Genomic DNA, 115,343 nt, shown 5'->3' on the forward strand with positions numbered 1-115,343 from the left:
TATTGCTCCCCTTATGGGATTAATAGTGCAGCCGGTTATTGGTCATTACAGTGATAGAACATGGGGAAAATTCGGCAGACGAAAACCTTTCTTTTTAGTTGGGGCAATTTTAGCATCGGTTGGGTTAATTTTGATGCCACAGGCTAATATTTTCATTTCAGTATTGCCTGCTCTGTGGGTTGGAGCCGGAATGTTAATGATTATGGATGCTTCTTTCAACATTGCCATGGAGCCGTTTCGTGCCCTTGTTGGAGATAATTTAAGAACAGATCAGCGTACAGCAGGATTTAGTATTCAGACTTCATTAATTGGTTTTGGAGCCGTAATTGGTTCAGCACTTCCTTACGTTTTAACAAAATGGTTTGATGTACCTAACAACACCGTTACAGGAAGTGTACCATTAAACCTGACGCTCTCTTTTATCATTGGGGCAGCAGTTTTAGTTGGGTCTATTTTGGTGACCCTCTTCACAACTAAAGAATACTCCCCTGAAGAACTGGCAAAATTTGAAGATCCGCAAAATGAGGTGGTTTCTGATTCTAAGGAAAAATCAAAAATCACAGACATTTTCACCGATTTTGCAAAAATGCCAGCCACCATGCGTCAGCTTAGCTGGGTGCAATTTTTCTCCTGGTTTGGATTATTCGGGATGTGGGTTTTTACCACTCCGGCAATTGCACACCATATTTACAAATTACCGCTTAGCGATACATCAAGCCAGCAATATCAAAATGCAGGTGACTGGGTCGGAATTTTGTTTGGTGTCTACAACTTTGTTTCTGCTATTGTAGCTTTATTTTTCTTACCGTATATCGCCAAGAAAATAGGACGTAAAGCCACGCATTCCTTATCATTGGTTGTAGGAGGAATAGGTTTAATATCCATTTATTTCATGCCAAATGAAGACTGGGTTGTTTTGCCAATGATTTTAATTGGAATTGCGTGGGCTAGCATTCTGGCGATGCCTTATGCGATTCTTGCCGGCTCGATTACGCCTAAAAAAATGGGAGTTTATATGGGAATATTCAACTTCTTTGTTGTAATTCCACAAATTGTAAATGCCTTAATTGGAGGTCCTATCGTAAAATATCTTTACAATGGTGAAGCAATTTATGCTTTAATCACAAGTGGTGTAAGTTTCTTAATTGCCGCACTTTTAGTCTACAAAGTAAAAGATGTAGACGACGCTATTCTAAAATCATAAATTAAGTTTTCTCCTTTTTAAATGAAAAAAGCATTCATCTTCGACCTTGATGGAGTCATTGTCGATACCGCCAAATATCACTTTTTGGCCTGGCAAAAAATCGCAGAAGCGTTAAATATAAATTTTACACACGAACATAACGAATTACTTAAAGGAGTAAGCCGCGTGCGCTCATTAGATATCATTTTAGAATTAGGAAACGTCCAGGTTTCGCGGGCTGATAAAGACAAAATGTTAATTCAGAAAAATGAGGATTATTTATCTTATCTAATTGACATGGACGAAAGTGAGATTCTTCCGGGGGTTTCTAAAATCCTAAAACTTTTAAAAGACAAAAATCAGGGAATTGCATTGGGCTCTGCCAGTAAAAATGCAAGACCAATTTTAGAGAAAACAGGGATTCTGTCTTACTTCGATGCTATTGTTGACGGAAATGATGTCACCAATGCAAAACCAGATCCGGAAGTTTTCCTAAAAGCGGCTCAATTACTAAATATTGAACCAAAAAATGCAATCGTTTTTGAAGATTCTGTTGCCGGAATCCAGGCAGCCAATATTGCAGAAATGGTAAGTGTAGGAATTGGTGAGGAAACCATTTTACAGGAAGCCGACTATGTTTTTAAAGATTTCACTTTCGTGGATGAAAACTTCATTAACCGACTAATTAGTCAATGAGAAAATTTGAAAATTAGTCAATGTGCCAATTAGATATGCTTGAAAAAATTATCTGATTATGTAATTGACCAATTACCACATTAAAAACCATCAATCATTCAATCAATCAACAAAAAACTCTTAAAAAAATGAATCAGGATTATATAAAACCAGACAACTGGTCCATCATAGAAGAAGGATTTGATACCGAAAGTGTCAAATCTTCTGAAAGTCTTTTCAGCCTGGGTAACGGGGCTATGGGACAGCGGGCCAATTTTGAAGAAACGTACTCCGGCGAGACTTTTCAGGGAAGTTACATTGCCGGAATTTATTACCCCGATAAAACCAAAGTAGGCTGGTGGAAAAACGGCTACCCAAAGTATTTTGCCAAAGTATTGAACGCTCCCAACTGGATCGGAATTAATATCGAAATCAATGAAGAAAACCTTGATTTAAACAATTGCGATGAGGTTCGCAACTTTCGCAGGGAACTGAATATGAAAGAAGGATGGTACAATCGTTCTTTTGAGGCTGTGCTGAAAAACGGAACTGAAATCGCAGTGAATGTCCGTCGTTTTCTTTCTTTGGATTTAGATGAAGCAGGAATCATTAAATACGATATTACGCCTTTAAACAAAGATGCCAAAATTGTATATAAACCCTATATTGACGCTGGTGTAACCAATGAAGACGCCAATTGGGATGAAAAATTCTGGAAACCATTAGAGGTGAAAAAATCAAACAGTGAAGCTTTTGTAACAGCAAAAACGTTTAAAACGCATTTTAAAGTCACTACTTTTATGCACAATACGATTTTGGCCAATGGTGAAAATGTGAATATTTCTCCTTCTGCAATTGATTCTACCATTGATAAGGTACAATTTACTTATGGAACGATTATCGCAAAAGGGCAAACCTCATCTATTCAGAAAATTGGAGGTTATACCGTTTCTCTAAATCACGAAAACACTTTGGCTGCAGCCGAAAAAGTAATTAAAACGGCAGTTGGTTTAGGCTATGAAACTTTACTTCAAAATCAAATTGAAGCCTGGGCAAAAATCTGGGAAATGTCAGATATTACGATTGAAGGCGATGTTAAGGCACAGCAGGGAATCCGTTTCAATATTTTTCAATTGAACCAAACCTATTCCGGAAAAGACAGTCGATTAAACATTGGCCCAAAAGGATTTACCGGAGAAAAATACGGAGGATCAACATATTGGGACACAGAGGCATATTGTATTCCGTTTTACATGGCTACAAAAGATCAGGAAGTTGCCCGAAATTTATTGACGTATCGTTACAATCAATTAGATAAAGCGATTGAAAACGCGAAAGACAATTTAGGTTTCAAAAACGGTGCAGCTTTGTATCCAATGGTGACCATGAATGGTGAGGAATGCCATAACGAATGGGAAATCACACACGAAGAAATCCACAGAAACGGAGCGATTGCTTTTGCAATTTACAACTATTACCGCTACACCGGAGATTACTCTTATATCCCTGAAAAAGGACTGGAAGTTTTAATCGGAATTGCACGTTTCTGGCATCAGAGAGCTTCTTTTTCTAATGATAAAAATCAGTACGTTATTCTGGGTGTTACTGGACCAAACGAATACGAAAACAACATCAATAATAATTTTTACACCAATTATATCGCAAAATGGTGTATTGATTTTGCTGCCGAACAAATTGAAAAAGTGGCAAAAGAATATCCGGCAGATCACAAACGAGTTTTAGAAAAAGTAACGCTTTCATCTGAAGAAATTAAAGAATGGAAAAAAGTTTCAGGCAACATTTATTTCCCAAAATCGGAGGAATTAGGGATTTATTTGCAGCAGGACGGTTTCCTGGACAAAGAATTAGTTCGCGTAAAAGATTTAGATAAATCACAGCGTCCAATTAACCAAAAATGGTCGTGGGATCGTGTTTTACGTTCACCGTACATTAAACAAGCCGATGTTTTACAAGGTTTCTATTTCTTCGAAGATCATTTTTCTAAAGAAGAATTGAAACGAAATTTTGAATTTTATGAGTCGTTTACCGTTCACGAAAGTTCGCTTTCGCCTTGCGTACATTCGATTCAGGCCTCAGCTTTAGATAAAATGGATATGGCGTATACTTTTTATCTGAGAACTTCCCGTCTGGATTTGGATGACTATAACAAAGAAGTTGAAGAAGGCTGTCACATTACATCAATGGCCGGAACCTGGATGAGTATTGTAGAAGGTTTTGGCGGAATGCGTGTGAAAAATGACCAGCTTCATTTTTCTCCAAAAATTCCAAAAGAATGGAAAGGATATTCGTTTAAAATCAATTTCAGGCATCAGATTTTAAAAGTTACAGTAAGTCATACCGAAACAACTTTTACTGTTGACGGCGACCATGATTTAACGATTATAGTAAATGGAAAACCTTTAATTGCAAGCAGGCAACTCGCTAAAATTCATTAAATTACAATACTTTAAAAACTAAAAAAACAAATTACAGATTTGACAATTTTGTCATTTTGACGAAGGAGACCCGAGCGACAGCGAAAAGACAAAGCAAATCCTATGAGGAACTCCATTGAGACTATCACCAATCTTTGTTGAGTTTCTAGTGTGATTTCTCCCTCTGGTCGAAATGACAAAAAGAGAAAATTTATTTCTAAAACCTGCATATAACATTAAAAAAATAAAATATGAAAAAAATATTTTTCGCAAGTTTAGTTTTGTTTGCCGTTAGCACGATTGCTAAAGCGCAACAATTAAAATCTCCCGAAGGAAAGTTCGTAATGGAATTTTCGCTTCAAAGCGACGGAACTCCCACTTACAATTTAAAATACAAAAACAAAGAAGTTGTAAAAACCAGTAAATTAGGTTTGGAACTTAAAGATGACAAAAAATCTTTACTGAACGATTTTACAATTGCTGACACCAAAACGTCCACTTTTGACGAAACATGGAAACCGGTTTGGGGAGAAGTTGACAACATCAGAAATCATTATAACGAACTGGCAGTTACTCTAAACCAAAAAAGTACAGATAGGCAAATCATAATCCGTTTCCGTTTGTTCAATGATGGTTTAGGATTTAGATATGAATTTCCTGCACAAAAGAACCTTACTTATTTTGTTATTAAAGAGGAGAGAACTCAATTTGCAATGGCGGGCGACCACACTGCTTTCTGGATTCCGGGAGATTACGATACTCAGGAATATGATTATACCAAATCGAAATTGTCAGAAATAAGAGGTTTGTCTGAAAAAGCATATACGGCTAATGTTTCTCAAAAATCTTTTTCTCCGACTGGAGTTCAGACTTCTTTGATGTTAAAAACAAATGAAGGAATCTACATCAACCTGCACGAAGCGGCTTTGATCAACTACTCTTGCATGCATTTGAATCTGGATGATAAAAACATGATTTTCGAATCCTGGTTAACGCCGGATGCAAAAGGTGATAAAGGATATATGCAGGCACCAAGTCACTCGCCTTGGAGAACGATTATGGTAAGCGATGATGCGAGAGAAATCCTTTCATCAAAAATGACTTTAAACTTAAACGATCCTTCAAAAATTGAGGATACTTCGTGGATTAAACCCGTAAAATACATCGGAGTTTGGTGGGAAATGATTACAGGAAAAAGTTCCTGGTCTTATACAAATGATTTTCCAACCGTTCAATTGGGTGTTACGGATTTTTCCAAAGCTAAACCAAACGGAACACACGGGGCAACTAATGCTAACGTAAAAAAATACATTGACTTTGCGGCGCAGCATGGTTTTGATGCTGTTTTAGTTGAAGGGTGGAACGAAGGCTGGGAAGACTGGTTCGGACATTCTAAAGATTATGTTTTTGATTTCGTAACACCTTATCCGGATTTTGATGTGAAAGGTTTACACGCTTACGCGAAAGCTAAAGGCGTAAAAATCATCATGCACCATGAAACTTCCGGATCTGTTCGCAACTACGAACGCCACATGGATGCAGCATATAAATTCATGAACGATAACGGATACAATGCTGTAAAAAGTGGTTATGTAGGGGATATTTTGCCTCGCGGCGAAAACCATTATAGCCAGTGGATTGTAAACCACTACCAATATGCAGTCGAAAAAGCAGCTGATTATAAAATTATGGTCAATGCGCACGAAGCGATCCGTCCAACAGGAATAGCCAGAACATATCCAAACTTAATCGGAAACGAAGCCGCGAGAGGAACCGAATATCAGGCTTTTGGAGGTTCTAAACCTAACCACGTTACGGTATTGCCTTTTACAAGATTAATAGGTGGTCCAATGGATTATACACCCGGAATCTTCGAAATGGATATCAGCAAAATGAATCCCGGAAACACATCGCATGTAAACAGTACTTTGGCTAATCAATTGGCATTATACGTTACGATGTACAGCCCGTTGCAAATGGCGGCTGATACCCCGGAGAACTACAATCGTTTTCCGGATGCTTTCCAATTCATTAAAGATGTTGCTGTAGACTGGTCTGAAAGTAAATATATCGAGGCTGAACCTGGAGATTTTGTTACAGTTGCGCGTAAAGCAAAAGGAACAAACAACTGGTTCGTAGGTAACGTAAACGGAGAAACTTCCCGTATCTCAAACATCGATTTCAGTTTCCTTGAAAAAGGGAAAAAATATACCGCAACAATTTACGCTGATGCAAAAGATGCGCATTACAAAACAAATCCGCAGGCTTACACTATCAAAAAAATTGCTGTTACAAGCAAATCAAAATTATCGCAGCTTTCTGCTCCAGGCGGAGGTTACGCAATTAGCATAATTGAAACGAAGTAATTTTTCTAAAGACAAGTAATTCCCCCTTGATTACTTGTCTTTTTTCTAATGTTTAGATCCTGCAAGGTTTTCAAAACCTTGTAGGTTTTTCTAAATCTTTACTCAATTCCATACCTACAAGGTTTTGAAAACCTTGCAGGAAATCGAAATAAAAGAAAAACTATGAAAAACCAAAAAATAGCACTCATCTCTAAATTAGCCTTTTTGGTTTTGTTATTTTCCGCTTCCGCGAAAGCGCAAATCCAAAAAACAGAACCTCCTTTCTGGTACGCCGGAATGAAAAATCCGGAATTACAAATTATGTTCTACGGGAAAAATATTTCACAATACGAAGCTTCGGTTTCCAACAATGTTGTCATTAAAAATGTCGAGAAAACAGAAAATCCAAATTATCTGTTTGTAACCATTGATACAAGAGATGTAAAAGCTTCTGAACTTACTTTTTCGTTTAAACTGAAAAACAAAGTTGCTTTCAAACAAAAATATACGCTTAAAGAAAGAAGAGCCAATTCTGCGGATAGAAAAAGCTATGACTCATCAGATTTGATTTACCTGATTATGCCGGATCGTTTTGCAAACGGAAATCCGAAAAACGATAGTAATGCTGCTTTGGCTGAAAAAGGCAATCGTGCTTTGCCGGGCGGACGTCACGGGGGAGATATCGAAGGAATCATCAAAAACTTAGACTATATTTCGTCTCTTGGCGCAACAACAATTTGGAGCACACCATTATGCGAAGACAACGACAAGGAGTATTCCTATCATACATACGCACAATCGGACGTGTACAAAATAGATCCGCGTTACGGAACCAATGATGATTATGCCCGTCTTGCTGCCGAAATGCACAAAAGAAACATGAAACTCGTAATGGATTATGTAACGAATCACTGGGGAATTACACATTGGATGATCAAAGATTTACCAACTAAATCATGGATCAATCAGTTTGAAAATTATACACAAACACATCACAGACGTGAGGTAATTCCGGATACGCATGCTTCAAAAATTGACCAGGAAGTTTGCGTTGACGGCTGGTTCGTGCCTTCAATGCCGGATTTAAATTTAAGAAATCCGCTTGTGGCAAAATATTTAACGCAAAACGCTATTTGGTGGATAGAATTTGCCAATTTGGATGGGTTTAGAGTAGACACTTACAATTATTCAGACAAAACTGCAATGGCCAATTGGGCAAAAGCAATTACAACTGAATACCCTAATTTCAATATTGTAGGTGAAATCTGGATGCACAATCAAGCGAATTTAGCTTTTTGGCAAAAAGACAGTAAAATTGGAGCTATTAAGGATTATAATTCGAATTTACCAAGTGTAATGGACTTTACACTTCAAAGCCAGATTGGTTCTGTATTCAACGACGATACACCTAACTGGGATGGTGGTCTGATTAAATTTTACAACAATTTTGCGATGGATTATTTATATCCAAATACAAATAATCTTTTGGTTTTTTCCGAAAATCATGACACAGATCGCATGAATCATATTTTTAAATATGATCTGGCGAAATACAAACTGGCTATGACCTTACTTGCTACAGTTCGCGGAATCCCACAGATTTATTATGGTTCAGAAATTGGAATGGGCGGAGACAAAAGCAAAGGAGGCGACGCCGATATTCGTCAGGATTTCCCAGGCGGATGGGCTGGCGATAAAAACAATGCTTTTACAAAGGAAGGAAGAACTTCGCAACAAGCCTCTTACTTTGATTTCACTTCAAAATTATTCAATTGGAGAAAAACAAATGAAGCCGTTCATTTCGGAAAAATGACCCATTATATTCCTGAAAACAATACATATGTATATTTCAGATATACTGATTCTAAAACAGTAATGGTGGTTTTTAATAACAATGCAAAAGAACAAGTTGTAAAAACCAATCGTTTCAAAGAAAGCATGAAAAGCTTTAAATCAGGAAAAGATGTTATCACAGGAAAAACATTCGATTTAGATTCTGAAATTACTTTGGAATCCAAATCAGCCTTGATTTTAGAATTGCAGTAAAAAATATTTAAACACATAGAAGTATAGTTTTCTAAAGGTTCGAAGCTACACGTCAGTTGCGGTGTTTGGAGCGGAGTATTTTCTGCTGCCCTGAACGAAGTTATGAAAATAAACCGTTAAATTCACCTAAAACGAGCAATGGCGTGTAGCTGCTGTTACCTGCTGTTCATTTTACAGATATCTTTCTGACTCATTTATTTCAATGTCATTTATACTTGCGTATCTCTTTTCCATTAATCCATTTTCGTCAAATTGCCAGTTTTCATTTCCGTAAGCTCTAAACCATTTTCCGTCTTTGTTTTGATATTCATACTCAAATCTGACAGCTATTCTATTTTCCGAATGCGACCAATACTCTTTTTTCAGCTTATAATTCAATTCCCTATTCCATTTATCAGTTAAGAATTTTACAATTTCTTCTCTTCCGTTAACAAATGTACTTCGGTTTCTCCATTCACTGTCAATAGTATAAGCTAACGAAACCCTTTCTGGATTTTGTGAGTTCCAGGCATCTTCGGCCATCTGAATTTTCTGTTTTGCGGTTTCCAGCGTAAAAGGTGGAAGCGGATGTTTTTGTTCCATTTTGTAATTCTTTAAATTAGACTGTTTATTATTGATTTGGATTTGTTTACGATTTCATTTGATTTGAATAATTGGCTTTCTATGATAGCGCTTTCAAATAGAAGATAAATATGTGTTGCCAATAATTCATCTTCGAGCACTTGTTTAAAGAAAATTCTCAAATCATTTTTGTGAGCTTGAATAACCGTAAGAATATTTTCTTGATCTTTTGATATTTCGGATAAGATATTCAAGAAACAACATCCTCTGAAATTTTCTTTTTCATTCATATGAATAATGAAATCAAAAGCAGAAATAACTTTTGCCTTCAGTTTTTTTGAATTTGAAGTATAATTTGAAAGTTCTTCAAACCAATATTGATGTCTCCTGTTCAGAAACTCGATACATAAGTCATCTTTAGATTTAAAGTGTTGGTAAAAGCTTGCTTTTGCAACATTTGCTTCACTTATAATTTGATTAATTCCTGTACTATTATAACCCTGCTGATGAAATAAAACAGAGGCTTTTTCTAATATTCTTTCTTTTGGTAAACTCATAATTTCTTAATTGCTCAACAAAGGTATGAAAAAAAACAGACCAGTCTGTCTGTTTTTTTTAAAAAAAATAACTTTTTTATTATAGAGTTAAAATCGGCTTGCTGGCAACTTAAACAGGAGGCGTTTCAATTTGCTATTTATTTTTTGATAAATTCCTTGTGCCCTTTGCGTAAAACTTTGCGACCTTTGTGGTTAATTTTTTTAGCTATGTTAAAAATTGCACACAGGGGAGCCAAAGCATACGAACCCGAAAACACGCTTCAGGCTTTTCAAAAAGCTTTAGAATTAAATTCAGACGGAATCGAACTGGACGTTCACCTCAGCGCTGACGGACACATCATCGTAATGCATGACGATACAATCGATAAAATGACCAACGCAAAAGGTGCAGTAAACACATTCACACTATCCGAATTAAAATCATTTTTAATCGCAGATAAACATCAAATCCCGACATTAAATGAAGTTTTTGATTTAGTAGATAAAAAATGCTTCATCAACGTCGAATTAAAAAACGCCGACACTTCAAAGCAGGTTGTCTCTTTAATTGAAGAATACATCAATAAAAAAGGCTGGAACTACGAACATTTTATCATTTCAAGTTTTGACTGGAATGCTTTAAAAGAAGTGCAAGACCTAAATCCAAATATCCCGATTGGTGTTTTAACCGAAGAAAATATAGATGATGCTTTGGCTTTCGCCGAATCGATAAAAGCAAAAGCAATTCATCCCGATTTTCAATTATTGAATGCTGAAAATGTTTGCAAAATGCAGGAAAAAGGTTTTTGGGTTTTACCATGGACTGTTAACACTGAAGAAGATATACAAAAAGTAAAAAGTTATAAAGTAAACGGAATTATCTCTGATAATCCAGATAAAATATGATTAAAAATTTCGACATCATCATCGTTGGCGGAGGCGCAGCTGGTTTTTTTACCGCAATCAATATTGCTGAGAAAAATCCGAAGCTGAAAATTGCCATTTTAGAAAGAGGAAAAGAAGTGCTTTCTAAAGTCCGTGTTTCCGGAGGAGGACGATGTAACGTAACACACGCTTGTTTTGAACCGAATGAATTGGTTAAATTTTATCCACGTGGCGAAAAAGAACTTCGCGGACCGTTTCACCAATTTTGTTCAGGAGATACTATTGAATGGTTTGAAAAACATGGTGTCGAACTTAAAATTGAAGAAGACGGACGACTATTTCCGGTTTCAAATTCGTCACAAACGATAATTGACTGCTTCTTAAAAGCAACAGAAAAATTAGGTATCAAAATATTGACAGGACAAAGCGTACAATCAATTTTCAAAAAAGAAAATCACTGGAAAATTGACACACAAACAGATAATTACGCAGCTGAAAAACTAATAATGGCAACTGGGAGCAACCCGAAAATCTGGGAAATGCTTCAGGAACAAGGTCATGCTATTGTGAGTCCGGTTCCTTCCTTGTTTACTTTCAATATAAAAGATCCGAGAATTAAAGAATTACCCGGAGTTGCGGCACAAGTTACGGTTAATGTAAAAGACACTAAACTTGAATCAACCGGACCTTTATTGATTACCCATTGGGGAATGAGCGGTCCTGCGATTCTGAAACTTTCAGCCTGGGGAGCAAGAATCCTTCACGATAAAAATTATCAGTTTACGATTTTCGTCAATTGGCTAAATGATGTTGATACCGAAGATACTGAAAAAATCCTGAAAGAATTAAAACAGGAACATGCCAAAAAAGCCGTTTCAAAAAAATCTCCTTTTGAGTTTCCAAATCGTTTGTGGGAAAGTCTGGTTTTGGCTTCGGGAATTGATTCAGAAACGAAATGGGCAGATTTATCTAAGAATCAATTACAGAACTTAACGTCACAATTAACCAAAGCTGAATTTAAAGTCAACGGAAAAAGCACTTTTAAAGAAGAATTTGTAACCGCAGGCGGAATCGATTTAAAAGAAATCAATTTTAAAACCATGGAAAGCAAATTACACCAAAATCTGTATTTTGCGGGTGAAATTGTAAACATTGACGCCATTACCGGAGGTTTTAATTTTCAGAATGCCTGGACAAGCGGATTTATTTTAGCCAATAATATTTAATATAAAAATGAAATTTAAAGGAATTATTTTTGATTTAGACGGAACATTAGTTAATTCATTAGAAGACATTTCAGATGCGATGAATACCGTTCTTACCGATCTAAATTACCCAACCCACAATTACGATACGTATCAATATTTTATTGGCAATGGCCTAAGAAAATTAGTTGCCAGAGCTTTGCCTTCATCCAACAATACTGAGGATGAGGTAGAAGTTTGTTTTGAAAATATGCTAAAAACATACGATACCAATTGTGTTCAGAAAACCAAACCTTACAAAGAAATAGCCGAATTGATACATGATTTAGATTCAAAAGGAATCAAACTGGCTGTTTTTTCTAACAAAGCTGATGAACTGACTAAAAAAGTAACGGAGGCATTATTCCCTAATTTGTTTGATGCAATTGCAGGTTTAACCACAGAAGAGCTCAAAAAACCAAATCCCTTTAAGGCCATTGAAATCAGTAAAAACTGGAATTTAAAACCTGAAGAAATTCTTTTCATAGGCGATTCGGATGTTGATATTGAAACCGCTTTGAATGCCGAAATGTTTCCGGTTGGTGTTACCTGGGGCTACAGAACTGAAGAAGAACTGAAAGCAAGCGGAGCAAAAGTGGTTATCAATACTCCTTTGGAATTGTTGGAGATTTTGTAAACACTTTTTATTAAACCTAAAAAAACGCTACATCCTGATTTTTTTTGAGAAAAACTTAAAACTAAAACCCGAAGAAAAAGAGCTGTTTCTTGAATTTTGCGATGTTGATCCTAAATCTAAAACACTTCTGAACAATCCAAATATTTTGGCTCTGATGGATTTTTTGTATGCTAAAAATGATGAGTTTACGAAGGCTAAAATAATAGCAAGAATTAAAACAGATAATTTAGTATAAGTTTTAAAATCCTAGGACTATGTATTCTTTAAATTTTTCGATTTAGCATAAAAAAGTATTAAGCCAATGAATACTACTCCGCCAATTATGGATATAATAAATCCAAATATCAATTTTTTGTTATTATTTATAGATTCAGATTTTTTTTGATTTTCTATTTTGCCATAACCCGCTCTGATTTCATTGTGCGAGTTTAGCCTTTTGTCAATTATTTTATCTTTAAAACCATACTCTTTGGCTTTTTTGTAAATTTGTATAGCGTTTTGGTTTTCACCTATAATTTTAACTGCGTTCCCAAGTTCAAAAAGTAAAACCGAAATAATATGATCTTCAGGTTTAATAAAGCTCATTCTTTCATTCACTTGAAAGTATAGAGACTGAGCAAATTGCTTTAATTGTTTGTTAGACAAATTTGTTTTCGGAATAGCTTCTTTCCCAAAACTATTATTTGTTAAAAAATCACCGGAAACATTTTTAATGTCTTTTATTTTAGCCTCCAGTATTTTCAAGTGCAGCCATTCAGAACCATGGTGAGATTCAGGATTAATTTCAATAGATTTTTTAATCCAATTGTATGCTTTTTGATTTTCTCCAGTCAACTCATATAAAGTTCCAATGTTTGAAGCTGTAGAATATCGATTAGGTTCAATTTTTTCAATATAAAGATATAGTTTTAAAGCTTCTTCATATTTCTTTTGTACAATTAATACATATCCTTTATCAGACAAATAATCGATATCTTTCGTCTTTTTATATAGTCTGTCGAGTTCAGTTATAAGTTTTGGAAAATCAGAAATAGTAAAATTATGTCCATGAGGAACAAGACCCCGAAAGTCAATATAAACTCTTTCACCATTCTTTAAATATTTAGTTTCGCCATTCAAACAAGCAAAACTCTTAAACGAAATCAAAACTAAAACAATTAGAAAAACCTTAAATTTATTCATAAAGTAAACGCATTGATTAAACTTGAAACAAAAACAAACTTGAAACAAAAGTTACTTATTCAGCCACCAGATACTCGCATTCAAAATCGTTGCAAAACCTACCCATGCCAAATACGGAATCAATAAATAACCTGCCGTTTTATTGATTTTGATGAATTTTAAGTACGTTTCATAAATCATCAGCCATAAAAGTGCAATTTCGATTAAGGCCAGCATCGGATTTTTCAGTCCGAAGAATAAATACGACCAGACAGCATTCAGTGTTAACTGAATTATGAAGAATCCTAAAGCTTTTTTAACCTCCTCATTTTGCTCTTTTATTTTATCCCATACTAAACCGGCAGCAATACCCATAAAAATATAAAGCAATGTCCAGACCGGCATGAAAATCCAGTTGGGCGGATTAAAAAATGGTTTTTCAATTGTTGGATACCATTCTGCTACACTTGGTCTTGTTACCATACTTGCAGAATATCCTACTGCCAGACAAACTATTATTGCTATTGCTATTTTGACGATTTTATTCATTGTATCAAATTTTGTATCCAAAAATAGGCAAAAGAAATTTTAAACCATATAAGTGATGTAAGTTCATTTAACTTTTACTTTGATATAATTCTTTGTAAGTTTCCAGCTTACATTTTCTTATATTACTTACATGGTGAAAAAATTTAAAAACTATCTTTGCCAAAATTTTATAATTCATGTTTACAGCAGCTGATTTTATTCCTAAGACATATTCTTCAACAGTCGAAAACGGAAATTTCGAATGGAGCGCTCCCAGCAATATTGCTTTGGTAAAATACTGGGGGAAAAAAGACAACCAGATTCCGGCGAATCCATCAGTAAGTTTTACGCTGAATAATTGCAAAACGGTCACAAAACTGGCTTTTGAGAAACGAGACACTTCAACTCCGCTCAGTGTGACAAATGGTTTTTCTTTCGATTTGCTTTTTGAAGGAAAACCAAAAGAGGATTTCAAGCCAAAAATCAGAAAGTTTTTAGAACGAATCGAAGTGTATCTGCCTTTTTTGAAAGACTATCATTTTACGATTGATACACATAATACGTTTCCGCACAGTTCCGGAATTGCTTCTTCGGCTTCGGGGATGGCAGCTTTGGCAATGAATTTTATGAGTCTGGAAAAACTGCTGAATCCTGAAATAACAGACGAATATTTTTACCAGAAAGCATCCTTTTTAGCCCGTTTAGGTTCCGGAAGTGCCTGTAGAAGCGTAAAAGGAAATGTTGTAGTTTGGGGTGAACAAAAGAATCTAAAAGGAAGTACAGACTTGTTTGGAGTTGAATTTCCATACACAATTCATGAAAATTTCGAGAATTATCAGGATACCATTTTATTGGTTGACAAAGGTGAAAAACAAGTTTCGAGTACGGTTGGACACGATCTGATGCACAATCATCCGTATGCCGAAAGACGTTTTGCACAGGCACATGAAAATCTGGATCAATTAATTGCCATTTTTGAAAACGGGAATGTAACCGAATTTATTAAGGTTGTAGAAAGTGAAGCTCTGACATTACATGCTATGATGATGACTTCCATGCCATATTATATCTTAATGAAACCAAATACGTTACAGATTATCAATGCTATTTGGAAATTCAGAAACGAAACCCATGTTCCGGTTTGTTTTACATTGGATGCCGGAGCCAATGTACATGTTTTGTATCCTGAAAATGTTAAAGAAAAAGTATTACAATTTATTAAGAACGAATTAGTTGGCTTTTGTCAAAATGGTCAGTACATTTGCGACGAAATTGGAACAGGTGCAGTTGCATTATAATTTTGCGTATCTTTATTTAAAATTTTGATTATGGACATTCAGTTAGAAAAATTAGAATTGATAAAAATGTTAGCTGATACTGAAGATCCTGCTATCATTAAATCGATCAGGAAAATTTTAAAAAAAGAAAAGAAAGACTGGTGGGATGATTTGACTGATGCACAAAAAGAAGATCTTGAACTAAGTATGCAAGAATTTGAAAGAGGAGAAGTTGTGAGTTACGAATCAATTTTAAAAAGACACGGTTTACGTTGAGAAATGTCAAATTTACTTTAAGAGCCGAAAGATCTTTTGAAAACATTCTGAACTACATTGAGCAAAAATGGTCAACAAAAAGGAAAGTTGATTTTCTGAAAAAATTTGATAAATCAATTTTAACAATTGTCTTACATCCGGAAAGTTTTCCATGCAGCGAGAATAACAAGATGATTAGAAAATGTGTTTTAACAAGCCAGACTACTTTTTATTATGTTTTTAGTACAAAAGAAATAACGATTATCAACTTTTTCGACACAAGACAAGACCCAAATCAAATAAAGAAAGACATAAAATAAACATATGAAAGGACCTTTATTTTACTCAAAAATATTACTCTTTGGAGAATACGGAATCATTCGCGACTCTAAAGGACTTTCTATTCCTTATAATTTTTACAATGGCGCATTGAAGAGAGATGAAAATCCTTCTGCGGAAGCCATTGCCTCTAATGCTAGTTTAAAACGATATAGCGTTTATCTGGAAAACTTACAAACAGAACAGCCTGATCTGGTTGCTTTTGATTTGGCATCCTTGAAAAGCGATGTTGAAACCGGAATGTATTTTGATTCCAGTATTCCACAAGGATATGGAGTAGGCAGCAGTGGAGCGTTAGTTGCGGCTATTTATGATAAATATGCGACTCATAAAATTACGGTTCTTGAGAATCTGACCCGTGAAAAATTATTGCAGCTAAAAAACATATTTGCGAATATGGAGAGTTTTTTCCACGGAAAAAGTTCCGGTCTTGACCCATTAAACAGCTATTTGAGTATTCCCATTTTAATTAATTCTAAAGATAATATTGAAGCAACCGGTATTCCAACCCAGAGTTTTGATGGTAAAGGTGCTGTGTTTTTGTTAGATTCAGGAATTGTGGGTGAAACAGCTCCTATGGTCAATATTTTTATGGAAAACCTAAAAGACAAAGGTTTCCGCACTATGCTTAAAAACCAGTTTGTAAAATATACAGATGCCTGCGTAGATAACTTTTTGCATGGCGACATGAAATCGTTGTTCACCAATACTAAAAAGCTTTCTAAAGTCGTTTTAAATAATTTCAAACCAATGATTCCGGAGCAGTTTCACGGAATCTGGCAGCACGGAATTGACACAAACGATTATTATTTAAAACTTTGCGGATCAGGTGGCGGTGGTTACATTCTTGGTTTTACTCAAGATTTGGAGCGCGCTAAAGTTTCTTTAAAAGACTATAAATTAGAAGTTGTTTATCAATTCTAATTTTAACCTTTTTTCAACTTTAAACCCGTATGATGTTAAGCAGGCAGCACAAACTTTTAGTAATGAAAATTGTCAGTCTGTTCTCTGTGGTAAGAGGCTACAACATTCCGATTATTGTTCTGGCACAATATTTATCAGCTATTTTTATACTGGCTCCTGAAAAAAGAGCCCTTGATATTTTACTGGATTCGTATTTGTTCATGATTGTATTTGCTTCGGCCATTACAATTGCTTCGGGTTATATCATCAATAATTTTTACGACAGCCAGAAAGACCTGATCAACAGGCCCAACAAATCGATGCTGGATCGTCTTGTAAGTCAGAAAACAAAACTTTCGGTTTATTTTTCTTTGAATTTTATGGCTGTTCTAATTGCTCTGATTGTTTCCTGGCGTGCTGCCTTATTTTTTTCAGCTTATATTTTCCTGATTTGGTTTTATTCTCATAAGATAAAAAAATATGCTATTATTGGAAATCTGACAGCGGCTTTTATGGCTGTACTGCCTTTTTTTGCCATTTTACTTTATTTTTTTTACCACCACATTTCATTTGATGAAATTGAAAATCACAGAAGTCATTTTGCCGTAATTTCGGCACATGCCATGTTTCTTTTTTTATTGTTACTGATCCGTGAAATGATAAAAGACCTGGAGAATCTAAAAGGGGATTTAGCTAATAATTACCAGACTATTCCAATTCTTTATAATGAAACCATTTCTAAACAAATCATTACAGTTTTGACCTTTTTGACTGTACTTCCGGTTTATGTACTGATTAATATTTATGATGTGGGTTACATGGATATTTACTTTTATGTGTGTTTTGGAGCGATGCTTTTTTTTCTGCTTTATTTATGGAAATCAAATTCTAAGGAACAATATCTACTGCTTCATAATGTCCTAAAATTTTTGATTGTTTCGGGTGTCTTTTGTATTGTTTTGATTAACCCGAGTGTTTTGTGGCACGGGAAACAATTGATATCGAATTTTTAGTTTTTTGTTCCGCAGAGATGCACAGAGAATTTTCGCAAAGATTCGCAAAGAACTTTTAAAAAACTTTGTGTAGCTCTGTTCTAACTTTGAGCAGCTTTGTGGAATAACTAAATCTTTAAAAGAAGCCAATTGTTTGAAACTAGCCCCGGTTGAAGTGGAAATCCTTTTATTTTGTTCTTTAAAAAATAAAAGATTGGGAACGGAAAACGGGAAACCATCTTTAAAAAAAGCCTCATGTGATGCTTCAAATCAATCTAAGCATAGAGCTATCAATCTAACAACATTGAACTTAAGATTATTAGCAGGAAAAACCTATCTTTGCACAAATTACAGAATTTATGAACAATAAGGAAGGCAACAATAAAAGAGGCGGATCGCGACCAAACAGTTCAAGATCAAACTCCGGCAAGCCAAAACCTCCTATGGCAAAGCGTGCGCAAGGGCCGAAGAAAGTGAATCCGGCTGTTAAGGCAGCGGAAGAAGAAAAAGCTGCAAAATTCAAAAAACAGAATCAGGCTCCAAAAAGACAAAAAGCATCTGACGAAATTCGTCTGAACAAATATATTTCGAATTCAGGTGTTTGTTCGCGTCGTGATGCCGATATATATATTCAGTCTGGAAATGTTAAGGTAAATGGGGTTCCGGTTACTGAAATGGGCTATTTAGTAAAATTGAACGATGTTGTAAACTTTGACGGCGTTACACTGACTCCGGAAAAGAAGGAATATATTTTACTGAACAAACCTAAAAACTTTACAACTGCATTAGACGAAGGTCAGGAATATCGTAATGTTCTGGAATTGGTACGTGGTGCTACAAATGCTAAGATAGCGCCGGTAGGGAGAATGGATAAAAATACAACTGGTTTGTTACTGTTTACGAATGACAATGATATGATTCGAAAGTTTACTTTACCGAATCAGAAATCATCTAAAATTTACCAGATTTCATTGGATAAAAACCTGAAATTTGAGGATCTGGAAAAAATCAGCAAAGGACTTGTTCTTGAAGGACACCGTGTTTTTGTGGAGGAAGTAAGTTATATTGACAACGAGCCAAAAAGTGAAGTAGGACTTAAATTACGTACTGCAAATGTAAAAGTGGTTCGTGCGATTTTTGAGAGTTTTGAATACAATGTTTTACGTATTGACCGTGTTTCTTTTGCCGGTCTGACCAAAAAGAACCTGCCAAGAGGCAACTGGCGCTTTTTGACAGATCAGGAAATCATCAATTTGAAGAACGTTTAAAAGAACGATTTATTAAATTATCAAAACCTATTTCGCTATTACGAGATAGGTTTTTTTATGTCTTGAAAATTCTTTAAAATAGAAAAACAGATGCTGATAAATCAACACCTGTTTTTAAACTAAATTATAATTGTTTTTTTAGGGCAACATTAGTAAGCACCTAGATAGAAACTTCCTGAAGCAGCTTTCAACTTAGCTCCTTTTTTGATTGTTTTGGTTTTGTAATTTACAATGTAAATATTACCATCTTTTCCTGCCGGAGTTAACGGAAGATATACATTATCACCAACAAGACCAATATTTTGGAACTGACCTAAAGTAGTAGACAGTGCAGCATCTGTTTCAACTTCTGTGGCTAATTTAACAGAGTTTGCAGGAGTATTTAAATCTAATAAAGCAACATATCCTCCAGGAGTACCTGTTATGGTATAAAGAGCAACAGCAATACCGTCTTTAACGTATCTCAATGCTTTTATATTAGCTCCAGTGATTCCTAAAGCAGTATTCAAATTAAAATGATAAGATGGATCATAATCATTAGTTGTTTTGCTAATACGTAATATTTCATATCCACCTGAGTTACTAAATACACCTTGATAAAGATGACCATCAGTACCCACATATTGAGTCATTGTACGGTATCCGTGATTGTTAACTTTTGTTAAAGTAGAAGTGATAACTTTAGGGTTTCTTAAAGAAGGGTAATCTACTACCAAAGTTTTTGTACCATTAATATTAGCAGCATCAGATGGCCATACAGGTACACCACTAGCATTTGGAGTTGGTGTTTTTGTAGGGTCTACTTTTGCTACATTACAACCAATATACAGTTTGTTTTTAGCCTGATTTAATACTGGTACATCTATACGACCTACACTATAACCAGCAGCTCTTTCTGCATCTGACCATGGAAAATTAAATATAGCAGTATTCGTAATTGATGTATTATTTAAATCTATCACTGCAATTTTTACTTCACAGTCTCTGTTGCCATAAACAAAGTTTGGAACAGTTCCTGTATAAGTTGTTGTTACAGTACTTGAAAAAACACCTACACCAATACCTTCTGCAGCTTTAACCCAACGAGGTGCTGTTCCTAAAATACTCGCAGTATTTAATTCAGAACCAACTTCTGTGTATTTTTCTGCTCCACCAACACTGTATTTATTAAAAACACCGCCGTCTGTTCCTGTATATTGTATATTGTAAAGAAATTTACCATCTTCAGAAGCCTGAACACGTGCAGTACGATCTGATTTTAATGCAAATCCTACAACGTATTTCTCTCCACTCATTTTAAAAAGATCTACTTCATAGTCTGGATTTGCAGCATTCTCAGTGGTAATGGCAAAGGCACGGGTACCTCCATCTCCGGCAGATCCTGACTCATCAGGAAAAGATCCGGTGATAGAAATCCAACGTGTATCATCTGCAGGTGGATTGGGATCCGTTCCTGAATTGTTGTCGTCACTACTACAGCTCCCTAACGTTAAGGCTGTAATAACAGTACTCAATAATGCTATTCTAAATAGATTTTTTTTCATGATATTAATGTAATTTGATTATAAAAATTTACTAAATGTATAATTCAATTTAAAGTAGATTCCTCTACCGGGTTTTTGTATTTGAAAGTTGTCATAGAGTTCAGCGTTTAACAGGTTTTTCACATCCAGACTGGCTACTAATTTTCCGGACGGAAAACGATAACTGGCACCTAAATCATGAGAAATCTGAGTTGGAGTCAAAGACCAGTCCGGCTGACCCCAAACGATATAGTATTCTCCTATATATCCTAAAGTATAGTAAGCGTTAAGTACAGATTTCTTCTGAAAAACATCATTAAATCGATATTGACAATTGGCATTTACTGTAAAATAAGGTTCATTAGGTACTTGTTGTCCAAAAAAGGTATGAGGTTTGCCCGTACTGTCGAATTCTTGTTTAAATACGTTGTTGAATTTGGAAAAATTTAAAGAAGTATTCAATCTATTGTTATAGACATAGATAATTTCTGCTTCAAAACCTCGTGCCTGTGTTCTTCCAAGATTTATATAACGAGTGGTTTGTATATCGGCATTCTCTTCTTTAAAATTAGGATCTGTCGCATCTACAGTTTGTTGCGTAATTTTATTGTAACCATTGCGCCAGAAAGCATTCGCATACAACGATATTCTGTGCTTACCTAAATCGGATGGTCCCCATCGAAAACCTAAATTGTAGTTGATGAATTTTTCGGGCTGTAGTTGAAGATTCTCCAGAATATTATTTTCAGGAGTTCCATACAACTGGTTTTCAGTAGGCATTATAAAAGAGTTTTCGGTAGAAGCAATTATAAATAGCTTAGTAATTACATTGTAGGATACAGTAGCACCATAACCAAAATTATAGTCTGTTGTGGTCGTATCTTTTTTTACAAGCGAGTTTACACCACCAACAGTAACAATTTCTGATTTTGATTGTTTGGTTTTATTTGTAGTGTATTTCCCTAGAATATTTGTTCTTAACTTTCTATTAAAAGTTTCGGCTTCATAATTCATTGAGATTATATTCTTTATGACTGTACTGTTTGTGGCCAAATCATTATAAGCCGGATTTAATAAATCTTCATCTTTTCTTTCAGTTGCTTCATATTTATGATTTAATGACAATCTATGTCCATTAGTAATCATATAACCCAAATTAGAGCGTGCATTTGTAATTTTTCTATCGGTGTTTGTAATGGTTTTTTTACCTTGTTGACCACCTTGAAGAGTTGCTAAGGGCACATGCACTAATTTGTCCTCGTATTCAGGTGTAGTATTAGTATTATCAGTATAAATTATATTACCATTAGCATCTCTTTTGATTATTGGCTGCCCATTTTCATCATAAATAAGAACATAGGTTGGTCTGGTTCTTACCGTTCCGTCCCAGTTGTAGGCAAGCCCAACCGTATCCTGAACATAAGTGGTTCTATGACTTCTAACTGCATTAACATTTAGTGCTAAATCTTTTATGAGGAAATTTTTCTTGTTATAGTTTAATAGGAATGCCTGTGCTTTAGTCTCATTAAAACGACCGACATAAGGTACTGCCATAGTGGTTCCGTGTGGGATTTCGGTGTAGCTGCTCGATCCATTGTAGCCAATGAAAAACTGATCTGCCCATTTAGTATCTGTAAAACCTGCTTCGAAGCGTCCGCCAATTGATCTGTAATCATTATTAAATCTTTTTGCCCGGTAATACCTGATTATTTCTCCTCCCTGACCAACATAGGTAGATGATCTTCCCCAGGTTTCATAACTATTATCGGTGTAAGTGTAAAATCCGGAACCTCTGAATGATAATCCTGTTTTTTTGTCACGATAAGTCCCACTTAAATCAGATTGAAAAGTATTGAATGAACCATAAGAAACAGCAGCAGTTGCATTATTTTGAGACACATCTTTTTTCAACACTACATTAATAGCACCACCCACATAATCTCCCGTTAAATGAGAAGGCAAAATCCCTTTGTAAACCTCAATACGCTCAATCATAGAAGGAGGAATGTTATTCAGGTTGAAAGACTGACCAAAAGTTGAAGCTTCTATTCCATCAATAAATATTCCTATAGTACTTCCTGACATGCCGTTCAGATTGTATTCTACATTTGCACCTAATCCTCCATTTTGTCTAACACGTACTCCAACTGATCTGTCCAGTAATTCATTTGTTGTCAGGTTTCTTAAAGATGCTTCTTTAGTGCTTATAATTGAAACAGCAAAACCCGAAGTTTCTATTTTCTTTGCTTTTGATGTGCCCTGAACACTTACATTACTTAATTCTTCTGCTTTTTCGGATTCTTTCTTTTTTACTTTTTCAGTTTTGGACTCCTTCTCCTTAGTTTCCTTTTGTTTAGTATCATCTTGTTGTGAAAATGCAGGAAGAATCATTAAAAAAAATAGAATCGAAAAAGTAAATTTGTTACACATGGTATTTAGTTAATTTTTTTAACAGAAATTTATCCTTAATTAGACTTATTATAAATAAATTTGCTGCAAAAATACTGTTGCAACGCTTAAAACAAATAGGGAAAAACGGATTATTATTTTGTAAAAACGGATTATTATTGAGATTTAAATCAATCATTCTGGTGGAAGAAAAGCCAATTATAGATATTTGAGACTAGTTCTTAACCATCAAAAGACCCTTGTCTTTGTCTGTACGGAAAAGCACAGCGATTGCAATATTCTATACATCAATTCTGGTTGAAACCATTTTTTTCAGCTTCAAGGCATTATAAAATAAAAAAACAGCCCGAGGCTGTTTTTTTATTTTATGCTATATTAACATCAATCATTGATAATCTGAAAATGTTAGATGGAATGATTAACCAACAACACATCTTAATACATTACCAATCTACTGCGGGTTTTACTTTTTCAGGTTCAACTCTTTACAAAATAAATTTTTCGCATTCTTTTGAGTAAAAAAAGTTGTAAATAGTATGTTTTCCTCTAACATTAAAATCACACTCTAATCCTTTTTCTGCTACTTTTAAGTTATCAAAATTCCAAATAGAAATTTCACTTTTCTCAGGATTTATAATCACATAAAATTTTGATTGCATATAGCCTAATCCATCATTGAAGTAATATTCTGCGATGTAACATTTACCATAATCTTTAATCTCTTTATTTATGAGTGAAAAAGTATGATATTCTTTTTTAAAAAAATACTCAGGAACCTCAGAAACATTCGATTTCTGTAAAATAATTTGGTAATATTTTTTATTGTTAAGCTCATTTTGATTTATATTATCTGTTTTAAAATAAAATATAAATTCGCTTAAAAAGAAATTATCCTCTTCCTTTTGTTTATTCACAATTGAGCAAGATTTATCTTCTTTGATAAGTGTAAAAGAATTATTAATATTTCTGCTTTTACTTATTGTATCAGCATGATTTATAAATTCTTTTTCTTTATTGCCATCAATTTTATCCTTTCTTATTTTATTACAACTCGGCATAATGGATAGTAATAAAAAGTATATAATTATCTTGTTTGTCATAGTTTAGTAGTTTATCCTTGTTGGTTTGATTGCATTATCTATCATTTCAAAAACATTTTTGGAATAATTTTCAAATTTACTATTATATCTTTGAGTTGCATTTTCCCAATTTCCACCTCCTGTCCAAGTAGTTTTCCCTCCTTTTGTAGTAATTCCTTTTTGATATAAAATTCCAATACCTGCCTTTATACTAAGACTTGGAGAAGGTGTTGTGTTTTTTGATAATCCAAATTGTTTTTTAGAGTCTGCCCAGTCATTTGAAGTTACACTATAATAAACATTTGATTGCATAATATCCGAAAAGGAACTGTTTTGACTAAGTTTTACATTTGAGGTTCCCATATTGGTTTCTCTCATTATAATTGCCTTAACAAGTGTTGGGTCTAAATCAGGCACTGAACTTGGGTCATTAATTAAATTTCCATTAGTATGTTTTGGTGTTGTACCATTATTTTTATTCTCATTAAAAATATAGGTATGTGCAGCTATCTCATAATCATATTGCTGATATTTTGGAGCTGTTGTAACAGATTCTCCTTTCTTAGTGATAACATCAGGCATAGGTGCTTCTTCTTTTGTTCCATCATCTTTTTGAACATATGTTTTGAATTCTGTATCTGATTTAATACGTGATATTTCTTGCCCATTCATGTTAAAAGTAACAATATCATCAGGAGCCATTCCATCAGGGTCTATAAACCTCATTGGATTATTAAATGCATAATTATACGAACTGTGTCTTCTCATTTTTTCCGCCAATGGGTCAATATTCATCCATCGACCAAGTGCAGGATCATAATTACGTGCTCCATAGTCATACCAATTCAATTGAGAGCCACCAATATTATCATCTTGCAGCTCCTTGCCATTGTACTTATACTTTAAAGCATCATTTGAAGAAGGAGTAACCCCATTATATCCGACCTGTTTTAATCCAAAAGGATAGTAGTTGTTTTCTTCCTGAATGATAAGGTTTTTATCATAACTCAAACGAACATTCCCAAGATGGTCTTTATATTGATATACATATTTATAAGAACTTCCATTAGGTTCCACATATCCTTCAGCTGTTGGGAAGAACTTAAATTCGACAGGATTTTGATCTGTTTTTTTGTACTGATAACCTCCTAAATAATCCGTTGTGGTGGTTGATGTACCTTTTGCAGCTATTTTCTGTACTTTTTGCCCAACAGCATTGTAAATATAAACAATGTTTCCTGCCGACCCAAATGTGATTTTTGTTGGCAAATCTAAATAGTTGTAGGTTATGCCATCCGAAGCAGCTGTACCTATGCCTTTGTTTAAATCCCTTAGAATATTCCCATTGGCATCATAGGCATAATCATTGCCAGGCGTATTCTTAAATTCGTACAAAAAATTTGAGTTATTGCCAACCGTATCGTCCACTTTTGCCAGCTGATTACTTAAGTTGTTATTGAAGTAATTATAAGTCAAATCATCTATTAAGGTTTGGGTGTTATCATTCAAACTCCCGTAACGTTTCAAATGCATGATATTTCCGTTTTTGTCATAATCTACACTCTCATCATATACATTGGTAACGGTTGTCTGCTTTTTGTAGAGACCAGCTCTAAGTCGGTTTAAGTTATCATACTTATACCCGTAGGTTCTTATTATTCCATTATCAGAATTGGTTGCCCATTGGGTTTCTGCAATATTTCCATTATACAATGGATCAACTCCGGTAATCCCAGAAGTTGTTGTATTGTAATTGATCTTAAACGCAAACAGATCCTTGGGATCCCCGTCTTTGGAAAGTGCATTAATATCATTAATTGAAGTTAGCCATCCACGGATATTATAATTATAATGAATTTTTTGGGCAGGATCTACAGTCGGAGCATTTCCCGTTTTTTTAGAGATTAATTGCCCCAATTCATCATAACTGTTACTGGCAATTAGTTCAACTGCCCCATCATTTATTTGATGAGTTTGAGTAAGCAGTCTTCCCTGGGGTGAATACGTAAAGTCTTCCCTTGTTTTTAATTCTGTACTGCCCGAATTCCTTTTGTGACGGGTAATGGTGTACTGTGGCTTTCCTATAAAATCCAGTTTGCTATCCGTATAGGTATATCCCCCCAGGAAATTTGTTGAATAAGTCCTTATTGACCTAGCTTTTTTATCATAAAATGAATAACTAAATTCATTAGCATATGTTGTACTGGTTTGCAACACACGTATCCAGGTGCCTGTTAGTAAGCCTTTTGGTTTTACTGTTGCATTATAATATACTGGTTCACCTTCTACATTCGGTACAAAAGTAGGTACATTAGGATAGTTGTAATCATCATAATAATTTACTGTCAAAACATGATAACCTGAAGTAGGCCAAGCCAAATTAGTATATCGAAAAACAACACCGTTTATGGTAGTATTAGTAAGATTAGCTATTTTAGTCTCACTAAAATTAACTGTATAACCATTTTGAGTATTTTGTAACGTAGTGCGCGTTGTATTAGTAACAGTTGCCGGGTACCAGGCTGTAAGTACGGCACGGTTAAGTGCATCATATTTTGTAATTAGCCATCCTTGTGATGTTAAATCACTGAAAGGGGACGCGGCCGGACCAGTTGCGACTATCCTGTCCAGTCTATCATACACCATAAACTCCCATTGTTTTCCCGGTAATTTCTTTTCTACCAGACGCTTTTTTGAATCATATTTATATTGATAGGCCAAATCGTTTAATTGACTGTTTATTGTTGTCATTGATGCGGTAGTTGCCTCCATTTTGGGCGGTAGAACAAAACTTAGATTACCATAATGATCGTAAATATAATAAGTATCGTATTTTTCATTGACAGTTAGTTCTCCCACTGTTCCATAAGTTCTTTTTAAGACAACCTGCCCTAACTTGTTCTTAAATTCTATTGTTGAACCAGTGGATTCATTTGCAGGAGTCGGATTGCTTATTGAATTCTCATCGTAGGTTACTGTTTTGTAAAGTTCATTGGCACTGTAATAACCACTGTTTGCTGTACTTTGTGTGAGTGTTGGGGTGTAGGTATTATTCGCAAAAGACAAACTCACTCCAAAATTCTTTACTTCACTGGTTGTGTTGGTTTGATAATCCAGCTTTATTTCGTGACCACTGTTTAGTCTCCAATCATATCCGGGAGCTGCTTGTTTTAAAACACGATTCAAGGGTGATGCTTCGAGCTGTTTCTCTGAATAGGGATTGATATCAACAGTAGTCATTCCAGGGAAATCAGCTTCAAATTTGTTGTCGTCATAAAATGATCTGACACCATCTAAAGCATCTGTTCTATAAATCCCACCATTAGTTGCAACAGCATAGGGCAGATACTCCTTAGGCTGACGGCCAAATGAATCGTATTCTATAGGTGTTATAACATCTTTAAATTCCAGATTATTAGTAATCGGGTTATGAATTTCACCCGCTCTAATACCTACACTCTGCATAGGCCGTCCCAGGCCATCAAAATAAGTTATGGATTCTTGTTTTTGATTGTTGTTTAATGTGGCACTACTGGTTGCGGCAATAGTCGGGGTTATGGTATGGATATAGTTTTTATTTGTCAAGACTCCAGGATCCACAAGTATTGATAGTTCAGCATATTCATATAAAGTTCCCCAGCCATCATCTATCATATAATCAATTAAGATGTGATGAGGGGCGGATCCATTCCACAATATTGAAACTGAAGCTAAATCACCGCTTATATTTTCGCTAAGTATTTGACCACCCTGGACATGCCAACTAGCATCAATAATATCATTACCAACTTGAACTAAATTATAATTGGTAATTTCCCCAAATATTACTCTGTCTGGCCCATTAATATATTGAGCATTCACTGTAAAAGAGAATAAATTAATGATTAAAATTGTTAAAATAAAAGTAATTTTATTCATATAATGTTTATACATGACTTTGTTATTAATTTTTACTATAATCTCATTCAGGTAACATCATTTATCATCCATTCCCTTTATTCTGAGGTTTTATTACTAAGGTAGTATTTTGAAAGTTTTCTATTTTAATGTAATAGGCTATCTCCTTGTGAATTTTTGTTAAGACAATATTTTGATCATTATTCACGGTATTCAATAGGTTTATTTTCTATATACTAAAAAAGGAGAACACCAATAAATTAGATATTAATACTATATTCGGATTATTTTTTATAATTATATATGGTTTTCGATAGAATTTTACCGTCGTGATCTTTTGTAACTTGTAATCTGTTAAAAGAATCGTACTCGTAATATGTTGTCATGCCTTTAGGATCAGTAGTACTTGTCATACCAACCAGAGGTTTATATGTGAACGTAGTTACCTGCGCATTAGGTAAGCTTGTTCGCAAAACATTTAATATAGTGCGAATTTCAATATCTGTCAATGCAACATTCTGAAACACTCCGCTATTTAGTTTGGTTAATGTGGCAGTGCCTAAAACATTAATAATGTCCTGGTGAGTGGCATTTACCACTTTAGCTATTGGGTATTGATTGTTGTACCCCCATATAATTGTATTGGGCTGACCAACTCCTAATTTATACTGTAGTATATTTCCATTAGCATCATAAATATCATAACTGACTTTTTGATCCATATTGCTGTTGGGGTTAATATTTATATTATCCTGCTTTTCATATATTGAGCCCAAACGATAGGTATCATGTCCTGCCCATGTTTCTTTTTTATAGCGATTATAAACCTCGCCAATATATTGAGAATCGATCTTTTTTCTGCTTAAGATCTGCTTGTCTATAAGATTAGCACTAATCATCTGGTTCAATACTCCATTTGTGTCATATTGGAGACTATTTACCAAATCAGTAGGATAGAAATTTTCTGTAGAGGTAACCTTGCCATCACTATTAGTCGCTTTTATTTTTGTCGGCATGGTATTGTATTTGTTTTCATACTCATAGTCTACAGTGGATGTCAGATGTTCACCTTGCCCCAAATAATCAGTCGTAGATGTAGAAGATAGCACTTTAGCTATATCTGTATAAATTTGATATTTAACAGCCCGTAGCGCTTGTCCATAAACACTCCTTACATTTGGATCGCTCGAATAATACTCCGATCTTCCGAAATGCATGCGGCCTATTTTGAGTCCATATACATAATGAGGCAACTGTACCATTGATCTTTCATATGGTGAAATAGCTTTGTATATATTGGTAGTGGACTGTACGAGATTTCCATTTTCATTAAAAATCTCTTTTTTTACAAGATGTCCCCTGTTCCAATCGTAATTTGGGGCAGGAGCGAATGGATAGGTATCATAATCAGGGGGATTTAGATTAAAAATATTATCATAAATAGCATCTTTGAGTATACCAAATCGAATGTTAAATACTTTTGGTCTCCAAAAGAGCATATCACAGTTACTTTCACAATCCCCACCATTAGGCCAGCTGTAACCGTCTTCTTCTACTTCATATTGAAATTTAAAATCATTGTTTTGTCCCAATATTCCATTATTTGCAAAATCATAAACAGATTTTCCATTACCGGATCTGTACTCTGTTACCCTGTCATAACCAATAACCCTGTTATCGATGCTTTTCAATTCAGCTTGAGAGTCACCGAATCGGCTTAAATTTTGTTCATAATAAGCTAAATTATTTTGGGGATTAAGAGATCTATGCGACAATATCCTTGCCATAACTGGCTTTGCCACTATTTTGCCCGAAGTCACTCCTGAAATAGCGTTGTAGTCATAGTGAATATTATCGGTTTTTACACCATCGCGGGTGATAATTTTTTTAATCCTTAGTCCAGGACCAATAAATGTTTCACCTTCATCCAGATGTTTATTTGGTTCAAATTCATATTCAACGCTTCCTCCCGTTGGATATTCGATTTTGTTTAGCATTCCTATACCCATATACTGTGCATTTGAACGCCTGTCTGCTCCGTCCATCATAAACATGCGACCACTATAATTCTGAAGCGGTTCTACCCGAAACCGTCTATTATTTAAGCTGAGGTCAGGATAAATATAGAGCTTTGGAATCAGCATTTGATTCGTTGCCCCATTGTAATATCCCCACTGGTCAATAGAAAAGGAGTTATTATTTGGTAAATTTTGACCTATACTCCCCCCAAAAGATTCTAAATTGTAATAAAATTTATGGGACTGATAATCTGTACTACCAGTACCATACTCTTGCATCTCAGTTAAAATCTCACGATGGTAATTCATTATTTTTACATCACTGACATTAGAAGGATTAGGAGAATAATTTGTACGATATCCCAATTTATTCCTTTTAATTAGTATTCCTTTATCATAAACTTTCAATTCCATTAAATTAGAACCTTTATTCCCTTGTTTATAGTTATTATAAACATACTCTAGTTTCATGTTGTCATACTCAATTCCTGATAATCTTTTAGTTATTGTTTGAGAATATATATTGTCTACTACATTTACTAAAGTATCATAGACTGGAACCAATGAGTTATTAGTTTGAAATCCCAAATATTTATTTTTAACCTGCATGGGATTAGGTGATACAAAAACTGTTTCATTCTCGTATTTATAAGTTATGATCTTATTATTTGGTGTTATTACTTTAGTTAAACACCAGGAACTTACATAGTTTAAAGCATCTAATGTTGCAGACACAGATTTTCCAGGTTCGAAGGCTTCAGTCCTCAGTTCTTTTCTAGTTACCCATCCAATATAGTCATCAATGACTCCTAGATCTTCAAATTCATGATAATATTGGCCTGGAGTCCTAAATGAGACAGAATTTACTCTTGAATTCTCATGGGTTTTCTCGAATGCCTCAAAATAATATCGTGTATTATCGGTATCTGTAATAATAAATTTACCTATGTAATAATCCTGATCACGGTTTGATACATTTTCTCTGTCAAGAGAATAACTAATTTTTAATCCCTGCCATGGAATCTGATGCACAGTAACATTCCCGTTATCAATATCAAATACAAATTTACCGGACTTTCCATTAAAGTTGAATTCAAATATGTCCGGTTCATAATCTACAATTTGGGTTGCAGGTCTAAAATCAGCATGCGTAGGTTCTAAATAAAAAGGTTTAAAAATTGAATTATGGAGTTGATAAACATCATTTGTTTGATTAGATTGACTAATCCAATAATTAAAATTCACGTCCTTTGGATATTGTGAATTAGGGAAGTTAGCATTTTGTAGCAATCTGCCATACTCAAAAACTGGCCAACCAGTAGCAAGTATTAAATCTTTACGCTCTTCGTCATGGATTCCTTTTTTATGCCTGATAATACTGCCTCCTCCTGATAGATGCCAGCCCAGACCTACGTTTCCAGATTGTTCTGCTACCTTAACGCCGGAGGTAGCACTATAATTTAATCCTACATTGACATTATAACCGTCTACAGTATGGTTAAATATTGGAATTGTTATGTTAGGAGTTCCGGTAAAAAGGTTAACGTTTGCTGCATTTATCCTTGTTAAGTTAGAAGCAGCAGGTGTGTATATTTGTTTAAAGGGGTCTTGTGCATAAATACTAAAAGAGGTGGTAATAATGCATAGCCATATCAAACGGCATTTTAAAATTTTCATATTATTCATTATTTAGGGGCACATAAAATCGCATTATTTGGAATTTTAACCCAATTTATAATACGAAACATAATATTTTATTTTATTTTAAAGAAATTAATAATAATTAGACTAATTATAAATAAATTTGGCACAAAAGTACCGGAAAGGGAATAAGAAAAATAGGAAAAAACGGATTATTATTTTGCAAAAACGGATTATATTTTGAACTTTAAATCAACTATTTTAGGACACGAAGAGCCATTTATAAACATAAAAAACGGCTCTTATAATCAAAAAAATCATTTTGCTGAAGAAAAAGTCAGTATTAAAAAAGAAGATCTGGGGGAAATCACAAGCAATAATCTTATTACCGAAGATATTTTGATTATTGATATTCAAATGCATTTTTCAACTCCTCAAACGATCCGGACTGAAATGGTTGGTGAATCTGTAGTATTAAATTTTATTTGCTGCAATAATGTAGAAGCAGATATTGATGAAGTTGAAAGTGAAAAATACACCACAGAAAACACTCATAACATTCTTTATACATCAAAACTCAACGCTAGTTTTAAAATACCTGAATTAGAAGAAATTAATTATCTGTCCATTATACTTTCTCCTGATTTTTATTCCAAATTAATTAATGAAAATTGGGACCTGCACCAGAAATTCTCCAAAAATATTTTACAGAAAAAATCCGGTTATCTGACGCCAAAATATGTTCCTTTCAATTCAGAAATTCAATGGGCTATCCACGAGATCAAAAATTGTAAATATTCAGGCTCCATGAAAAAAATGTATCTGGAAGCTAAGATCAAAGAACTATTGATTTTTCAGCTTGAATCTTTAAAAGAAACTCAAAATAAAGCTTTAATTGATGAAAAGGATTTTAAAAAATTGCTTGAAGCCAAAAAAATCCTCGAAAAAAATTTTACGAATGCACCAACTTTAGTTGAGCTTTCAAGATTGATTTCGCTGAATGAATTTAAACTTAAAAAAGGCTTTAAGGCATGTTTTGCTACAACTATAAAAAGCTACGTTGTCAAACTCAGAATGGAACATGCCAAAAAATTATTTAAGGACAAAGCTTCCAATGTGGGTGAAGTTGCTTATAAATGCGGATATAAGGATGTATCCCATTTCTCAGCTGCTTTCAAATTATTTTATGGTTTTACCCCTATAAGTTTTCGTAAAAATTACTTTAATATTAAAATTTCATTATTGTGCTGGGAATTTTTTGATATTATATCATTAGAATTTTTTATAATTTAATTCATCACAAAAAGCCTATAAATCAAATTTTTAATAGTAATATAGCGTTGAATTTTATCAATTAAATTAAGAAATGAAAACCTACGTTATAATATTGCCTGTTCTGATTTTATTCATATTAGGTTGTGAAAAGAAAATAACCAAATTTGAACAGCCAAAAATATTAAAAGCCAAATGTAAATTTGATTTAGCAATAATGGATTTTAATGAAGATGCAAAACAACTCACATCTGAAACGCTGGATACAACGGCAAACGAATCTTATTCTGATACTGAAGAAAAAATGTTTGCTCAAAAAACTCCGGATGTTTTGCCTACAGGAGCAAAAAGAATCGGTTATATAACTTTAGAAAAGCAAGATAGTATTGCGCATTTTGATCAATTATACTTTGATAAGATCTATATTGAAAAAGACGATAAAAACAAAATCAAAGCTGTTGTCGGTTATGCAAAATTCAGAGAAGAGAAAGAGCTCCTAAGGATTATGAAATCTTTCTATGACAAATACAAAACGACAGTTGATGGTGTAGAAGAGTTGGGTTCTGATTATTACACGGGTCAGGATGTAAATTATGAATGGGCATTACATGATAGATTCATTCAGGTTCATATTAAAAATGGAAGAGAAATTAGTGTCAGTACAAGTGCGGAGGATAATTATAATATAGAGTACTTCTATGCCGAATTTTTAATGGTTCCAAGAGAAGAATATCAACGTATGAAGCATTTAATTTTCAATGAAATCGTTAAAAATAAAAGAATAATGACAATCTCAAAACCCTATTTTAACTTTGAATCTATTGATCCACTGAGTGGAAGAAATGCCTCCCAGACTTTGGAGATCCTGCAAAGTAAAAACTAAAAAACATTTCTAAAAAAAAGATCTAAATTCAAATCATTAGAATTTAGATCTTTCTTATTTAAAGTGTTTGCTTCTGTTTTTCTAAAAATCCATTAGATTGCAGTTCCAGTAATTCTTCAGCATTTTTACGCTGCAAATCGTACATCCGTTTATCCTGGGCAATATCTCCATAAACTTTATCATGCATGGAAGCACTGGTTTTAATCAGCAGTTCGCGCTGGTATTTATTTTGTTCCAAAGTGGCTTTTAGTGCAGTTTCGGCTTCTTCCTGTTTAATATCGAATTCCCCTTTTGGTGCCAGTAATTTGGCAATTATCGGAGAGGTTTCAATTGCTAAAAATAATAACATGATGAAAAATGATGGAAGCCATGGTAACTTGTTCAATGCATTAATTCTCGCCATTAAGCCATCAAAGCCCTCTATAATTGGCTGTGTCTGTGAAACCTTTTTGTCCAGATCAGCCTGGAGTTGCGTACCTGCTTTTTCTTTTTCGGCAATTTTCGCTTCGTTGGTCATTTTTAAAGTTTCGTATTCTTTTAAGGCAGCATCGTGTTTTTCTCTCTTTTCTTTATAAACCGGGCCTTTTCCGAGCTTTTTTGTGCCGGCTGTTCCCTCGGCTTCTGTAATATAAGTTGAGTATAAAGTATTAACTTCTTTTTCCTTTTTCAGAATATCAGCTTGTAAAGCAGCAATTTCAGCCTTATTTTTATCTAAATCCGATTTGAAATAATTGCCGACCTGTTTTTTATTGGCCAGTTCCATTTCGTTTTTTTCCTTCAGCAAAACGGTATTGATTTCTTTTTCGAAAATTTTGATTTCCAAAGGTTTTGAAATTACGATAGCAATAATAATTGCCAGCATAATTCGGGGAGTCGCCTGAAGGAATTCATCCATAAAGCGATCTCTTTTTTTAATTGTAGATACAATAAAACGATCCAGATTAAAAATGAGTAAACTCCATACCAATCCAAAAATCAGGGCAGGATAAATTGAGTCAAAAACAGTAAAAAGTGCATAAGCACTGGCAAGAAAAGCCATAACTGCAGTAAAAAAAACGGTGGCGCCAATACCAACATATTTGGTTTGCTCGCCTTCTGAACAGCCTTCGAGAAGATTTCTGTCGGCTCCTGAACACAGGATAAAAAATTGTTTTAACATGATTGATGATTTTTGATTGTGATTGATAAGGCAAATTTAACGCCAAAAATTCAATTGCAGTACAAATAGTCAATTTGTTTTTTACTGTGAATCAATTATTTGATCTTTTAGTGTTACTTAAACATTACTATTTTCTGTTTTGTAACCCTCAATCATAACAGTATGTTAATTTTTTTTAATGACTTTAATAACATTCAGGTTTTAGTTTCGCAACCGAAAATTAAACCAAACACACAATGAAAAATTTTTATGTGGCAGCAATGCTATTTTTATTAACGTTGACGGGCTATGCTCAAAAAGCAATAATATCAGGAAAGGTATTAGATGCTGATGACAAACTTCCTTTACCGGGAGCCATGATTCAGATTGTTGGAGAAAACAAATACACGATCTCAGACTATAATGGCCGTTTCGAATTGCTTAATATTAATGTTGGAACATATCAGGTAACTGTAAAATATATTGGATATACCTCTGCCACTCAGGAAATCACAGTAGAGCAGGGAAAAAACAACGTAATCGACTTTGCTCTTAAAACGACAGGAACAGAATTAGATGAGGTTGTAGTGGGAGATATCTTAAAAGGTCAGGCAAAAGCCCTGAACCAGCAAAAAAACAACAAAAATATCGGAAATGTAATTTCATCAGATCAGGTAGGTCGTTTTCCGGATGCCAACGTGGGAGACGCTTTAAAACGTGTTCCGGGTATTACGATGCAAAACGATCAGGGTGAAGCGCGTAACATTATTATTAGAGGTTTAGCTCCGTCTCTGAACTCTGTAACTTTAAATGGTGATCGAATTCCGTCTGCAGAAGGAGATAACAGAAATGTTCAGATGGACCTGATTCCGTCTGATATGATTTCGACTATCGAAGTAAATAAAACACTAACATCAGACATGGATGCTGATGCAATTGGAGGTTCTGTTAACTTAGTTACGAGAGCTACTCCAAACGGGGAAAGAATCTCTGCAACATTAGCAGGAGGTTATTTGCCAATTCGTGAAAAAGCTTCTTATACAGCAGGATTGGTTTACGGAAATCGCTTTTTAAATAATAAGCTTGGAGCTGTTTTCAGTGGATCATATAATAATGTAGATTATGGATCGGACAACGTAGAAAACGAATGGGTAAAAGATGATTTCGGAAATGAATTTCTTCAGGCATCAGAAATCAGAAAATACGATGTACAGCGTATTCGCCGCAGCGGATCTATTGCTTTGGATTATAAATTTGATGAAAATAACAGCATTTTCGCTAATGCGATCTACAATTGGAGAGATGACAGGGAAAACCGCTTCAGAACAACTTATGATGATATTGAAGCCATCTACAATGGTGAAGAAATTACTGGTTTTCAAGGTCGTGTAAAACGTGAAACAAAAGGTGGTGTAAATAGTAACCGAAATAAAAACAGAAGGTTAGAAGATCAAAGAGTTCAAAATTATTCATTGCGTGGAGAACACTTAATCAATTCAAAATTAGATTTAGACTGGTCTGCCAATTATGCCAAGGCAAGAGAATACCGTCCTGGAGAGCGTTATATTGAATATCGTCAGGAAGGGTTAGGTATCAATCAGGATTTTTCTGAAAACAGATTCCCATTGGTTACTAGCACTGGAGAATCATTAGATCAGTTAGAATTTGATTCGGCTTCTGAAAATACGGATGAAACAAGTGAAAGTGAATTTGGTGCAAAAGTAAATATCCGTTTTCCATTTTCGGTTATTGCAGCAGAAAAGGGGAGAATCAGAACGGGACTTCGTTTAAGAATGAAAGAGAAAGAAAGAAACAATACGTTCTTTTCTTATGAGCCAATAAATGACGGAATGGATTTGTTATCAGAAGTTCCTACGAGTTATTTTGATGGTAAAAACTTCAATCCGGGAAGTAAGTATGTGCCGGGTACTTTTGCTTCTGCCAGCTTTTTGGGTAATCTGGATCTGAATAATGCTTCTTTATTTGAAAAGGAATCAGATCCGTCAGAATATTTAGCGGTAAATTATAATGCTAAGGAAAGAATTACTGCAGCGTATGTAAGATGGGATCAGGATTTTAATGATAAACTTTCCATGGTTTTGGGTTTCCGTATTGAAAATACCCATATTGATTATACAGGAAATCGTGTTTTGGATGAGGAAGAATTGGAGAGTGAAATTAACACCACAAATTCATACACCAATTTGTTGCCAAGCATTTCCTTTCAGTACAATGCGACAAAAAATTTAGTATTAAGAATGGCTGCAACAACAGCTTTGGCAAGACCAGATTATTATGCGCTGGCACCTTATGTAAACAATATCGCTTCAGATATGGCTATTACGGCAGGAAATCCAAATCTGGATGCAACTTATTCCTATAATTATGATTTCATGGCGGAGAATTATTTCAAATCGGTTGGATTAATCTCAGGAGGTGTTTTCTATAAAAAACTAAATGATTTTATTTACAACTACAGTGATAATCAGTATACTACTGAAAAATTCGCTGCTGATTTTCCAAATCAAATTAACCCGATTCCAGCAGGTGAAAACTGGGAATTTATACAATCCAGAAATGGAGATAATGTTGATGTTTACGGTTTTGAAGTAGCTTTCCAGCGTCAGTTAGATTTCCTGCCGGGGAAATTTTTGAAAGGTTTTGGTATTTATCTGAATTATACGTACACAAAATCTAAAGCAAAAGGAATTGCAGATGAGGACGGAAATGAAAGAAATGACATTAGTCTTCCGGGAACAACGCCACACATGTTTAACGGATCTTTATCCTGGGAAAACAAACGTTTCTCTGCAAGAATCTCCACTAATTTTGCATCTGATTATTTAGATGAGTTAGGTTCTGAATCTTATAACGACAGCTATTATGACAAACAGTTTTTCTTAGACGCGAATGCTTCTTATAAAATTACGCCTAAACTTCGCCTTTTTGCAGAAGCAAACAACTTGACAAATCAGCCGCTCCGTTATTATCAGGGTACCGAAAATCATACTAAACAAGTTGAATACTATCAGGCCCGTTATAATTTCGGATTGAAATTAGACTTGTAAAAAACCTTTTAAAATTGATAAATTAGACAGGGTTTAACGACTCTGTCTAATTGTATACAAATACATTATAAAATGAAGAATAAATCTATCATTGCTTTTTTACTTTTAGCTCTTTCATTCACAGCCTGTAAAGGCGATAAATTAGCTCCGGTATCTCCAAATGCCGTAAAACCAACAGCTGTTACCGAAGCATTACCACACGATACTGATGATCCTTCTATCTGGATTCACCCAACAGATGCTTCAAAAAGTATCATTGTGGGTACTGATAAAGATACGGACGGTGGTTTGTATGCTTTTGATCTGAAAGGAAAAATCCTTAAAAAGTCAATTCCTTTAAAACGCCCAAATAATGTTGATATCGCTTACGGATTGGTGATTGACGGAAAAAAAATTGATATTGCTGTTACTACAGAACGCGAAAGCAATAAAATCAGAGTTTTCACTCTGCCTGATTTAGAGCCAATCGACAATGGGGGAATTTCAGTTTTTGAAGGGGAAGATTTGCGTGACCCAATGGGGATAGCTTTATACACACGTCCGACAGATGGGAAAATATTTGCCATTGTGGGTAGAAAATCCGGTCCTTCCGGGAATTATTTATGGCAGTACGAACTTTTTGGAAACGGAAAATTTGCTGATGCAAAAGTGGTTCGAAAATTTGGGACGTACAGTGGAAAAAAAGAAATCGAAGCAATTGCAGTTGATAATGAATTAGGAGCTGTTTATTATTGTGACGAACAGGTTGGAATCAGAAAATACAAGGCAGATCCGGCTTTAAACGATAATAAAGAACTGGCTTTCTTTGGACAGAAAGATTTCAAAGCTGATCATGAAGGAATTGCTATTTACAAACAAACAGATTCTACAGGATATATTTTAGTATCCAACCAACAGGCAAACTCTTTTATGGTGTATCCTAGAGAAGGTTTTAACGGAAATCCAAATAGCTATAAATTGCTTGCAGAAGTTCCTACGTCAACAATCGAATGCGATGGTGCTGATGTAACCAGTGTTAATTTAGGAGGAGCTTATAATAACGGTCTTTTTGTAGCCATGAGCAACGGAATGACTTTTCATTACTACGCCTGGGATTTGATTCAGAAGCGCATTGACGAAGCAAAAAAATAAACTTTTCAGTGTTGTTTTCAGTCGCAGTTTTTCAGTGTTCAGTGTTTATTTTTTTTAACTGCGATTGGAGACTAAACAAAAAAGCTGTTCAGAAATGAACAGCTTTTTTAATTTGAATCAATAATTCCTTTTATTCTGTAATCGGTGCGCCGGCTAAAATTTCGGCATTGGCAAACTCTTCAAATTTGGCAAAATTAGCTTTGAACTTCTGAGCTAATTCTAACGCCTTTTTATCATATAACGCAGGATCTTCCCACGTATTTCTCGGATTTAAAATTTCGCTGGGAACATTAGGGCAGGATTGCGGTTTTGCAATTCCAAATACTGCGTGGTCTTTGTATTCTACATTGTCCAATTCTCCATTTAATGCTGCGGTAATCATGGCACGGGTGTACTTTAATTTCATACGGCTTCCGGTTCCGTAGGCTCCTCCCGTCCAACCGGTATTGATTAACCAAACTTTTACATCGGCATCTTTCATTTTCTTGCTTAACATTTCAGCATACTTTGTTGGATGCAAAGGCATGAATGGTGCTCCAAAACAAGCTGAGAAATTTGGCTGAGGTTCTGTTACTCCCGCTTCGGTTCCGGCAACTTTTGCAGTATAGCCCGAAATAAAATGATAAGCTGCCTGACCCGGAGTCAGTTTCGAGATTGGAGGCAGGATTCCGAAAGAATCTGCTGTTAAGAAAAATATATTTTTTGGGTTGTGTCCAATAGACCCCGGCTGAATATTATCAATGTGTGTTATAGGGTAACTTACACGTGTGTTTTGAGTAATCGAAACATCTTCGTAATCTACTTCGTTTGTTCCGGCTTTGAAAACCACGTTTTCTAAAAGCGCTCCTTTTTTGATGGCTCTGAAAATATCCGGTTCATTTTCTTCAGATAAGTTGATTACTTTAGCATAACAGCCGCCTTCAAAGTTAAAAACGGTGTTTTCGCTTGTCCATCCGTGTTCATCGTCTCCGATTAATTTACGTTCAGGATCTGCTGATAAAGTCGTTTTCCCTGTTCCGGATAATCCGAAGAAAATAGCAGTATCGCCAGCTTCACCCACATTGGCGCTGCAGTGCATTGGCAATGTATTTTCAAAAACCGGTAAAATGAAATTTAAAGCAGAGAAAATTCCTTTTTTCATTTCTCCTGTATAACCTGTTCCTCCAATTAAGGCTACTTTTTTAGTAAAATCCAGAATAGCAAAATTAGACTGTCGTGTGCCATCTACTGCAGGATCTGCCATAAAACCTGGTACACAGATTACTGTCCAGTCCGGAGTAAAGTTGGGCAGTTCAGATTCTTCAGGACGAAGAAACATATTGTAGCAAAACAAATTTGACCAGGCAGTTTCAGTAACAACACGAACATTTAATCTGTAATTAGCATCAGAACAAACGTATGAATCCCGAACAAAAACTTCTTCTTTGTCAGATAAAAACTGTGTTACCTTATTATATAGTTTTTCGAAAGCATCTGATGAAAACGGAATGTTTATATTTCCCCACCATACTTTATCTTCCGTAATTGCATCCTTTACAATATAACGATCCTGTGGAGAGCGCCCTGTAAATTCACCTGTATTAATTGCCAAAGCACCAGTACAAGCCTCAACACCCTGACCTGACTGCACAGTAATTGCATGCAGTTCATCTGCTGATAATTGATACTGTACGTTGGTATTTGTTATTCCTAAATCCATAAGCGAAATCGATTTCGTCGAAAGTGTATTCGTCTCCATAAATTTTTGTTGTGTTATATTATTTACCTTAAAATATCAATTTTAATATAAATACAACCTCATTCTTTTGTGTTATATTATTTATTCAAATGCATAAATAATATAAAAAATTCACATCAATAAAGTCATGTGTTATATATACAACAAAATTAGGTATTAAATTTTAGATAGAATTTTTTTAAATCAATTTTATGATTTTTTCCTAAAAAAAGTAGCTAAAAGTACAAACCAGGCGAAGATTAATAAGAATCCGCCAATTGGTGTTACGAATCCTATAATTTTAAAGTCAATTGTAGTTAAATTTTTTGTTGTCAGTAAAAAGATAGATCCTGAGAATAGCAGCACACCTCCTAATACTAAATTATAAATTACTTTTAACGTTTTTAATGACAGCTCTTTTCGGGAAGCTACAAAAAACAAAAAGAAAGCGTGATACATTTGGTAACGTACGCCGGTTTCAAAACTGATCAATTGTTCGGGAGTCAGTATTGCTTTTAAGGCATGGGCACCAAAAGCTCCTAAAATAATGGCTAACATTCCAAAAACAGCAGCTGTAATAATTATTTTTCTTTCCATTTTTTCTCGTGTTTAATATCACAAAAATAGGCTTAATTGAGACAAACAAAAAACATTTCAAATACACTTTTCAAAAAAATCTGATTTACTTTGTTTCATTTATTTTAAAAACTTTATTATGTACTAATTGTTATTTTTGTAACAATTTGCTATGTTTGTGTTATATATGTAAATCATGAGGCACGTTTTAATCATTGGAGCCGGAAGATCCGCATCATCCCTGATACGGTATTTGCTTTCAAAATCTGAAAGTGAAAGGCTGCATATTGTTGTGGCCGATTTATCTTTGGCTTTGGCCGAAAAAAAAATCAACAATCACCCGAATGCCACTCCAATTGCCCTGAATATTTTTGATACTGAAGAAAGGAAAGCTGCCATAGAAAAAACTTCAATCGTCATTTCGATGCTGCCTGCGCATTTACATATTGAAATAGCAAAAGACTGTTTACAATTCAAAAAACATCTTGTTACGGCTTCTTATGTAAGCGATGCCATGCTGCAACTTGATGAAGAAGCCAGAAAAAGCAATTTGATTTTTATGAATGAAATCGGTCTTGATCCGGGGATAGATCATATGAGTGCCATGAAAGTTATCGATGAAATCAGAGCAAAAGGAGGCAAAATGCTGCTTTTTGAATCTTTTTGTGGCGGTCTGGTAGCTCCGGAATCAGATAATAATTTGTGGAATTACAAATTTACCTGGGCACCGCGAAATGTAGTATTGGCGGGTCAGGGTGGTGCAGCAAAGTTTATCCAGGAAGGTACTTATAAATATATTCCATACGGAACTTTATTTCGCAGAACGGAGTTTCTTGAAGTAGAGGGCTACGGTAAATTTGAAGCCTATTCCAACCGTGATTCGCTTAAATACCGATCTATATATGGTTTAGATGATATTCTGACTTTATACAGAGGAACAATTAGGAGGGTAGGTTTTTCGAAAGCGTGGAATATGTTTGTACAATTAGGCATGACAGACGACAGTTACATCATGGAGGATTCTGAAAACATGAGTTACCGCCAGTTTACCAATTCCTTTTTGCCTTATCACCCAACAGATTCGGTTGAAATAAAAATGCGACTGATTTTAAAAATCGATCAGGACGATATAATGTGGGACAAACTTTTGGAACTGGATTTATTTAACCCCAATAAAAAAGTGAACCTGCCTAATGCAACTCCGGCACAGATTTTAGAAAAAATACTTACTGACAGCTGGACTCTAGAGCCGGATGATAAAGATATGATTGTGATGTACCATAAATTTGGTTACGAACTGAACGGCGAAAAAAGACAAATCGACTCAAAAATGGTCTGCATTGGCGACGATCAGACGTATACTGCAATGGCAAAAACGGTTGGATTACCGGTTGCCATAGCAACGTTATTGATTTTGAACGGAAAAATTACAACTCCCGGTGTACAGCTTCCAATTAATAGAGAAGTGTATTTGCCTATTTTGGAAGAATTAGAAAGTTATGGTGTTGTTTTTTACGAACAAAACATGCCCTATTTTGGATATAATCCGGACTTATTTTAGATGGATTTATTTTTAGTTTTTTGAATTTTTTAGTATCCGTTTCCTGTAAAAGAAACGGATATTTTTTTCAATAATTAATTAGCTGATTGAATTGTAATAGGCAAACTGTAGGCTGTCTTTACAGCTGTTCCGTCTTTAAGTTTGCCCGGAATCCACTTCTGCGAAAGGCGTAGCATTCTCAAAGCTTCCTCTCCTGTTCCATAACCAAGATCTCTCAAAACTTTGGCATGAGTCAGAGAACCGTCTTTCTCAACTACAAAAGTGACATAAATTTGTCCTTTCAATAAAACGTCAGGTGGTGTCTGGGGCAATTTAAAAAACTTGTTTACAAAACGATAAAACAACTGCATACCGCCTGGGTAAGTTGGTTTTTCAAATACTTCTGCTGCTGGATATGTTTTTTCTTCAAACTTTTGAGTAGCCTGAATATTAATAGGTAAAGAGTATAAAACCCGAACAGTTTCTCCTTTGTATTTTCCCGGAGTCCATTTTGGACAATTTTGAAGCACCCGGATTGCTTCTCTTCCGGTACCGTAACCAATATCCCTTAAAACTCTTATATCTACTACCGATCCGTCTTTTTCAATGATGAATGTAACATAGACTTTACCTGCTAATCCCTGAACTTTTGGTGTTTGATAATTAGCTCCTATAAAGTTATAAAATTCCTGAATACCACCCGGAAAAGCTGGTGCTTCATCCAATTCAGACATATGATGATAATCCTTATTTGTATTTGAAACTTGTGTTTGTGCTTTAACTCCTGCAGAAATAAAGATAATGAGCAAAAAAAGTATTGATGAAAGTTTTTGTTGTGATGCCACGCCGATCGGTATTAATTTAAGATGAATAATATTTTGCAATTTTAATCAATAAAATAATACAGCTAATTTTTATTTTAATAACTGACTTTCTAATTTTAGAAATTCAAAAAAACGATTCTTTTCTTCTGTCTATATCAAAAAAAATCCGCTCATTGCTGAACGGATTTCTATTTAATAAGACTTTTGAAAATCTAAATCTAAAATCTGTATCCAAATTCTAAAGTTACTTCGAAAGCTCTACAAAATATTTATAAAATAACGGAATAGTTTCGATTCCTTTTAAGTAATTCAAGATTCCGAAGTGTTCATTTGGAGAGTGAATAGCATCGCTGTCTAATCCGAAGCCCATCAGAATGGTTTTGCTTTTCAGTTCTTTTTCGAACAAAGATACAATTGGGATACTTCCTCCTGAACGAACCGGAATGGCAGGAACGCCAAAAGTTTCTGTGTACGCCATGTTTGCCGCTTTGTATCCAATACTGTCAATTGGCGTTACATAACCCTGTCCTCCGTGATGAGGTGTTACTTTTACTGTAACTCCTGCCGGAGCAATGTTTGTGAAATGTTTGGTGAACAGTTCTGTAATTTCATGCCAGTCCTGGTTGGGAACTAAACGCATTGAGATTTTCGCATAAGCCTTGCTCGCAATAACGGTTTTGGCACCTTCTCCGGTGTAACCGCCCCAGATTCCGTTTACGTCTAATGTTGGACGGATCGAGTTGCGTTCGTTGGTTACATAGCCTTTTTCGCCGTAAACATCAGCGATGTTCAAAGCGTTTTTATATTTTTCTAAGCTGAAAGGTGCTTTTGCCATTTCGGCTCTTTCCTCTGCAGATAATTCCTGTACTTTGTCGTAGAATCCCGGAATCGTAATATGATTGTCTTCGTCGTGAAGTGAAGCAATCATTTTTGCCAGAATATTAATTGGGTTCGCTACTGCTCCTCCATAAAGACCTGAATGCAAATCACGATTTGGACCTGTAACTTCAACTTCAACATAACTTAAACCTCTTAAACCTGTTGTAATCGAAGGCTGTTGGTTGGAAATCATTCCAGTGTCTGAAATCAGGATGACATCGTTTTTCAGTTTTTCCTGATTGCGTTCTACGAACCAGGCCAAACTTGCAGAGCCTACTTCTTCCTCGCCTTCGATCATGAATTTTACGTTACAAGGCAAAGTGTTGCTTTGTATCATATATTCCAGCGCTTTTACATGCATGTACATCTGACCTTTGTCATCGCAGGCACCACGGGCGAAAATAGCGCCATCAGGATGAATATCGGTTGTTTTGATAACGGGTTCGAACGGGGGAGACGTCCACAATTCCATTGGGTCCGGTGGCTGAACATCATAATGTCCGTACACTAAAACGGTAGGAAGATTGGGGTCGATTATTTTCTCTCCGTAGATAATTGGGTAACCCGGAGTGTCGCAGGTTTCGACTAAATCGCAGCCTGCTTGTGATAAACTTGCTTTTACAGCCTCGGCTGTGTCAATAACATCTTGAGAGTATGCGGTGTCGGCACTTACCGACGGAATTTTTAATAATTCGATCAACTCATTGATAAAGCGATCTTTATGTTGTTGAACGTACGACTTAATGTTTTCCATTTAAATTATTTTTATAGAAAACCAAATATACAAAAAAGAGAATTAATAATTTTTTTGAAAAAATCCTTTGATTATTGGAAAGTATGCTTATCTTTGCACCCACAAACACCAGTTCAATGAACTCCTCTAAAAATAAGAGTTTAGTGAATTAATTGAGCGGATATGGTGAAATTGGTAGACATGCCAGACTTAGGATCTGGTGCCGCAAGGCGTGTAGGTTCGAGTCCTATTATCCGCACTGAAAAAGCTTCTGAGATAACTCAGGAGCTTTTTTGTTTTATGTGCATTTGCATTATTATAACTGAAAATGAAAATTGAAGACTTAAATTTAGATTATTATTCAGATTTTTTAGGTGAAGGAGAAATCAGATTTTATGCTAATTCTAAAAATATTTTTTTCAAAAGAAATATTCAAGAAAATCCGAATGGATCTACTACTTATATACAATCAACGCAAGGACAAAATGATATTTATTATTTTAGTATGTGGGAAGGTTATTTTTATTTTTTAATATTTGAATTGTCAACACACTTAGGTATTCTGGACTTACCAACATATATTAAAAATTATAACAGTTGTCTCGGTTGGAAATGGGATGATGTAGCTGATATAATTACTAATGAAGAAATAGATTGGTCAATTGATATTTTTTCTATGACTCTTGCTAAAATGAATGGAGGATTAAAAAAAGATTGGAATTTTGAATGTGTTTTAGACTTAATTATTTTTCTAAAGTTTGTCAGAGAAAATAATATGGAATTAAGAATTGCTCTTGAGTAATTTATTATCTTGGCAAATATTACCAACTATCTTGTCATTTCGACGAAGGAGAAATCCCCGCAAGAAACTCCGCAAAGCTGGGGATTATTTTGCTAATAGAGTTACTCTTGGAGATTTACTTTGTCTGTTAAAATGAACAAACTTTGTGATTGCTATATATTCTTTATTTAACTTCCAAATAAGGATCCAAAACCTCCCCCAATCTATTGAGCCAATAAAAATTATCATCAATATTAGGCAGTTCAGATTCTAATGTTTCACATTCCCGCATAGAGCATAACGAGAGAGCGTAATTTACCTGTCTGATTATTTTTGCCATTTCTTTTGGGTCGATATCATTAAAAAAATTCTTCAGTCTGGTTTCAATTTCTTCACTTGAACGCTTTCCTGTAGTCATCGTCTTATTTTTTATTTCTATCAAATATAATAATTTGTAGGCATATATGCGTACATGAAGAAAATAAATCTTGTCACTTTTGAAATATGAATATTTCAGAAGAAAATTTTATTATAAATCTTGGAATTCACATTAGACAATTACGTGAAAAGAAAGGCTTGTCTCAACAAGGTTTAGCAGACGATTGTGGTATAACTAAATCTCAAATATCCCGAATTGAAGTAGCTACAATTAATACTACTATAAAAACCCTTGTGAAAATTGCTAATGCTTTAGAAGTTGAACCTAAAGAATTACTTGATTTTCCTTTAAAATAAGAATTGTTATTATCTCAATATTTAACATTGAACAAATACAAATCACTTCATCAAACTCAAAAATTTGCAATTGCAATTCCTGCTTTGTTTATTTTAAGCTGCCTGGCAAAACGTTATATTGAAAGATTTAGATTTTCTTCAGAATTTCGATGGATATATGAATATGGAAGTATTATTTGTTTAACAGTTTGCTTTCTAATGTTCTTTTTCTCTTTAGCCAATTCGATTTCAATTGTTAGGGATTTAAGAATAATGTTCTTTCCAAAAATCCGATGGCTACTATTAAGTTCATTTGTCTTTCTTTTAATTTCAGGATTACTAATTGCAATTGCATTAGACTTTGCGTAGTTTTTTTTTTTTTTTTTTGGAACATACATTAGAATACATTCTTTTCTTTAAACAAAAAAAAACTTCAGTTAAACTGAAGGCAATTCAAAATCATGTCTCATTTTTAAATGAACTTATGCTACTTATTTAGTTCAATTTACAGCTTACATTTTACTTTTCACAAAAAAATTAAGCATTCAACAACTCCAAAATCTTACCCACATTAACTTCACTATAATCATTAATATAAAAGTCACACGGAGGCAATTGTTCTTTAGTATGTGTACTCAAAACACCAACGACTTTCATCCCGGCATTAATTGCCGCTGACGCTCCTGAAAAAGAATCTTCAAAAACCACACAATCAGTCGGTGAAACACCCACGCGCTCTGCCGATTTTAGATACACTTCGGGATCTGGTTTATGGTGTTTTACGTCTTCGCTGGACATCATCGAATCCATTTTGTCTTTTATCTTTAAAGCGGTTATGATTAAATCAAGGTTCGCACGTGGGGCGGAGGTTGCAACGGCTGTTTTGAATCCACGAGATTTTAGTTCTTCTAAAAACTTCAGATAATGCGGAATTGTTTCTACTTTGTCTTTGTAGATCTCGCGAAACATAGCTTCTTTTTCGAATTCAAGTTTGGCTAATTCTTCTCCGGCAACAGGACGCTTAAAGAAATGCGTCATAATGTAACCGTTATGTTTTCCGTACATATGTTCTTCGAATTCTTCCTGCGTATACGGAATTTGATATTTATTGAAAAAGGCTTCGAAAGCTACTACATGATGCGGATTGGTGTGGCAGATTACACCGTCCATATCAAAGATTACGCATTTTTGGCTCATAGTGTTTTGTTTTTTTTTTTTTTAAAGGCTGCAAGATAGGTTTTTCCACAGAGATGCACGGAGGTTTTCACAGAGATACGCAAAGTTTTTTTCTCGCAGATTTGAAAAATTAAAGCAGATGCAGGCAGATTATTTATTTTCTAAGACCTTAAAATTAAATCTGTTGAATCTGCGTGAAAAAATTTAAGATCATTTTGCGTCTTTATTTCTGATGAGCTAAAAATAAAAAAGAAGCCTTTCCGTTAAGAAAGGCTTTTCCAATATTGCGGTCTGGACGGGACTCGAACCCGCGACCCCATGCGTGACAGGCATGTATTCTAACCAACTGAACTACCAAACCTACTGCGTTATTGTGCTGCAAAAATACAATAGAACTTTGATTCTACAAGGTTTTTTGTGTTTTTTAAACAAATAAAAAGCGTTAAAATTTTAACCGGTTGATTTCTATTGAAATAGAAAGAGGAGAAGGTAGAATTTAACAGGAATAAACAAAGCGAACTTAATATGGAAGCTGCTTTTAGCTGTTTTACTAATGAATTTACATCTTCTGTAGAAAGTTTTCTGCGGAAGCTGAAACGAAAATTATTAAAAATAAAAAACCCGAATATTGCTATTCGGGTTTTGTGGTACCTCCAGGGATCGAACCAGGGACACATGGATTTTCAGTCCATTGCTCTACCATCTGAGCTAAGGTACCTTGTTTATTGATTCACTTTTGTTTCTGTTTGTGTTTGTTTCTGTGAACGTGTTTGCGGGTGCAAATATAGAATCATTTTTCGTTTATCCAAAACATTTTTTTAAAAAAAATCAATTCGTACCTTCGCAATGGTAAATAAACAAATATGGTTTTAACAATTGATGTTGGCAATACCCGAATTAAAGCTGCTGTCTTTGAGGGAAGTACTATTCTTGAAAATTTTGTTTTTGAGAAAGAAGAGCTTGAAAAAGAAATTAAAAAAATTTTAAAAAAATTTCAAAATTGCTCTGATTTGGTCGTTGCATCAGTAGGGAATATCGAAAAACAGTCTTTTCTGGCTTTCGAAAAACAGCTTGCTATTCATTTTTTGACCCACGAAGATGCTTTTCCTTTCATAAATAAATATGCTACTCCAAAAACTTTAGGGATAGACAGAATGGTTTTGGCTGCCGGAGCAACTTTGCAGTTCCCCAAACAAAACAGATTAGTGATTGATGCCGGAACTTGTATTACCTATGATTTTATCGACGAATCTGATCAGTATTTAGGAGGAGCGATCTCACCGGGCTTACGACTGCGTTACGAAGCATTACATAATTATACGGCCAGGCTGCCTTTGTTGTCTTTGGAAGCTCCTGAATCCTATATAGGCAATGCTACAGCACAGTCGATACACTCTGGCGTTGTGAATGGTTTCGTCTATGAGATTGACGGTTTTATCGATGAATATCGTGCAAATTTTCCAAATTTTATAATAATTTTAACGGGAGGTGATGCAGATTTTTTGGCTAAACGATTAAAAAATACCATATTTGCCAATTCAAATTTCTTGCTTGAGAGTTTGAACCAAACATTTCAATATAAAATCAACAATGATTAAAAAAATTATACTAAGCGCTTGTTTGCTTATTTCGTTCGTTTCATTAGCTCAGCAAGGTACTGCCTCTCCCTATTCTTTTTATGGAATTGGTGACGTAAGGTTTAAAGGAACCTTAGAAAACAGGTCAATGGCAGGTGTTTCGGTAGAGCAGGACAGTATACATTTGAATGTTGATAATCCGGCAAGTTATGCCAGTCTGATGCAGACTACTTTTACTGTAGGAGGTACTTACGGAACTTCAAAAATAAAATCAGATACTGAAAAAGCAAGTACCACCAGATCAACTTTCGATTATTTGCTTTTAGGGATACCAATGGGGAAATTTGGAGCAGGATTTGGATTAATTCCGGTTTCATCGGTTGGATATAAAATCAGGAATGATAATTCCGATGTTATGGGTGAGACAAGCACTCAATATGAAGGAGAAGGAGGTTTGAATAAGGTTTTTTTAGCATTAGCATATAAAATAAAGCCAAACTGGAGTGTAGGAGCTGATATGCAATATAATTTCGGAAAAATTGAAACTACCAGCATAGAAGCTATTACCGGTGTTGCCAGTGCTACAAGAGAAATTAATACTTCAACTTTATCCGGGGCTAATTTTAATATTGGTACGATGTACCAGACTAAAATCTATAAAAAAATACAATTGTTTACCAGTTTGGCCTATACATTTGGGAGTAATCTAAATTCAGACAGTGAAAGAACCATTCAGGTAGATGGTGAAGCAAGTACAATAAATGAATCGGGTACATCTACTTTAAATTTACCAAATAGATTTACAATTGGAGCCGGAGTTGGTGAAGCAAGAAAATGGCTGGTAGGTACTACAGTTGCTTTTCAGGGTAATGGTAAGTTTGAAAATTATTATAACACAAGCGAAAATGTGCGTTATGAAAATTATGCAAAATATGCAATTGGGGGATATTACCTTCCAAATTACACATCTTTCACAAATTATTTCAGCAGGATTACCTATAGAGCAGGTTTAAAATATGAAAAAATTGGTCTTGTTGTTAATAATGAATCCATAAAAGATATTGGGTTCTCATTAGGAGCAGGTTTTCCTATTACAGGAACTTTATCTAATGTCAATTTTGGCATTGAATACGGTAAAAAAGGAACAGTATCTGCAAATTTAGTTCAGGAGAATTATATAAATTTTAGTCTTAGTTTCTCTTTCAATGACAAATGGTTTGTTAAGAGTAAATTCAACTAATGTGTAAACATATGTTTTTATAAGCTCAATACAATTTACTACATTTGGCGAATGAATTTACCAAAAAAATATAATATCCTAACCTTTGTCACAGTTCTTGCTGTGACACTGTTTTTTGGATGCGAAAGTAATTTTAAAGAAGTTCAGAAAATTAATTATTCAGAGTTTTTTCCAGCTACGGATGCGGATACAATTAATATAAAATATACTGATTCAGGACGAATTACAGGTGTTTTGAAGAGCCGTAAAATGCTGGATTATGCAAGTGTTGAGTTTCCTTTTACTGAATTTCCTAAAGGAATCGATGTTACATTGTATGATAAAAAGCAAAAACGCACTTTTATAGTAGCAAATTATGCAGTTTCTTATAAACAAACCGGTATAATTGATTTGCTTGGAAAAGTAAAAATCACTTCTGAAGCGGGACAGGTACTTGAAACAGAGCAATTGTACTTTGATCAGAAAAATGAATGGTTTTACACTGAAAGAAAATTTAAGCTTACAGATGCAAAAGGAGTTTCGTATGGTCAGGGAATAGATTTTAGTAAGGATTTCAAAGTGATAAATTCACAAAGAGTAAGCGGCCAAATAGAAGCCGACGAAGATTAAAATATAAATTATGGGTTACTTAAAATATACACAATACGCTTATCTTGTAATTGCAGTCTTATTTATATATGATGCAATAACAAAAATAAATGCCGGTAATGATACTCCGTGGCTGAGTTTCCTGATTGCAGGAATGGGGATTTTTATGTTTTTTTTCAGGAGAAGATTTGCTAAAAAATTTGAAGACCGCAACAGACAAAAGTAAAAAATGGAAATTGGTATTATAATACTATGTTTAATACTGTCAGCCTTTTTTTCAGGAATGGAAATAGCATTTGTTTCCTCTAATAAAATTTATCTTGAAATAGAAAAAAAACAGGATAATTTTATCTCCCGAATATTAACAAAACTTACCGAAAAACCATCAAAATTTATTGCAGCAATGCTTATTGGTAACAATGTAGCAGTTGTTGTTTATGGTTTCTTTACGGCAGATTTGATTTTGAAATGCATTGCAAATTTTGGTTATCAGTTTTCTGATTATACCAATTTGTTTTTACTCACTTTAATCGCCACTTTTATTATTTTGATAACTGCGGAGTTTTTTCCAAAAGTTTTTTTTCAGATTTATGCCAATTCTTTAATTCGGGTTTTTGCTGTTCCGGCTTATATTTTTTACCGGTTTTTCTATTACATTTCTACTTTTTTTATCTGGATTTCAGATTTTATCTTAAGAAAATTTTTTAAGACAGAAGGCGATCAGGTACAATTATATTTTAGCAAGATTGAACTGGGAAATTATATAACGGAACAGATGAATGCTGTTGAAGATAATGAAGAACTAGATTCTGAGATTCAGATTTTTCAGAATGCATTAGAATTCTCGGGTTTAAAAGCACGGGATATTATGACTCCCCGCACAGAAATTGTAGATATAGATTTATTCGATAGTGTTTCAGATCTTAAAGCGTTGTTTATAGAAACAGGTTATTCGAAAATTATCGTGAGCCAGAATTCTCTTGATGATATTGTAGGTTATGTACATTCTTTTGATTTGTTTAAAAAACCAAAAACAATAAAGTCAGTTTTAATAGCGGTTGAGTTTGTTCCTGAAACAATTTTGATAAAAGATGCTTTAAGCCTTCTTATCAAAAAAAGAAAAAATGTCGCCGTTGTTTTGGATGAATATGGAGGCACTTCAGGCATAATTACAATTGAAGATATTGTGGAAGAGCTTTTTGGCGAAATTGAAGATGAACACGATCTGGATGAAGAATTAATCGAAGAGGAGTTAGGGCAGGGAATGTATCTTTTTTCAGCAAGATTAGAGGTCGAGTACTTAAATGAAACCTACAAATTAGAAATACCTGAAAGTGATTCCTATGGAACTTTGGGAGGATTTATAGTTGATTATACTAAAGATATTCCACAAAAAAACGAAAAAATAAGCATTGGGAATTATCGGTTTGTGATAGAAGAATGTTCAAACAAGAAAATCGAAATAGTAAAATTGACTGTAAAAGAATAATTTTTTAAATAATTTTAAAAAAAAGTCGAAAATAAAACACTAGTTGTATTGTTATTAACCAGATAATTGTATTTTCGCAAACTGAATATAAAATTAACGATAATAAAAATGGCAGTTTTAGCAAAAATTAGACAGCGTTCCGCATTATTGATAGGAGTTATTGCACTTGCATTATTTGCATTTATAATACAGGATCTTTTTAATAGCGGTACTTTTAGTCAAAGTTCAAAAGATGTAGGAAGCATCGATGGGAAGGATATTTCATTTGAAGACTTTAGGGTTAAAGTTAGTAATGTTGAAAAAAGTGGACAAGGGATTACTTCTACTGAAGCTGCAAACAGAGTATGGGATCAGGAGGTTTCAATTGCGTTATTGTCAGCTCAATTTGACAAATTAGGATTGAGAGTTGGAGAAAAACACCTTTTGGAAGTCTTAAAAGCAGATCCTAATATTGGTAAAAATCCAATGTTTTTAAATGCTGCGGGTATGTTTGATATTACTAAATTTAAAGACTACTTTAAAGCTAATCCTGAAGCTGCTCAGTTCATTACTGAAAAAGAAAAAGATGCTACTTTAAATGCGAAATTCCAAATCTACAACACACTTGTAAAAGCAGGTCTTTACACAACTGCAAGTGAAGGAAAACTGAAATATGAAATGGAAGCTAACAAAGTGGATTTTGCCTATGCTGCCGCATTATATTCTTCTATTAAAGACAGTGAAGTGAAAATTTCTGACTCAGAGATTGTTGATTACATGAAGAAAAACGAGAAAAAATTTAAAGCAGATGCAACTCGTGAAATTCAGTATGTATTAGTAGAAGACAAACCTTCAAAAGAAGATGAAGCTGAAATTAAAGCTAAAATCACTGCTTTATTAAACGGAAGAGTGGAGTACAATGCTAAAACTGGTAAAAATGATACATTACCTGGGTTCAGAAACGCAACAAATATTGCTGAATTTGTAAACGCAAACTCAGATGTGCCTTACGATTCAACTTATATCGCTAAAAATTCGTTACCTGCAGTTGATGCAGATAAATTATTCAGTTTAGCTCCGGGACAAATTTATGGCCCATATGTTTTTGGAAAATACTATGCTATTTCTAAATCTTTAGGATTTAAACCGGGTGTTAATGCAAAAGCAAGTCACATTTTAATTGGTTACGAAGGATCTCAGACTCCAAACCAAAAAGAAAAAAGAACAAAAGAAGAAGCTAAAGCTAAAGCTGAAGATATTTTAAAACAAGTTCAGGCTAATCCTGATAGTTTCATGATGCTGGCTTTTACAAGTTCTGATGATTCATCTGCACAGCAAGGTGGTGATTTAGGATATTTTGGTCCAAACCAAATGGTGAAGCCATTCAATGATTTTGTATTCAGTAACGGAATTGGGAAAGTTGGTTTAGTTGAAACACCTTTTGGATTTCACGTTATCAAAATTACAGATAAACAAGACGGAATTCGTTTAGCTACGATTGCTCAAAAAATTCAGCCTTCTGAAGCTACTTCTGATAAAGTATTTACATTAGCAACTAAATTTGAAATGGATGCTGCTGATAAAGATTTTAATGCTACTGCTAAACAGCTAGGATTAAAAGTTGAAGCTCCGGTAACGGCTAAAGCCATGGACGAATCATTTGGTTCATTAGGAAACCAGCGTGCTATTGTAAGATGGGCATTTGATAAAGAAACCAAAGAAGGAGATGTAAAACGTTTTGAAATCGCAAATATTGGTCACGTTATTGCGCAATACAAAAGCGAAAACAAATCTGGTTTAGTATCAGTTACATTGGCAAGACCTTATGTAGAGCCAATCCTGAAAAACAAGAAAAAAGCAGAGATATTAAAAGCTAAAATGACAGGTTCAAATATTGAAGCTATTGCTAAGAGTGCAGGAGTAAAAGTACAACAAGCAACAAATATTACCTTAGATAATCCTGTATTACCAGGAGGTGTTGGACAAGAACCTAAAGTTGTAGGTAATGCATTCGCATTAGCTGCTAATAAAGTGTCTGCTCCAATTGAAGGAAATACTGGTGTATATGTAGTGAAAAATATTAAAACAACTAAAGCACCGGCATTACAAAATCATGCTGAGTATGTGTCAAAAGTAAAAGCTCAAAGTGCATCTGATGCAAGCAGAATTTTACCTGCTTTGAAAAACAATGCTAAAATTGAAGATAACAGATTGCAGTTTAATTACTAATTAGTAGTAATAAATAAAAATACAAAACCCGAAACGTTTTAAAATGTTTCGGGTTTTTCTTTGTTTAAAATAAGTTTGTAAGATTTATTGTAACAGTTAATAGCTGTTTTTTTATATGTCATATAGGGGTAATAGAAATATGATTTAAAAAATTTGTGATATTCAAATTATTGCATTTAATTTGTCAGAATTTTTGTTTTAACAAAGTAAATTTGATTAGTAAGTGTCAAATAAAATTGTGAGAGGATGATATGTAATTGCTTTAATAATCAGGTATTTAATTTATTTTATGTTTAAGTTTTTTAGAAAAAAACCTAAAGTATATTCCAAAATTGAAAATCATATTTTTGGAATCATAACTGAACTTTTAAAAGTTAGCAGCACTGACATAAATGTTGATGAATTAGGAGGTAAATACTATTTAAGTAATGAGGAGCAACATTTTAAAGTTACGATATTGAGTAACGATTATGTTATCAGACTAACGAATACCCGTGATTCTGTTGCTGAAAAATATGACAAGGTTTTTGTTGAAGATGTTTTGAAAGCTGTAAAAGAAGAAAAGCACCGAAGAATGGAACTCGTATATGATTCTATTACGAACAGTATAGAAAAAATGGCAGAACGCTTACATAATACCCTTATCGAATCAAATGAACTGGAAAATCAAAAGGTTCGTCAGCTTGAAACAAAAATTACAAAAGAAAAAGGTAAAAAAGTAAATTATTAATGCGGTTTATTTTTGTAAAATCATTTCATCGTAAGGAACAATAGTTTCATATCCTCTGGAGTTAAAATAAGTTTCAGGATTTTCTTTAGTAATAACCATAACAAAGTCGCCGCCCCAGGCGCCAAGGCTTTTAATCACTCCATTAAAATCAGGAAAAACTTTTTCTTTAATAGTCTGCAATTCTAATATATCGCTTAAATGTATTTCGTGATTTTCTAATGCATGAGCAAATTCTTTTAATGTTTTTGCCTTGATAACTGAATCGGTAATTTTGTTATTGTCAATTATGTTTTGGGCTAAATGATTGTTTTTATTATTGTAATACGCGTTTATGGCTCTTTTACTGCTTTGTTTTTTATTTAGATAAACAAAATAGATGTTTTGAGTAAAATCAGGATGAAAGCTTATGGGTTCTGTAATTGGTAAATTATTTTCTAAGTGATAAATAATAGGAGTGTCATTTTGTGCACACGCAATATCGTAACCGCTGCCGCCAAAACTATTTTTAAGCAAGGTAAAAGCATCAATTTGTGCCCACTGAGCAATATTGTTTAATAATGTTGAAGATGTGCCAAGACCCCAGTTTTTAGGAAATGTAAGTTGTGTAGTCACTTTATATCCGTCAGCATTATCAATGAAAGCGGAATTCAAAAGATAAGCTTCGTGTAAAATATTAACCAGTGTTGTTTTTACAGTTTCAATTTCTGTCTTTACATTATTAATTATTTCAACGAACGAAATAACATCTTCAAACCAGATCTTTTCATCAACATTATAACTTTTCCATTGAATTTCGCGGTTTGAATGATTTTCTACAATTAGGTTTTGACCAAATTTTGTTGGTAATGCAAATGCTTTTGCTCCGTCAAGAACTAAATATTCTCCTGTAATCAAAAGTTTTCCGTTACTGTAAAAGATTTTTTTCATTCGATATTTTTTAGCCCCGATGGTAACGATATCCTTTTATGGCGGGGTTCGCCATAAAAGATTTAGTGGACAGCGGGAATAGCTTCATACACTTATTCAGCTATGGATGACAATATTATTTTCGTAAGTTTTCAATAAATTCCACTACAGCACTGTGGGACACTGCGGTTTTTTTAAAATGCACTTTTATTAAACGACGCTCCTCATCGTTGGCTTCAAATTGATTGATGATGTTGTTTAAGTGCATTTTCATGTGGCCTTCCTGAATTCCGGTTGTTGTTAAAGAACGTAACGCAGCAAAATTTTGAGCCAAACCTGCTACGGCAACAATTTCCATTAATTCCTTAGCAGAAGGCTTTTGAAGGATTTCTAAACATAATTTCACTAACGGATGTAATGATGTTAATCCGCCTACGGTTCCTAAAGCAAGTGGAATTTCGAGCCAGAAAGTAAAAATGCCGTTTTCTATTTTCGCATGTGACAAACTAGAGTATTGACCATTTCGCGAAGCATAAGCGTGAACACCTGCCTCAACTGCCCGGAAGTCATTTCCTGTTGCGAGTACTACGGCATCTACACCATTCATAATACCTTTATTGTGAGTCACGGCTCTGAAAGGTTCGGCTTCGGCAATTTGGACTGCCTGTACAAAACGCTGGGCAAAATCATGAGGATTGGTAATATGTTTTTCTGTTAAATCTTCGATTGGACAGGAAACTTCAGCCCTTACAATGCAATTTGGAACGTAATTGGACAAAATGCTCATGACAACCTCAATTTCTATGTCTGCATTTTGAGCCTCTTCTTTTAAAGTTGCAGCAAATTGTTCCAAACAGGAGTTGATAAAATTGGCTCCCATGCTGTCTTTGGTTTCAAAAGTGGCATGCAGCTGAAAATAATTTTCAAGTAAATTTCTTTTGTCTTTTAATTGTATGTCCAAAATTCCCCCGCCCCGCTGCTGCATATTTTTAGTAATGCTTTGGGTGTCAGAAAAGAATTTTGGTTTTATTTGATTAAATAGATCTCCTAGTTTTTGGGCATCTCCGTTGAAAGTAAAATGAACCTGACCTATTTTTTCGGTATCAATAACAGTTGCTTTAAAACCACCTCGTGTTGCCCAATATTTTGCCGATTTTGAAGCTGCAGCTACTACAGAACTTTCTTCAATTGCCATTGGGATGGTTTTGTAATTTCCGTTAATTAAAAAATTAGGAGCAACACCAAGTGGAATATATAAATTGGTAATGGTGTTTTCTATAAATTCATCGTGCAGCTGCTGAAGCTTTTCGTCTGAATTCCAGTAATTTCTTATAATGTTTAAAGCTTCATCGGGAGTTGAAAAATATTCGTTTGCAATCCAGTCAATTTTTTCTTTTTTGGATAATTTAGAAAATCCGGCAACAGCGTTGTTCATTCTCAGTCTATTAAGTAGTATTGTTGCGGCAAAGATACCATTTTAAGCTTTTTATTTGAAATCTTTTTTTTAGTATAGAGTGCTTCAGGTTTTATTTTTTTAACATTTAACAGTTAAAATGTGTATTATGTTCGTTTTTTTTACTAAAATTGGGCTCTTTTTTATATTAAAATAATACTGATGAATACAGGTAAAATTACTGTAATGCTTTTTTTGCTGGTCACAACGGCTTTTGCACAACAAAAAATTACTGTCGAAAATATTTATAGTGGTGCTTTTCGTACTAAAGGAATGGACGAGTTGCAATCTCTAAAAAACACAAATCAATATACTGTTCTAAATGTTGATCAGGCCAGCAGGAGTATGCAGATTGACTTATATGATTTTGCAACTCTCAAAAAAGTATCAAATTTAATTGATACAAAAAATCATGCTCAGCTTGCAGACGGAATTGACAGCTACACTTTTGATGCTGCAGAAAAAAAGATTTTAATTGCCTGTAATACCAACCAGATTTTTCGACACTCTTTTACAGCGGATTATTTTTTATATGATATTGCCTCTAAATCTTTAACGAAGCTTTTCGGTTTTCAGGTGCAGGAACCAACATTTTCGCCAGATGGGACTAAAATTGCTTATGCCAGAGAAAATAACTTATATGTCTATGATGTTGCTTCTAAAAAATCTACAGCTATAACAACAGACGGAAAGAAGAATGCAATTATCAATGGTATTACAGACTGGGTTTATGAAGAAGAGTTTGCTTTTGTCCGGGCGTTTGACTGGAGTAAAGACAGTAAAAAAATAGCCTATATTCGTTTTGATGAAAGTCAGGTTCCGGAATTTTCGATGTCGATGTTTCATAAAAATTTGTATCCAACAATTGAAACGTTTAAATATCCTAAGGCTGGAGAGAAAAATTCAGAAGTCTCCCTGCATATTTTTGATGTAGCCGGAAATGCTACTAAAAGAGTTGATTTGGTAAATTATAATGACTTTTATATTGCAAGATTACAATGGACAAATGATAGCAATACTTTATCAGCTCAGGTTTTAAACCGGCACCAGGACAATCTCGATTTACTTTTTGTTGATGGAAGTACAGCTGCCGCAAAGGTGGTTTTGAATGAAAAAGACAAGGCCTATGTTGATGTTACAGATAATTTGACATTCTTGAAAGATAATAGCTTTATCTGGACCAGCGAAAAAGATGGATTTAATCATATTTATGTTTATGATAAAACAGGAAAACTTAAAAATCAGGTTACAAAAGGAAACTGGGAAGTAACTTCATACTACGGTTTCGACGAAAAAACAAAAACTATTTTCTACCAGTCTACAGAAAATGGTTCAATAAACAGAGATCTTTACCGAATAGGTTTAGACGGAAAAAACAAAGCCCGATTATCTTCAAAAATCGGAACGAATGCTGCGACTTTCAGTCCAAATTTTCAATTCTTCATCAATACTTTCTCAAGTAATTTACAGCCGACTACTTATACTTTAAACGAAGCGAAAAGTGGGAAAGAAGTTCAGGTTATCGAAGACAATAAAGCGCTCGCAGCTAAATTAGAAGCTTACAGTTTGCCTAAAAAAGAATTCTTTGTTTTAAAAACAGCTAAAGGGAATGAATTAAATGCCTGGATTTTAAAACCTAAAGATTTTGATCCTTCTAAAAAATATCCTGTTTTTATGTACCAATATTCTGGTCCGGGCTCTCAACAGGTAAATAATGACTGGAACAATACGGACGATTACTGGTTTTTATCCCTTACACAGCAAGGTTACATCGTGGCTTGCGTTGACGGAAGAGGAACAGGTTTTAAAGGAGCACATTTTAAAAAAGTAACACAAAAAGAATTAGGAAAATTCGAAGTAGAAGATCAAATAGATGCTGCGAAAATAATTGGAGCTTATCAATATGTAGATGCTTCAAGAATTGGAATTTTCGGATGGAGTTATGGAGGTTTTATGGCTTCAAACTGTATTTTTCAGGGTAACGATGTTTTCAAAATGGCAATTGCAGTTGCTCCGGTAACCAACTGGCGTTTTTATGACAGCGTTTATACCGAAAGATACATGCAGACACCACAGGAAAATGCAAGCGGATATGATAATAATTCGCCAATTAACCACGTAAATAAATTAAAAGGCAAATTTTTATTGATTCACGGTTCAGGCGATGACAACGTTCATGTGCAAAATTCGATGCAGATGATGGAAGCTTTAATTCAGGCTAACAAGCAATTTGACTCTCAGATATATCCGGATAAAAATCATGGAATTTATGGTGGAAAAACCAGAATTCAGCTGTATAATAAAATGACTAACTTTATTAAAGAAAACTTATAAATAATCAGCGCTTTATGACAAATGACTCAGTAAATAAGGAAGAATTTTTTGGACATCCAAAAGCACTTTTTATATTGTTTTTTACAGAAATGTGGGAACGCTTTTCCTTCTATGGGATGAAAGCGCTATTGATTTTCTATTTAACACGTTATCATCTTTTTACAGATGTAAGCGGAAACTTATTGATTGGTAGCTACGCCGCTTTAGTATATGCAGTTCCGGTAATTGGAGGTTTTATAGCCGACAGATATCTGGGTTTCCGGAAAGCAATTGTTTTTGGAGGAATAATGCTGGTATTGGGACATCTGGGAATGGCTTATGAAGGAAATGCGGCTACACAATCGGTTACTGGTGAAATTACGCGGGATGATGTGGCATTGCAGGTATTTTATTTTTCACTTTCTTTAATTATTGTAGGTGTTGGTTTCCTTAAAGCTAATATTTCATCTTTGGTCGGTGAGCTATATCAGGTTGGAGACAAAAGAAGGGATTCGGGGTTTACCTTATTTTACATGGGGATAAATTTAGGTTCTTTCCTGGCTACTTTAATTTGTGTATGGCTTGGAGAAAAGTATGGATGGAGTTATGGATTTGGTGCAGCTGGTGTAGGGATGTTTTTTGGCTTGCTGACATTTATTTCAGGAAGGAAATTATTAAAAGGTAAGGGGGAATCAAAAGTACCGGAATTATTAGAAAAAAAATCTTTTGGTATCAAAAACGAATGGTTGATTTATGCTTTAAGTGTTTTGTCGGCATTGGTTTTTTGGCAAATGGTGCAACGACATGAAGTAGTTTCTTACTCATTAATGATTGCCGGCGCGGCTTCATTTATATATATTGTTTATTACAGTATTACCCAACTAGATAAAAAAGCAAGAGAACAACTAATGGCTCTGACCATCTTAATTATTTTTACAGTTATTTTCTGGGCATTGTTTGAGCAGGCTTATACATCATTAAATTTATTTGCTGACAGGATTCTAGACAGGACAATATTTGATCATACAGTTTCTGCGGGTCAATTTCTAAGTTTTAATGCTTTATTCATTATATTATTAGCTCCCGTTTTTGCCTGGTTATGGGTAAAACTTGGGAAATATAATCCAAATACAGCAGTGAAATTTTCTATGGCATTACTGCTGGTGGGATTAGGTTTTGGTTCTTTGGTATTAGGTATTAGTTTGTCCGGTCTCGGAAAAGTAGCTATGATTTGGTTAATTCTTACTTACTTTTTGCATACGTGTGGCGAATTATGCCTTTCTCCTGTTGGACTTTCTGCTGTTACAAAATTATCTCCGGCCAAAATTGTAGGCTTCATGATGGGTGTTTGGTTTTTAGCTACTGCCAGTTCAGAATTCATTGCTTCTATCTTGGCGAATATTGCTTCAGTTGATACCTCTAATGGTACAGCTCCGGATTTAAATCTTGCAAAACAGTCCTATTTAGTGCTTTTTGAATATCTTTTTTATACAGGAATTGGCTTTGGAATTGTATTATTTGCTCTTTCACCGATAATCAAAAAATTAATGCACGGAGTTGATAAAGAATTAAATAATTAATAGATGAGTCAGAACAATACAGATCAATTTTTTAAGAGTACCGTTTTAGGACATCCTGCCGGTTTATTCGTTTTATTTTTTACAGAGATGTGGGAACGTTTTTCGTTTTACGGAATGCGTTCATTGCTAATATTGTTTTTAACCACTTCATTTACCGATGGAGGCTGGGGATGGACCCGTGAAAATGCTTCTGCTCTTTTTGGTTCATATGTAGGATTGGTTTATCTGTCTACCATGCTTGGAGGTTATTTTGCAGATAAAGTAATTGGTTTTAGATGGGCCGTTGTAGTAGGAGCGGTGTTAATGACCTTAGGACATGCTTCGATGGCCGTAGAAACTGAATTTTCAATTTATCTGGGATTAGTGTTGCTGGTTTTTGGAAATGGTTTTTTTAAGCCAAATATGACTTCTATAGTTTCAGAAATGTACAAAGATCGTCCTGAAAAGAAAGACGGAGCTTATACTTTATTTTATATGGGGGTAAATGCAGGAGCATTCTTTGGAATTTTGCTTTGTGGATATCTGGGAGAAAAAGTGGGATGGAGCTATGGTTTTGGATTGGCAGGGATTTTTATGTTCTTCGGAATGCTGCAGTTTTGGCTTTCTCAAAATATTTTTGGAGATATAGGTTTAAAACCAAATAAAGAAAGCAAGGCAAGAGCTGAAGCTTTGGATACAGATAAAAGAAATCCTTTCTCGCCATTACAGCTGGCAGCGATAGCCTTTTCCTCAATTGTGGCTTTATTATGGCTTGTAAATGATCCTGCAGCAAAAATATCAGGAGGCAAAGTAAATATTTTTTCTTTTCTGGGTGATAACGGAAATTCAATTGCAATACTTTCTGCCTTAATTGTTTTTATTGTCCTGTTGGTTTACAGATTTACCCAATATTCTAAAATTACTAAAGAAAAATTGATAGCAGTAACTTTCTTTGCTTTTCTGACTATTTTCTTTTGGGCAATTTTTGAGCAGTCTCCAAACAGTTTAACCATTTTTGCCAGTGATTACACTGACCGCGTTTTGGTTGGAAACTGGAGTGTTATCTTTTTAGTTGTAAATTCATTAATTACTGTTTTGCCTTTGGTAATTATAACCTGGGTTCTAATATTATTGTTTAAACAGACTTTCAAATTATATGCTATCGCTAATATTATTTTGAGTATTAGTTTTGTCATCATTTGGGCAATAGCAATCTGGATGCTGGTTAAAGATTATTACACTGCCGGATTACTGGCATTATCTGATGAGACATTACAGACATTAAAAATTGATAAGGTAACAGTTCCGTTAACAGAAGTTCCTGCGACTTGGTTTTCTACTTTAAATTCATTATTTATCATTTCTTTAGCTCCATTGTTTTCTAAATGGTGGGAAAGCAAATACAACCCTTCTGCAAATTTAAAATACGGAATCGGAATGGGATTGCTGGCATTAGGAATGGCTTGTGTTGCTTTTGGTGCCAATGGTATAGAGCCCGGAGCAAAAACAGCTTCGGTAAGTATGATCTGGCTGATTCTGGTTTATCTTTTCCACACTATGGGAGAGCTTTGTATTTCTCCGGTAGGACTATCATATGTTAGTAAATTGGTTCCTGCACGTATGATTGCCTTTATGTTTGGTGTTTGGTATTTAGCAGTAGCCATCGGTATGAAAGGTGCTGGTATGTTTGGAGAGAATATTGATAAAATTGCCAATGAACACGGATTAAGTTATTTCTTTTGGATGCTGACTATTATATCAATTCTGGTTGCTTTATTTTCAATTTTGATGACTCCTGTCATTAAGAAATTAATGCATGGCGTGAGATAACCAACTTTATTATTTTTGTTTAAATTTGAAGAAAATTAAAACCAAATGAAAAAAATATTTATACTAACATTTTTTATAATAGGTTCTTTTGCCTTACAGGCTCAGGAGTTAAACTGGCATACTGATGTAAAAGAAGCAATAGCAATCAGTAATAAGGAAAAAAAGCCTTTGATGATGTTTTTTACCGGGAGTGACTGGTGTGGCTGGTGTATTCGTTTGCAGAATGAAGTACTCAAAACGCCTGAATTTCAAAAGTGGGCAAAGGACAATGTAATTTTAGTTGAGTTAGATTATCCCCGAAGAACTGCTCAGACTCCGGAGATTAAAAATCAAAACGCCGAATTGCAGCAGGCTTTCGGGATACAAGGTTTTCCGACGGTTTATTTTACAAGTGCAGAAAGTAAGGATGGAAAAGTAAATTTTAAAGGTCTTGGCAACACTGGTTATGTTGCGGGAGGCCCAACGGCATGGCTGGCTGTTGCTGACGGAATAATTAAATCTCAAAAAATGTAAAATAACATTTTTAGTAATATTGAATCCTCTCACAATAAAAAGTGAGGGGATTTTTTTTTTGTTTAGTAGGAAAATTTATTGCTTTTGAGTAATTGTATTAAATTTAAATCTTATTTTGATAAAATTTTTGGCTCAAAAAAACATATAATATAATTTTAATGATAAAAAACCTTGTAGAATTAAAATATAATGTTAATTTCGTTTTGCTAACAAACCAAATCTTTTATACTATGATAAAAAAATTACTCCTACTAATTTTCTTTTTAGGGTCAGTTACTTTCCAAGCCCAAAATTTAGTTTGGAAGACAAGTATGGACGCTGCAATAGCTGCAAGCAACGAAGAAAATAAACCAATGTTGATCTTTTTCACTTCTTCAAGTGCTCCAAATAATCTTCAGAATGAAGTTTTTAAAACTCCTGATTTTGCAGTATGGTCAAGGGATAATGTGATTTTAGTTAGATTAGATTTATCTGACATGAATGCATCAGACCTGGATAAGGAACAAAATGTCAAACTTAAAAATGCATTTGGTGTTGAAAATTTACCCGAAGTTTGTTTTGCCAATGCTTCTGTAAGAAAAAGCAAAACAACATTTCAGGCACTAGGTAAGATAGGATACAAACCAGGCGGTGCTAAAGTCTGGATTTCTGAATCAGAAGCTATTTTACATCCTGCAGAATAATTTAGTTGAACAATTTATAGAATCCCTTTTCATTAGTAGCATGAAAAGGGATTTTTTGTTTTAAACAAGTGGCTTTCCAGTATTTTTGAATGCTATATGAATTAGAAGCATCGGCAATAATTATCTTAGGGTGTAAACTTTTTAAAATACGATCCAGATTGATTTTTGGAGACTGAATTAAAAGTAAGATGTCAGGCTGGAACTTTTTTTGATAAATGCCGGTACTATCAATAATGAAAATCTTTTTGTTGTTAAAATATAAAGTGTTTTTAATTTTTTCCTGTTTTTTTAAGGTGCTAAAATTGCCAACCAGATAAGAATTTAAAATGTTGTTTTCTGATGTTTTCTTTAAAAAGTCATTGCTGCAATAAAAAGTTACATTTTCTCCATTTCTTCTAGAAATAATTGTTTTTTTCTTCATGTTGTAAACAACGATTTCCTGTTGGCTCTGTATACTCTTTTTAGTAAATAGAAAGGAAAGTTGTAAAATAATTATTGATACCAGTAATCCGGTTAATTTTAAATAGGTTGGTTTTTTTATCCAGATGATGGTAAATGTTATAAATAAGTAAAATCCAAATAAATAATAATTATTAAAACTAATGTCCCTTATTACAAATGAATCAAATGAAGCTACAAAATGGATAATTTTATTTAAGAGATAAATGCTTTTTTCTAGGATTTGAATTAGAAAGAGTGGTGCAATATTAAAAACAGCCAGGATCATTACAACTATTCCGACAATCATAATCAGGGATAGAATTGGAATAATAACAATATTGGTGACAAAAAATAGTCCTGGGAATTGATGAAAATAATATAAGCAAAGTGGTAATGTTCCTATTTGTGCGGCAAATGAAACAGTTAAGACATTCCAGATATTTATAAGAATTATGTTTTTGGGATTCCATACACTTTTTAATATTGGCTGTAGCCAAAGAATAAAAAATAATGCCAGATAACTAAGCTGGAAACCTATATCAAATAAGAAATAAGGTTCAAAAAGTAATATTAAAAGTATTGAAACTAATAAGGTATGATAGGTGTTGCCATTTCGGCGTAAATGATTGCCAATAGCCAAAAATGAAAACATGACCACAGAACGTAAAACACAAGGGGATAAGCCTGAAATTACAGCGAATATAATTAGTGAAATTACAATGGCAATTAATTTTATAAAGGATCCTTTTCGTGTATTTCCAATAGGCTTTAATATAAAAGTAATAAAAAGCATTATAAAACCAACATGCAGTCCTGATACAGAAAGAATGTGTGTAGCACCAGAGTATTGATAATCCTGAATAATATCAGGTGATATCTCCTGCCTTTGTCCTAATATAAGAGCCAAAGCAACATTCATTTCACTGGTATTAAAATGATTTTCCGTAAGATTCCGTACAATCCTTGAATGCAATTTTGCAGTATAATACCAAATGTCTTTTTTTATGACGTTGTGTAAGTTTATTTCTGATTTTGTGGAGTAAACCTGTGCATAAATTTGCTTATCTTTTAAGTATTTACTGTAATCAAACTGATTCGGATTTTTGGGCGAAGGATTATTTTGGAAGGTAGTTTTTAAGCGAATTATATTTCCAATTATTAGCGGATTGGGCAAACTGTCTTTTTGAATGTTGATAATAATCCTTCCTGAATAATTGTGATTTTCAATTTTACGAACTAAAGCAATATACCTGTCGTGGTAATCATTGCCTTTTAATTTCTCTCTTAGGCAGAGTGTTATTGATTGCGGTTTTTCAAAGACCTCTTTGCAATTGGCGTAATTTGTTTTCTGTAAGGATTCTGTATGATATAATAGAGTTAAGCATCCAATCAAAAATGATAGGAGGTATGTATTTACAGTAAAGACTACGATATATTTATTCCGTTTTCCCGAAAAAAAGTAAGAAGCTGTAAACGAAAACAATGCTGTAAGTATTGTACAGTTTACAAGGAATAAATCTGGTTGCCAATAATAAGCTGTTAAAATGCCTATAGTAAAACAAATAGTAATTTTAATCAAAGGGAAATCTAATACTTTCATTTTATAAAAGTATTAAAAAATGTAAGAAAATACCTTTTTATTTAAAATTTATTCAACTATTCTATTAATTTGAGTAAATGAATTTTTATAGTATGGTTCTTTTGTTGAAGAAATAATGACTCCTTTAGACGTAGAAGAATGTACAAATTTTATCTCTTCGTGATTGATTTCTGTTATAAGGCCTACATGATTGATCTGTTTGCTTTTGTTGGTTTTAAAGAAAATCAAATCACCTTTTTTCGCATCATCAAATTTAATTATTTTTCCAATTTTCGATTGTTCGTAGGAACTTCTTGGTAATTTTATGTTTTCTTTCTCAAAAGTAGAGAATACTAGCCCTGAACAATCAAAGCCTGCATTAGTGGTGCCGGCTGCTTTATAACGAATGCCAATATTATCGGTTGCAGTTTCAATCAAATTGTTTACAATGTGTTTTGTTTCGCGTTTGGATTCTTTATTTACAGAAGTTGGTCCTGTTTTACAGGACAAAAGCAAAATAGAAAACAATATTAGTAAGATTGCTTTTTTCAAAACTAAAATTTTATTGTTTTTTTAAGTCTGATACAATAAGTTTGGCTGTTTTTTTACTGGCACCAATTCCTCCAAGCTTTTGTTCTAAAAGATCATATTTTTTTAATAATTCATGACGATAATCCGGATCTAATATTTTTTGCAATTCGGCTTTAATTCTCTTGGTATTACAATCGTTTTGAATCAATTCAGTTACGACTTCTTCATCCATGATTAAATTAACCAGTGAAATGTATTTTAAAGTAATAATTCGTTTTGCAATTTGATAAGATGCCCAGCTTCCCTTATAGCAAACTACTTCCGGAACTTTAAAAAGCGCTGTTTCTAAGGTTGCAGTGCCTGAAGTAACTAATGCTGCTGTTGAAGATCTAAGGAGGTCATATGTTTTATTCGAAATGAATTTGATGTTTTTATTTGAAATAAATTGTTTGTAGAATTCAAAATCCTGACTAGGCGCACCGGCAATAACAAATTGATAATCTTTAAAATCGTCAACAACACTTAACATTACGCTCAGCATTTTGGTGATTTCCTGTTTGCGGCTGCCTGGTAAAACGGCAATAATCGGCTTTTCACTTAATTGATTATCTTTTCTAAAAACAGCTTCATCAAAAGCGGGCTGATTATGAATAGCATCAATTAAGGGATGCCCAACAAATTCTACTGGAAAATGATGTTTGTCTTCGTAAAAGCTTTTTTCGAAAGGTAAGATTACGAACATTTTGTCTACATCATTTTTTATTGCTGCAATTCGGCTTTCTTTCCAGGCCCAAATTTGAGGTGAAATATAGTAATGTGTTTTATAGTTATGTGTTTTTGCCCATTTTGCGATTCGCATATTAAATCCCGGATAATCAATGAAAATGATCACGTCAGGCTGAAATTCTGAAATATCTTTTTTGCAGAATTTAATATTATTTAATATCGTTTTTAAATTAAAAACCACTTCAACAAACCCCATGAAGGCTAATTCGCGATAGTGTTTTACTAAAGCCCCGTCTGCATTTTGCATTAAATCGCCTCCCCAAAATCTAATTTCAGCTTCAGGATCTTCTTGGTATAAAGCTTTCATTAAGTTAGAACCGTGCAAATCGCCAGAAGCTTCTCCTGCAATAATGTAGTATTTCATATGTAGATACTTATTGTTTTTTATTGGCATATTTAATTTGCAGATTTTTCCTGGTATTCTTGACCAGATTACAGCCTAGCTCATATAATATGTCAATAATATTTTTAAAGGAATTGATACAAAGATAGTAACTTAAATCAGCAAAGTTGAAATTGCCAAAACAATCACTGCTAAAATGACTCCGCCGGCCATAAATTCTTTGTCTTTTTTTAATAAGAATGCAAAAACCGCGAGATCTAAAGTTGTGCCTAGTGTGATGACTTTACCTAAATATCCATTTTCTTTAATAGTTTGAATTCCTGATGAGATGTCGAACTGTGTAAAAAAGGTGATAAACAGATAACTCCCAAATAAGGAGGTGAAAATTCCGATAATAAAACCTATGAGTATGTCTTTTTTATTCATTTAAATCCCATGTATTTAGTTGTTGAATTGCATGATGCGCAGTTAAGTCAAACTGAACCGGTACTACAGAAATATATCCATTTTCTAATGCCCATTCATCTGTGTCATCTCCTTTATCCTGATTGACAAACTCGCCCGATAGCCAGTAATAGTCTTTTCCAAAAGGCGTTTGGCGTTTGTCAAATTTTTCTACCCACAGAGCTTTTGCCTGTCTGCAGATTTTAATTCCTTTGATTTCTTTTTCTTTAAGGTTCGGAATATTAACATTTAGAATAACACCCGGAGGTAATTTTTTTTCAAGAGTTTCCAAAACTATTTTTTTTATAAATGTTTTGGCGGGCTCAAAATCAGCGTTCCAGTTATAATCCAATAAAGAAAAACCTATAGCCGGGATACCTTCAATTCCTGCTTCAACAGCGGCACTCATTGTTCCTGAATAAATTACATTTATAGAAGAATTTGAACCATGATTGATGCCGGATACACATAAATCAGGTTTCATTTTCAAAATTTCATTTACAGCTAATTTTACACAATCTACTGGTGTCCCTGAACAGCTATATTCTGTAATCACATCTTTTTCTTTGGATATTTTGTCTAAGTATAAAGTATTGTTGATGGTTATGGCATGTCCTGTAGCGCTCTGTGGTTTGTCTGGGGCTACAACAATCACTTCTCCAACGGTCTTTATGACCTCGATTAAATTTCTTATACCAGGCGCAGTAATGCCATCGTCATTCGTTACTAATATTAAAGGTTTTTTGCTTTTCATGGGAACAATTAAGAAATATTAAGATTAACAAGACAAATGTAGGCACAGATTTTCGTAGAATCCCAACAAATAAATCAAAATTTGTCAACTAAATTATCGGGACTTTTTGTGATTCAAAGATTTTTATATCTTTAACAAAAAATTATAGAAGGGTTGGCTTTATTGGCTTGATTTTTACTATAACTTAGATAAAAAAATTGATGAATGCTATTATTAAATTTATGAAACGAAATTATAAAATCCTTATAGCCGTGTTATGCTTGTCTGTAGTGTTATTTGCTTTCAAGGTAAATGCAGATAAAACAGTAGATCCGGATCCAAATAAAGATAAAATGCTTTTAGAGATATTGGCTTTTGTTATAGAAAAAGGACATTATAATCCACCTGTAGTGGATGATGAATTTTCAAAAGGAATTTTCAAGGATTATATAGAGGCGCTCGATCCTTCTAAAAGATTTTTCCTGCAATCTGATATTGATGAATTCAAACAATATGAATTAATGCTGGATGATCAGTTCATTAATAAGGATCTGACGTTTTTTAATCTTACCTATACCCGATTGATGAAACGTATGGAAGAAAGTAAAAAAAGATATAAAATTATCCTTGCCCAACCATTCAATTATAATGTCGACGAAACGTTTAATGCAGATTATGAAAAAATTCCTTATGCAAAAAACACTGCCGAAATAAATGAAAGATGGAGAATGCAAATCAAATTATCGACTCTTTCTTCTTTGGTGACAAAACAAAAATTAGAGGAAGATAAAAAGAAAACTGACCCTTCATACAAAGTGAAATCTTTTGAAGCATTAGAGAAAGAAACAAGAGAAAGCTCTTTGAAATCTTTGGATGAGTCTTTTGGAAATATAAAAGATTTAGACAAAGGTGATTGGTTTTCAGTGTATGTAAATTCAATTATGACGCGTTTTGATCCTCATACAAGTTACTTTGCACCTGAAGAAAAAGACCGTTTTGATGTAAATATTAGTGGAAAATTAGAAGGCATAGGTGCACGTCTGACGAAGAAAAATGATTTTACTCAAATTGATGAATTGATCTCAGGAGGTCCTGCATGGAAAGGCAAGGAGCTTGAAGCAGGAGATTTAATTCTTAAAGTTGGACAAGGAAAGGAAGAACCTGTAGATGTTGTAGGTATGCGTCTGGATGATGTTGTGAAAAAAATTAAAGGACATAAAGGAACTGAAGTAAGACTTACTGTAAAAAAAGTTGACGGAACAATTAAAGTTATTTCCATTATTAGAGATGTAGTTGAAATAGAAGAAACATATGCTAAGTCAAGTATTGTTGAAAAAAACGGATTGAAATATGGGGTGATTTATTTACCTAAATTTTATATCGATTTTGAAAACAAGGATGGCCGTGATGCAGGTAAGGATATTGCACAGGAAGTTGAGAGACTTAAACAAGAAAACATTAGCGGAATTGTACTTGATGTACGTGACGATGGCGGTGGTTCACTTTCGACTGTAGTTGATATTGCTGGACTGTTTATTGAAGAAGGGCCAATTGTTCAGGTAAAATCAGCCGGAAAAAAGAAAGAAGTTTTATACGATAAAGATAAAAAAATTGAATGGGATGGTCCTTTGGTAATAATGGTAAACAGTTTCTCTGCGTCGGCATCTGAGATATTGGCAGCGGCAATTCAGGATTATAAGCGTGGAGTTATTATTGGCAGTAAACAGACATATGGTAAAGGTACAGTTCAAACGGTTATCGATTTAAATCAGTTTGTTCGCAATAGTGAGTATGGAGATTTTGGGGCTTTAAAAGCAACTGCTCAAAAATTCTATAGAATTAATGGTGGATCAACTCAGTTAGAAGGAGTAAAAAGTGATGTTGTAATGCCTGATCGTTACGCTTATTTAAAAATGGGCGAGCGTGATATGGATAATGCAATGCCCTGGGACAAAATAGATCCTGCTAACTACAATGTATGGAATTCAAACGAAAATTTTAACCAGGCGATAGCTAATAGCAAACTTAGAATTGCTCAAAATCCTCAGTTTAAATTAATAGAAGATAATGCTAAATGGATTGATGTGAAAAATAAAGAAAATACATATAGCCTCAATATCAAAAATTTCAAAGCAACGCAGGAGCAGGTAGAAAGCGAAGGTAAAAAATACAAGCCAATTGCTGATTATAAAAACAATCTTGTTTTTAAATCATTGCCTTATGAAAATCTTGAAATAGCTAAAGACGCTTCTTTAAAAGAAAAAAGAGAAGCATGGCATCAGGCATTAGCAAAAGATGTGTATGTTGAGGAGGCATTAAATGTATTAGATGATTTACAGCCTAAAAACAACGGAAATAAACAAACTAATTCTTCTAAAATAAAAAAAGATAAAGTGGTTAAATCTTAATTTAGAATTAATATTTTAGATAAAATTAAAGCTCCATATTTTAAAATTTATGGAGTTTTTTTTTTGAAATAATACTTAGAAAAGATATGAAAAGAATATTCGTTTTATTTTTAATTACATTTTGTGCGATCTCTTGTAAAAAAGATGAAAATATAGGAAATGAAATACTAATGGCTCAAAATATATTTGTTGAGCAAAAACAAAATATTTCGCAACAAGGTTTTACTATTGATTATCTGCCGACTTCGACCACACGACAAATTGTAAAACATGACTATTATACATTGTCATACAATGAGAAATTTGAACAGGCAGAATGGGTGGCATATGAATTAAAAAAAGAGTATGTAAAAAATAACGATTTTAAAAGACCTTATTTTATTGAAGATCCAAAAGTAACTACCAGGTCAGCAGATTGGAGAAATTATAAAAAATCAGGATATGACAAAGGACATTTATGTCCGGCAGGAGATATGGAGTTTGATAAAAAAGCGTATAATGATACCTTTTATACTTCGAATATATCGCCTCAAAATCATGATTTTAATAGCGGAATCTGGAATCGTTTAGAAAATAAGGTTCGTTATTGGGCCGGAAAGTATAATGCTATTTATGTAGTTACGGGGGGGATTTTGAGAGATTCTGATAAAAAAATAGGAACAGAAAAAGTTTCTGTTCCTAAATATTTTTATAAAATTGTTTTGGCTAAATCAGGAAAAGAACACAAAGCAATTGCTTTTTTGGTTCCAAATGAAAAAAGTCAAAAAGGAATTTATGAATATATAGTTCCTGTTGAAACGTTAGAAAAGATGACCGGAATTGATTTTTTCCCTAATCTAAAAAACTTAAAAAGTAGTAAGGACTTTTAAGTCAGCTATAGTTGTTATTGGATTTTCTGCTTTAAAAACAAAACTTCCCGCAACTAAGACATCTGCACCTGATTCTACTAATTGTTTTGCATTCTTATTGGTTACACCGCCATCAATTTCGATTAATGTCGAAGCATTCTTGCGTGTGATTAAATCTTTTAGTTTTTTAACCTTATCGTAGGTGTTCTCAATAAATGATTGTCCACCAAAACCAGGGTTTACACTCATGATACAAACTAAGTCGATATCGTTTATTACATCTTCTAATAAATCAATATTTGTGTGAGGGTTAATGGCAACTCCGGGTTTCAGTCCCTCAGCTTTAATAGCTTGTAAAGTCCTGTGAAGGTGTGTGCACGCTTCGTAATGTACAGTTAAATTATTAGCTCCTAAATCTGCAAAAGTTTTGATGTAACGGTCAGGATCAACAATCATTAAATGTACGTCAATAGTTTTTTTTGCATGTTTTGTGATTGCTTCTAAAACAGGCATTCCAAAAGAAATATTCGGAACAAAAACCCCGTCCATAATATCGATATGAAACCAGTCAGCCTGACTGTTATTAATCATTTCGATATCGCGCTGTAAATTAGCAAAATCAGCTGCAAGAACCGAAGGGGCAATAAGTGTATTTTTCATTGTGTGGTTTTGTTGTGTTATTTTTTGCAAAGGTAATTATAAAAAATAAAAAACTCCGGTAATCAGCCGGAGTTTCAATCATCAATCAAAAAACGAACAGTCAATCAAACTGTTGTTTGCTTTAAAATTTGAATATTAAAAATTCCAAATTCCAAAAGTAAAATTGGAATTTGGGTTTTAAAATATTGAAATTTATATTGTTTATCCTAAATAAGTTTTAAGGATTTTACTTCTGGAAGTGTGTTTTAATCTACGGATTGCTTTTTCTTTAATTTGACGCACACGCTCACGGGTTAAGTCGAAAGTTTCACCAATTTCCTCAAGAGTCATTGGGTGCTGATCACCAAGACCAAAATACAAACGAACAACATCTGCCTCTCTTGGCGTTAATGTTTCTAATGAACGCTCAATTTCAGTTCGCAATGATTCATGAATCAACTCTCTGTCCGGATTTGGAGATTCGCCAGAACGTAAAACGTCATAAAGGTTAGAATCTTCTCCCTCAACAAGAGGTGCATCCATTGACAAGTGACGACCAGAGTTTTTCATTGACTCTTTTACGTCATTTACAGTCATATCAAGTTCTTTTGCAATTTCCTCAGCAGAAGGCGGACGCTCATTAGATTGCTCTAATAACGCATACATTTTGTTGATTTTATTTATAGAACCAATTTTGTTTAATGGTAAACGAACGATACGTGATTGTTCTGCCAATGCTTGCAGAATCGATTGACGAATCCACCATACAGCATAAGAAATGAATTTGAAACCGCGGGTTTCATCAAAACGTTGAGCTGCTTTAATTAAACCTAAGTTTCCTTCATTAATTAAATCAGGAAGAGTTAATCCTTGATTTTGATATTGTTTAGCCACAGATACTACGAAACGTAGGTTGGCTTTTGTTAGTTTTTCTAATGCTCTTTGATCACCAGCCTTTATTCTTTGTGCTAATTCTACCTCTTCATCAGCGGTAATTAGGTCAACTTTTCCAATTTCTTGTAGATATTTGTCTAACGATGCAGTTTCACGATTGGTTACCTGCTTGGTGATTTTAAGTTGTCTCATGTTGTTGTCTCCCTATTTTTTAAAGTGTACAAATGGTTATACGTAGAAAGGATGCAAAAAGTTACAGTAACTTAATTTTTTTTTAAAATAATAAATCTACCTGAGAATTTATTCTTTCCAGATAATAATCTATTTTTCTGATTGCCCGGTTAAAGAATAGATTTTGCTCTTTAATTCCTGATTGTCCTAAAGGCTTAGAATTAATAATTTGCTGTTTAAAAAACTGATGCACATTTTTGCAGCTTTCTTCATTATCAGTAATAAAATAGCCTAAGAGGGTATAAGGGACAAACATGGTAAGCTTTTCAGGAGTTTCAATGAGCATGTTATTGTTTAATAGTATGAGTTCGTTGTAATATAAAAAAAAATTATTGTTTGAAGTATTACATTTTTCCTGAATTACATTTATAATTCTTTTTAAATCTTTACATAAGGCATTTGCACTTTTTAGATTCAGCAGGCCAGCTTCATAAAAGTATAAAATTTGTTGTAAACTGCTGTTGATTGTGGTGTCGTTCCAAACTTCATTGACTGCTGTATTTTCATACGTTTTTTTTAGTGTTCGCATATGTTCTGAAAAAGACTCATCGATTACAAAATTCTCAAAAGCAACTTTTTTTTGATTTGTATTTAAAAGATTGAGCCACACGAAGGCCTTAAATTTTGACAAGATTGTACCATCCATAAAATAAAATAACGGAATGTCCTTCGCTGAATAAAACAGTGTTGTTTTTGAATTTTTTGTCAGTAGTTCTATCTGATCAGCAGATGATTTAAAATACTGAAGCATATCTTTTAATGTCTCAATCTCAATTGTTTTTTCGACAATAACTTTTTCTTTTTTTGAAAATAAATTATCTAATGAAATATTAAAATGATTTGCAAGTTTGATGGTTTCATCAATAGAAAATTTACTTTTTTGTGAAATTCTTCTATGTGATGCATCATAACTGATTTCCAGAATAGCAGCGATTTCATCTATTAAGGATCCGGACTTAGAAATTTTATTTCTAATGGCTTTTAAAAAAGATTCCTGATGTTTCATACTTTGTGATAATCACAAATGTAGAAAATAATTTTATTGGTTTTCACAAATTTTGATGCGATAATTGCAATAAGTTTGCTTTGTAATTTTAAACAAGAATAATTATGAAGGCTAAATATTTCAATAAATCGGCTGATGAAAAGTTTTTTTTTTCTGCTTTAAAGGAAAGAGTTAATAATAAGCTCCAACACAAAAATGTTTCGTATGGCGACAACAGATTTTGGTATAAAGGTTTATTCTGGACCCTCATCTGTTATTCGTCTTATTTATTGCTTTTTTTAAATAGCAATAAAACTGTTTTCTGGTTATTATATGTGATGTTTCAGTTATCGGGACTGCTAATCGGATTTAGTTTTGGCCATGATGCCTCCCATAATACTGCTTTCCGAAATAAAAAAGCAAATGCTGTTCTACATTTTTTTAGCTTTCTGACAGTAGGAATTGATCCTTTATTGTGGGGGTTACGACATATACGATCGCATCATTTATATGCCAATGTAGAAGGAAGTGATATTGACATAGATAAAAATCCGTTTTTGAGATTAAGTCCTACTCATCCATGGAAACCAAAACATAGGTATCAGGCCTATTATGCACCATTCGTTTATATGTTTACTTTACTGCATTCTGTTTTTATGAGTGACTGGGTGTATTTGTTTTCAGATGAATATGACTGGATGAAAAAAGGAATCTCAAAAATTAATTTGTACGTTAGGTTTATACTATATAAAGCAGGCTATTTTTCTTTAGTGTTGATATTTCCAATTCTTTATACTGACTTTTCGTGGGGTTTTGTTGTTTTGACTTTTATTACGGCAAGTGCTTTTACTTCATTAGTATTTATAATTATGCTGGTAGGGACTCATTTTTTTGATGGTGCAGATTACCCTCAGCCAGAAGGGGAATTCTTAGAACATACATGGGCTGTGCATCAACTTCATACAAGTTGTGACTGGGATGCAGATAAAAGCTGGGCAAGATTTTTAAGCGGAGGATCAAATTGTCATGCTGCACATCATCTTTTTCCTAATATCTGCCACACAAACTACAGTGAAATAAATAAAATAATTGAAGAGACGGCGAAAGAATTCAAACAGCCTTACCATCATAAAACATTATTTGAAATGATGTTTTCGCATTTTAAACATCTAAATAAAATGGGAAATCCAAAAGCTTAATTTTTTGAAAATCACAAATTGCAAAAGTGAATTTTAACCACTAAATAATTATGAAAAAAATATTCTGCCTGTTGTTACTGACAGGAACAGCTAAAATACAAGCACAAGAAATTATTCCAGATTCTATTCAGAAGCATATACAAATTTTTAGTCTTGCTCCAATTTCTAAAAAAGTAGATAAAGTAAACGGATTGGTTTTTGGTCTTGGGCATATTGAAAATAAAAATATAGAGCGCCAGACTATTAATGGTATAAATATCGAGGTAAACCCAGCGCCTGCAGCGGGAGTATTATATGCTTTTATTGTAATTATGAATTTTGATAGAGTAATTGGAAATGATAAAATAAAAGTTATAAAAAGGAATGAAGAAGATTATATAATCAGAAATACTAGTCCTGCTTTAATTTTGAACGGATTGAATATTAGTTCTGGATTTTTTTTTACGTCAACAAATATGAACGGATTGAACGTTTCCGTGGGAAATAAATTTAACAATTTCAATGGTCTTTCGGTTACTGCTTTAGGAACAATCGCTGGTCATCAAAACGGGCTTTCGATAGGTGTTTATAATGCTAATAATGATTTAAGGGGATTAACTATCGGAGTTTACAATCAATCTTATCAGTTAAAAGGTTTGCATTTGGGTCTTTTTAATCAAGTGGGAATTAATAAAGGTGTGCAGATTGGAGTTTTAAATAAATCAAATTCCAAAGGATTTCAATTAGGACTCTGGAATATAAATAACAAAAGGAGTATGCCTTTTTTAAATTGGTAATATCATGAATAAATTTGTTTTTATTTTAATTTTCATCGGTTCCCAAATTGGATTTGCACAAAATAATATGTTTTCCGGAGATGATTATGAACGAATTAATGTTGAAGCCGGTTTTGTGCAGCCATTAGGGAATCTTTCGAATAAATTTGAAGTATCTCCATCGTTTGGGTTTTGGTTTCGAAATAAAATTAAACATGAAGATTTTGTCGATTTTGGCTTTAATTTTTTTATTCCTAAGAATCCGGTCGATGCCTCATTTGTTTATCATGATTCGATTGCAAAGTATAAATCAAGTCATTTTGCTATAAATATTGGATCACGTTTTGCAAAGATTATTCGGTTATCTCGACGAGTGAATAATTTTAATGTAGAATGGAATTCAGGTGTTGGATTGGCTTTAAATTTTTATAATGCTCCAAATCAACTAGAGTTCAATGATGGCGAACGTACAAAGGAGGTTCTGACTACATTTTATGTTTCACAAGGAATTAAGCTGAATTATAAAAATACAGGATTACAATGCCATTACCAATGGTCACCATACGGATTGTTTAACGATCAGCTGGAAAAAGATTTTGGCTCTCAGAGTTTAATATTTGGAATAGTTTACCGACAATAACCTGAAATTGAAAAACCCCGATTCAACTAAATGAATTGGGGTTTTCTATGAATAAACCTTTAGTAAACTAAGATCTGATTACTCTTTTTTCTCCTCACGTGGAGGTCTTGGAACAAGTGCTTTTTTAGACACTTTCTCTTTTTTGGTTTTAGGGTCAATTCCTAAGTATTTCACTTGGAAAATATCTCCCATCTTAACTACATCAGCAACGTTTTCAGTACGTTCCCAAGCTAGTTCAGATACATGAAGTAATACTTCGTTTCCTGGTGCAGCAGTATATTCTACTACAGCTCCAAAATCAAGCATTTTGATTACTTTAACTTCGTAAGCTTCTCCCATTTGAGGTTTGAAAGTGATAGAAGCAATTTTTGCCAATACCGCTTCAATTCCGGCAGGATCTGTTCCTAAGATTTCGATAACACCCTGCTCATCCACTTCGTTGATAACGATAGTAGTTCCGGTAGCTTTTTGTAATTCCTGAATTACTTTTCCACCAGGTCCGATCAATGCTCCAATAAAGTTTCCAGGAATAGTTCTGGTAATGATTTTCGGTGCATGTGCTTTTACATCGGCTCTTGGTGCAGCAATTGTTTCATTAATTTTTCCTAGAATATGCAAACGTCCGTCACGAGCCTGAGCTAAAGCCTGTTCCATGATATCATAACGTAAGCCATCAATTTTGATATCCATTTGGCAAGCAGTGATACCATCAGCAGTTCCGGTTACTTTAAAGTCCATATCTCCTAAGTGATCTTCATCTCCTAAAATATCAGACAATACAGCAAATTTCTCACCGTCAGTAATTAATCCCATTGCAATTCCGGAAACTGGTTTTGTCATCTGAACTCCTGCATCTAATAGTGCCATTGTTCCCGCACAAACTGTTGCCATAGAAGATGAACCGTTAGATTCTAAAACTTCAGAAACAACACGAATTGTATAAGGACAATCTGCCGGAATCATATTTTTTAATGCTCTTTGCGCTAAGTTACCGTGACCAACTTCTCTTCTTGAAGTTCCTCTTAATGGTTTTGCTTCACCAGTAGAGAAAGGAGGGAAGTTATAGTGCAGATAGAATTTCTCTTCACCTTGTTCAGATGGAGAATCGATTTGGTTTGCTTCTCTTGAAGTTCCTAAAGTCACTGTAGCCAAAGCCTGAGTTTCTCCACGTGTAAATAAAGAAGAACCGTGTACTCTTGGCAAATAATCAGTTTCGCACCAGATTGGTCTGATGTCTGTAGTTTTTCTGCCGTCAAGACGAATTCCTAATTCTAAAACTACATTACGAACAGCTTCTTTGTTTGTTTTGTAAAAATATTTACCAACTAAATCACCGTCAGCAGCCAATTCTTCTTCTGTAAATAAAGCTTTTACTTCTTCTTTTACTTCAGCAAATGCAGCGCCTCTTTCATGTTTAGCCGATCCAACTTTTGCAATAGCATAAATTTTATCGTATGCGGCTTCTCTTACTTTTTTGTAAATTTCTTCGTTTTCTTTCTCACCTTCATAAGTACGGATTTCTTTTTTGCCAAAAGCTTCCTGTAAACGGTACTGAGCCTGAATTTGAACTTTGATAGCTTCGTGAGCAAATTTAATTGCTTCGATCATTTCAGCTTCTGAGATTTCTTTCATCTCACCTTCAACCATTGCAACAGAATCCATAGAAGCACCGATCATCATATCGATGTCTGATTTTTCTAGTTCTTCTCTGCTTGGGTTAATCACTAATTTTCCGTCGATACGAGCAACGCGTACTTCAGAAATTAAGTTGTAAAACGGAATATCTGAAACAGCTAATGCTGCAGATGCTGCTAAGCCTGCTAATGCATCTGGCATAACCTCTTCGTCATGAGACATTAACTGAATCATAACTTGTGTTTCAGCATGGTAATCGTCTGGGAAAAGCGGACGTAAAACACGGTCTACTAATCTCATTGTTAATACCTCACTGTCGCTAGGACGAGCTTCTCTTTTAAAGAAACCTCCTGGAAAACGACCAGCTGCTGCAAATTTTTCGCGATAATCTACCGTTAATGGTAAAAAGTCAACGCCTGGGTTAGAAGTACGAGCTGAAACTGCTGTTGCAAGTATCATCGTATCTCCCATTCTTACTACTACAGAACCGTCAGCTTGTTTTGCTAAACGTCCTGTCTCGATTGTGATGCTTCTGCCATCACCCAAATCGATTTTTTCTACAAATAATTGTGGAATCATAATTTTTTCCTTTTGATTATACAATGGGTTTTAGTTGTGTTGTAGTTGTTGTTGTGTGTAGTTGTTGTTATCTAAAACCCAATGAAAAACCAAACTTTTTTTCTTGTAACAAGTCCTGTCAGACTTGTGTATTGTAAAAACAAAAAGAGGCACTCTCGCACCTCTTTCCTTATATTGATTATTTTCTGATATTCAATACTTTAATGATCTCACGATATCTGTTGATATCTTTCTTTTTCAAGTAATCCAACAAAGCTCTTCTTTTACCTACTAATAGTACAAGAGAACGCTCTGTGTTGTAATCGTGACGATTTTTTTTCAAGTGTTCAGTTAAGTGTGAAATTCTGTAAGTGAACAATGCAATCTGACCTTCAGCGCTTCCAGTGTTTGTTGCACCACCGTGTTGTGCGAAAATCTCTTCTTTCTTTTCTTTAGTTAAATACATTCCAATATTATTTAATGATTTTTATGTATGTCATACATCTTTTGTAAGACGGGTGCAAAAGTAAATAATAATTATGAATTATGAATTATAAATTATGAATTATTTCAATTTGCAGATTGAATAGTAATGGGCAATGAGTATAAGCACTTGATTTTTTGTCCTCTTTGTTCTCCCGGGTTGAAACCATCATAATTGGTTAAAATTCGTAAAGCTTCCTCTCCGGTGCCGTAACCGATATCCTTTATAATTTTGGGTTCCCTTACTTTACCCTCTTTGTCAACTATAAATGTAACATAGATTTTTCCTTTAGTCCCCTGTGGCATATTGGGTAGTTTATAATTTTTTCCAATATATTGATAAAAACTCGCCATACCGCCTTTTGGTGCCGGTCTTATTTCAGTTTCGGTATACTTATAAGATATATTGTGTTTGTCCCAGCTTTCGCCGGAAATTAATTTTCCTTCATTATATATTTCTTTATAAGTAAGTCTGGGATTTACTGATGAACCTTCCCAATTTCCATCTTTAAATCCATTTTTTATTGTACCTTTTGCAGATTGATTTTCGTCTGTATTTTCGAAAAACCCGTTTCCATGCGTTACTTTCTGAACACCATCTTTGTCCCAAAATTCATTTGTTTTAAAACGTGTTGTGCGTTTTTTGTCATCTTCAATATATTCGCCTTCGAGTTTTTTGTTTCCATTTTCGTACCATTCAGTACTTCTGCCATTAGTTCGCCCCTTAATATAATTTGTTACTGATTTTTTTGCTCCATTTTTATAATAATAAGTCACTTCTCCTTCTTTAGGGTTTCCGGTATAAGTTGTTGAAATTGCTTGCATTCGTAAAGATCCTGAGCGATAATACTCTTGAACAATATAATTTTCTTTTTTTAATTTAGCATCTTTCACAACTCGGACATATATATAATCTTTTGATTTGGTTTCTGAGCTGGTTGAGTCTAAATAAATAAAACTATCGTCCGGAGAAAGGATTAATTCATTGTTTTGTAAAACTTGTGAAAAACCCATTTTTGGAATGACAAGAAATAATAAAGAAAACAAAAATGATTTCATAAATATTGGGTTAGTTAGAAAGCGAATGTATTATTTTTAATACAATTTTACAACTGTTAATAACAAAACAGAAATTATTTGATTGATTTAAGAGCTGTTTTATTAGCTGTTTTTTTTTGAGTTAAGGGATAGGAATGTTTTATATTGTTTTCATCTGTGCTTACTCCAGAAATTAAAACTCCTTTATCGTAGTTTTCAATAAAAGTAATTTTGCGAAAGGTATCACTGCCTTCCCAGATGCCTTGCTTCAGACCGTCTTTGATAGTTCCTTTTTCTGTTATAAAGCTGTCTGTGCTTTCATATTCACCATTTCCATCAACCACAATTTGTTCTTTATTTGTATTCCAAAAATTAAGAATTAAAGTTTCAACAGTTTTTGTTTTCGGATTCCAGACATTTAGTTTCTCAGACCTCTTACTTTGGTTTTCGTACCAATTTATTTCTTTACCTTCTTTATGATCTTCTTTGTAGTTTATAACAGACTCTTTTGCTCCGTTTTTGTAGTAATAGATGAATTCTCCGTCTTTTTTAAGAACATCCCTGTCTAATGTTGCGCCTGTCATTTTCTTTCTTCCGTTTTTGTAGAAATCAGTAACAACGTAGCGGATGCTTTTTTGGGAATAGTTTGTAATTACGCGCGTGTAAGTGTAGTTTTCGGGCGTAGTTTCACGATTCAACGAGTCAAGAAAAAATTTTTTCGAGACCATGTTAATTTGTGCAAATAGATTAGCTGAAATTAAAAGAAAGAATAGTATGAAAAGACTTTTTTTCATTAAGGTCTATTTTTTTATAATAAAAATAGGGCTTCTAAAATAATTTGGCAACTTCCTGATTTACAAATTCTAAAAATCGTTCGTCAGCTTCTGTAAATGGATCGATCACGTGACTGTCAATATCAATTTGTCCAATATTTACTCCATTTACAAATAAAGGTACGACAATTTCTGATTTTACAGTAAAACTGCAGGCGATATAATTATCCTGAGCAGAAACATCAGGTACAACAAAATTAGCATTGCTTTCAGCTACCTGGCCACAAATTCCTTTTCCGAACGGAATAACGGTATGATCGGTTTCGGCACCTACATACGGACCCAGATGCAAAGTTTTATTCTCGTGATTGGCAAAGTAAAAGCCAACCCAATTGTAGTATTCAACATTTTCATTTAATAACTGGCAGATTGCCAATAGTTTTTCGTCTCTGGTCGTATTTGCTTGAGCTGTAATGGTTGATATTTTTGGCTGTAATTCCTGAAATGTCATAATGTGAAAAATTTTATACAAAAGTATTTAAAGCTAAACTCAAAAATTACATAAATTTGAAAAAAAATCCCGTGAAAAAATATTTAGTACAATTTAAGCCTTTCCTTATTTTTATAGGAACTTTTTTTGCCGCTTATGTTTTACTGACTATAATTTATAAAAGCTATTTAAATAATTTTGAGTCAGATGATGTCGACGGAATAACCCTTTTAGTTGGTTCTAATGTTTATTGGCTAATGGATCTTTTTAATTCTGATATTTTCATTCAGAAAAGTATCTCAGATCCCTGGTTAGAGGTTTGGTACAATAAAGATTATGTTATTCGAATTGTTGAAGGATGTAATGCTGTAAGTGTGATGATTTTGTTTATTTCGTTTGTGGTTGCTTTTTCCGGAAAAATTAAAACGACTTTATTCTTTATTTTATCAGGAACTCTTTTTATTTATATTCTTAACGTGGGCAGAATTGCATTATTAGCCATCTTGTTATTTCACTATCCTGAAAAACTGCATCTTTTGCACGGGGTTCTTTTTCCGTTAATTATCTATGGACTGGTTTTCGCTTTATGGGTTTTATGGGTAAATAAATTTTCAAAATATGCTAAATAAACTTTTCGAAAATAAATTCAAAATTATAATAACTATTTTGCTTGTTTTTTGTTTGGGAGTCGTTAGAGGATTTGAAAATCAATTGTTTTATGATCCTTTTCTGGTTTACTTCGAGTCAGATTTTAAAGAACTGCCTTTTCCATACATTGACAATTTTAAACTTTTTGCAGGACTTTTGTCTCGCTACGCTTTAAATACCGTTTTGTCATTAATGCTTATCTATAATTTATTCAGGGATATTGAAATTCTGAAGTTTAGTGCATTTTTGTATGTGTTTTTTTTGGTGCTTCTTTTAGGGATGTTTTTTATCATCCTTGAATATTTTACTAATGCGAACTGGCTGCTTTTTTATGTAAGAAGATTTATCATTCAGCCTATATTTGTATTGCTTTTTGTTCCAGCATTTTATTATCAGCAACAAAATCTCAAAAAATAACATTTTATTTAGCTTTTATCCGGACTTTTTAAATAATTTTGCAACATGAATTTAAAGAAGTGCACAGGAGTATTTTTAGCTTTCCTACTGTTGGTTTCCAACATTGGGTTTGCTTTTGATGTGCATTATTGCGGAGGAAAAATTGCTTCGGTATCATTAAGCACTTCAGTTTCTCCAGAAAAAAAATGCTGTGGGGATAAAGAAAAAAAATCTTCATGCTGTAAAGACAAGGTAGTTAAATTTGAAAAAAAATCAGATGATGCTACTTTTAAGGTTTTCTTCTTTCAGATTGCATTTCCGGCACTAATCCAGCAATACAAACCAGTTGTTTTTCTTTCTCTTCCGAATTTTAAAAGCAATCAGATTATTTCGTATTATGCTGATGCAAATGCGCCCCCCTTATTCAAACTATACAATCAATACATTTTTTATTCCTGATTTTAATATTTAGAATCAAGCCATCTTTTTTATGGCCTGTAATCTGCTGTTTTATTATTTCTTAATTTATTGAGAATCTCTAAAACAGGAATTTCTAAATAATATTAAAATCATTTTTGTATGCAAAAAAATATCATGCTTTTCATGGTGCTTTTGCTTTCTGTTTCTGCATTTTCGCAAGAAGATTTAGAGGAAGTAAAAGTTACTAAAAAGCAAAAAGGACTTAAAAAATCCTATACGCTTACTGCTAATACAACAGTTATTACCAGTAAGGAATTACTAAAAGCGGCTTGTTGTAATCTTGCCGAAAGTTTCGAAACAAACCCATCAATCGATGTCAATTTTTCTGATGCTTTAACAGGAACCAAACAAATAAAAATGTTAGGTTTAACTAGTCCGTACTTAATGATTACTGAAGAAAATATTCCTTCAGTTCGTGGTGCTTCTCAGGCTTATGGATTGTCATTTACTCCGGGAACCTGGATTGAAAGTGTTCAGATTACCAAAGGTGCAGGAAGTGTTATCAATGGTTATGAAAGTATCTCAGGGCAAATAAATACCGAGCTTTTAAAACCTTTAAGTGATATTCCGTTTTTTTTGAATGCTTACGGGTCTACTGATGCCCGTTTTGAACTGAATACCCATTTCAATAAAAAAATCTCTGATAAATGGGCTACAAGTCTGTTCGTTCATGGGAATGCACGTGTGGCAAAAAACGATATGAACGATGATGGGTTTCTGGACAATCCTTTAGGAAAACAAATTAATGTTTTGAATCGTTATCAATATTATAATCCGGAAAGCGGTTTGGTAAGTTTTATCAATTTCAGATATATGAATGATGAAAAACAAACCGGAGAGATTGATTTTGATAAAGATCGCGATCGGGGGACGACAAATTACTGGGGGTCAGAAATCAATACCGAACGTTTTGATGTATCGACAAAAATTGGTTACGTTTTTAAAGATATGCCCTATCAAAGCATTGGTTTTCAAAATGCTTTTAACAGTCATAACCAAGATTCGTATTTTGGTTTAAATCGATATGATATTAAACAGAATAGTTTTTATTCGAATTTGATTTTCAATTCGATAATTAACAACACAATGAATAAGTTTACAGCTGGTTTGAATTTTACTTATGATCAGTATCAGGAATTTGTAAATGCAACTGATTACAGCCGGATCGATAATTCGGTTGGTGCTTTTTTTGAATACACTTATGATAATACCGATAATTTCAGTTTGATTTTGGGCGGAAGGGTTGATAATCATAACCGTTTGGGCTTTTTCGTGACACCTCGTCTGCACATGAGATACAATCCTTGGAAAGATGGGGTTGTTCGTTTTTCTGCCGGAAGAGGAAAACGTTCTGCTAATATTTTTGCAGAGAATCAACAGCTTTTTGCAAGTTCCAGGACTTTCTCCATTTTGGATAATAGCGGAAAAATTTATGGTTTGAATGCTGAAATTGCCTGGAATTACGGAGTAAGTTTTTCTCAGAAATTCAAACTTTTCAATAAAAATGCCGAAGCAGGTTTTGATATTTACAGAACGGACTTTCAAAATCAGGCCGTTGTGGATCTCATGCAGAGTCCGCAGGAAGTTTTGTTTTATAATTTAAGAGGAAACTCATTTGCCAATAGTCTGCAGCTAGAGTTTAATTATGAGTTAATCCATAATCTGAATTTGAGAACAGCTTATAAATATTACGACATTCAAACTGATTATTTAAGAGGAACTTTTCAGCGTCCATTACAGGCAAAGCATCGTTTTCTAGGAAATCTTGAATATGAAACCCAATTAAATGATGATAAACAATGGAAATTTGATTACACCTTTAACTGGTCCGGAAAACAACAGCTTCCATATACGGCATCAAATCCTGCATCAGATCAGTTTCCTGATTTTTCACCCGCTTATGCCGTTATGAATGCTCAGATTACAAGAGTTTTTTCTTCTGTTTTCGAAGTGTATATTGGAGGAGAGAACATCGGGAATTACAAACAGGAAAAAGCGATTTTAGGTGCTAACGATCCATTTGGTCCTAATTTTGATGCTTCTGTAGCCTACGCGCCAATTTTTGGACAAATGTACTACGCAGGATTACGATTCAAAATAAAATAGGGATCAATATCAATGTCAAAAACCAATGACAATAACAAATTTAATAATCAATTAATAACAATAAATAATAAAAAGATGAACAAGATAATTTTAATAGCATTGATAACTTTTTTAGGATTTTCGGCTCAGGCGCAGACTAAAAAAAATAAGAATTTAAAATACACTACAGAGGTAAACGGTAATTGCGAACAATGTAAAAAGCGAATTGAAAAAGCAGCTTTTAGTGTCCCGGGAGTTAAGACTGCTAATTGGGACATCAGTTCACATCAGCTTACAGTGATTTTAAATGAAGAAAAATCATCAACTGCTGATTTAAATAAAGCTGTGGCAAAGGTCGGTCATGATACCAAAGAAGTAAAAGCAACTAAGGAAGATTATGATAATCTGCATTATTGCTGCAAGTATGAAAGAGAATAATTAGGAGGCCCGGGTTTAAAAAAAGCCCGGGCTTTTTTAATAGTTAATTTATGTTTAAAATACCGTATTTTATTGTGGTTAAACTAAATTATTGTTACTTTCACGCCCTATATAATTTCAATGATAAACCAATAGCATATGAATAATTTTGACTGGACGCAATTAATAAATCCTGAGTTTTATATTAACTTAAGCGTAGGCGGAGTTCAAATTGGTTTATTTATTGTTTTGTTTATTGTTTTTGCTGAAACAGGACTTTTTGCAGGTTTTTTTCTCCCAGGAGACAGTTTATTATTTTTAGCTGGAATTTACAGTCGGGAATTGATAGAGAATATGGTTTATATTTCTAATGATTTCTTAAACGTCTTTTTATTAGCACTTATGGTAGCTGTAATGGGAGTTTTAGGAAATATGACCGGGTATTGGTTCGGTGCCAAAAGCGGATATTACTTATTCAAAAAAGAAGACAGTTTTTGGTTTAAAAAGAAATACCTCTTACAATCGAAGGATTTCTTCGAAAAGTATGGAGGTAAGGCTATTATTTATGCAAGATTTTTACCAATTTTCAGAACATTTGCTCCAATTATTGCTGGTATAGTTTCTATGGATAAAAAGAAATTTATGTTCTATAATATTTTGAGCTCTTTTCTATGGTCTTTCATATTGATTTTCGCGGGCCATTACTTATATGGAGTATTTCTAAAACAAGGAATCGATCTGAAACATCATATCGAATATATTATTATAATCATAGTGATTATTTCTACATTCCCTGTTTTGTTGAAACTTTTTAAGAAAAGACCAATCGAGAAAATCTAATTTTTAAATGGATTAAAAATTAGATGTTCCCAAAAAGATTAAAAATAGATCTTGCAAAACGCGAATTATTTTTTTCTTCTACAGTTTCATAACATGAGAAGCCTAAAATAATTTTTATTCCCGGAGGTATGCTGTTTAAGATATCTCTTTTTTGTTCATCCAGAAGCAATTTTAAACTTGAAGTCACTTCAGTATTATACTTTAAATAAGAAAGGATAAGCAATGTAGAGAAGTTTAAAACCTCACGTGCAGTTTCACTTTTGATGCCAACTTCATTCGAAATCATTTCGGTAATTCTGGCCTTTTTGCTGGTGAAAATTTTCTCTAAAAAGTAATTTCCTTCTGATTTATAATTTTCATCCACAGATAAAATCCGGGACGAAGTAAAATCAACTTCTTTGTAAAATGTAGAGTCTGGTACAATCTCAGTCATTTCTTCTAATGCTTTAGCATCGAAATTGTTATAGCATCCCATTAAAACAGTTCCCAACGAAACATCGATAGCCTTAATTAGTAAGGCATCATTTTCGAAATAAAATTTGTTCAGCTTTGAGATAACATTTGACGAGATAAAACGGCGTAGTTCAATTTGTAGATTTGGGGTCATAATTGGTACTAGATTAATTAATAATTGCTGTCAATAAACCGATTAAATGTGGTATTTTGTCGTTTTATAGTGATAAAAATATAAAATAAATTAACATATCCAAAAAATAAGTTAAATATTTTGTTTTACCTTTTTTGCAATTTAATTAACAAATATTCGCAGTATCAATAAATATCATACTTAGTTATCAAAATAAAGTAATAATTATTTAAAAAGATTTTAATTTTTGCTTAAGAAGTTTTAAAATATAAGAAAAAACCTAGTTTTGTTTATCTTTAAAAAAGTAGACTTCTGTTTTGAAAGAGTATAGTAACAAATAGTCCCAGATAAACCACACATACTAAAAAATTAATGAAACCAGAGGCTAAAAAACCAATTAGTGAGCCGGTTGCAGCCTTAAATGCTCTTTTATGATCTTTTGAATCATATAAAATTTCGCCTATAAAAGCTCCTGCAAACGGACCTATAATTACACCAAAAGGGATAGGGGCAAGAATGCCAATAATAAGGCCAATATTAGTTCCCCAGATGCCGTATGAACTGCCTCCAAAACGTTTGGTTCCTTTAGCCGGAATAGTATAATCTAAAACCGTGATAATAATCATGATAATAAAAGTAATTCCTAAAACCCAGTAGTTATTTTCGACCGCTTTTGTCAAATACAGCAGTAACAAGCCCGTCCAACAACTTGAGAGGCCGGGTAAAACAGGCAGGAAACTCCCCATAATTCCTATAATCATACATATAAAACCAAGTAAAACCAATACTAAATCCATATTAAAAACGTTGTAAATTTTGATTGTAAATTTATATTATCTATTGAATATCATTTTATAAGTTAATAGAAAAATAGTTCATAATTTCTCTGCTAAGAATATTGCAATACAAAGCTTACCAAAAAAAATAATCGTATTTTTACATTATAAGTCAAATTAACATCAAAATCTTGAAGAACTTTTTCCTTTTTTTAGTGATTATATTTTTCAATTCTTGTCAATATTTTGAGAAGCAGGTACCTTCTGAAAAAGAGTTGCTTCAAAAAGAATTAAAATCAATCAACTGGAAAGAAGTTGATGAATATCCCTCTGTAGAAGATTGCGAGAAGATCAGCGATAAAATTCAGCGTCAGCAATGTTTTTTCGAAATTATGTCGCAGCTTATTCAGGAAAAACTGGATATAGATACACTCTCTATATTGTATCCGGAACTAGATACTATAGAAGTCAAAGTAACTGTTTTTCCTAACTCGACCCTTGAATTTGAACCACAATTTCCTAAAGATTCAGTGACCTATGATACGATAAAAATCGATAGTATCCTCCGTGCCCGATTAATTGATTTTCCAAAAGTAAACCCAGCCATTAAACGCGGAATCCCGGTAAAATCACAATTTATTTTGCCTGTAATTCTTAAGGAAAAGGAACAAAAGTAGTATCTGAAGAATTTTCAGGAGGAGCAATTTCCCGCTTTTCGTTACAATCTTTTTATTTTTAAAGGAAAAATAAAAAGGATTTTCACTTCAATCGGGGCTAGGACATCAGATTCTAAAATAAAATTATACTTTAAAACGGCGGTCTTTCCATTCATAAGAACCAAACAAACTGTATAAAGCGACAGCTGAACTAAAAAAGGGATAAAGTAAACTGCTCAAAAGCACACTTTTTACTTTGCCATTAGTCAAAAAAAGACTGGTGACATAAAGCAAGACAAAATCTGTCATAAACTTAACAAAAGCAAACAAAGCAAAAATTGAATATGACCATATTCCGAAAAGGAGAAATAAAAATCCAATAACAAAGCTTAAATTTCCAAAGAAAACAATCAATCCCAATAACTTTCCAAATACACTTTGATACGAGCTTGTTTTTGCCGCCCAGCGTACTCTTTGATAAAATAAGGTTTTCCAGGTTTCAGTTGGTCTGGTTGTTACAATAGCTTCTTCAGCTTTTAAATAATGAACTTCTTTTGGGAATTTCTGAATTGCTTTCTGCAATAAAAAAACATCATCTCCGCTTGCAATTTTATCATTTCCTTCAAATCCGTTAAGCCTTTCAAATAATGATTTTGTGTAAGCAAAATTTGCTCCATTACACATAAAAGCCCTGTTAAGCCCAAAACTTCCAATCGTAGCTCCTTGCAGACTCGTTAAATCCAATTGCTGAAAATGATCTGAAAATGAGTTTGTGCAATTATATGTTACGGCTCCTGCCAGCATCAAGATTTCATTTTCCTGAATATAATTGTCGAATGATAAAAGCCAGTTTTCAGGAACAATACAATCGGCATCGGTGGTAATGACCCATTCGGTTTTTACATGTTGCATTGCGGTTGTAATCGCATCTTTTTTAGGGGATTTAGAAACACGAATAGTGTCTATTTGTGATATGTGAAATGTAAAATGCGGAGTGTGAAATTTTTCATCAGAACTATCATCAACTAAAATCACTTCAAATAAATCAGTTGGATAATTTAAATTAGAAAAGCTTTCTAAAAGTATGGGCAAGTTTTCTGCTTCATTGCGAAACGGAACTATAATCGTAAAACCTGTTTTAGGTTCTAAATCTGATTTCTGATATTTTTTGATTTTAAAAAAACCATAAATCAGCAAGCCGATTGTTATGACATAAATTTTTAATATGATGAACAATATCAGACTCATGCAGCAGTTTTTGTTTTAAAGTTCAATACATAATAACTTCCCAAAACTACCGGAAGAACCACATTTAAAAACCACATTAGTGTGCTGATAAAAACCACAATCCATTCGTTCACTCCTAAGATTTCAAAGAAATAAATCGCAACGCTGCCTTTTACCGCAAAATCCAAAAACTGAAAAGTTGGCAATGAAGAAGCCAAAAAATAGACAGAAGTGATAGCGGCCATTAACGTTAAATAGGGCAGCTGAACTTCAAAAGCTAGAAACAAAAAGTAATATTGGTGGGAGAAAACCAAATAACGGCAAATTCCCAAAAAGATGTTTTTTTGATGAACTGGTTTTGGGATTGCATTTATTTTATGAATCAGTTTTTCAATGGAATACCCTTTGACTTTTATTTTTTTAATTGAAAATAACAAAATCAGAATCAATAAAAATCCGCTAAATAAAATCAATACTGTCTTGGAGGTAATCACATTGTGCTGTGCATTGAAATACAACAAGCCGAAAACACCAAAAATAATAGTCAGGATCATCTGGATTCCGTTACAGATTAAGTTCAGGAAAACCACTTTTTTAGCTTCTGTTTTAGGATAATATAAAGCTTTTCCGGCATACTCACCAACTCCGTTTGGGGTGAAAATTCCGGCGGTTAAAGCTGCGAGAACCTGTTTTGTAGCTTCTGCCAAAGATATTGGGTAAATGACTCTGGCTAAATTCTGCCATTTCAAAATTTCAAAATAGCGATTCAGGACACTCAAAAGCAAAATAAAACCAACTCCTAAAACCGACTGATTTTTTCGGAATAATGCTATGAATTTCTGCCAGTCCAGTTTATCATTGTTCGCAAGCTGATTGTAGATAAAATAAAATGCTCCGCCAACAATCAAAAGTTTGACCAGAAGAACAAGGAATTGCTTAGCTTTGTGAGGAATTGAAATCATGCCGCAAAAGTAGTCAATTTGAGAATGAGATAATGTGGCAATTAGTAAATTAGAAAAATGATTTATTCGAGATTCAGGTAGCTTGAAACTTGAAACAAAATAAACTTGAAACAAAATTTCTCTTGACAAAAGAACGAATCATATTAGGTATTGATCCAGGAACCACGATTATGGGTTTTGGACTGATTAGAGTGACCAATAAAAAAATGGAATTTCTGCAATTGAATGAATTACAGCTTTCCAAATACGATAATCATTACCAAAAACTGAAAATTATTTTCGAAAGAACCATCGAATTAATCGAGACCCACCTTCCTGATGAAATTGCCATTGAAGCACCTTTCTTTGGGAAAAATGTACAATCGATGCTAAAATTAGGCCGTGCACAGGGTGTGGCAATGGCAGCCGGACTTTCAAGAGGTATTCCGATTACCGAATACGAGCCTAAAAAAATAAAAATGGCGATTACCGGAAACGGAAACGCCAGCAAAGAGCAGGTTGCCAAGATGCTGCAACAACTGTTGGGCTTAAAAGAATTACCAAAAAATCTTGATTCAACAGATGGTCTGGCAGCTGCAGTTTGTCATCATTTTAATTCAGGAAAAGTAATCGCCGGGAAAAGTTATTCTGGCTGGGATGCTTTTGTGAAACAAAACGAAGACAAAATTAGAAAATGAGATAATTAGTCAATTAGATAATTTCTTTTAGATGTATTTTCATTTTCTAATTATCAAATTGACACATTGCCTAATTAAAAAAAAATGAGCGGCATCTACATTCACATACCATTTTGCAAGCAGGCTTGTCATTACTGCGACTTTCATTTTTCGACTTCAATGAAAAAGAAAGGAGATATGGTTTTGGCTTTGGCCAAAGAAATTGCCATGCGTAAAAATGAGTTTGAAAATGAGACTGTAGAAACGATATATTTTGGAGGAGGAACACCTTCTGTATTGAGCAATGGAGAAATCAGCTTTCTGATTGCTGAAGTTTACAAGAATTACAAAGTCGCAGAAAATCCGGAAATCACACTCGAAGCAAATCCTGATGATTTATCTTCAGAACGAATTTTAGAATTATCCAAAAGCCCTGTAAATCGTCTCAGCATCGGAATTCAGTCTTTTTATGAAGAAGATTTGAAGATGATGAACCGTGCTCATAATTCGGCGGAAGCCAAAAAATGTTTAGAAGTAGCTACTCAATATTTCGATAATATTTCGCTTGATCTGATTTACGGAATTCCAGGAATGAGTGACCAAATGTGGAGACAGAATATTCAGACTGCTCTGGATTTTGGTATTCCGCATATCTCGAGTTATGCTTTGACAGTGGAGCCCAAAACGGCATTGCGCAAATTAATCCAAACCGGAAAAATTGCTGAACCACAAGATGAAACCGCTTCGAATCATTTTATGATTTTGGTTGAAATGCTCCAGAAAAATGGCTTTATTCATTACGAATTATCAAATTTTGGAAAAGAGAATTATTTTTCCAGAAACAATTCGGCTTACTGGTTAGGCAAAAAATATATAGGTATTGGTCCTTCGGCACACAGTTATGACGGTGAAAGAAGAGGCTGGAATATTGCCAATAATTCTCTTTATTTAAAATCCATTCAGGAAAATAAACTTCCTATAGAAACTGAAATCCTGACGAAATCAGATCGTTACAATGAATATATTATGACGGGATTACGAACCATTTGGGGTGTGTCTTTAGAAAGAATTGAAAAAGAATTTGGGTTGGATTATTTGAATTATCTGCATAAACAAGCTCACAAATTTCTAACGGATGATTTGCTTACGATCGAAAATGATATTGTCAAACCAACTTTGAAAGGAAAGTTCTTAACAGATGGAATAGCTTCAGATTTATTTTATTTAAATTTGGAAGAGTAAAAAATGGAACGCTGATAAAACAGATGCAGGCAACGCTGATGAATCTGTAAAATCGGCGTTAGAATATCCATAAAATCCGTGTCCGAATGATCGTAGTTCTTGAAAACAAATTTCAAATCGACCTATCAAAACCAATCGATATTTCGATCCCCTTAACAAATACAGATGAAAACCCGATTGCCTGGTATATTGAAAAACCGGTTATTGAACCTGTAGTTTTTGACGACTGGATTGGAAAAGTTTCTGAAGGAAAGTCATCAACGAATTTTAATAATATTTTCTTTAATCCGCATGGGCATGGTACGCATACGGAATGTCTGGGGCATATTACAAATGATTTTTACAGTATTAATCAATCGTTAAAGCAGTTTTTCTTTACAGCAAAACTGATTACAGTTGAACCTGAAAAAATTGAGGGAGATTTTGTGATTACAAAAAAGCAGATTTCAAAAGCGCTCAATAGTTCGAATTTTTCAAAAACAGAAGCAATTATTATTAGAACGCTTCCTAATCAAAAAGACAAAAAGTCAAGAAAATATTCGAATACAAATCCGCCATATTTATCTGAAGAAGCGGCGGTTTTCATCCGCGAAAGCGAAATACAGCATCTTTTAATTGACCTGCCAAGCGTTGATAGGGAACATGATGAAGGGAAATTGGTTGCGCATAAAGCTTTTTGGAATGTAAAGGATACTCATAACTTAAATGAAGATGCTCGTTTTGAAGCAACCATTACTGAAATGATTTATGTACCGGACGAAATTGAAGACGGAAACTATCTGCTAAACATTCAAATTGTTTCTTTTGAAAACGATGCCAGTCCAAGTAAACCTATTTTGTATGCATTAGAAACTTTTGATAAATAATTTTCAACTCAGTTTTAATTAGGTTATATTTACTAAAGCCAAATTTTTTAGCATTGAAAGCATCAAATAAGCAGAGTTCAGATTCAACCAGTAATTATTTAGCGGGAATATGTCTTTTTTTGATGTTTTTTGTTTTGAATTCTATAAAATTATTTAGCCAGAATGGTTCAGCAAAGGATACTGTAAATTTTATTTATTATCCGGATAAAATTATGGTAAGGACAAATCTCAGTACACAGACTGATGCCTATTTTTTAGACAATGGAAAAGGACCTGATTTGGATTTACAAACGAATAACAGTTACAAACTTTTTCTGAGTGTTGATTATAAATTTATTGGGTTTAGTTATGGTTTTTATCCTAATTTTTTTGGAGGAAACAATGATGAGGATTTAAAAGGGAAATCCTTCGTTTCAGATTATAATTTTCGTTTCTTTTTGGGCAGATGGATTCAAACAGCCCAGTTTAGCAAAGCAAAAGGGTATTACGTAGCCAATATGCCCGATTTTGATCCGGATTGGATTGAAGGAAAAGACCCGTATTTTCAGTTCCCGGATTTTAAAACCCTACAATACGAAATGTCAACTTCGTATCTTTTTAATCCTAAATTTTCGCTAAAAAGTATCACCTCATTTACCGAATGGCAAAAAAAAAGCGCCGGCAGTTTTATCCCATCCCTGATTTATTCATACAACAGAGTTACTTCCAAATCAGAAACTCTTGACGGAAAGCAAAAAGAGTTTGACATTCGCCTGGCTGCAGGATATTATTATAATTTCATTATTCACAAAAACTTTTATATTGCACCACATTTAGCGCCATCCATCGGAGTGAAATTTTTGAATGATAAAAGTATTAGTTCGGGAGTTCAAACTGTGGAGAAAGAAACATATTTCACCCAAAATCTGGAAGGAGGAATAAAAATGGGGTATAACAGTGATCGTGTACTTTTTGGAGCAAGTTTAAACTTCAACAGCAGTTCTTATAAAGAGGATAAAACAACGGCTGTTACAAATGACAAAGTTTATGGATTATTGTATTTTGGTTACCGTTTTAATGCCCCGGAATTTATAAGTAAGCCGGTTGAAAAAGTCAGCGAGAAAATGAAAATGTAATAGATACTGAACAGCCTTAAAAATTGTTTAATTCCAAGATTATGAATCAGATTACCGTTTCTACAGATAAAAGGAAGCTTGATATTTTGTTTATCCAAAATTTCCTAAAAGATATTTACTGGGCTACCGGCAGGACTATTGAAGAAGTACAGGCCACAATTGATGCTTCGGTTTGTTTTGGAATTTATTTGAATGACAAACAAATTGGTTTTGCAAGAGTAATTACAGATTATGTTGTTTTTGGATATGTAATGGATGTTTTTATTACTGAAGAACATCGCGGAAAAGGATATTCGTCGATTTTAATTGAGAATATGATGAATGAGCCGTTGCTGAAGGATATTAAAATCTGGCGTCTGGCAACAACAGATGCGCACTTTTTATATGAGAAATTCGGCTTTACTAAATTAAATCATCCTGAAAAAATGATGGAAAAAATATTATGATGAATATAATTGTGAAACTCGAAGAAACGGCTTTATTTATTCTCGGAATCTACTTGTTCCGTTTTTTAAGTTTTGAATGGTGGTGGTTCTTCGTTTTAATTTTAGCTCCTGATTTATCGATGCTGGGATACATATTAGGAAATAAAAGCGGCGCATTTTTTTATAATGTATTTCATCACAAAGGGTTTGCAGTTTTATGTTATATTTTAGGTTCGTATTTTATAAGTGAAGACTTGCAATTAGCGGGAATTATTTTATTTTCACATTCTGCAATGGATCGGATTTTTGGTTATGGTCTTAAATATGAAAAAGGTTTTAGATACACTCATTTAGGTGAAATTGGTAAATAAACAATTATGAATTTAGAAACATATTACGAATATTGTCTTTCAAAAAAAGGGGTGAGCGAGCATTTTCCTTTTGATGAAGATACTTTGGTATTTAAAGTTGGAGGAAAAATGTTTGCTTTGTCTTCTTTGTCACAGTGGGAAAAGAACGAAGCTTCAGTAAATTTAAAATGCGATCCGGAACGTGCACAGGAGCTCAGGGCAGAATATGATGAAATAAAACCGGGATATCACATGAGCAAAGTACATTGGAATACGGTTGCTTTAAACGGAAATTTATCTACATCTTTTGTCAAAGAGCTCATAGATCATTCGTATGAGCTGGTTTTCAAAAGTTTGACAAAGAAAATTCAGAATGAAATTATTGACCCAAGGTAAAATTTTTACCGAACAGGCGGAGCAATTAGAAAATTAGGCATTACATTTGTGAGGAATGTCAAAAACATAACACTCAATTAATTTGAAACTTAGTAGTTTATAGAATATGAAAGAACAATTTAAAAAATTTCTGAACGAAGAGCAAGATCCTAAAGCGATTGAAAAAATTACTTCAAAACTCAATGATTTATTGATGAAAGGAGAAGAAGTAGGATATATTGCAGTTCAAAAAAAGCCTGCAATTACTGTTTTTCCGGATAGTATTGTATTAACGAATAAAAGAATTATTATTTGCAAACCTAAAAATCTGGGTCTTTCAATGGATTTTACAGATTATACCTGGGATGATGTTGCAGGAGCATTTGTAAAAGAAAATATTCTGGGTTCAGAATTCTCATTTAATACCAATACTGACTTGTCGATTTCGATTGATTATATTCCGAAAATCCAGGCCAGAAAAATATATACATACGCAAAAGAACAGTTGGATTTACTTAAAAACCCTGTGACTATATCAGCTCCTGCTTCAGAAACTATCCAGTCGGAGGAACCTGAAGGTACAGTTGAAGAAGTAGAAACAGAAGAAGTAACTAATTTTGCAGAAATTATACCGGCAATAACTCCATCTTATACGGAAACTTTTGAGCCAATCCAACAAACTCAGTCAACAGGAGAACGTAAATTAAGCGAATTGTCTAAAGAAGAACTTTTTGATAAATTACAGAATTATAAAAAATTACTGGATAATGGCTTAATTCTCCAGGGAGAATATGACACTTATAAAAAAGAAATTTTAAGTTATATGTAATAAAAAATCCGAAGCATTAAACTTCGGATTTTTTAATTTTATATTACCATTCATTGACTTTGTTGGCGTCCATTTTTAAGAATATAAAGAGTAAAATGGTGAATCCCCATAAACCAGATCCTCCGTATGAAAAGAAAGGCAGAGGAACTCCAATTGTTGGGAAAATACCAACCACCATGGCTATATTCACAAAGAAATGAATGAATAAAATACCGGCAACACAATATCCGTATACCCTGCTAAATTTTGTTTTTTGCCTTTCGGCTAAATAAATAATTCTTAAAAGCAATCCGGTAAATAAGGCAATAACAATAAAGGAACCAACAAATCCCCATTCTTCCCCTACCGTTGTATATATATAATCAGTATGCTGTTCCGGAACAAAACCACCTTTTGTCTGCGTTCCTTCTAAAAAGCCTTTTCCAAGCCAGCCTCCGGATCCGATTGCAATTTCAGATTGATTAGTATTGTATCCGATACCTTTCATATCGACAGTTTTTCCTAACAATATATTGAAACGATCTCTGTGATGTTGTTTAAATACATTTTCGAAAACATAATTTACAGAAAATACAAAAGCTGAAATAATGGCCAGAAGTATAGTGCTTAATAGAATATTACGATCAACGGCCCTTCCTTTAAAATGGATGACAATCAGTACCGCTAATGCAATTAAAATTACAACATACGGCTCCAAAACGAGTGTTAATACAAATAAAAGTATCGTTATAAATCCTGTCCAGACATACCATGACGGAAGGCCTTCACGAAATAAAACAATAATAAAGATACTGTAAATCAGGGCGCTACCGGGATCGGGTTGAGGTAAAATCAGGATTACGGGAAGTAATATTATTGCTAATGCCTGAATTTGGCGATTTGTTTCTTTAAGATTAATTTGTGTGTCGCTTAAATATTTGGCTAATGCTAATGAAGTAGCCGCTTTTGCAAATTCTGAAGGCTGTAATGTAAAACTTCCTATGGCATACCAGCACCTTTGTCCCGCAATTGTTTTTCCAAAGAGAAATAATCCGGCCAGTGATAATAAGGAAACTCCGAAAATGATACTGGCATATTTTTCATAGAATTTTCCATCAACAAACAGCACAATGAAAATTAATGGTATAGTACAGGCGATAAATATTAACTGCTTTTCATAGGTCCCTTCTGTTGAGGATAATGATGAGGAGTATATATTTAACCAGCCCAAAATAACCAGGATAATGTAGATAATAACACTTATCCAGTCAATATTATTTTTTACGCTTTGATTTTTCATTTGAAATGAATTCCTTATTAATTTCGTTTAATGGAATCTGCTTTGGTTTTTGGAATTATTCTTTTGCTTTTAGCGATAGAGTCTTTTCGTTTAATTTCTAACTTAACAGCATTTGCAATAGAATCCTTTATTCTTATTTCTTTTTTAACGCTTTCTGAAAGTCCGCCTAATTTTGCATATTCACTTTGAAGGCTTTTATTTAAAACCCTTACCTCTAAATCGGTTCTTGAAATTTTCTTTTTTAAATATTTTTCGATCATTAAACTGGCAATTGGTCCGGCGATTGAGGCTCCGAAACCACCATTTTCAATCATAATTGCAATTGCAATTTTTGGATTGTCTTTCGGAGCAAATGCAACAAATATGGAGTGATCTTCAAGCTGAACTCTTTTGCCGTCAATCTTTGCAAAATTTTCAGCCGTACCGGTTTTTCCACAAATATCAATGCCTTCAACTTTTAACCTGCTTGCGGTTCCCATATTATAAACATCAAACAAACCACTTATTATAGGTGGAAAATATTTCTTGTCAATAGATGTTGTATGTTTAGTTGTAAATTTTGAATCGATTTTTTCACCTTCAATTTTTTTTATAATGTGAGGTGTATAATAATATCCCTGATTAGCAATTGTTGCCATCATATTTGCTAACTGAATAGGAGTCATTACAACCTCTCCCTGCCCAATGGCATTTGAAACAATTGCAGTACTTCTCCAGCCTCCATTTGGATACATTCTTTTGTAGGTTTTTGAAGTTGGAATTTTTCCTCTCTTTCCTGTTGGTAGATCATAACCCATAAACTCACCTAACCCAAAAGTTTTAAGGTGATTACTCCATACATCTACAGCAGCAGCAGGTTTTGTATATTTATTAATAGTCCTCATGTAAGCCGTTGCAAAATAACTGTTGCAGGATTGGTAAATAGCCCTATGCAATTGTAATTGTCCTCCACTGCAGTGACATCTCATAAACCGTCCTCTTGCATAACTGAAACCATGGTGACAGGAAACAGAAAAATTTTCATCAACCACTCCTTCCTGCAATGCTACCAGTCCTGTTAAAATTTTAAAAGGAGAACCGGGTGGATATTCCGCCAAAAGCCCTCTGTCATATAGCGGTTTAGCTATTGAATCACGATATAATAGTGTGTAATTTTTAGAACGTTGTCTTCCAACTAAGATTCCAGGATCGTATGATGGAGCAGTTACAAGCGCTAATATTTCTCCTGATTTAGGTTCAAGAGCAACAATACCACCTCTTTTGTTAATCATTAATTCTTCGCCGTATTTTTGAAGTTCTGCATCAATAGTTAAATTAATATCTTCTCCTTGTACAGCAATGGTGTCATATTTTCCATTTTTATACGAACCAATTTCACGATTGTATTTGTCTTTTTGGATATATTTTACACCTTTTATACCTCTCAGTATTTCTTCGTAACTTTCTTCAACGCCCTGTTTACCAATTAAATCACCACTGTTATAATAAGGGTTTTTTGCAATCTGTCTTTCGTTTACCTGTGTAATAAAGCCAAAAATATTAGCGCCACAATCAACTTCATAATCACGAAGAGAACGTTTTTGGAAATAAAAACCTTCATATTTTCTGATCTTTTCCTGAAAAGCGGCAAATTCGGCTTTATTAAGCTGTGATAAAAAGACAGAAGGTAATCGTGGACTATAAACCCTGGCTTTTGCTATTCTTTTTTCGTAATCCTCTTTTGTAATATTTAATAGTTCGCAGAATTCCGCAATATTAAGGTCGTCTTTAATATCCCGAGGAATGACCATGATATCATAAGATGACTGATTTGCGACAAGCAGTTTCCCATATCTGTCGTAAATATATCCGCGTTCCGGGTAATCATATTTTATTTTGATGGCATTATTTTCTGATTTCAATTTGAAAGAATCATCAATAACCTGCAAATAAAATATCCTGATTACTAGCAAAGATGCTGCAATAATAATTAAAGTGGGCAGCAGGACTTTTCTCATCGTTTATTTGGCTTAATAAGATATATGATTATAATAGAAATGAGTATGGTGAAAACAGAACTGAATAGTGTCCTCAGTAAAATATCCCAAATGAATTTAAATTGAAAAGCTTCCAGAATAAATAAAACTATGTGATGTAAGAAAACGGAAACCAAAATAAATGAGAAACGCTCTGGTGTTAAAGATTCGTTTAGTTTTATAGTTTGATATTCATAGCTTAATCCAAAAGAAAACTTGAAAATATAAGGTCTGTAATAAGCTAAAATAACACAGGCTGCCGCATGAATACCTCCTGAATTACAAAACATGTCCATTGTAATACCCAACAAAAAACTTGAAATTATTAAACCGGATCGATTGCTGTTTACAGGATATAAAATAATATATAAAATATACGGGTAAGGACTTATGTATCCTAAGAAATTCATATTGTTAAAAATAACAATCTGAATTGCCAGTAACATAATAAATCGAAAAATATTGACTAACAGTGCGCTATTCATCTTTTTCTTTGCTTTTGTTTTCTAAATTAATGAGTTCTTCTCTTCCTTTACTTTTAATGATGTAAACATGTCCTAAATTGGTCATATCATTAAACAGTTTTACTTTTATTACATAAAAACTTGTGCCTTCTTTTTTGTATACAATATCTACAGTTCCAATATTAATTCCTTCTGGGAAGATTACGGATTGTCCACCAGTAACAATTGTATCACCTTTTCTAATTGAAGCTAGTCTAGGAACATCTTCTAATTGTACGTATCCGGTACTTTTTCCGTTCCATGTTAATGAACCAAAATGATTTGATTTTTTCAGTTTCGCATTAATATGTGACTTCATATTTAAAATACTGACCACAGTAGAGTAATTTGGAGAAGTATTATCTATGACACCAATAATGCCTAGGCTGTTAATTACCCCCATATCCTGTTTAATGCCTTCGTTTGATCCGGAGTTTAAAGTAAGATAGTTTTCGTGTGTGCTATACGAGTTATGAATTACTTTCGAGACAATAATATCAGCTGGTTTTACACCTTTAATACTGTCAATCATTGGTGCTTTGGTGGTATCTTCTATATTGAATAAAAGACTTTTTAATCTTGCGTTTTCAAGTACAAGTTCGTCATTTTCAGTTCTCAAATTCAAATACTCATTTATGGTGTTTATTTTTTCATAAACGCCACCACTAATAAAGTTAGCAGAGCTGATGGTTCTGCTTCTGTGAAAAGAGTGGGATTGGATTGTGAGTGCCAACGAAATACCTAAAAGCAGCAAAAACAGTAATCGATTACTGTTTCTTATAATGAAATTAAAAATTTGCTGCATTTCTTGTTCGGTTATTTTGTTTCAGGATATGCTTTTAAGTTCAAATTTATTAGAGCCAAATGATGCGATTCGGCTCTAACAAAATATATTGATTGTTTTATCTTATTTGATTAAGATACTTTTGAATTTTGCAATGTTTTTAAGTGCCATTCCGGTTCCGCGAACAACTGCTCTTAGCGGATCTTCAGCAATGTAAACAGGTAAATCTGTTTTTTGTGAAATACGTTTGTCAAGACCTCTTAACATCGATCCTCCACCAGCTAAATAAATACCTGTGTTGTAGATGTCTGCGGCTAACTCTGGAGGAGTTTGAGACAGCGTTTCCATAACAGCATCTTCGATACGTTGAATAGATTTATCTAATGCTTTAGCAATTTCTCTGTACGAAACATCAACTTGTTTTGGTTTACCGGTAAGCAAATCTCTACCCTGAACAGACATATCTTCCGGAGGGCCATCTAAATCTTCGATAGCAGCTCCAATCTGGATTTTTATTTTCTCAGCAGTACTTTCCCCAACAAATAAGTTGTGTTGCGTACGCATGTAATAAACGATGTCATTTGTGAAAACGTCACCCGCAATTTTTACTGATTTGTCGCAAACAATACCACCTAATGCAATAACAGCGATTTCAGTTGTACCACCTCCAATATCAACAATCATATTTCCTTTTGGCTGCATGATATCGATACCAATACCAATCGCTGCTGCCATCGGTTCGTGAATAAGATATACTTCTTTACCGTTTACCCTTTCACAAGATTCTTTTACTGCACGCATTTCAACCTCTGTAATACCAGACGGAATACATACTACCATTCTTAAGGCCGGAGTAAACATTCTCTTTTTTAATGCAGGAATGCTTTTAATGAACATATTAATCATTTTTTCCGAAGCATCAAAATCGGCAATTACACCATCCTTCAAAGGCCTGATGGTCTTGATGTTTTCATGTGTTTTACCTTGCATCATGTTGGCTTCTTTACCAACAGCAATGATTTTGCCTGAAATTCTATCGCGTGCAACGATAGATGGGCTATCAATAACAACTTTATCATTATGAATGATTAAAGTGTTTGCGGTACCAAGGTCTATCGCAATATCCTCGGTCATGAAATCAAAAAATCCCATAAGTTTGTTAGGGGTTTAAAATGTTATAAATAATTTATCGAACAAAGTTAAACAAATTAATGTTTAAAATGACGTGTTCCTGTAAATACCATTGCAAGATTATTTTCGTTGCAATAATTTATGCTTAATTCATCTTTTATTGAACCTCCAGGCTGAATTACTGCTGTTATTCCTGCTTTTTTGGCTAATTCAACACAATCCGGAAAAGGGAAAAATGCATCGCTTGCCATAGAAGCTCCGGTTAAATCAAATCCAAAAGCTTTTGCTTTATCAACTGCCTGAATCAAAGCATCAACTCTTGAAGTCTGACCTGTTCCTGAGGAAATTAATGTTCCGTTTTTTGCAAAAACAATCGTATTCGATTTGGTGTTTTTACAAATTTTTGAAGCAAAAATTAAATCTTCAATCTCCTGAGCAGTTGGCTCTGTAGTTGTAACGGTTTTTAAATGCTCTTTAGTATCTGTAATATTATTTCTGTCCTGAATTAACAAACCATTAAGACAAGTTCTTACCTGGCGTGATGGTAATTCAACTTCATTTTGAACTAATATGATTCTGTTTTTCTTTTCTTGTAAAACTGTAATTGCTTCGTCATCATAACCTGGAGCGATAACTACTTCGCAGAATAATTTGTTGACTTCCTGTGCGGTTGCTAAATCAATTTTGGTATTAGCAATTAAAACACCTCCAAAAGCAGAAGTTGGGTCACAAGCCAAAGCTGCTAAATAAGCTTCGCTGATTGTTTTTCTAGAAGCCAATCCACAAGCATTATTGTGTTTTAAAATTGCGAATGTTGGTCCGTCTGTTTTGAATTCAGCAATCAAATTTACTGCAGCGTCAACATCTAATAAGTTGTTGTATGACAATTCTTTTCCGTGAACTTTTTTGAACATAGCGTCAAAATCTCCAAAAAAGAATCCTTTTTGGTGCGGGTTTTCACCGTATCTTAAAACTTGCCCATTAGCGATACTTTCTTTGTAAATCGTATCGTCAGTATTGAAATAATTAAAAATTGCCCCATCATAATGAGAGGAAACATGGAATGCTTTTGTAGCAAATAACCTTCTGTTTTCTAAAGTAGTTGCTCCATTTTGTTCTGTGATTAAATCTAAAAGCAAACTGTATTCGTTTACTGAAGCTACAATCACAGTATCTTTGAAATTTTTTGCACCTGCGCGGATTAATGAAATTCCGCCAATATCAATTTTTTCAATAATATCTTGTTCGCTTGCACCTGAAGCAACCGTTTTTTCAAAAGGATATAAATCAACAATAACCAAATCAATCTGAGGAATATCAAACTCTTTCATTTGCTCAACATCACTTTCGTTGTCCTGACGATTCAAAATACCGCCAAAAATTTTTGGATGTAATGTTTTAACTCTTCCTCCAAGGATTTCAGGGAAAGAAGTAATATCTTCAACAGGAACTACCGGAATGCCAAGGTTTTTAATGAAATCTTCTGTTCCTCCTGTTGAGTAAAGTGTTACGTTTTGCTCTTGTAATTTTCTAACGATTGGCTCTAATCCATCTTTCGAAAAAACAGATATTAACGCTGATTGTATTTTTTTAGTTGTGCTCATTGTGTAGTTATGATTTTCAGACTGCAAAAGTAGTTTTTTTATATATTATTTTAAAGAAAATTAATGTAACATTATGCTAAAAAAATCTACTGATGAGTAAGCTAACTTTTATTAGGTTTTTGTTTTTAAAATATTGAATTTTACTTTGTTGAAAAATATTATTATATGCTTCTTTATCTGAGATTATTAAAAGAAAGTCTGAGTTTTGCCATCAATGCTTTACGGAACAATAAATTGCGTACCTTATTGTCATTACTTGGCGTTACAATTGGTATTTTTTCGATTATTGCCGTACTCGCTGCTGTTGATTCTTTAGATAAAAAAATTACTAAAGATTTAAGCAGTTTAGATAAAAATACGATTTATTTAATGAAATTTAGTTTTGGGCCTTCAGAAATTCCGCAATGGAAGAGAGAGCAGTTTCCAAATGTAAAATATGATGAATATATTGCCTTGAAAAATTCCCTAAATAATACCGATCAGGTAGGCTACCAGTTATTCGTGAATCGTGAAACTTTAAAATATGATTCGAAAACTGTTGCCGATGTAAATATGATTCCCTCTTCTTTCGAAATGGTTGATATTGACGGATTGAGTTTTGACAAAGGAAGATTTTATAATGAATCCGAATCGAATTCAGGAACTCCCGTAATTGTTTTAGGTTATGATATTGCCAACGGACTTTTTGGAGAAAGCGATCCTATTGGAAAAAATATTCGTCTATACGGACAGCGTTTTACCGTTGTCGGAGTAATGGCAAAACAAGGGGCAGGGTTTTTCGGAGACAGTAATGATACGTCTGTTTATTTTCCGGCTAATTTCCTGCGTCGAATGTATGGAGATAACGATGCGATGACACCGGTAATTGTTTTAAAACCGGTAAAAGGTGTAGATATGGATGCTTATAAAGCACAAGTTGCTCAAAAACTAAGAGCAATTCGCGGAATGAAAGCAGGGGAAATGGATAATTTTTTTATCAATGTATTGTCAGGGTTTACAGATTTTATTGACGGAATTTTAGGTCAGATGAATGTGGTGGGATGGATTATCAGCGGATTTTCTCTTTTAGTCGGAGGTTTCGGAATCGCCAATATTATGTTTGTTTCCGTAAAAGAAAGAACCAATTTAATTGGAATACAAAAATCGCTTGGTGCTAAAAACCGATTCATATTATTTCAGTTTTTATTCGAGGCCATAATTCTTTCTGTAATTGGAGGAATTATTGGTTTGCTGATGGTTTGGGGAATTGCATTTATCTTAACTAAAGCACTCGATTTTGAATTCGTCTTAAGCTTTGGAAATATAATTTTAGGAACAACTTTAGCTGCTCTTATTGGATTAATTTCGGGAATTTTGCCAGCTATTTCAGCTGCAAATCTTGATCCTGTTGAGGCTATTCGAACGGGAATGTAGTTTTTTGAGGTTTCGTTTTAATTCGAATTAGTGGTTTGACAAATTTAACTTCCTCAGGGAATTTAATTTTTGTTTTATCCCATTTAATATCATAAGATTCATCATTTCTCTTATATTTCAAAACAGTATCTTCTTCTTGGGCTGTTCTTCTTACAATACAGAAATCACGATCTCTGATAAAATACTTCAAAGATTTACGTAAATCAAAGAATATCTTCGATGTCAATGTGTCAGATTGTGATGCGATAAAAGTTGCATTTCGAAAGTTATCTTTATAATTCAATTTTATAAATTCATAAAGGTTTTTATTTGAAATTTCAATTAAATCTTTTGGTTGTAAATTTATAAAATAAGGAATAGTGTCTGCATTTGGTGTTCCGCATATAAATCCTATTCCTTTATTTTAAAAGTAGTATGCTGTAGAATCAGTGTTTATAATAAAGGTATTTGTTCCATAGACTAGCCAGCCGGGAATAGGAGGGGTTGGAGGAATGGTATCGTTGCCGGTGATTTTTCCCTTACTTTCTTTAGAAATTATATAAGGAATATTTTCTTTTTGATTTTCTTTCTTGCTACAATTCGAAAGAAATATACAAATAACGAAACCAATAAAAATTTTAGCCATGAAGATAAGATTTAAAATTAAATATATAAAAAAATCTCACCTGCAATGAAGCGGATGAGATTTTAATATTTTTAAGTTTTAAAAACTATTTTCTAATATCATTATTCTGAATCAAATCGATATACAAATTGATTTTATCTTTCAATTCTTTTCTAGGCGTGATAAAGTCAAGGAAACCGTGCTCTAAAAGAAATTCAGCAGTCTGGAAACCTTCCGGTAAATCTTTTCCTGTGGTATCACGTACAACACGTGGACCAGCAAAGCCAATCAAAGCGCCAGGCTCAGAGATGTTGATATCGCCTAACATAGCATAAGATGCGGTAGTTCCTCCGGTAGTTGGGTCTGTACATAAAGAAATGTATGGTAAGCCAGCTTCGGCAAGCTGAGCTAATTTTACAGATGTTTTAGCCAATTGCATTAACGAATAAGCAGCTTCCATCATACGTGCTCCACCAGATTTAGAAATCATTACAAAAGGAAGTTTGTTTTTGATTGCATGGTCAATACCTCTTGCGATTTTTTCACCTACAACTGCTCCCATAGATCCGCCGATAAAGGCAAAATCCATACAGCAGATTACAAGTTCTCTTCCTTTAGATTTTCCTACTCCGGTACGAACAGCGTCTTTAAGGTGCGTTTTTTCCATTACATCTTTCAGTCTCTCAGCATATTTTTTTGTATCCACAAAATGCAGAGGATCTTTTGATGTCATGTTTTTATCTAACTCAACAAATTCGTTGTTGTCGAATAAAATTTCAAAATAGGTTGCGCTTCCAATTCGAACGTGAAAATCATCTTCTGGGCTTACGAACAAATTTCTCGCTAATTCGTCAGCATCAATAATTTTTCCGGTAGGAGATTTGTACCACAATCCTTTCGGAACGTCCATCTTGTCTTCTGTAGCAGTTGTAATCCCTTTTTCCTGTCTTTTAAACCAAGCCATATTGAATGTTTTATTTGTTTGAGGTTTCAGGTTTCAAGTTGCGAAACCTGAAGCCTGAAACTTTAAACTTGAAACTTTTTTATTATAGTGTATTCACGTTGTTTAAGTCAGCAAAAGCTTGCTCAAGTCTTGCGTTGAAAGTTACTTCGCTTTCACGAACCCATCTTCTTGGGTCATAATATTTTTTGTTTGGAGCATCCGGACCTTCTGGATTACCAATTTGTGATTTCAAATAGTCAAGATTTTTAACCATATAATCACGGATTCCTTCAGTATATGCAAATTGTAAATCGGTATCAATATTCATTTTGATCACTCCGTAGCTGATTCCTTCTCTGATTTCTTCAAGTGTAGAACCAGAACCTCCATGGAAAACGAAATCAACTGGATTGTGTCCTGTGTTGAATTTGTTTTGTACGAAATCCTGAGAATTTTTTAAGATTTTTGGAGTTAATTTTACGTTTCCTGGTTTATAAACACCGTGAACGTTTCCAAAAGCAGCAGCAATTGTAAATTTAGGGCTTATTTTAGATAATTCTTCGTAAGCGTAAGCTACTTCTTCTGGCTGGGTGTATAATTTTGAACTGTCAACATCAGAGTTGTCAACACCATCTTCTTCACCACCTGTAATACCTAGCTCGATTTCTAATGTCATTCCCATTTTGCTCATTCTTGCTAAATACTCTTTACAGATCTCAATGTTTTCTTCGATTGGCTCCTCAGACAAATCGATCATGTGAGAACTGAATAATGGTTTTCCTGTTTCTGCAAAATGTTTTTCAGATGCATCTAACAAACCATCAATCCAAGGCAATAATTTTTTTGCGCAGTGGTCAGTATGTAAAATCACGGTAGCTCCATAAGCTTCTGCTAAAGTATGAATGTGTTTTGCTCCTGCGATTCCTCCTGCAATAGCTGCTTTTTCACCTGCATTAGATAATCCTTTTCCAGCGTTGAATTGTGCTCCACCGTTAGAAAATTGAATGATAACCGGAGCATTAAGTTTTGCTGCAGTTTCAAGAACTCCATTAATTGTGCTTGATCCGGTTACGTTTACTGCCGGAAGTGCGAATCCTTTTTCTTTTGCATAATTAAAGATTTCCTGTACCTGATCTCCTGTAGCCACTCCTGGTTTAATATTGTGTGCCATTGTAATTTTTTTTAGTTGTTTTTAGGTTTTTAGGTTGCAAAAATAAGAATTAATTAGCATTAGAACGGATAATTTATCCCAAAATTTAAAACCGAATGTCCAAAATTGTATTCTTTGAACCACCTGTCTCCCTTGTCATGCGCCGGATTATAAGTCTTAAAGCCTAAATCCAAACGAATAACAAAAAAGCTTAAATCGTATCGTAAACCAAATCCGGAACCTAAAGCAATTTCATCGAAATCGTTTAAGCTGGAGAATTTTGCCTTTTCATCAGTCACATTATCGAGTACATTCCAGATATTTCCGGCGTCAGCAAAGATGGCACCTTTAACATCCCCGAAAATTTTAAACCTAAATTCACCACTAAGGGCGAGTTTCATATTGGCTTCATTAAAATCATTTACGGCATTTGTACTTCCCGGACCTAATGCATAAGGCTGCCAGGCTCGATTGTCATTTGATCCCCCGGAATAATAACTTCGTGAAAAAGGGACATAATCTGAATTTCCAAAAGGAATTGCGATACCAAAAAAACTTCTGACAGCCAGTACTTTTTCTTTGCCAAAATCCCAATGCTTAATATAGTCAAATTCGGTTTTTATGTATTCTGAATATTCAAGATTAAATATGTCGTAGTTACCACGTGAATTTTTAGGTAAACTTGCCACACTTGAAATGGCCGATAATAAAGTTCCTGCTGATTCTATTTTGGTTTTAAACTGATAAAAAGTATTATCTGCTAAATCTTTTTTGGTTGTTTTGGTAAATGTATAGCTGGTCGCCAGAATAAAGTCATTTTCAGTAAGTCGGATTCTTCTTTCTTCTATGCTTTTTACATCCTGATATTTTGGATCTGCTGGTTTTAGTGCTGTTCTGTTGTTTATAACATCATCTGTGAAACCTGTTGTTCCTTGAGGTATAGTTAGGTTTTTTCGATCTTGTTCTTCTGGGGAATCTCCCCAGTTATCAGTATTTACATTGTAATCTTTTCCAATACCATTCAATTCATCATAAGAAGAAGTATATACCTTAAAATAATTATCAGGGTTCAGGTTGCGGACATATTGTACATTGAGTAGGTCTAATTTTGCTGAATTGTATCGTTTTGGAGACCAAAGATAAGATAAGCCGCCAGTGAAGTTTTCTTTGTCCAATCCGATGTTTCTTTGTTTAGAAAAACCGGCTGATACCGATGTGGATGGAATCATGCTTTTCGGAATAATCTTCTCAGTCCCGAAAGGCATTAAAATTCTTGGGAAATTAAGTTTCATGTCAACCCCGTATTCCGAAACATTAAAGAAATTATCATTAGGATTGGCCATGTCTTTTGAGGAACCTACGTTTACACGTGCAGAAATTTCTAAGGTTTCTGCTCTGTTAAATACATTTCGAATCGTTTCTGAAACACTGGCTCCAATTCCGAAATCCTGGATATTTGAGTGAGTTAAGTCTAAAGTAGCACCAAAACTATATTTTTTTCTTGGTGTTAAATAGACTTTTGCAATTAAGGATTGTGCGGTTGAATCCCGCTTATCAACTTCATATTGTATGGATGGGTAATTAAAAATTTTGAGGTTATTCAAATAACGAGATGAAAGAGTAGTTCTGAAATCTGCATAAGTACCTCCCTTTGAGATAAAAATAGCATCTGTAATAGCGCGTGGCTTATACTTTAATTTATCATAGCTATACAAATTAAAGTTGTTGTAAGTTGTGCTGTCTTTAATTTTGCTTTTTGCATGTGCAGGAGAATAATCTGTATAGATGTTAACATCACTTATTTTATACAATTTAAAAGGTTCTGTCCTGCTGGAGTCTTTTTCCTGAATGCTGTTATCCTTGATGATTAAATTTATATCCGCTTTGTTTTTTTTACCAATCGTATCAACATCGAAAGTAACATATGTTGGTTGAAAATAGTAGGCTCCGTGATTTCTAAAGTAGGTCGTAATACGATTTTTTTCTTCTTCGAAATCACTGGTTTTGAATTGATTTCCTGATTTTAAGATAGGTGGTTCAGGGTTTGTTTTGTATAATGAATCTAAAGCCGGTGTGCTAATGCTTCGTCTAATAGAATCCAGAGTATAAGCAGTTCCGGTTGTAATGTTGTAATTAATTTTTGCTCTTTTATAACCGACACTGTCGATATTATAATTCATAGCCACATTAAAATAACCATTGTTGAAATAATAGGATTTTAAGCGGAGTAATGTTTTTTTGGTTTTTGAAGTGTCAATAATAACAGGAGGTTCGCCGGTTTTTTTTAAAAATTCATGAATTCCTTTATATAAAAAAGATTGTCCAAGGCGATCCACTTGTTTAGCAGATAATATTTTAGACTGACGTTCATATTTTCCCGGATTGTTTTTAAATTTTGCCTGATACGTAGAATCAGGATTTAATTTTGCCAGATTATATAAATTTAGACGCAGGCGATATCCTAATAAATTACTGTTTGGCTTTTGATACATCTGATTGGAGGCAGTTTCATCATTAGTGGATTTGCCGTTTACAATAATGTCATTTTTTATAAGTAAGTTTTTCTCTTCCGGAACTCTTTTCACAGCATTACAAGCACAAATAAGTATTGCTATTAGAATAAATGCTGTTATTTTTGTAAAAATCTTTTTCAAGTGTTTTTAAATATTTAATTCAAAAGTACATTATATTTTATGATTAGTAAAAACCAAATAAAACTTATAACAGGTTTGCATCAAAAAAAGCAACGTTTTGCTAATCAATTGTTTTTTGCCGAAGGAATTAAAGTAATTCAGGAATTGTTGCTTTCCAATTTTGAATTAGAGTATTTGTTCACCACGCAAAATGACTTTGAAACGGTTGAATTTTCAAAACGTATTTCTATAACAGAACAAGAACTTAAAAAAATAAGTGCTTTGTCAACCCCGAATACATGTTTAGCCTTATTCAAAATCCCTGCCGAAAATACGATAATCGACTCGGACTTGATTTTAGCTTTAGATGATATTCGGGATCCGGGAAATTTAGGAACCATTTTAAGGCTTTGTGATTGGTTTGGAATCCAACAAATTATTTGCTCAAAAGAAACGGTTGACATTTACAATCCAAAAGTCGTGCAGGCCACAATGGGTTCTATTGCAAGAGTAAATGTAAATTATGTTGATTTGAAATCGTTTATAACAAACACAAAATTACCTGTATTTGGAACTTTTATGAATGGTGAAAATATTTATCAATCTGTATTGCCTCAAAACGGAATCATTATTATGGGTAATGAAGCCAATGGCATTTCGGCAGAGATTGAAAAAACAGTAACAAGCCGACTCACAATTCCCAGATTTGGTAAACTACAAAAAACCGAAAGTTTAAATGTAGCCACCGCCACTGCTATTGTTCTTAGTGAGTTTAAACGAAATAGTTAAGCTTTTGTTTTAATGAAAAGTAAAATTTATTAAAATTGCTCTTGATTTCATCGAATCTATGTTGTCTGTCCATGGACTGGCCTGACCCGGATTATCACGAATTAACTCATCGGTTATTCCAAACATACCTCTTATAGAAGGAGAAAAAATAAAATATTCAGAGAATATGTCTATTCCAAAACCAATTTCATAAGCAGAACTCCATGATTTAGTTCTAAATGTACCCTCAAAGTTGTCATCCTTAGATTTTGAATTACTGGATAAATTTAAAGTTGTAGAAAGTCCTCCTGTTAAATAGGGGCGTATGTTTCCGGTACGTAAAGCTGAAAATTTTAATAATAACGGGAAATGAATATAAGTACTGTTGACTTCTCTTAAATAATCATTTTCTGAATTTCCTACTCCTGAAAAATGCAGATCCCGTTTAGTATAATACAATCCAGGTTCGAAACGTAAATTTATATATTCCTGAAGTCTTAAATCAGCGACAACCCCAACATTGAATCCTGTTGTTTTTTTTACCTGGATATCCTCTGTAACTTCTTTATAATCAAATTTAAAATCAAAGCTGTTAAAGCCTAAATAATACCCAAAGTACAGGCGCTGCTTTTGCCAGTTTTCCAGATTAATAATAGGATCTTTGCTAAACATGCTTTTAGCAAATTGTGAATATCCCTGTGCTGATAATACTAATAAAATTAAGACTACTGTTTTTTTCATACTATTTTTTAGAAGCAGAATATATGGTTGCAACTCCAAAAGTTTGAGGCATAGCCACAACATCTATAAACCCGATTTTTCTCAAAATATTGTTCAGTGCTTCACCATATGGAAAAGCAGCAGCAGATTCAGATAAATATCCATAAGCTGAATTGTCTTTAGAAAATAATTTTCCTATAACAGGAAGTATGTTTTTGGTATAAAAGCGATATCCTTGTTTATAAGGAGTTTTATCAGGAACTGAAGTTTCCAGGATTACAAATACCCCGTTTGGTTTTAAAACTCTTAAAATTTCGGCAAAACCTTTTTCTAAATTTTCAAAGTTCCGAACTCCAAAGCCTACTGTTATAGCGTCAAAATAATTATCTTCAAAAGGCATTTTTTCCGAGTCTCCTAATGTTAATTCAATTCTGTCTGAAAGTTTCTTTTCTTCTACTTTTTTTCTTCCGACTTCCAGCATTCCGGCAGAAATATCCAAACCAATAATTTTTTCAGCATTACTTTGTGCCATTAAAATGGCAAGATCTCCGGTTCCGGTAGCAATATCAAGTATTGTTTTTGGTTTTGAATCAGAAACTATTTTCAAAACTTTTTTACGCCATTTTACATCTATTCCAAATGAGATTACACGATTTAAATTATCGTAATTTCCTGATATAGTGTCAAACATTTGTGCAACTTGTTCTTTTTTGCCTAATGTTGAGTTTTTGTACGGAGTTATTTTTTCAGACATTTTTTTTATTTACGCAAATATAACATAAAGTATTTAACTGCAATTGTGTTTCTTAATTAGGATATAAAATGTTTTCAGGCATTGAATGTGTATTTTTGTAAAATCACTAAAAGTGGGTATTGTAGGTGAAGTATTTATTGGTCAATTTAGCACTTGTAAAAATGTTAATATTTTTTCAATGATAAATAGAGATACAATGACCCAAATCAAATGGGTGCTCCTTGCGCTTAGCATCTCGTTTGTTCTTGTAAGCTGTTTTGAAAGTACTGTTTTTGAGAGCAGTATTATATTTAAAGCGCAAAATACGTTCTTAGGATTAA

Annotated in this window: 102 protein-coding genes and 3 tRNA genes (1 of these 105 cut by a window edge); 56 read left to right on the plus strand and 49 right to left on the minus strand. The window is 33.8% G+C overall.

Translation table 11 applies throughout. The features are described from left to right. From GXM16_RS01245 to GXM16_RS01265, 5 genes are all read left to right on the plus strand, one after another. Window positions 1–1,204, plus strand: the 3' portion of a protein-coding gene (locus GXM16_RS01245) for an MFS transporter (protein ID WP_163391938.1). Its footprint begins 152 nt before the window's first position; the window shows 1,204 of its 1,356 coding nt (coding positions 153–1,356); its start codon lies beyond the left edge, outside the window; its stop codon occupies window positions 1,202–1,204. Window positions 1,205–1,225: 21 nt separating this feature from the next. After that, a complete protein-coding gene (pgmB, locus tag GXM16_RS01250; RefSeq protein ID WP_163391940.1) occupies window positions 1,226–1,879 on the plus strand; it encodes a beta-phosphoglucomutase in 654 nt (217 codons plus the stop codon). Window positions 1,880–2,007: 128 nt separating this feature from the next. Further along, on the plus strand, window positions 2,008–4,314 hold the full coding sequence (locus GXM16_RS01255; RefSeq protein ID WP_163391942.1) for a glycoside hydrolase family 65 protein: 2,307 nt from the start codon (window positions 2,008–2,010) through the stop codon (window positions 4,312–4,314). A gap of 230 nt (window positions 4,315–4,544) precedes the next feature. Next, on the plus strand, window positions 4,545–6,659 hold the full coding sequence (locus GXM16_RS01260; RefSeq protein WP_163391944.1) for a glycoside hydrolase family 97 protein: 2,115 nt from the start codon (window positions 4,545–4,547) through the stop codon (window positions 6,657–6,659). Between the two features lie 162 nt (window positions 6,660–6,821). Continuing rightward, the gene (locus GXM16_RS01265) at window positions 6,822–8,684 is read left to right on the plus strand and encodes a glycoside hydrolase family 13 protein (RefSeq protein WP_163391946.1); all 1,863 of its coding nucleotides are present in this window, start codon (window positions 6,822–6,824) and stop codon (window positions 8,682–8,684) included. 171 nt (window positions 8,685–8,855) lie between these two features. Here GXM16_RS01265 and GXM16_RS01270 read toward each other — a convergent pair whose 3' ends face one another. Beyond that, window positions 8,856–9,266, minus strand: coding sequence for a nuclear transport factor 2 family protein (locus GXM16_RS01270; RefSeq protein WP_163391948.1), 411 nt, complete (start codon window positions 9,264–9,266; stop codon window positions 8,856–8,858). Between the two features lie 11 nt (window positions 9,267–9,277). Continuing rightward, window positions 9,278–9,802, minus strand: a complete 525-nt coding sequence (locus GXM16_RS01275; RefSeq protein ID WP_163391950.1) for a TetR/AcrR family transcriptional regulator — start codon at window positions 9,800–9,802, stop codon at window positions 9,278–9,280. Between the two features lie 207 nt (window positions 9,803–10,009). On the opposite strand from GXM16_RS01275, the gene GXM16_RS01280 reads away from it, so the two are divergent. From GXM16_RS01280 to GXM16_RS01290, 3 genes are read left to right on the plus strand one after another with little or no spacing between them, the layout of a single operon-like run. Further along, the gene (locus tag GXM16_RS01280) at window positions 10,010–10,687 is read left to right on the plus strand and encodes a glycerophosphodiester phosphodiesterase (RefSeq protein ID WP_163391952.1); all 678 of its coding nucleotides are present in this window, start codon (window positions 10,010–10,012) and stop codon (window positions 10,685–10,687) included. Next, window positions 10,684–11,892 (plus strand): BaiN/RdsA family NAD(P)/FAD-dependent oxidoreductase, encoded by a 1,209-nt coding sequence (locus GXM16_RS01285; protein ID WP_163391954.1) that lies wholly within the window; start codon window positions 10,684–10,686, stop codon window positions 11,890–11,892. The genes GXM16_RS01280 and GXM16_RS01285 overlap by 4 nt, the downstream gene beginning before the upstream one ends. Before the next feature lie 7 nt (window positions 11,893–11,899). Continuing rightward, on the plus strand, window positions 11,900–12,547 hold the full coding sequence (locus GXM16_RS01290; protein WP_163391956.1) for an HAD family hydrolase: 648 nt from the start codon (window positions 11,900–11,902) through the stop codon (window positions 12,545–12,547). A 252-nt stretch (window positions 12,548–12,799) separates the two neighbouring features. On the opposite strand, the gene GXM16_RS01295 is transcribed toward GXM16_RS01290, so the two are convergent. Then, window positions 12,800–13,729: a tetratricopeptide repeat protein gene (locus GXM16_RS01295; RefSeq protein ID WP_163391958.1), complete on the minus strand. Its 930-nt coding sequence runs from the start codon at window positions 13,727–13,729 to the stop codon at window positions 12,800–12,802. Window positions 13,730–13,780: 51 nt separating this feature from the next. Further along, on the minus strand, window positions 13,781–14,257 hold the full coding sequence (locus tag GXM16_RS01300; protein ID WP_163391960.1) for a TspO/MBR family protein: 477 nt from the start codon (window positions 14,255–14,257) through the stop codon (window positions 13,781–13,783). A 176-nt stretch (window positions 14,258–14,433) separates the two neighbouring features. Between GXM16_RS01300 and GXM16_RS01305 the strand changes: the two genes are divergently transcribed. The 6 genes from GXM16_RS01305 (at window position 14,434) to GXM16_RS01325 (ending at window position 19,270) form a co-directional block, all read left to right on the plus strand. Further along, the gene (locus GXM16_RS01305) at window positions 14,434–15,534 is read left to right on the plus strand and encodes a diphosphomevalonate decarboxylase (protein WP_163391962.1); all 1,101 of its coding nucleotides are present in this window, start codon (window positions 14,434–14,436) and stop codon (window positions 15,532–15,534) included. 30 nt (window positions 15,535–15,564) lie between these two features. Continuing rightward, window positions 15,565–15,789 (plus strand): hypothetical protein, encoded by a 225-nt coding sequence (locus tag GXM16_RS01310; RefSeq protein ID WP_163391964.1) that lies wholly within the window; start codon window positions 15,565–15,567, stop codon window positions 15,787–15,789. Further along, window positions 15,786–16,088 carry a type II toxin-antitoxin system RelE/ParE family toxin gene (locus GXM16_RS23035; RefSeq protein ID WP_341874161.1) on the plus strand — a complete coding sequence of 101 codons (303 nt, stop codon included), beginning with the start codon at window positions 15,786–15,788 and terminating at the stop codon, window positions 16,086–16,088. The genes GXM16_RS01310 and GXM16_RS23035 overlap by 4 nt, the downstream gene beginning before the upstream one ends. Window positions 16,089–16,092: 4 nt before the next feature. Beyond that, window positions 16,093–17,031 (plus strand): mevalonate kinase family protein, encoded by a 939-nt coding sequence (locus tag GXM16_RS01315; protein ID WP_163391966.1) that lies wholly within the window; start codon window positions 16,093–16,095, stop codon window positions 17,029–17,031. Between the two features lie 32 nt (window positions 17,032–17,063). Next, window positions 17,064–18,023, plus strand: coding sequence for a geranylgeranylglycerol-phosphate geranylgeranyltransferase (locus tag GXM16_RS01320; RefSeq protein WP_163393224.1), 960 nt, complete (start codon window positions 17,064–17,066; stop codon window positions 18,021–18,023). A 338-nt stretch (window positions 18,024–18,361) separates the two neighbouring features. After that, window positions 18,362–19,270 carry a pseudouridine synthase gene (locus GXM16_RS01325; RefSeq protein WP_163391968.1) on the plus strand — a complete coding sequence of 303 codons (909 nt, stop codon included), beginning with the start codon at window positions 18,362–18,364 and terminating at the stop codon, window positions 19,268–19,270. A 149-nt stretch (window positions 19,271–19,419) separates the two neighbouring features. Here GXM16_RS01325 and GXM16_RS01330 read toward each other — a convergent pair whose 3' ends face one another. The 5 genes from GXM16_RS01330 to GXM16_RS01350 form a co-directional block, all read right to left on the minus strand. Next, the gene (locus GXM16_RS01330; RefSeq protein WP_163391970.1) at window positions 19,420–20,814 is read right to left on the minus strand and encodes a hypothetical protein; all 1,395 of its coding nucleotides are present in this window, start codon (window positions 20,812–20,814) and stop codon (window positions 19,420–19,422) included. Between the two features lie 18 nt (window positions 20,815–20,832). Beyond that, window positions 20,833–23,223 carry a TonB-dependent receptor plug domain-containing protein gene (locus GXM16_RS01335; RefSeq protein ID WP_163391971.1) on the minus strand — a complete coding sequence of 797 codons (2,391 nt, stop codon included), beginning with the start codon at window positions 23,221–23,223 and terminating at the stop codon, window positions 20,833–20,835. Between the two features lie 464 nt (window positions 23,224–23,687). Beyond that, complete coding sequence (locus GXM16_RS01340; RefSeq protein ID WP_163391973.1) at window positions 23,688–24,302, minus strand: hypothetical protein; 615 nt, start codon at window positions 24,300–24,302, stop codon at window positions 23,688–23,690. A 3-nt stretch (window positions 24,303–24,305) separates the two neighbouring features. After that, on the minus strand, window positions 24,306–28,199 hold the full coding sequence (locus tag GXM16_RS01345; protein WP_229684159.1) for a DUF6443 domain-containing protein: 3,894 nt from the start codon (window positions 28,197–28,199) through the stop codon (window positions 24,306–24,308). A gap of 263 nt (window positions 28,200–28,462) precedes the next feature. Continuing rightward, window positions 28,463–31,852 carry a hypothetical protein gene (locus tag GXM16_RS01350; protein ID WP_163391975.1) on the minus strand — a complete coding sequence of 1,130 codons (3,390 nt, stop codon included), beginning with the start codon at window positions 31,850–31,852 and terminating at the stop codon, window positions 28,463–28,465. Between the two features lie 225 nt (window positions 31,853–32,077). Here GXM16_RS01350 and GXM16_RS01355 point away from each other — a divergent pair, with 225 nt between their 5' ends. Then, window positions 32,078–33,130: a helix-turn-helix domain-containing protein gene (locus GXM16_RS01355; RefSeq protein WP_163391977.1), complete on the plus strand. Its 1,053-nt coding sequence runs from the start codon at window positions 32,078–32,080 to the stop codon at window positions 33,128–33,130. Between the two features lie 73 nt (window positions 33,131–33,203). Then, complete coding sequence (locus GXM16_RS01360) at window positions 33,204–33,992, plus strand: hypothetical protein (RefSeq protein ID WP_163391979.1); 789 nt, start codon at window positions 33,204–33,206, stop codon at window positions 33,990–33,992. 58 nt (window positions 33,993–34,050) lie between these two features. Here the strand turns inward: GXM16_RS01360 and GXM16_RS01365 are convergent, their stop codons facing one another. After that, window positions 34,051–35,151: a DUF4407 domain-containing protein gene (locus tag GXM16_RS01365; RefSeq protein WP_163391981.1), complete on the minus strand. Its 1,101-nt coding sequence runs from the start codon at window positions 35,149–35,151 to the stop codon at window positions 34,051–34,053. Window positions 35,152–35,387: 236 nt separating this feature from the next. Between GXM16_RS01365 and GXM16_RS01370 the strand changes: the two genes are divergently transcribed. Together GXM16_RS01370 and GXM16_RS01375 are read left to right on the plus strand one after the other, a co-directional pair. After that, window positions 35,388–38,198 (plus strand): TonB-dependent receptor, encoded by a 2,811-nt coding sequence (locus GXM16_RS01370; RefSeq protein ID WP_163391983.1) that lies wholly within the window; start codon window positions 35,388–35,390, stop codon window positions 38,196–38,198. Window positions 38,199–38,270: 72 nt separating this feature from the next. Further along, window positions 38,271–39,329, plus strand: coding sequence for a phytase (locus tag GXM16_RS01375; protein WP_163391985.1), 1,059 nt, complete (start codon window positions 38,271–38,273; stop codon window positions 39,327–39,329). Between the two features lie 130 nt (window positions 39,330–39,459). On the opposite strand, the gene pckA is transcribed toward GXM16_RS01375, so the two are convergent. Both pckA and GXM16_RS01385 read right to left on the minus strand, forming a co-directional pair. Next, window positions 39,460–41,067, minus strand: a complete 1,608-nt coding sequence (gene pckA, locus GXM16_RS01380) for a phosphoenolpyruvate carboxykinase (ATP) (RefSeq protein ID WP_163391987.1) — start codon at window positions 41,065–41,067, stop codon at window positions 39,460–39,462. 189 nt (window positions 41,068–41,256) lie between these two features. Further along, entirely contained in the window at window positions 41,257–41,643 is a 387-nt protein-coding gene (locus GXM16_RS01385; protein WP_163391989.1) for a DUF423 domain-containing protein, read from the minus strand. A 175-nt stretch (window positions 41,644–41,818) separates the two neighbouring features. Here GXM16_RS01385 and GXM16_RS01390 point away from each other — a divergent pair, with 175 nt between their 5' ends. Next, on the plus strand, window positions 41,819–43,183 hold the full coding sequence (locus GXM16_RS01390; RefSeq protein WP_163391991.1) for a saccharopine dehydrogenase C-terminal domain-containing protein: 1,365 nt from the start codon (window positions 41,819–41,821) through the stop codon (window positions 43,181–43,183). Between the two features lie 74 nt (window positions 43,184–43,257). Here GXM16_RS01390 and GXM16_RS22775 read toward each other — a convergent pair whose 3' ends face one another. Both GXM16_RS22775 and GXM16_RS01405 read right to left on the minus strand, forming a co-directional pair. Then, entirely contained in the window at window positions 43,258–44,007 is a 750-nt protein-coding gene (locus GXM16_RS22775) for an energy transducer TonB (RefSeq protein WP_229684157.1), read from the minus strand. A gap of 223 nt (window positions 44,008–44,230) precedes the next feature. Then, entirely contained in the window at window positions 44,231–45,619 is a 1,389-nt protein-coding gene (locus tag GXM16_RS01405; protein ID WP_163391993.1) for a dipeptidase, read from the minus strand. A 156-nt stretch (window positions 45,620–45,775) separates the two neighbouring features. Between GXM16_RS01405 and GXM16_RS01410 the strand changes: the two genes are divergently transcribed. Both GXM16_RS01410 and GXM16_RS01415 read left to right on the plus strand, forming a co-directional pair. Then, a tRNA-Leu gene (locus tag GXM16_RS01410) sits at window positions 45,776–45,857 on the plus strand. 69 nt (window positions 45,858–45,926) lie between these two features. Continuing rightward, window positions 45,927–46,400: a hypothetical protein gene (locus GXM16_RS01415; protein ID WP_163391994.1), complete on the plus strand. Its 474-nt coding sequence runs from the start codon at window positions 45,927–45,929 to the stop codon at window positions 46,398–46,400. A gap of 163 nt (window positions 46,401–46,563) precedes the next feature. Here GXM16_RS01415 and GXM16_RS01420 read toward each other — a convergent pair whose 3' ends face one another. After that, entirely contained in the window at window positions 46,564–46,797 is a 234-nt protein-coding gene (locus tag GXM16_RS01420) for a hypothetical protein (RefSeq protein ID WP_163391997.1), read from the minus strand. A gap of 86 nt (window positions 46,798–46,883) precedes the next feature. Here GXM16_RS01420 and GXM16_RS01425 point away from each other — a divergent pair, with 86 nt between their 5' ends. Next, window positions 46,884–47,114 carry a helix-turn-helix domain-containing protein gene (locus tag GXM16_RS01425; RefSeq protein ID WP_163391999.1) on the plus strand — a complete coding sequence of 77 codons (231 nt, stop codon included), beginning with the start codon at window positions 46,884–46,886 and terminating at the stop codon, window positions 47,112–47,114. 516 nt (window positions 47,115–47,630) lie between these two features. On the opposite strand, the gene GXM16_RS01430 is transcribed toward GXM16_RS01425, so the two are convergent. The 3 genes from GXM16_RS01430 to GXM16_RS01440 all read right to left on the minus strand — a co-directional run bounded on the left by GXM16_RS01430 (window position 47,631) and on the right by GXM16_RS01440 (window position 48,987). Then, window positions 47,631–48,290, minus strand: coding sequence for an HAD family hydrolase (locus GXM16_RS01430; RefSeq protein ID WP_163392001.1), 660 nt, complete (start codon window positions 48,288–48,290; stop codon window positions 47,631–47,633). A gap of 266 nt (window positions 48,291–48,556) precedes the next feature. Then, window positions 48,557–48,630: transfer RNA gene (locus GXM16_RS01435), tRNA-Asp, on the minus strand. A gap of 284 nt (window positions 48,631–48,914) precedes the next feature. Beyond that, window positions 48,915–48,987 (minus strand) — tRNA-Phe (locus GXM16_RS01440). 145 nt (window positions 48,988–49,132) lie between these two features. Here GXM16_RS01440 and GXM16_RS01445 point away from each other — a divergent pair. From GXM16_RS01445 to GXM16_RS01475, 7 genes are all read left to right on the plus strand, one after another. Beyond that, window positions 49,133–49,867 (plus strand): type III pantothenate kinase, encoded by a 735-nt coding sequence (locus tag GXM16_RS01445; RefSeq protein WP_163392003.1) that lies wholly within the window; start codon window positions 49,133–49,135, stop codon window positions 49,865–49,867. Continuing rightward, on the plus strand, window positions 49,860–51,086 hold the full coding sequence (bamG, locus tag GXM16_RS01450; RefSeq protein WP_163392005.1) for a BamG family beta-barrel-assembly machinery protein: 1,227 nt from the start codon (window positions 49,860–49,862) through the stop codon (window positions 51,084–51,086). Before GXM16_RS01445 ends, bamG begins: the two co-directional genes overlap by 8 nt. A 51-nt stretch (window positions 51,087–51,137) precedes the next feature. Continuing rightward, complete coding sequence (lptC, locus tag GXM16_RS01455; protein ID WP_163392007.1) at window positions 51,138–51,695, plus strand: LPS export ABC transporter periplasmic protein LptC; 558 nt, start codon at window positions 51,138–51,140, stop codon at window positions 51,693–51,695. 10 nt (window positions 51,696–51,705) lie between these two features. Then, window positions 51,706–51,900, plus strand: coding sequence for a hypothetical protein (locus GXM16_RS01460; RefSeq protein ID WP_163392008.1), 195 nt, complete (start codon window positions 51,706–51,708; stop codon window positions 51,898–51,900). A gap of 3 nt (window positions 51,901–51,903) precedes the next feature. Continuing rightward, complete coding sequence (locus GXM16_RS01465; RefSeq protein ID WP_163392010.1) at window positions 51,904–53,163, plus strand: hemolysin family protein; 1,260 nt, start codon at window positions 51,904–51,906, stop codon at window positions 53,161–53,163. Window positions 53,164–53,271: 108 nt separating this feature from the next. Further along, window positions 53,272–55,371, plus strand: coding sequence for a peptidylprolyl isomerase (locus GXM16_RS01470; RefSeq protein ID WP_163392012.1), 2,100 nt, complete (start codon window positions 53,272–53,274; stop codon window positions 55,369–55,371). 289 nt (window positions 55,372–55,660) lie between these two features. After that, entirely contained in the window at window positions 55,661–56,101 is a 441-nt protein-coding gene (locus tag GXM16_RS01475) for a hypothetical protein (protein WP_163392014.1), read from the plus strand. 6 nt (window positions 56,102–56,107) lie between these two features. Here the strand turns inward: GXM16_RS01475 and GXM16_RS01480 are convergent, their stop codons facing one another. Next, window positions 56,108–57,028 (minus strand): GYDIA family GHMP kinase, encoded by a 921-nt coding sequence (locus GXM16_RS01480; RefSeq protein WP_163392016.1) that lies wholly within the window; start codon window positions 57,026–57,028, stop codon window positions 56,108–56,110. Between the two features lie 115 nt (window positions 57,029–57,143). Continuing rightward, window positions 57,144–58,442 carry a hydroxymethylglutaryl-CoA reductase, degradative gene (locus GXM16_RS01485; RefSeq protein WP_163392018.1) on the minus strand — a complete coding sequence of 433 codons (1,299 nt, stop codon included), beginning with the start codon at window positions 58,440–58,442 and terminating at the stop codon, window positions 57,144–57,146. Window positions 58,443–58,622: 180 nt separating this feature from the next. Between GXM16_RS01485 and GXM16_RS01490 the strand changes: the two genes are divergently transcribed. The 5 genes from GXM16_RS01490 to GXM16_RS01510 all read left to right on the plus strand — a co-directional run bounded on the left by GXM16_RS01490 (window position 58,623) and on the right by GXM16_RS01510 (window position 65,358). Continuing rightward, window positions 58,623–60,794 carry a S9 family peptidase gene (locus GXM16_RS01490; protein ID WP_163392019.1) on the plus strand — a complete coding sequence of 724 codons (2,172 nt, stop codon included), beginning with the start codon at window positions 58,623–58,625 and terminating at the stop codon, window positions 60,792–60,794. Between the two features lie 14 nt (window positions 60,795–60,808). Then, the gene (locus GXM16_RS01495; RefSeq protein WP_163392021.1) at window positions 60,809–62,353 is read left to right on the plus strand and encodes a peptide MFS transporter; all 1,545 of its coding nucleotides are present in this window, start codon (window positions 60,809–60,811) and stop codon (window positions 62,351–62,353) included. 3 nt (window positions 62,354–62,356) lie between these two features. Then, window positions 62,357–64,162 carry a peptide MFS transporter gene (locus GXM16_RS01500; RefSeq protein ID WP_163392023.1) on the plus strand — a complete coding sequence of 602 codons (1,806 nt, stop codon included), beginning with the start codon at window positions 62,357–62,359 and terminating at the stop codon, window positions 64,160–64,162. A gap of 45 nt (window positions 64,163–64,207) precedes the next feature. Continuing rightward, window positions 64,208–64,675 carry a thioredoxin family protein gene (locus GXM16_RS01505; RefSeq protein ID WP_163392026.1) on the plus strand — a complete coding sequence of 156 codons (468 nt, stop codon included), beginning with the start codon at window positions 64,208–64,210 and terminating at the stop codon, window positions 64,673–64,675. Window positions 64,676–64,905: 230 nt separating this feature from the next. After that, entirely contained in the window at window positions 64,906–65,358 is a 453-nt protein-coding gene (locus tag GXM16_RS01510) for a thioredoxin domain-containing protein (protein ID WP_163392028.1), read from the plus strand. A gap of 1 nt (window position 65,359) precedes the next feature. Here GXM16_RS01510 and GXM16_RS01515 read toward each other — a convergent pair whose 3' ends face one another. From GXM16_RS01515 to surE, 5 genes are all read right to left on the minus strand, one after another. Then, on the minus strand, window positions 65,360–67,399 hold the full coding sequence (locus GXM16_RS01515) for a ComEC/Rec2 family competence protein (protein ID WP_163392030.1): 2,040 nt from the start codon (window positions 67,397–67,399) through the stop codon (window positions 65,360–65,362). Between the two features lie 48 nt (window positions 67,400–67,447). Continuing rightward, window positions 67,448–67,930, minus strand: coding sequence for a C40 family peptidase (locus tag GXM16_RS01520; protein WP_163392032.1), 483 nt, complete (start codon window positions 67,928–67,930; stop codon window positions 67,448–67,450). A 10-nt stretch (window positions 67,931–67,940) separates the two neighbouring features. Beyond that, window positions 67,941–69,059, minus strand: coding sequence for a lipid-A-disaccharide synthase (gene lpxB, locus GXM16_RS01525; protein ID WP_163392034.1), 1,119 nt, complete (start codon window positions 69,057–69,059; stop codon window positions 67,941–67,943). 132 nt (window positions 69,060–69,191) lie between these two features. Beyond that, entirely contained in the window at window positions 69,192–69,464 is a 273-nt protein-coding gene (locus GXM16_RS01530) for a hypothetical protein (RefSeq protein ID WP_163392036.1), read from the minus strand. Continuing rightward, window positions 69,457–70,236 (minus strand): 5'/3'-nucleotidase SurE, encoded by a 780-nt coding sequence (surE, locus tag GXM16_RS01535; RefSeq protein ID WP_163392038.1) that lies wholly within the window; start codon window positions 70,234–70,236, stop codon window positions 69,457–69,459. The genes GXM16_RS01530 and surE overlap by 8 nt, the downstream gene beginning before the upstream one ends. A gap of 200 nt (window positions 70,237–70,436) precedes the next feature. Here surE and GXM16_RS01540 point away from each other — a divergent pair, with 200 nt between their 5' ends. Beyond that, a complete protein-coding gene (locus tag GXM16_RS01540; protein ID WP_163392040.1) occupies window positions 70,437–72,623 on the plus strand; it encodes a carboxy terminal-processing peptidase in 2,187 nt (728 codons plus the stop codon). Between the two features lie 86 nt (window positions 72,624–72,709). Continuing rightward, the gene (locus tag GXM16_RS01545) at window positions 72,710–73,492 is read left to right on the plus strand and encodes a DNA/RNA non-specific endonuclease (RefSeq protein WP_163392042.1); all 783 of its coding nucleotides are present in this window, start codon (window positions 72,710–72,712) and stop codon (window positions 73,490–73,492) included. Here GXM16_RS01545 and rpe read toward each other — a convergent pair. The 3 genes from rpe to GXM16_RS01560 all read right to left on the minus strand — a co-directional run bounded on the left by rpe (window position 73,469) and on the right by GXM16_RS01560 (window position 76,241). Further along, window positions 73,469–74,131: a ribulose-phosphate 3-epimerase gene (rpe, locus tag GXM16_RS01550; RefSeq protein WP_163392044.1), complete on the minus strand. Its 663-nt coding sequence runs from the start codon at window positions 74,129–74,131 to the stop codon at window positions 73,469–73,471. The two genes, GXM16_RS01545 and rpe, sit on opposite strands and share 24 nt — an antisense overlap. 201 nt (window positions 74,132–74,332) lie before the next feature. After that, window positions 74,333–75,196, minus strand: coding sequence for a sigma-70 family RNA polymerase sigma factor (locus GXM16_RS01555; protein WP_007804760.1), 864 nt, complete (start codon window positions 75,194–75,196; stop codon window positions 74,333–74,335). Between the two features lie 82 nt (window positions 75,197–75,278). After that, window positions 75,279–76,241 (minus strand): hypothetical protein, encoded by a 963-nt coding sequence (locus GXM16_RS01560; protein ID WP_163392047.1) that lies wholly within the window; start codon window positions 76,239–76,241, stop codon window positions 75,279–75,281. Window positions 76,242–76,345: 104 nt separating this feature from the next. Between GXM16_RS01560 and GXM16_RS01565 the strand changes: the two genes are divergently transcribed. Genes GXM16_RS01565 through GXM16_RS01575 form a run of 3 tightly spaced genes read left to right on the plus strand, consistent with a single transcriptional unit; the run spans window position 76,346 to window position 78,814 of the window. After that, complete coding sequence (locus GXM16_RS01565) at window positions 76,346–77,419, plus strand: fatty acid desaturase family protein (RefSeq protein WP_163392049.1); 1,074 nt, start codon at window positions 76,346–76,348, stop codon at window positions 77,417–77,419. Window positions 77,420–77,469: 50 nt separating this feature from the next. Next, window positions 77,470–78,195, plus strand: a complete 726-nt coding sequence (locus tag GXM16_RS01570; RefSeq protein ID WP_163392051.1) for an LA_2272 family surface repeat-containing protein — start codon at window positions 77,470–77,472, stop codon at window positions 78,193–78,195. Between the two features lie 4 nt (window positions 78,196–78,199). Next, the gene (locus tag GXM16_RS01575) at window positions 78,200–78,814 is read left to right on the plus strand and encodes a hypothetical protein (RefSeq protein ID WP_163392053.1); all 615 of its coding nucleotides are present in this window, start codon (window positions 78,200–78,202) and stop codon (window positions 78,812–78,814) included. A 78-nt stretch (window positions 78,815–78,892) separates the two neighbouring features. Here the strand turns inward: GXM16_RS01575 and GXM16_RS01580 are convergent, their stop codons facing one another. The 5 genes from GXM16_RS01580 to GXM16_RS01600 form a co-directional block, all read right to left on the minus strand. Then, on the minus strand, window positions 78,893–81,028 hold the full coding sequence (locus GXM16_RS01580; protein ID WP_163392055.1) for a polyribonucleotide nucleotidyltransferase: 2,136 nt from the start codon (window positions 81,026–81,028) through the stop codon (window positions 78,893–78,895). Window positions 81,029–81,206: 178 nt separating this feature from the next. Beyond that, window positions 81,207–81,473 carry a 30S ribosomal protein S15 gene (rpsO, locus tag GXM16_RS01585; protein ID WP_008466503.1) on the minus strand — a complete coding sequence of 89 codons (267 nt, stop codon included), beginning with the start codon at window positions 81,471–81,473 and terminating at the stop codon, window positions 81,207–81,209. Window positions 81,474–81,577: 104 nt separating this feature from the next. After that, window positions 81,578–82,504: an energy transducer TonB gene (locus GXM16_RS01590; RefSeq protein WP_163392057.1), complete on the minus strand. Its 927-nt coding sequence runs from the start codon at window positions 82,502–82,504 to the stop codon at window positions 81,578–81,580. Between the two features lie 119 nt (window positions 82,505–82,623). Then, window positions 82,624–83,322: a toxin-antitoxin system YwqK family antitoxin gene (locus GXM16_RS01595; protein WP_163392060.1), complete on the minus strand. Its 699-nt coding sequence runs from the start codon at window positions 83,320–83,322 to the stop codon at window positions 82,624–82,626. 34 nt (window positions 83,323–83,356) lie between these two features. After that, the gene (locus GXM16_RS01600) at window positions 83,357–83,812 is read right to left on the minus strand and encodes a GAF domain-containing protein (RefSeq protein WP_163392062.1); all 456 of its coding nucleotides are present in this window, start codon (window positions 83,810–83,812) and stop codon (window positions 83,357–83,359) included. Between the two features lie 71 nt (window positions 83,813–83,883). Here GXM16_RS01600 and xrtF point away from each other — a divergent pair, with 71 nt between their 5' ends. From xrtF to GXM16_RS01630, 6 genes are all read left to right on the plus strand, one after another. Further along, window positions 83,884–84,420: an exosortase family protein XrtF gene (xrtF, locus tag GXM16_RS01605; RefSeq protein WP_163392064.1), complete on the plus strand. Its 537-nt coding sequence runs from the start codon at window positions 83,884–83,886 to the stop codon at window positions 84,418–84,420. Continuing rightward, the gene (locus tag GXM16_RS01610) at window positions 84,410–84,856 is read left to right on the plus strand and encodes an exosortase F system-associated membrane protein (protein WP_163392066.1); all 447 of its coding nucleotides are present in this window, start codon (window positions 84,410–84,412) and stop codon (window positions 84,854–84,856) included. The genes xrtF and GXM16_RS01610 overlap by 11 nt, the downstream gene beginning before the upstream one ends. Before the next feature lie 45 nt (window positions 84,857–84,901). Beyond that, entirely contained in the window at window positions 84,902–85,294 is a 393-nt protein-coding gene (locus tag GXM16_RS01615; RefSeq protein ID WP_163392068.1) for an HYC_CC_PP family protein, read from the plus strand. A 120-nt stretch (window positions 85,295–85,414) separates the two neighbouring features. Continuing rightward, on the plus strand, window positions 85,415–87,421 hold the full coding sequence (locus GXM16_RS01620; RefSeq protein ID WP_163392070.1) for a TonB-dependent receptor plug domain-containing protein: 2,007 nt from the start codon (window positions 85,415–85,417) through the stop codon (window positions 87,419–87,421). Between the two features lie 75 nt (window positions 87,422–87,496). Beyond that, window positions 87,497–87,838 carry a heavy-metal-associated domain-containing protein gene (locus GXM16_RS01625; protein ID WP_163392072.1) on the plus strand — a complete coding sequence of 114 codons (342 nt, stop codon included), beginning with the start codon at window positions 87,497–87,499 and terminating at the stop codon, window positions 87,836–87,838. 138 nt (window positions 87,839–87,976) lie between these two features. Next, a complete protein-coding gene (locus tag GXM16_RS01630; RefSeq protein ID WP_163392073.1) occupies window positions 87,977–88,657 on the plus strand; it encodes a DedA family protein in 681 nt (226 codons plus the stop codon). A 19-nt stretch (window positions 88,658–88,676) separates the two neighbouring features. On the opposite strand, the gene GXM16_RS01635 is transcribed toward GXM16_RS01630, so the two are convergent. Further along, window positions 88,677–89,264 (minus strand): DUF937 domain-containing protein, encoded by a 588-nt coding sequence (locus GXM16_RS01635; protein WP_163392075.1) that lies wholly within the window; start codon window positions 89,262–89,264, stop codon window positions 88,677–88,679. A gap of 275 nt (window positions 89,265–89,539) precedes the next feature. Beyond that, entirely contained in the window at window positions 89,540–90,040 is a 501-nt protein-coding gene (locus GXM16_RS01640) for a DUF456 domain-containing protein (protein WP_163392077.1), read from the minus strand. 170 nt (window positions 90,041–90,210) lie between these two features. On the opposite strand from GXM16_RS01640, the gene GXM16_RS01645 reads away from it, so the two are divergent. After that, the gene (locus GXM16_RS01645; protein WP_163392079.1) at window positions 90,211–90,696 is read left to right on the plus strand and encodes a hypothetical protein; all 486 of its coding nucleotides are present in this window, start codon (window positions 90,211–90,213) and stop codon (window positions 90,694–90,696) included. 123 nt (window positions 90,697–90,819) lie between these two features. Here the strand turns inward: GXM16_RS01645 and GXM16_RS01650 are convergent, their stop codons facing one another. Beyond that, window positions 90,820–91,923, minus strand: coding sequence for a glycosyltransferase family 2 protein (locus GXM16_RS01650; protein WP_163392081.1), 1,104 nt, complete (start codon window positions 91,921–91,923; stop codon window positions 90,820–90,822). Continuing rightward, entirely contained in the window at window positions 91,920–92,864 is a 945-nt protein-coding gene (locus GXM16_RS01655; protein ID WP_163392083.1) for a lysylphosphatidylglycerol synthase domain-containing protein, read from the minus strand. Before GXM16_RS01655 ends, GXM16_RS01650 begins: the two co-directional genes overlap by 4 nt. A 122-nt stretch (window positions 92,865–92,986) precedes the next feature. Here GXM16_RS01655 and ruvC point away from each other — a divergent pair, with 122 nt between their 5' ends. From ruvC to GXM16_RS01695, 8 genes are all read left to right on the plus strand, one after another. Next, on the plus strand, window positions 92,987–93,541 hold the full coding sequence (ruvC, locus tag GXM16_RS01660; protein WP_163392085.1) for a crossover junction endodeoxyribonuclease RuvC: 555 nt from the start codon (window positions 92,987–92,989) through the stop codon (window positions 93,539–93,541). An 84-nt stretch (window positions 93,542–93,625) separates the two neighbouring features. Continuing rightward, window positions 93,626–94,762, plus strand: coding sequence for a radical SAM family heme chaperone HemW (gene hemW, locus GXM16_RS01665; protein ID WP_163392087.1), 1,137 nt, complete (start codon window positions 93,626–93,628; stop codon window positions 94,760–94,762). An 86-nt stretch (window positions 94,763–94,848) separates the two neighbouring features. Then, window positions 94,849–95,628: a cyclase family protein gene (locus tag GXM16_RS01670; protein ID WP_163392089.1), complete on the plus strand. Its 780-nt coding sequence runs from the start codon at window positions 94,849–94,851 to the stop codon at window positions 95,626–95,628. 53 nt (window positions 95,629–95,681) lie between these two features. Next, entirely contained in the window at window positions 95,682–96,743 is a 1,062-nt protein-coding gene (locus tag GXM16_RS01675; RefSeq protein ID WP_163392091.1) for a DUF4421 family protein, read from the plus strand. 41 nt (window positions 96,744–96,784) lie between these two features. Continuing rightward, a complete protein-coding gene (locus GXM16_RS01680; RefSeq protein ID WP_163392093.1) occupies window positions 96,785–97,189 on the plus strand; it encodes a GNAT family N-acetyltransferase in 405 nt (134 codons plus the stop codon). Then, window positions 97,189–97,539 (plus strand): DUF4260 domain-containing protein, encoded by a 351-nt coding sequence (locus tag GXM16_RS01685; RefSeq protein ID WP_163393230.1) that lies wholly within the window; start codon window positions 97,189–97,191, stop codon window positions 97,537–97,539. The genes GXM16_RS01680 and GXM16_RS01685 overlap by 1 nt, the downstream gene beginning before the upstream one ends. Before the next feature lie 6 nt (window positions 97,540–97,545). Continuing rightward, window positions 97,546–97,914, plus strand: a complete 369-nt coding sequence (locus tag GXM16_RS01690) for an MmcQ/YjbR family DNA-binding protein (protein ID WP_163392095.1) — start codon at window positions 97,546–97,548, stop codon at window positions 97,912–97,914. A 106-nt stretch (window positions 97,915–98,020) separates the two neighbouring features. Then, entirely contained in the window at window positions 98,021–98,722 is a 702-nt protein-coding gene (locus GXM16_RS01695) for a PH domain-containing protein (protein WP_163392097.1), read from the plus strand. Window positions 98,723–98,765: 43 nt separating this feature from the next. Here the strand turns inward: GXM16_RS01695 and rodA are convergent, their stop codons facing one another. The 6 genes from rodA to purH form a co-directional block, all read right to left on the minus strand. Next, a complete protein-coding gene (gene rodA / locus GXM16_RS01700; protein WP_163392099.1) occupies window positions 98,766–100,001 on the minus strand; it encodes a rod shape-determining protein RodA in 1,236 nt (411 codons plus the stop codon). Between the two features lie 17 nt (window positions 100,002–100,018). Beyond that, on the minus strand, window positions 100,019–101,998 hold the full coding sequence (gene mrdA, locus GXM16_RS01705) for a penicillin-binding protein 2 (RefSeq protein WP_163392101.1): 1,980 nt from the start codon (window positions 101,996–101,998) through the stop codon (window positions 100,019–100,021). Beyond that, complete coding sequence (locus tag GXM16_RS22780) at window positions 101,995–102,501, minus strand: rod shape-determining protein MreD (protein WP_163392103.1); 507 nt, start codon at window positions 102,499–102,501, stop codon at window positions 101,995–101,997. The genes mrdA and GXM16_RS22780 overlap by 4 nt, the downstream gene beginning before the upstream one ends. After that, window positions 102,494–103,324, minus strand: a complete 831-nt coding sequence (mreC, locus tag GXM16_RS01715; protein ID WP_163392105.1) for a rod shape-determining protein MreC — start codon at window positions 103,322–103,324, stop codon at window positions 102,494–102,496. The genes GXM16_RS22780 and mreC overlap by 8 nt, the downstream gene beginning before the upstream one ends. A gap of 102 nt (window positions 103,325–103,426) precedes the next feature. Then, window positions 103,427–104,455 (minus strand): rod shape-determining protein, encoded by a 1,029-nt coding sequence (locus GXM16_RS01720; protein ID WP_007804822.1) that lies wholly within the window; start codon window positions 104,453–104,455, stop codon window positions 103,427–103,429. A gap of 56 nt (window positions 104,456–104,511) precedes the next feature. After that, window positions 104,512–106,038 carry a bifunctional phosphoribosylaminoimidazolecarboxamide formyltransferase/IMP cyclohydrolase gene (purH, locus tag GXM16_RS01725; RefSeq protein ID WP_163392107.1) on the minus strand — a complete coding sequence of 509 codons (1,527 nt, stop codon included), beginning with the start codon at window positions 106,036–106,038 and terminating at the stop codon, window positions 104,512–104,514. 165 nt (window positions 106,039–106,203) lie between these two features. On the opposite strand from purH, the gene GXM16_RS01730 reads away from it, so the two are divergent. Beyond that, window positions 106,204–107,451 (plus strand): ABC transporter permease, encoded by a 1,248-nt coding sequence (locus GXM16_RS01730; protein ID WP_163392109.1) that lies wholly within the window; start codon window positions 106,204–106,206, stop codon window positions 107,449–107,451. Between the two features lie 403 nt (window positions 107,452–107,854). Here the strand turns inward: GXM16_RS01730 and GXM16_RS01735 are convergent, their stop codons facing one another. From GXM16_RS01735 to tamL, 4 genes are all read right to left on the minus strand, one after another. Further along, window positions 107,855–108,076: a hypothetical protein gene (locus GXM16_RS01735; RefSeq protein WP_163392111.1), complete on the minus strand. Its 222-nt coding sequence runs from the start codon at window positions 108,074–108,076 to the stop codon at window positions 107,855–107,857. An 85-nt stretch (window positions 108,077–108,161) separates the two neighbouring features. After that, on the minus strand, window positions 108,162–109,019 hold the full coding sequence (accD, locus tag GXM16_RS01740) for an acetyl-CoA carboxylase, carboxyltransferase subunit beta (protein ID WP_163392113.1): 858 nt from the start codon (window positions 109,017–109,019) through the stop codon (window positions 108,162–108,164). 82 nt (window positions 109,020–109,101) lie between these two features. Continuing rightward, window positions 109,102–110,169 (minus strand): class II fructose-bisphosphate aldolase, encoded by a 1,068-nt coding sequence (gene fbaA / locus GXM16_RS01745; RefSeq protein WP_163392115.1) that lies wholly within the window; start codon window positions 110,167–110,169, stop codon window positions 109,102–109,104. Between the two features lie 59 nt (window positions 110,170–110,228). Then, a complete protein-coding gene (tamL, locus tag GXM16_RS01750; RefSeq protein ID WP_163392117.1) occupies window positions 110,229–112,802 on the minus strand; it encodes a translocation and assembly module lipoprotein TamL in 2,574 nt (857 codons plus the stop codon). A gap of 39 nt (window positions 112,803–112,841) precedes the next feature. Between tamL and GXM16_RS01755 the strand changes: the two genes are divergently transcribed. Further along, window positions 112,842–113,570: an RNA methyltransferase gene (locus GXM16_RS01755; RefSeq protein ID WP_163392120.1), complete on the plus strand. Its 729-nt coding sequence runs from the start codon at window positions 112,842–112,844 to the stop codon at window positions 113,568–113,570. A 9-nt stretch (window positions 113,571–113,579) separates the two neighbouring features. Here the strand turns inward: GXM16_RS01755 and porT are convergent, their stop codons facing one another. Then, window positions 113,580–114,290: a type IX secretion/gliding motility protein PorT/SprT gene (gene porT / locus GXM16_RS01760; RefSeq protein ID WP_163392122.1), complete on the minus strand. Its 711-nt coding sequence runs from the start codon at window positions 114,288–114,290 to the stop codon at window positions 113,580–113,582. Between the two features lies 1 nt (window position 114,291). Further along, complete coding sequence (gene ubiE, locus GXM16_RS01765) at window positions 114,292–115,023, minus strand: bifunctional demethylmenaquinone methyltransferase/2-methoxy-6-polyprenyl-1,4-benzoquinol methylase UbiE (protein ID WP_163392124.1); 732 nt, start codon at window positions 115,021–115,023, stop codon at window positions 114,292–114,294. Between the last annotated feature and the right edge of the window lie 320 nt (window positions 115,024–115,343).

Source organism: Flavobacterium limi, from assembly GCF_010645075.1.
Taxonomy (GTDB): Bacteria; Bacteroidota; Bacteroidia; order Flavobacteriales; family Flavobacteriaceae; genus Flavobacterium; species Flavobacterium limi.

Coding starts and splice junctions, on each gene's coding strand:
- pgmB (WP_163391940.1), top strand. CDS start 1,226: ATGAAAAAAGCATTCATCTTCGACCTTGATGGAGTCATTGTCGATACC.
- GXM16_RS01255 (WP_163391942.1), top strand. CDS start 2,008: ATGAATCAGGATTATATAAAACCAGACAACTGGTCCATCATAGAAGAA.
- GXM16_RS01260 (WP_163391944.1), top strand. CDS start 4,545: ATGAAAAAAATATTTTTCGCAAGTTTAGTTTTGTTTGCCGTTAGCACG.
- GXM16_RS01265 (WP_163391946.1), top strand. CDS start 6,822: ATGAAAAACCAAAAAATAGCACTCATCTCTAAATTAGCCTTTTTGGTT.
- GXM16_RS01270 (WP_163391948.1), bottom strand. CDS start 9,266: ATGGAACAAAAACATCCGCTTCCACCTTTTACGCTGGAAACCGCAAAA.
- GXM16_RS01275 (WP_163391950.1), bottom strand. CDS start 9,802: ATGAGTTTACCAAAAGAAAGAATATTAGAAAAAGCCTCTGTTTTATTT.
- GXM16_RS01280 (WP_163391952.1), top strand. CDS start 10,010: ATGTTAAAAATTGCACACAGGGGAGCCAAAGCATACGAACCCGAAAAC.
- GXM16_RS01285 (WP_163391954.1), top strand. CDS start 10,684: ATGATTAAAAATTTCGACATCATCATCGTTGGCGGAGGCGCAGCTGGT.
- GXM16_RS01290 (WP_163391956.1), top strand. CDS start 11,900: ATGAAATTTAAAGGAATTATTTTTGATTTAGACGGAACATTAGTTAAT.
- GXM16_RS01295 (WP_163391958.1), bottom strand. CDS start 13,729: ATGAATAAATTTAAGGTTTTTCTAATTGTTTTAGTTTTGATTTCGTTT.
- GXM16_RS01300 (WP_163391960.1), bottom strand. CDS start 14,257: ATGAATAAAATCGTCAAAATAGCAATAGCAATAATAGTTTGTCTGGCA.
- GXM16_RS01305 (WP_163391962.1), top strand. CDS start 14,434: ATGTTTACAGCAGCTGATTTTATTCCTAAGACATATTCTTCAACAGTC.
- GXM16_RS01310 (WP_163391964.1), top strand. CDS start 15,565: ATGGACATTCAGTTAGAAAAATTAGAATTGATAAAAATGTTAGCTGAT.
- GXM16_RS01315 (WP_163391966.1), top strand. CDS start 16,093: ATGAAAGGACCTTTATTTTACTCAAAAATATTACTCTTTGGAGAATAC.
- GXM16_RS01320 (WP_163393224.1), top strand. CDS start 17,064: ATGTTAAGCAGGCAGCACAAACTTTTAGTAATGAAAATTGTCAGTCTG.
- GXM16_RS01325 (WP_163391968.1), top strand. CDS start 18,362: ATGAACAATAAGGAAGGCAACAATAAAAGAGGCGGATCGCGACCAAAC.
- GXM16_RS01330 (WP_163391970.1), bottom strand. CDS start 20,814: ATGAAAAAAAATCTATTTAGAATAGCATTATTGAGTACTGTTATTACA.
- GXM16_RS01335 (WP_163391971.1), bottom strand. CDS start 23,223: ATGTGTAACAAATTTACTTTTTCGATTCTATTTTTTTTAATGATTCTT.
- GXM16_RS01340 (WP_163391973.1), bottom strand. CDS start 24,302: ATGACAAACAAGATAATTATATACTTTTTATTACTATCCATTATGCCG.
- GXM16_RS01345 (WP_229684159.1), bottom strand. CDS start 28,199: ATGAATAAAATTACTTTTATTTTAACAATTTTAATCATTAATTTATTC.
- GXM16_RS01360 (WP_163391979.1), top strand. CDS start 33,204: ATGAAAACCTACGTTATAATATTGCCTGTTCTGATTTTATTCATATTA.
- GXM16_RS01365 (WP_163391981.1), bottom strand. CDS start 35,151: ATGTTAAAACAATTTTTTATCCTGTGTTCAGGAGCCGACAGAAATCTT.
- GXM16_RS01370 (WP_163391983.1), top strand. CDS start 35,388: ATGAAAAATTTTTATGTGGCAGCAATGCTATTTTTATTAACGTTGACG.
- GXM16_RS01375 (WP_163391985.1), top strand. CDS start 38,271: ATGAAGAATAAATCTATCATTGCTTTTTTACTTTTAGCTCTTTCATTC.
- pckA (WP_163391987.1), bottom strand. CDS start 41,067: ATGGAGACGAATACACTTTCGACGAAATCGATTTCGCTTATGGATTTA.
- GXM16_RS01385 (WP_163391989.1), bottom strand. CDS start 41,643: ATGGAAAGAAAAATAATTATTACAGCTGCTGTTTTTGGAATGTTAGCC.
- GXM16_RS01390 (WP_163391991.1), top strand. CDS start 41,819: ATGAGGCACGTTTTAATCATTGGAGCCGGAAGATCCGCATCATCCCTG.
- GXM16_RS01405 (WP_163391993.1), bottom strand. CDS start 45,619: ATGGAAAACATTAAGTCGTACGTTCAACAACATAAAGATCGCTTTATC.
- GXM16_RS01415 (WP_163391994.1), top strand. CDS start 45,927: ATGAAAATTGAAGACTTAAATTTAGATTATTATTCAGATTTTTTAGGT.
- GXM16_RS01420 (WP_163391997.1), bottom strand. CDS start 46,797: ATGACTACAGGAAAGCGTTCAAGTGAAGAAATTGAAACCAGACTGAAG.
- GXM16_RS01425 (WP_163391999.1), top strand. CDS start 46,884: ATGAATATTTCAGAAGAAAATTTTATTATAAATCTTGGAATTCACATT.
- GXM16_RS01430 (WP_163392001.1), bottom strand. CDS start 48,290: ATGAGCCAAAAATGCGTAATCTTTGATATGGACGGTGTAATCTGCCAC.
- GXM16_RS01445 (WP_163392003.1), top strand. CDS start 49,133: ATGGTTTTAACAATTGATGTTGGCAATACCCGAATTAAAGCTGCTGTC.
- bamG (WP_163392005.1), top strand. CDS start 49,860: ATGATTAAAAAAATTATACTAAGCGCTTGTTTGCTTATTTCGTTCGTT.
- lptC (WP_163392007.1), top strand. CDS start 51,138: ATGAATTTACCAAAAAAATATAATATCCTAACCTTTGTCACAGTTCTT.
- GXM16_RS01460 (WP_163392008.1), top strand. CDS start 51,706: ATGGGTTACTTAAAATATACACAATACGCTTATCTTGTAATTGCAGTC.
- GXM16_RS01465 (WP_163392010.1), top strand. CDS start 51,904: ATGGAAATTGGTATTATAATACTATGTTTAATACTGTCAGCCTTTTTT.
- GXM16_RS01470 (WP_163392012.1), top strand. CDS start 53,272: ATGGCAGTTTTAGCAAAAATTAGACAGCGTTCCGCATTATTGATAGGA.
- GXM16_RS01475 (WP_163392014.1), top strand. CDS start 55,661: ATGTTTAAGTTTTTTAGAAAAAAACCTAAAGTATATTCCAAAATTGAA.
- GXM16_RS01480 (WP_163392016.1), bottom strand. CDS start 57,028: ATGAAAAAAATCTTTTACAGTAACGGAAAACTTTTGATTACAGGAGAA.
- GXM16_RS01485 (WP_163392018.1), bottom strand. CDS start 58,442: ATGAACAACGCTGTTGCCGGATTTTCTAAATTATCCAAAAAAGAAAAA.
- GXM16_RS01490 (WP_163392019.1), top strand. CDS start 58,623: ATGAATACAGGTAAAATTACTGTAATGCTTTTTTTGCTGGTCACAACG.
- GXM16_RS01495 (WP_163392021.1), top strand. CDS start 60,809: ATGACAAATGACTCAGTAAATAAGGAAGAATTTTTTGGACATCCAAAA.
- GXM16_RS01500 (WP_163392023.1), top strand. CDS start 62,357: ATGAGTCAGAACAATACAGATCAATTTTTTAAGAGTACCGTTTTAGGA.
- GXM16_RS01505 (WP_163392026.1), top strand. CDS start 64,208: ATGAAAAAAATATTTATACTAACATTTTTTATAATAGGTTCTTTTGCC.
- GXM16_RS01510 (WP_163392028.1), top strand. CDS start 64,906: ATGATAAAAAAATTACTCCTACTAATTTTCTTTTTAGGGTCAGTTACT.
- GXM16_RS01515 (WP_163392030.1), bottom strand. CDS start 67,399: ATGAAAGTATTAGATTTCCCTTTGATTAAAATTACTATTTGTTTTACT.
- lpxB (WP_163392034.1), bottom strand. CDS start 69,059: ATGAAATACTACATTATTGCAGGAGAAGCTTCTGGCGATTTGCACGGT.
- GXM16_RS01530 (WP_163392036.1), bottom strand. CDS start 69,464: ATGAATAAAAAAGACATACTCATAGGTTTTATTATCGGAATTTTCACC.
- surE (WP_163392038.1), bottom strand. CDS start 70,236: ATGAAAAGCAAAAAACCTTTAATATTAGTAACGAATGACGATGGCATT.
- GXM16_RS01540 (WP_163392040.1), top strand. CDS start 70,437: ATGAATGCTATTATTAAATTTATGAAACGAAATTATAAAATCCTTATA.
- GXM16_RS01545 (WP_163392042.1), top strand. CDS start 72,710: ATGAAAAGAATATTCGTTTTATTTTTAATTACATTTTGTGCGATCTCT.
- rpe (WP_163392044.1), bottom strand. CDS start 74,131: ATGAAAAATACACTTATTGCCCCTTCGGTTCTTGCAGCTGATTTTGCT.
- GXM16_RS01555 (WP_007804760.1), bottom strand. CDS start 75,196: ATGAGACAACTTAAAATCACCAAGCAGGTAACCAATCGTGAAACTGCA.
- GXM16_RS01560 (WP_163392047.1), bottom strand. CDS start 76,241: ATGAAACATCAGGAATCTTTTTTAAAAGCCATTAGAAATAAAATTTCT.
- GXM16_RS01565 (WP_163392049.1), top strand. CDS start 76,346: ATGAAGGCTAAATATTTCAATAAATCGGCTGATGAAAAGTTTTTTTTT.
- GXM16_RS01570 (WP_163392051.1), top strand. CDS start 77,470: ATGAAAAAAATATTCTGCCTGTTGTTACTGACAGGAACAGCTAAAATA.
- GXM16_RS01575 (WP_163392053.1), top strand. CDS start 78,200: ATGAATAAATTTGTTTTTATTTTAATTTTCATCGGTTCCCAAATTGGA.
- GXM16_RS01580 (WP_163392055.1), bottom strand. CDS start 81,028: ATGATTCCACAATTATTTGTAGAAAAAATCGATTTGGGTGATGGCAGA.
- rpsO (WP_008466503.1), bottom strand. CDS start 81,473: ATGTATTTAACTAAAGAAAAGAAAGAAGAGATTTTCGCACAACACGGT.
- GXM16_RS01590 (WP_163392057.1), bottom strand. CDS start 82,504: ATGGGTTTTTCACAAGTTTTACAAAACAATGAATTAATCCTTTCTCCG.
- GXM16_RS01595 (WP_163392060.1), bottom strand. CDS start 83,322: ATGAAAAAAAGTCTTTTCATACTATTCTTTCTTTTAATTTCAGCTAAT.
- GXM16_RS01600 (WP_163392062.1), bottom strand. CDS start 83,812: ATGACATTTCAGGAATTACAGCCAAAAATATCAACCATTACAGCTCAA.
- GXM16_RS01610 (WP_163392066.1), top strand. CDS start 84,410: ATGCTAAATAAACTTTTCGAAAATAAATTCAAAATTATAATAACTATT.
- GXM16_RS01615 (WP_163392068.1), top strand. CDS start 84,902: ATGAATTTAAAGAAGTGCACAGGAGTATTTTTAGCTTTCCTACTGTTG.
- GXM16_RS01620 (WP_163392070.1), top strand. CDS start 85,415: ATGCAAAAAAATATCATGCTTTTCATGGTGCTTTTGCTTTCTGTTTCT.
- GXM16_RS01625 (WP_163392072.1), top strand. CDS start 87,497: ATGAACAAGATAATTTTAATAGCATTGATAACTTTTTTAGGATTTTCG.
- GXM16_RS01630 (WP_163392073.1), top strand. CDS start 87,977: ATGAATAATTTTGACTGGACGCAATTAATAAATCCTGAGTTTTATATT.
- GXM16_RS01635 (WP_163392075.1), bottom strand. CDS start 89,264: ATGACCCCAAATCTACAAATTGAACTACGCCGTTTTATCTCGTCAAAT.
- GXM16_RS01640 (WP_163392077.1), bottom strand. CDS start 90,040: ATGGATTTAGTATTGGTTTTACTTGGTTTTATATGTATGATTATAGGA.
- GXM16_RS01650 (WP_163392081.1), bottom strand. CDS start 91,923: ATGAGTCTGATATTGTTCATCATATTAAAAATTTATGTCATAACAATC.
- GXM16_RS01655 (WP_163392083.1), bottom strand. CDS start 92,864: ATGATTTCAATTCCTCACAAAGCTAAGCAATTCCTTGTTCTTCTGGTC.
- hemW (WP_163392087.1), top strand. CDS start 93,626: ATGAGCGGCATCTACATTCACATACCATTTTGCAAGCAGGCTTGTCAT.
- GXM16_RS01670 (WP_163392089.1), top strand. CDS start 94,849: ATGATCGTAGTTCTTGAAAACAAATTTCAAATCGACCTATCAAAACCA.
- GXM16_RS01680 (WP_163392093.1), top strand. CDS start 96,785: ATGAATCAGATTACCGTTTCTACAGATAAAAGGAAGCTTGATATTTTG.
- GXM16_RS01685 (WP_163393230.1), top strand. CDS start 97,189: ATGAATATAATTGTGAAACTCGAAGAAACGGCTTTATTTATTCTCGGA.
- GXM16_RS01690 (WP_163392095.1), top strand. CDS start 97,546: ATGAATTTAGAAACATATTACGAATATTGTCTTTCAAAAAAAGGGGTG.
- GXM16_RS01695 (WP_163392097.1), top strand. CDS start 98,021: ATGAAAGAACAATTTAAAAAATTTCTGAACGAAGAGCAAGATCCTAAA.
- rodA (WP_163392099.1), bottom strand. CDS start 100,001: ATGAAAAATCAAAGCGTAAAAAATAATATTGACTGGATAAGTGTTATT.
- mrdA (WP_163392101.1), bottom strand. CDS start 101,998: ATGAGAAAAGTCCTGCTGCCCACTTTAATTATTATTGCAGCATCTTTG.
- GXM16_RS22780 (WP_163392103.1), bottom strand. CDS start 102,501: ATGAATAGCGCACTGTTAGTCAATATTTTTCGATTTATTATGTTACTG.
- mreC (WP_163392105.1), bottom strand. CDS start 103,324: ATGCAGCAAATTTTTAATTTCATTATAAGAAACAGTAATCGATTACTG.
- GXM16_RS01720 (WP_007804822.1), bottom strand. CDS start 104,455: ATGGGATTTTTTGATTTCATGACCGAGGATATTGCGATAGACCTTGGT.
- purH (WP_163392107.1), bottom strand. CDS start 106,038: ATGAGCACAACTAAAAAAATACAATCAGCGTTAATATCTGTTTTTTCG.
- GXM16_RS01730 (WP_163392109.1), top strand. CDS start 106,204: ATGCTTCTTTATCTGAGATTATTAAAAGAAAGTCTGAGTTTTGCCATC.
- GXM16_RS01735 (WP_163392111.1), bottom strand. CDS start 108,076: ATGGCTAAAATTTTTATTGGTTTCGTTATTTGTATATTTCTTTCGAAT.
- accD (WP_163392113.1), bottom strand. CDS start 109,019: ATGGCTTGGTTTAAAAGACAGGAAAAAGGGATTACAACTGCTACAGAA.
- fbaA (WP_163392115.1), bottom strand. CDS start 110,169: ATGGCACACAATATTAAACCAGGAGTGGCTACAGGAGATCAGGTACAG.
- GXM16_RS01755 (WP_163392120.1), top strand. CDS start 112,842: ATGATTAGTAAAAACCAAATAAAACTTATAACAGGTTTGCATCAAAAA.
- porT (WP_163392122.1), bottom strand. CDS start 114,290: ATGAAAAAAACAGTAGTCTTAATTTTATTAGTATTATCAGCACAGGGA.
- ubiE (WP_163392124.1), bottom strand. CDS start 115,023: ATGTCTGAAAAAATAACTCCGTACAAAAACTCAACATTAGGCAAAAAA.